Here is a 113609-nt window from a genome sequence, read left to right as displayed (position 1 = left end):
ATGTGAATCAAGAGCTTGCCTTCGCTTATAGGAGCCAACAATAGCATGGAGGAAGTGTTGAAAAATTTGCTGCTTGTATCCGGTCGAATCGTCACTATCCTCCCTCTCTTGCTGATTGTCACCATCATTATGGGCAAGCGTTCGATTGGTGAGCTCCCTGTCTTTGACTTCATGGTTGTTTTAACACTGGGATCCGTGGTCGGAGCGGATATCGCTGACCCTAAAATCAACCATATTCATACCGCTGGTGCCATTATTCTGATTGGGGTTCTGCAGCGCTTCATATCCAAGCGAGCTATCACAAATAGAAGAATAGGGCGGCTCATCACTTTCGAACCAACCATCGTCATTCATGACGGTCAATTTATGAAGAAAAACATAAAAGATATTCGTTACTCCATCGATAACATCCTGCAAATGCTTCGCGAAAAAGATGTTTTTGATTTAAGTGATGTGCACCTAGGAATTATTGAAGCGAATGGAAAACTGACGATCCAAAAAAAGCCGAATAAGGAAGGCGTCACGCTCGAAGATATAGGGATCAGAAAGCATACCGGAGGCATGGCTTATCCGGTCATGGTGGAGGGAAAAGTTTACGGAGACGTGCTGAAGTCGTTGAACCTTTCCGAGAAGTGGCTTGAACAAGAGCTTAACCGCCGGGGAGTGAGCGATCCGGATCGGGTCTTTTTTGCATCCATCAATGAAAATAAAGAAATACATGTTTCATTAAGCAATGACAAATTGCCAGAGGGTCCCCCTATCCATCATTAAAAAGAAAAAAGCATGGAAATGGATCCAATGAGAAGAATAACAGTAAGCTCCAGGAAATATTCTTACGCTTCAGGAGGAAAATATGAAGAAGTATCTATTGCTATTCGTCACCATTGCTCTAGGCTTTTTTTGTATAAGCACGGCCATGACCAGTGTCCAGACAGAAGAAACCTTCACTCAAAACGTGGTGAAGCGCGGAGCTGTCGGCGGGGACGTTTGGGAGCTGCAGGGAAGGCTGCAGCACCTGGGATTCTATAAGGGAAAGATTGACGGAAAATTTGGCTGGAGTACCTATTGGTCCGTCCGCAACTTCCAGTACCGTTTTGGGATGAAAGTGGACGGTGTCGTTGGACCGAAGACAAAGGTAAAGCTGTGGAAGGCTACTAAGAATTGGAAAGGAAAAGCTACTGCAAAGAAGTCTGCTGGAAAGGTCACCAAGCGGGGAGCTGTCGGCGGAGAGGTATGGGAAATTCAGGGAAGATTAAAGTTTTTGGGATTTTATAAAGGAAAAGTCGATGGGAAATATGGAACTACGACCCAGAATGCTGTACGTAAATTCCAGCGCCAATTTAGAATAAAGGCGGATGGGACTGTTGGTTCTCAAACACGGAGCAAGCTATGGGCAGCAACGAAAAATTGGAAGGGAGACTCGCGCAGCGGTGCAACGGCAAAGCGACCTGCAGCTCCTGCTCCAAAAGCGAAGTCTAAGCCAGCTCCTACTTATAAACCGCACGGCTATTCCAACAACGATCTAAAAATTATGGCTAATGCCGTATACGGGGAAGCCCGGGGAGAGCCCTATGTTGGGCAGGTGGCCGTGGCAGCCGTCATTTTAAACCGGGTAGAGAATGCCAAATTCCCTAACACGCCATCGGGGGTCATCTTTGAGCCGCGCGCTTTTACCGCTGTAGCCGATGGGCAAATCTGGCTAACACCGAACAAAAAGGCCAAAAAAGCAGTTCAAGATGCCCTGAACGGCTGGGATCCAACGGGAGGCGCTATCTATTACTTTAATCCAGATACGGCTACCTCGGGCTGGATATGGACTCGTCCACAAATTAAAAAAATCGGGAAGCACATATTTTGCTTTTAATGAAAAGGACAGCTTGCTCAGTGATCGAGCAAGCTGTCACTTCTTTGTTCCCGTTGCTTCTCCCCGACCTTCAGCTTCTCCAATACGAGTCTTACTCCACCAATTCGGAAGAGATAATGATAATCGACGAATCTTTTGACCAATGCGGCTTTGCTTCCGAAGACCTTTCGGCCAAAGATGATGCCAGCTGCTTCCTTCTTTCCGATTGAAACGATTGTACCCTTTATCTTGGGTTTAAACACTTGCATCTTTTTTCCGCGCAGGAGAGCCAAAAGGTTTTGGGCGCAATGGTACCCTTGCTGAACAGCTATTTGTGCTGTGGGCGGATAAGGGCTCCCCTTTTCACTAAATACGACCGCACTGTCTCCCAATACAAAGACATCTTCCCTTTCATATGGACGAAGAAAATCATCTACTTTCAGACGTCCGCGAACCGCTTCACTTTCAATTCTACCCGTTAAGAAATGGCCTCTCACACCAGCCGTCCAAACCACGGCAGGAGAATTAAATTCCTTTTTATCTTTGATCACAATTCCCCTCGGCGTGCAAGCTTGAACAGGTGTAGAGGTTTTTACATCGACCCCTTTTTTCTGCAGCACGGATTTGGCATATTCGGCTAACTCGGGGTCAAACCCGGGTAAAACGTAAGGCGAAGCTTCAAGATTCAAGATTTGAACCTTCTCGCGATCAATCCCATATTCCTGGCAAAGCTCATCCACACGATCGGCCAGCTCTCCTGCAAACTCCACCCCTGTAAAGCCTGAGCCGCATATTATGAATTGGAGTTCCTCCCGCTGCAACGATTGCAGCCTGCCTTTTCTAAACACCTGCTCAATCTGATCACGAATGGAAACGGCGCTTTGAATGCTTCGAATGCTGTACGTATATTCTTTCACCCCCGGTACTCCAAAAGTTTCTGTTTCACTGCCCAGTGCCATCACAAGATAATCATATGAGAGACTGCGATCTCCATTAATAAGGACCTTCTTCTTCTCAAAATCAATGGACTTTACTTCACTTTTGACCAATTTGACCTTACTCTGCTGCAAGATACTTTCTATATCCACCATGCATTTATCCATTGGGCTCGTTCCGGCCGCAAGTTCATGGAGCCAAGTGGTTACATGATGGTAGCTGTTCTTATTGACAAGTGTGACATCCGCTTCATGGAGCTTCATTTTCTTTTGCAGCGCAACTGCAGTCGATAAGCCTCCGTATCCAGCTCCCAAAATCACGATTTTCTTCTGCATATCTCCCATCCTTGCCATCAGGATTAAATACGCTATGGGCAAGAGCCCAGCTCCCTTTCCTTTCAGGATATGCAAAGGGTGTGGAGACGTTCCCATTCAACCGGACTTTTTCCCGTTAACTCCTATCGATCACCCGCCCCTTCTCTACAAACAAGATCCGATCCGCTAGCTTTTCTGCCTCTGTCCGATCGTGAGTGACAATGATGAAAGGAATTTTCCACCTCTCGTGGATTCTTAGCAGCTCTTCCTGACACTGAAGTCGTGTGTCATGATCTAGGGCAGATAATGGCTCATCCAACAGCAGGATCGAAGGCTCTGTTGCTAATGCCCTAGCCAGGGCTACCCTTTGCTTTTCACCTCCGGAAATGTGATGAGGGTATTTCTGCAGCAAGTGGTGAATGCCCAGCCCTTCAATAAGCGATTCGATCAACGGAAGCGGCTCTCTTCTCCTTTTCCGGTCGATGCCATAATAAATATTTCTCTCTACGCTCATATGAGGAAACAGCGCATAATCTTGAAACAGGTAACCGACCTTGCGTTGCTGGGTTCGAATGGAATTAGATGTTCCATTGTAAAAGGTCTTCCCGTCCAGCTTCACCCACCCCTCATCAGGATCCTGCAGGCCAGCAAGGCAATCCAGTACAGTGGTTTTTCCGGAACCGGAAGGGCCAAACAGAACAAGAATCTCATTTTCCATTTCATATTCTATATCTAAAGTGAAATGAGATAGTTTTTTCTTTAATCGAAACGAGAGCATAGCATCTCCACCTATTATTTATGTTCGTTATACGCATAGCGGCGAAGATTCCGCTTTGTCCACCAATTGAGCCACATAATCGTACTAAATCCTAGAGCCACAATAATCACGACCCAAAACGCAGCCTTCTCCATCTGTCCTGCTTCTACAGCAAAGTAGATGGCAATTGGCATCGTATCGGTCTTTCCCGGTATATTTCCTGCCAGCATCAGGGTAGCCCCGAATTCCCCTAAAGCCCGTGCAAAGGATAAAACGAGACCTGCAAGGAGTCCCGGCCAGGCCAGCGGAAAGGTAATCGTCCAAAACACCCGCCACTCCGATGCCCCCATCGTTCGAGCCGCTTTTTCAAATCTCTGATCGATGCTAGTAAAAGAAGCGGCTGCACTTTGGTACATTAAAGGAAAGGCCACAACGGTAGATGCAATGACCGCTCCCAGCCAAGAAAAAACCACTTGGATCCCAAAGGTATCATAGAGCCAGGCCCCAAGTGGACCGTTTTTTCCAAACAAGAGAAGCAAACCAAAGCCTACCACGGTTGGGGGGAGGACCAAAGGCAAGAGTATGAAGGATTCAACGATGCTTTTTCCGGTGAAATCGCGACGCGCTAGTAATCGAGCGAGCAAGACCCCCGAAAAAAACACGAGAACGGTTGATATACCTGCTATTTTTAATGAGAGATACAACGGTGTGTAATTCACTTCTGACTAGGCTCCTCTCACTCAAAGCCATACTTTTTTAAAGCTGCTTGACCTGCTTGTCCGAATAAAAAATCCATAAAGGCTTGTGCTTCTTTCTGATGGGCCGTTTGCTCGACTATGGCTGCCGGGTAAACGATCGGCTGATGCCAGTCTGACTGTGCCTCCGCCAATACTTTCACCTTGTTTGATATCGCTGCATCACTCGCATACACGACACCGAGGTCGGCATTGCCCGATTCTACATAAGTCAAGACTTGGCGAGCATCAGAACCCAAAACCAATTTCGCTTCCAAAGGCTTCCATAAGCCAATCTTCACAAAAGCCTCTTTTGTATACCTGCCGACGGGCACACTTTCCGGCTCTCCAATGGCCATGTGCTGAATTTGATCCACCGGTATGTCCTCAAATGAAGAAATAGTCAGAGAACTGTTTTGATTGGTAATCAGCACAAGCTTATTTGCAGCAAAATCCTTGCGTGATTCTTTGACTACTAGATTTTTTCCTTCAAGGGTATCCATATCTTTTTTGCTTGCGGAAAGAAAGATATCACTGGGCGCCCCTTGTTCGATTTGCTTTGCCAATTTGCCGGAGCTTCCGAAATGAAAGCTTACTTTAATATTCGGATTCTGTTCCTCAAATTTTGCTTTCAGCTCATTCATCGCATCCGTCAAGCTAGCCGCGCTGGCAACCATAAGTTCCACCTTGGGAGCTGGGGATTCGGAAGTTTCTTGTCCCGAACAGGATACCAAAAGGAACAATAAGCACAGTCCCAAAAGGATATAAGGAATCCTTCCCACTTTCATCCCTCCTTTTCCTTTCATTATAAACATTTAACTTCTATTATACTTTGAAGCTCTTAACAATTGAATAAACGGAAAGCGTTTGTTCAAGATTCTTGCAAGCCAAGTTTCCTTGACATTAATTCCCTCTAATGTTTTAATTCACGATAGGCAAGACTGTGTTTATCCATAAAGAATTAGGTCGGTGTGTTGATTTGGAATGGTCAAATAGACGAAGAAGATTAAGCTCTGTGCAAATTATCATTTTGTTTTATGCCTTTTCGGTAATCTCCGCTTCCCTACTGTTAAAGATCCCCCTTTTTCATAAGCCAGGGGTGGAACTTTCTCTTCTAGACGCTTTCTTTACGGCAATCAGTGCCATTAGCGTAACGGGGCTGACGGTTGTCAACACCGTGGAAACCTTTAATGTGGGGGGATATTTGGTTTTAATCGTCATTTTTCAGATCGGTGGCATCGGGGTCATGGCGCTGGGTACTTTTCTTTGGATTTTGCTAGGCCGTTCTATAGGCTTAGAGCAAAGACGATGGATTGCCATTGACCACAATCGTTCCACTCTATCCGGGTTGGTTGCCTTGATGCTCACTATTTTGAAGCTGGTTTTAATCATCGAAGCGATCGGCACTCTTATCTTAGGAACCTATTTCCATTATTACGGAATTTACTCTAGTTGGTTTTCTGCGTATTTTTACGGTTTTTTTGCCTCTGTAAGTGCTTTCACCAATGCTGGTTTTGATATCTTCGGCAACTCTCTTATAGGTTTTGCGGATGACTACTTTGTTCAGACGATTCATATGCTCCTCATCATATTAGGGGCTATCGGTTTTCCAGTCCTTATTGAGGTGAAGGAAAATCTGCTAAATTACCGTACCAATAAACGCATTCAGTTTTCCCTGTTTACCAAAATAACTACTCTAACATACTTCGGCCTTCTGGGCATTGGAGCTGGAGTTTTTTACTTTTTGGAAAGAAGTTCCTTTCTGGCGGACAAGAGCGGGCTGGATGCTTTTTTCTACTCCTTATTCAATTCGGTCACTAGCCGAAGCGGTGGATTAGCCACTCTCGATTTCAATTTGCTTAGTGAGCCAACCTTATTTTTCATCAGCTTACTTATGTTCATCGGGGCATCTCCAAGCAGCGTGGGAGGCGGAATTCGGACCACCACGTTTGTCGTGATTATGCTGACCATTGCCACCTATATGAGAGGCCGCTCTGAGATCAAGATCTTCCGTAGGGAACTGCATCCGGAGGATATTAACAAAGCCATTATCGTGTTTATTTTTGCTACTAATATCGTTATTGTCTCAATCTTCTTCATGATGGTCGCTGAAAAATTTTCTATGGTTCAAATTATTTTTGAAATCACTTCTGCATTTGGAACCTGCGGTGCTTCCATGGGAATCACCCCTAACTTGTCACCCTTTAGCAAAATACTCCTGATGATTCTGATGTTTATCGGTCGGGTGGGTATTATTCCTTTCTTGCTGCTGCTAAAGCGGGATGATAAGAAGACAGGCTACCATTATCCAAAGGAAAGAATTATTGTCGGTTAGAGGCTCCCTTCACGTGGGGGTTAAAAAAAGAGGATCCTCAGCTTTGTGAGAATCCTCTTTTTGTTCAACTTATATTCCTCCGCCATCATCATAGACGGATCTTTTCTCTTGGCGGATCGTTTGTGACAAGCTGATCAGTCCTACTGTGGCAATGACGGCGCTCAGCACGACAAACACATTATAAACATCGGTCTCGATAAATAGTTTGATTAAACTATAGGAAACAAGCAAGGAAGCCAAAGGAGATATCACCCAAACCTTAAAAATGCGTTTAATAATTCCCTTTTGCCATATTCCCATCCCGCTTTTCGAAGCTCCAATTCCAAGAATTCCGCAAGTGGTGACCTGGGTTAATGGAATCGGAAGACCGAATAAAGAGGCAATAATAACCAACCCTCCACCTGTAAAGGAAACCGCACTTCCTTCTAATAAGGAAAGCTTCGTTATCTTTTTACCGTTCGTTTCTAAAACACGTCCACCTAACAGCATTGCACCGATCGATACAAATAATCCCCCAACCCAAATGCCTGTCGTTGCGGACATCATCCCCGCACCAATAAGAGGTCCCACAGCATTGGCGACATTGTTCATTCCTGCAGAAAACCCCTCTAGGCATCCTCCCACAATCAAGAGTCTGGCTAGCCATTTTCTCCATGCTCCATTTCCTTTCAAACCCGTCCAGCGATTTTCCGCCCAGTGAATGATTTTGCCTAGGAAAAGCGTAATCAGAAAAGAAACAACCGGCACGATGACCCAAAAGGATACGATAACAGAGAGCTTTTGCAGAAATAACGATTGATAGGCCAAACCTACTCCCACAATCGAACCGACGGTTACCTCACTCGTGGATAAAGGAATCCCCATCATATTGGAAACAAACAAAGTCAGCGTAGCTCCACTTAGAATAATAACGACTATTTCCATACTGAGGATCGATGAGGGAATAATCCCGCTTCCGATCGTTTTCGCCACTTCTCCGCCTCCAAGCACAGCTCCAAGAAAGGCCGCAACCGCCACAAGAAACATAGCCCAGCGTCTGCTTTTTATGGCGCCAGCGCCATAAGGAGATCCCATGGAAGCAGCAGTACCACTCGCTCCAATATTCATAGCAAAAAATAAGGCGATCACGATAGCGATAACTGTCCAGTTCATTAAATAAGCCTCCTCTCTCCAAACCATATCTATAAAAAGATTATTTATTAATCCTGAGTAAAACCATATGAATTATCGTTTTTGTAATTATATATAAATATCCGCATATTAACAACAAAAATTTTTTAAACCCCTGCCCCCTACAGCGAACCAAAGAATAAGAAAGGTAGTTTCGCCAAATAATGAAGGGGAGGAGGGATGAACTATGCCAACAAGAAACAGGAAAGAACTTGCTCCCAAGCGCATTCGCGGGGAGGCCAACCTGGATGAAAGAATGGAAGAAATGATGGATGCGGCAGGAGTAGCCAAGGAAATCTCCAATCAAACGATGAATAGCGAAATGCGGGATAAAACATAAGAAAGCGCGCAAAAAATAAGCCACTAATCCAGGATCTAGTGGCTTTCTGTTTTCAGCCTGGGTACTAAGGAGCGAAGATAAAGGACAAATAACCCTAGTATGACTCCCATGCTTAGAATCGCGATCTGAACATCCCATCCTCGGGACAATAAATATTGCAATACTCCCACACCAGCCAGCATCAATATATTTTCGCAAAAGTTTTGAATAGCAATCGTTTTTCCGGAGCCGACAATCTGCTTACCTTCATCCTGCAGAATCGTATTCATAGGAATAATAAAGATGGCGCCAAACACACCAATTAGCAACAGCAGGGCTGCTGTTAGGTACACATGTATCGGAATGACCGCCAGCAAAATGATCAAGACCATCAGGATTCCGAATAGATAAGAACGATAATACTTGGAAACCGGAATGATTCGCGGAGCGAGCAAAGCACCGATGACAATGCCAACCCCCGTAACTCCGACCACCATCGATTGCTGAAACGGGTCTGTGACTTGCAAGTAATGGGCCAGCCACATCAAAAAGGCAATTCGCAGAACAGCAGAAGTCATCCAGAACGCACTCGTACCGATCAGTGAAAAACGAAGGGACGGCCGAGCCATCATTTGCTTTACATCTTGCAAGAACTCGCGCGCTGATTTCCTATAGCGAAGACTGGGATTCCCTTTATCACAAGAGACAAAAGGGGCTAGAGCCAAAGAAATTGCATATAGCGCGATACAAACTAGCATTCCTATCGACGGGGAGAATGAAGCAAGATAGCCTCCACCCAGCGTACCTAGCAAGATGGCTGCAATGGTCGATGATTCCAGCCGGGCATTGGCCTTCATCAGCATTTGGATTTCTTCTTTGCAGATCTCTACCAGCACTCCGTATTTCGCCGGCGAGTACACGACCGCTCCAATGCCAATAAAGGCGTAAGAGGCAGCGGGAGAAAAACCGGTAAACAACAATCCCACTCCGGCCATTTTCATTAGATTTCCTACGACGAGAACATGTGATTTTCGGTACTTGTCAGCAAAGGTCCCAACAAATGGGGCCAATAGGACGTAAGCAAGAAGAAATCCCGCCTGAACGATGACCATCTCGCCCTCCGGATCGGAAAATCCTTTGGAAGCTAGCAACCCAAGTATGACGAAAAAAATGGCATTGTCTGCAAAGGCACTTAGCATTTGTGCGATATTTAAGAAATTCAACGATCTTTTTGGAGAATGATCCATGATAGCTTCCCTTCTCTACTTGGCTTCAGCCAATTGTTTGAGTGTAATATAATCCACTTTCCCGCTTCCGAGCAAGGGTAGTTTGGCAACAACTTGGATTTTAAAAGGACAGACAAGAGGAGAATACCCTTGTTCTTGGATCCACAACCGGATCTTTTCTATGCGATCTTCCGGCTGTTCAGTATACAGCAGTATACGTTCGCCTTTTCGAGCATCAGCTGCCGATACGGCCGCCACATTCGGATGCCCAAAGCAACGGCTGGCGATTTCTTCGACCAACTGAAGGGAAACCATCTCCCCTCCCACCTTCGCAAATCTTTTCAACCTGGCTTGAACTTGGATATACCCTTCTTCATCCATCGTCACGACGTCACCCGTGTCATACCAAGGTTCAGCCGGTACAAAGCCTTTTCCGTGAATCAAATACCCCTGCATGACATTCGGCCCCTGTACAAACAACCGTCCTCCCTGCTCGATGCCTTCTACAGGTTCTATCCGAGCACGAACTCCGGGAACCAACCGACCGACTGTCCCCTTCTTATAGCCCAATGGAGAATTAAGGGAAAGGATCGGCGAGGTTTCGGTTGCCCCATACCCCTCAAAAATCCGCAATCCGAACTTCTCCATCCATAGCTGCCGAACTTCATCCTTCAGCTTCTCTGCCCCGGCAAACACATATCGCAAGGAGTAAAAGTCAAACGGATGAGCAAACCTTCCATATCCCGCGAGAAAAGTAGATGTGCCGAAAAGGATGGTAGCATTTTGTTCATAGCACAACTCTGGAATTGCCTTGTAATGAAGCGGACTTGGATACAGGTAAGTCGGCAATCCGGAGAGGATGGGAAGCATCGTTCCCGCCGTCAATCCAAAGCTATGAAACATAGGCAATGCATTAAAGATTTTATCCTTGGAAGTGACATCAATGGAACACAGCACCTGCTGCACATTCGCATAAATATGGTCATGGTTTAACACAACACCCTTAGGCTTGGATTCACTCCCCGATGTAAAAAGGACAAGCTCCCGATTTTCGGTTTGGACAGTCCTCTTATAGGAAAATAAACCTCTGGCTTTATCCCATCCGCTGACCTTCTCTTTGATCTCTTCTAAATATAGGACTTCCAAGCCATGAGCTGTTAGCTCGTCGATTAACTCCTGCAGCTTTCCTTTCTCGATAAACACCTTGGAAGTGAGTACGGTCTGAATTCCAGCTGTTTCACAGCAATCAAGAATGGTCTGGGCTCCTTGGGAAAAGTTGAGAATCGCAGGACGAATACCGACACGAAATAATCCTAGCAATGTGACCACATGCCCAACCGAGCTAGGAAGGAGCACACCTGCCGAGGTTTGGCCCTTCAGCTGTTTTTGCAGGGTCATGCTTAATACCGTACTTGCAAGGATGAGCTTTTGATAGTTCAGACTTTGCATCAGATCTCCGACAATCACTCTCTTAAAGCCATGCAGCCTAGCGGACACCAGTACCTCATTGAACAGGTTGACTTGTTGTTTTAGGCGACTCTCAAACACCGCGCCCCGCAATACCTGATAAACCGTTTCCGACGCCTTCTTTTTTTGGATTCTCATCGATTCATTTTCTTTACGCTCTAAGGAAAAAGGAGAACCGACGGTAATAGAGACCTGCGGGAACCAAACAGTTTTGTTTTTATCCCCAAGATAGGACATTTTGGAACGTTCTAACCCCTGAAGGACGACCGGATAAACCTGTGCTTGCGTTCTAAGAGCCACATAGCCAATCCCAATATAGATTTTCATGATGCTGCTCCCGCTCGTCGTATTTATCCTCCCCTCGGGAAAGAGAACCAAAGGCGTTCCCTCCTTGACGCTTTTCACCATCTTTCGGATTGAATAGGGATTCATCGGATCGACCGTAATGTGCGAACGAAATTTCATCACAAAGGCAAAGCGCCGAGCAATACCCGTATTCGCAACGAATGTCACTTGCGGCGGGAGAAACAGGCCTAGAAAAACGGCATCGAGCAACGAAACATGATTAGGCATTAAAATAAGCGGTTGAGAGAAATCAATTTTCTCTATCCCACGGATTTTTACACGGAATATTAGACGAATGAAAAACTTGATTATGGCAAATATCCATTCCATCGTATTTGAACCACCTTTCCATTGATTGGTTACTCTCATTGTACTTCGGTTTGCATTTTTAGCTAAGTACCAACTTAATTAGGTACCAGGCATCGGTATATTATATGACATCAAAGTTCCGAGAATTATTATCAATCTCAAGTAACTTATCTTTGATATATTACTTGACAAAAGTTAGTTAATACCATAAAGTATTATTATACAAAAATAAAGGAGGAAACGAACAATGGCACAATGCGGTTGCGGTAACACGAAAAACCCTCAAGGAAATTGTGACGGGTCTCATCTTAACATCAAGAAAGAAGAAAAATAGGCTACTCTTTAACAATGTAAAAAGAAAAGAAGAGGGTCCTTTTAGGACACCCTCTTCTTTGTGTATTAAAATATATGAAGATGCTCTAGCAAAATTTTTGCACCAATTAAAGTCAAGACAATGCCTCCGCCCCTTTCGGCCTTTCCCCTGAAAAATTCTCCGCCCTTCTTGTGGGTCTACAGCAACCTTTTTGTTCTAGGGCAACAAATGACTAAACAGAAAAAATGCCCGACATCATTCGTCAGGCATTTTCCTATTAGTAAACCTTAATTTCATTATAAAGGGTATCTCTTTCCACAGGAATTCGATCTGCCCCCTTCACTAGCCAGATCAACTCATCCCTTGTCAGTCCAGCTGGAGATAAGGCACCAGCAGAGTGACTGATTCTTTCCTGAAGGATGGTCCCGTGCACATCCGAAGCCCCGAACGTTAATGCCAACTGAGTCAACTGCGTTCCAATGGTGATAAAGTAAGCCTTGATATGCGGGAAGTTATCCAGCATAAGACGGCTGATCGCCATCGTTTTTAAGTCTTCGAAAGCGGCCGTGCGGCGCTTAATGCCCGCATTTTTGTTGATAGGCTGTACCGCAAGTGGAATAAAGACTTGGAACCCGTTGGTTTCATCCTGCAATTCTCTGAGATGAAGCATATGATGAATGCGGTCTTCCCTTGTCTCGATCGATCCATAAAGCATCGTTGCAGGCGTCTTTAAGCCTAATTGATGGGCCAATTTATGAATTTCAAGCCATTGTGCGGATGAGGCTTTTTCCACCTTCATTTTTTCACGGTAGGAATCGGATAGAATTTCAGCTCCTCCACCCGTGAGCGAACTCAACCCAACGTCGATTAAGGACTGAAGTACTTCCTTGTAACTCAATCCGCTAATGCGAGAGAAGAACTCAATTTCCGCCGCGGTATAAGCCTTTAGAGCCACATCCGGAAACCTCGTTTTCAAAGCCTTCAACGAATCTACATAATACTGGAACGGTACGTGAGGATTATGCCCCCCAACAATATGAAATTCGCGAATTTCCGGATGATAGGTCTTCTCCACATGAGCAATCATTTCTTCGCCGCTTAGTGTATAAGCCCCTTCCTCACCCTCATCCTTCCGGAAGTTACAGAACGCGCAGTGGGATTCGCAAACGTTAGTAAAATAAAGGCTCATCGTTTCAATAAAGTAAACCTTTTTGCCGTTTCTGCGAAGATTCACTGCGTTCGCTAATTGACCAATCGTCAACAGATCTTCTGACTCATATAAAAATTTCCCGTCCTCAAGGGAAAGACGCTGCCCGGCTTCTACCTTTTCCCTGATTTCATTCATTCTTTTATTATCAGATAAAACTATATTCACTTCCTAAACCCCTTTCCAATGGATAATCCACCACTTGTCTACCCCATAAGTATAACGCAGTCCAAACAAAAAAACATTGAGCAATATGCTTTATACTATATACAAAGAAAAGCAATCAAACCAAAGGCTTGACTGCTTGAAAATCTTCAACCTAGGGACTAGTGTATAAGGTCCCTATATTATTGTAATCTTGTAGGAGGAGGATTGCTATGGGACTTATTGACATCCTCGGTAAATAAATTATTGTTTTCTGTATCGCTTGAAGTCAAGACAGGTACCTTATGAATTTTATTAAACCTAATTGGGCGTACGTCATTGAACGGGCATCTGCCTTTTTGATCCAAGAAGAGCAATTTTTCTTCTCTACTCAAGGGCTGATCCATAAAATGACCAATCCCCACTCAGCACGCATGGTATCAATACACGTCTACTCCCCTCCACTTCAAAATATGAGTGTCTTTCAAGAACAACCTGATCAAATGTAGGGTGGATCATTCCCTTTCTTGATTAGGACATACAGGAACAAAAAACCTCCACTTTCCTAGCAGATGCTTGTGTCTACTAGAAAATTGGAGGCCTCCAATGGTCCGGTCAGCATTCGTTTACACGCTAATGGACTGCACTTTCACTAATGCTCTTTTTTCTACACTCTCATCTAGCCTTTCTTTATCCAGGAAGATCTGAAGGTTATTCAATCCCACATACACTTCACTCCCTACGGCCAGATGAAGGGCTTTAAACTGATCCTTGGTTAACTCAGCCTCAAACAGGTCATCCGTGTCCGTTGCCCGCAAATCGATTCGTACAGTAGGACCGACAGCATTAAGATGGCGAATAATCGCAGGGATCGGGGTTTTTTGGCTGTAGGACAAGCTCACATCAATATCATGCGGGCGAATGTAACCGACAGCCTGCACCTTCTCCTCCGGAAGACTTGCAGGGATATCCACTTTCGTTGCGGCTATTTTCCACTCTCCCTGCTCTTTTCTTCCATGGAAGAGATTCACGGGCCCAAGAAAACTATAAACAAACGCATTTGCAGGAGAATGGTAGACTTCTTCCGGCGTTCCAATCTGTTCAATTTGTCCTTGGCTCATGACGACGACCCTATCTGCCATTTCTAAGGCTTCTTCCTGATCATGCGTTACGAAAACAGTGGTGATATTCAATTTCTCATGCAGCTTTCTTAACCAGCGTCGCAGTTCTTGCCGAACCTTAGCATCGAGAGCGCCAAACGGCTCATCCAGCAATAAGACTTCAGGCTCGACCGCAAGCGCCCTAGCCAGCGCTACTCTTTGCCGCTGTCCGCCAGAAAGCTGGGAAGGGAAACGGCTTGCGTATCCATCCAGCTGGACCAATTTCAATAGATCATGGACGCGGTCATGAATCTCTTTTTTCGACGGCCGCTCCCTGCGAGGGCGAACTTGAAGCCCAAAAGCAATGTTATCAAAAATATTCATATGTCGGAAAAGGGCATAATGCTGAAAAACAAATCCCACTTTCCTCTCCCGAACCGACTTGCTTGTCGTATCATCGCCTTTGAACAGAATTTGGCCTTGATCGGTCCCCTCCAATCCGGCAATAAGACGGAGCAAAGTGGTCTTGCCCGAGCCGGACGGTCCCAGTAAGGCAACCAGCTCTCCTGTCGGGATATCCAGACTGACTTCCTTCAGCGCTTGAAAAGAACCGAATTGCTTCGTCACGTTACGCACTTCTATGCTCATACGTTCATCTCCCCTAATCCTTACAGATTCTCCTGTTGCTGTTTCTCCGCTTTCCATTCCACCATACTCTTGGCCACTAGCGTCACAATGGCTAAAATGGCCAGCAGCGAAGCGACGGCAAAAGCCGCAGCGAAGGACTAGGGGCTTGCCCTTCCCTATTTCAGACATCTTGCCCGTGTGCTTGTAACTTGTGCATTTCTTTGTTTTATTGGCAACAGATTTTTAGTCTACCTATCCATAATGTTGATGGAAACGGCGATACCTGAGTCCTAACAAAAAAGAATGGGACATTCCCCATCCTTTCACCACTTAATCAACCTCAATTAATTCTTCTGTCGGTACCTTTTCTTGCTTTATAATTTCTATTTTGCGAATGCGATGCTTATCCTTCTTTCTTATGATAAAAATCAAGTCACCGTAGGACCACTCCGCCCCCTCTTTCAGGGTAGGATTTTGGGTATACAGCCAGCCTCCAACGGTATCGAGATCATCTTCGTCGATATTAATATGCAGCAAATCATTGATTTCGGAAATAAGAACTTTTCCATCCACCATCACATGATTAGCTTTTATAATTTCAATTTCTGCCTTTTCGTCAGCATCAAACTCATCCCGGATTTCGCCGACAATCTCTTCGAGTATATCCTCGATGGTGACCATACCCGAAGTTCCGCCATATTCATCGACAAGAATGGCAATATGGGAACGCTGCTTTTGCATTTCTTTCAATAAATTCTTGACCGGTATAGCTTCAGATACCGTCAGCACAGGGCGTATGAGAGGACCAATTTCTAAACTATTGTTATCTGCATATTTCAAGAAAAATTCTTTTGTATTAATCATCCCTATAATCTGGTCCTTATTTTCCAAAGCGACCGGAAAGCGGGTATATTGTTCTTCCTTGATTACTTTTAAATTTTTTTCTAATGGATATTCTTTATATAAACAGATCATATCAGTGCGAGGAACCATAATTTCGCGAGCAAGAAGGTCGTCAAAGTTAAAGATATTGCTCACATATCCATACTCAGCCTGATTGATCTTCCCGCTTTCGTAGCTCTCAGTCAGGATAATCCGAAGCTCTTCTTCGGAATGGGCTTCCTCATGCTCCTTGGCCGGCTTTAAGCCAAACATACGTATAATCGAACCAGCAGAGCCGTTAAGCACCCAAATGAACGGATACATGATTCTATAGAAAAAAATAATGGGACGAGCCACTAGAAAACTAATCTCTTCTGCTTTTTGAATGGCTAGCGTTTTAGGCGCTAATTCCCCGACTACCACATGCAAAAAGGTAATGGCAGCGAAAGCAATGGCAAAGGAAATGATGGTTACAAAGGGCTCCGGCAAAAAGGAATGAAGCAATGGATGCAGCATCCGCTCTACGGTAGGTTCACCCAGCCATCCAAGACCAAGAGCCGTAAGGGTGATACCCAGCTGACAGGCTGATAAATACCCATCTAGGTTACTTGTTACCCTTTGTACAGCAAAAGCGTTTTTGCGCCCTTCCATGACCAGCTGATCAACGCGGCTTCCGCGCAGTCTGATGATAGCAAACTCCGTTGCCACAAAGAACGCAGTCGCAGCAATCAACAAGACGATCAGCATAAGATTTACGGTTAACAATTTTCTATCCCCTTCATATTTTAAGTTCTTACGATCTTATTTTACGATCTTATTGGTACAAAATCAAACCCCGCCAGAACGGCAATAAAGACAAATCAGTTCGGTTTAGACGGTTAGAACCAATTAGTTCGTCATAGCTACTGTTAAAATCATCTTTTGACTTTTATTAAGATAAATCATAATATAGGTTCATAAGAACCTATATTTTTGGGGGAAGCTTATGGAAATGCTGCAACTCACTCGAAAAGCAATGTCCGAATTACTTTTGTCCTTAAAAGGAGCCACTAACGAAACACCCTTAGCCATATTGCAAAAGGCATGGTCTGCCACTCATCAGCAGGATATCCAAAAAGGGAAAACCTTTGCTGCCTTCATTTCCACCTCATTGCCGCCTATCCTTGAGAAGCTGATCAAGCTCGATAAAAAGGATGTAGGTCTTTCTTTAAACGAAATCGTGGCCTTGGGAAATCAAATTGAATACACCCATTTTTCTTCAGGAGCTGTTCAGAATTGGGTGAAAAGAGATATTAAGGACTGGATCGGCACTCCTCAAGTAGGTAAAAAGTATGCCATTGATCAAGCGGCTCTGTTATTTATGGTAGAGGATTTAAAAGCCACCCTCGATTTTGATTCTATTCGAAAGTTGTTTGCTCTTATTTTTAACAATCCTAATGATTATCATGATGATTTAATAAATCCCATCGATTTATATGCTGCCTACTCCTCGATCTTTGAAGACCTTGATAAGAATAATGATCAGGTATTGGATATTAAGCAGGATCAATCGATGGACACTTTCATCCAAAAGTATGCCAAGGCATATGCAGAGCAAATGAACGGCCTTTCTAATGAACAGAAAGAAGCCATCAGCAACACCATCGTGATTGCTACCCTTTCGGTACAAACCGCTTATTTTCAAAACCTTTCCAAGCGTTATCTGAATGCGACCTTGTTTTTGAGGCATCTGGATGAGAATAATGTATAAAAAAGCTCGGCAGCTGCCGAGCTTTTTACTGGATGGGAAAGTTTATGTTTAATATAGATCTTTATACTTTTGCTTTTTGCAGGCGCAAGGCATTCAGAACAACCGATACCGAACTTAAGGCCATGGCCGCTCCGGCTACCCAAGGGGCCAATAATCCTATGGCTGCAATGGGAATGCCAAGGGAGTTATAGGCTAGCGCCCAGAATAGATTTTGCTTAATGTTGCTCATGGTTTTTTTACTCATCGAAATCGCATCCGGAATACTGTTTAGATCTCCACGCATAAGGGTAATGTCAGCAGCTTCCATCGCTACATCCGTACCAGTACCCATAGCAATTCCGATATCTGCTGTAGCCAAAGCTGGTGCATCATTGATTCCGTCCCCTACCATGGCTACTTTTCTTCCTTCGGCTTGCAATTGTTTCACCACATCCGCTTTTCCTTCAGGAAGAACCTCTGCTCTTACGTGCTCAATCCCTACTTCACGGGCGATGGCTTGTGCCGTCCGTTCATTGTCTCCTGTTACCATGAAGACCTGGATCCCCATCTTTTTCAGTCTTGCTACCGCTTCTTTGGAGGTTTCTTTAATCGTATCTGCTACCGCAACCAGTCCCGCATATTGCCCATTGATTGCGACCAGCATCGCCGTCTTTCCTGCGGTCTCTAGCTCATTCATCTGAGAAAAAGCCTGTGCAACAGAAATGTTGTATTGATTCATCAGTTTGCGTGTTCCAATCAGCAATTCCTGCTGTTCCACAATCGCACGAATCCCAAATCCGGGAATAGCCTCGAACTGTTCGACATCAGCCAGCTTCACGCCTTTAGCTTTAATGCCTTCCACAATCGCTTCAGCTAAAGGGTGTTCCGAGTTTTTCTCCGCACTCCCTATAAGACGCAGGAACGATTCTTGCTCCATATTCTCTACGATTACATCGGTCAATTCGGGCTTTCCTTTCGTAACCGTTCCAGTTTTATCTAAGATAATCGTATCGATTTGCTGTGTACCCTCTAAATGCTCTCCGCCTTTAAATAGGACACCTAGCTCAGCCGCCCGGCCGGATCCAGCCATGATGGAAGTCGGGGTTGCCAGACCAAGCGCACACGGACAAGCAATGACAAGAACCGCAATTAACTTTTCCAGGGCATTGGCGAAATCTCCTGGTGTTACCCAAAGGTACCAAATGAAGAAAACGGCTATGGCAATAGCTACGACTATCGGAACAAAAATCCCCGAAATCTTATCCGCTACCCGTTGGATCGGAGCTTTCGACCCTTGTGCTTCCTCGACCACCTTAATAATTTGAGCAAGGGCGGTTTCTTTTCCCACTTTCGTAGCCTTGATTTTTAAGACTCCATTTTTATTAATAGTAGCCCCGAACACGCTGTCGCCCAACTGCTTATCAACAGGGATGCTTTCACCCGTCAACATCGATTCATCCACAGTCGAACGCCCTTCGATTACTTCCCCATCTACCGGGACCTTTTCGCCTGGCTTAACAACCACAATATCTCCCAGCGTCACTTCTTCCACAGGAATTACAGTTTCTTGGTTGTTTCTAATTACGATGGCCGTTTTCGCTTGTAATCCCATCAGCGTCTTGATTGCCTCGGAGGTACGCCCTTTAGCTAAAGACTCAAATAATTTGCCTAATATAATTAGCGTGATGAGAATAGCACTGGTTTCATAATACAATCCTACCCCATGGCCATGTGGGTTTCCTATGGTTTCGATGGTAAGATACAAGCTATAAAAGTAAGCCGCGGAAGTTCCTAAAGCAACTAGCACATCCATGTTCGCACTGCCATTCCGCAGCGCTTTATAAGCCCCTTTGTAAAACTGTGCCCCGATGATAAATTGGACGGGTGTAGCAAGAGCTAATTGAAGCCAAGGGTTCATCAATACATCAGGTACCCAGATAAACGATGTCCATGAAAAGTGAGCGACCATCGTCCACAACAGAGGAAGCGATAGTAGGGCAGAGATGATGAACTTGCGTTTTTGTTTAGCGATTTCCTTTTCCCGATGGTCCCCTTCGCTCTTTCCTTCTTCTTTTAATTGAGCCCCATAGCCGATTTTTACTACCTTTTGGATCAAGTCCTGGACGCTTACCTCAGCCGGAGAATATTCCACATACGCAGTTTCAAGCGTAAGATTTACTGTGGCTTTGCTCACGCCTTTGACCTTATTCAGCCCTTTTTCAATTCGGTTCGCACAAGCTGCACAGGTCATACCCGTTATACTCAGCTCGACAGTCTCCTTTACTGTTCCATATCCAAGCTGCTCAATCTTCTTCTCTAAATCAGAAAGATTCACTTTCTCCGGATCAAATTCCACGGATGCCCGTTCCAAGGCAAAATTGACATTGGCTTGCGTTACGCCATCCAACTTGCTCAACCCTTTTTCAATCCGTAAGGCACACGCTGCACAAGTCATGCCCGTCACTTGCAGAGTGGTTTCATTCGTTTTCACGGTTGTCATCTCCTTATTGATTTTTCCAGCTTTATCTTATGTATTAATAGTATACCCCAGTACCCTATATTGTCAATGGGTTTTTTACAATTTTTTTTTTTGGTTTTATAGAAATATTGTTTCGCAATAAGATGGAGGATATGAAAATACCCCATCAATGATGGGGCAAGTGTATTTATACTACATCGTATCCTTGATCTTCAATGGCTTCCTTGATCTGATCCAGTGAAAGTTTCGTTTCATCATAAGAAAGCGAGACGGACTTCCCCGCTAAATCAACCTTTGCAGCCGCTCCTAATTCCTTCAGTGCCCCTTCGATGGCATTAACGCAATGTCCGCAAGACATTCCTTCTACTTGCAATGTAATTTCTTTCATTTATAATCACTCCTTATTTTGAATGGGTTTAATCTTTTAATTGTATGTTACCATACTACTGTACCCTATAAAAAGGGCGAAAGATGTTCATTTTGTGTCTCTTACGACCATACTTACTTAATAAGCATTCCCCCTCTCATAGATGTTGAATCCTTACTTCTTTTGTATAAAAATCATCAAGATCATGATACTAATCATGGAAAGCGTCGCACTAAGCAAGAAAAGAATATTGAAACCTGTCGTAAATGTAGCCAGTAAATAGCCGGCAACGGTTGGTCCTATTGTGCTTCCCAAAGAACGGAATAAACTAAGATAACCTACGGCTGCTCCTGTCTCTTTGTGTTCTACTGCTTGAAGAATCAAGATATTAAGGGGAGCACCGATAACGATTCCCATACCGAATCCGAGAATGATCGTTGTTACTAAAAAAGCCGGAATGGAATTCACTAACGAAACGAAGGATAAGGCCCCCATTTTGTCTACAAGGTATCCTCCTGCTAGAGAAGCTGCCATCGATGATACCATGGTCTAAAGCCCCCATAAAGATACCAGCCAAAAATGTAAGAGTCGTCATCCCTCTTGATAAACCTGCGGGCTGTGAATTAGATAAAGCAACCTGAGAATTCACTTGTCTGCCTCCTTTATGATCCGTTCCATATTGTGTGTTTCTTTATGTTATTAGTATACAATACCCCCCTATACTATGTAAAGGGGTTGAATGGAAAATTTTGAGGCACAGCGGGATAGGATTTAGTACGGTTCGGGAGTTTGAGGGGTTTGGGACCAAATGTGGCTCGTTATTTAGAATAGCTTCCGCTTCGGGAGTTTCCTCCTCCGTTTCGTGATCAAAATCAGCCTGTTTGGGAGTATTTTTAAAATCTTGTGAGTTTGATCGAGTTTACGAGCAATACAAGTCGGTTATCTGGATTGGCTACATCTTTGATAGTTTTCCAAACAAAAAAAGCCCCTATTGAGGAGCTTTAACTGACGTTTGCAATTTTTATACCCCTTTATACCCCACACCCCAAACCGTTTTAATCACAGCTTCCACGTCTACTCCATGCTTGCGCAGCTTCTCCCGTAAATTTTTCACGTGGGAATCCACGGTACGGGTATCACCCACATAATCAGCTCCCCAGATCATTTCCAGCAATTGGTCCCGGCTATATACTCTTCCTGCATTGTTCATAAAGGTGTAAAGCAGCTCAAATTCCTTCGGTGTCAGTTCAACTACTTGCCCTTGGTATGTAACCGTATGGGTATCGGAATTTACGGTGATGCCATGTTGGTGGGTGCTTGATCGGGGTGCCGATTTGCCTGCCCTTCGCAACAGGGCTTCGATTCTGGCCAAAAGCTCCGCTTCCTCAAACGGCTTTGTGAGATAATCATCAGCTCCCATTTTTAGCCCTTTTACTTTTTCCATTGTCTGATCGCGAGCAGTCAGCATGATAATGGGGAGGTTGCTAAAGGTCCTGACTCGTTGACAGACCTCCCAGCCATCCATGCCAGGCATCATAATATCTAAAATCACCAGGTCATAGTCACCGGTTTTTAATAAGATGAGGGCTTCCTCACCATCTGCCGCCGTTTGCACCTCATACTGCCCTTTCTTTAGGTATAGTTCCAGCAGCCGACGCATGGGGGCTTCATCATCTACCACGAGTAACCGTAATGGTTTTCTCAATTTACTTCCCCCTTCTTCCCTTCATTCTCTTTCCTCATTGCCAGCGGAAGCCGTACATAGAAAGTGGTCCCTTGTCCTTCCGTACTTTCTACTCCGATCTCTCCTTGATGCACTTCCACAATTTTTTTGCAAATAGCTAGTCCGAGACCCGCTCCTCCGGTTTCTTTGGACCGTGATTTTTCTACTCGATACAATCGCTCCATGATGAAAGGCAGTTCCTCTTTAGGAATTCCCGGTCCTGAATCACGAAAATAAACGATTATGTGAGAGGGTTGCTCCTCAAAACTCACCTCTAAGAATCCATTGGGTGGAGTGTATCTTCTTGCATTCTCCAATATATTGATAAATAATTGTTCCAACCGCTGCGGGTCCCCATCGATAAAAGGCTGGGCTTTCGGTGGCTTATACTCCATAACAATCCCTTTGGCGTCCATCGAGGATTCCACCAATGTTAAGACATTCGTGACTACTTCTTCCAGAGAAAGATATTCCTTTCGAAAAGAAAAATCGCCTTGCTCCATTCGGGCCAGATCGAATAAGTCTTGAACTAAACGCTGGAGCCTTGTACTTTGATCATGAATGATACTGACATATTCTTTTTGCTCATCACCCGAAAGGCGCTTGATAAGAAGAATTTCCGAGTAGCCCTTAAGATAGGTAAGCGGTGTTCTTAGCTCATGACTAATATCAGCTAGAAACTCATTTCTCTGCTTCTGATAAAACTGAATCTCTTTTGACATATGATTGATAGAATCGGCTAACTGGGCTACCTCGTCTTCTCCTGTAACGAGAAGACGGGATTGATATTTCCCCTTTGCAATCTCTCCGGTCACTTTTTTCATATTGAGGAGAGGCCGAACCACCATCCGTGAAAGAACAAAAAGGATACCTGCAACAATCAGGACGGTGATCAATCCAATCCCTATTAACATGCCTTGAAGAACCCCAACGGCTTGTCGAATAGGTGTAGTAGAAGTAAATAAGACAACGGTTCCCTTCTCTATTCCCTCACCTAATATAGCGGACCGACCTACCAAAAAAGGCTTAGTCCGCCAGTCCTGTTCCAGAGCATATTCTTCTTGCTGTTTCCCTTCAGTCGCCTTCCGCAAATACTCATGATGAGGAGCTGTGACGGTATCTGAACTTCCGAGCACTTTTCCCACACGATCAAGGATGACGACCATAAACGGAGATCCGCTTTCCATCTGAATAACATGCTTAATGGTTACGTCATTAAAATGGTCGCTTAGGACAACTGCATGACTATGTGCCCGCTGCAAAAGTTCTTCTGTCGTGTGAGAGAGATAAAAGGATAAAAAGAGAGAGTAAAGGATATTTCCCAAGGCTAGCATAACCAACAAGAAAACGGATAAGAGCAATAGCCCTAGCTTTAGAGCCACATGCGTACGTATTACATGCAATAGCTTTCTCATGACGACAGGAATTTCTCCTTTATCCATTGTTTAAACGATTGAGCCTGTGGTCAAACTCCTCATCACTTATTTCCCCTCTCGCATAGCGCTCACGAAGAATACGCAGAGCTTCGTCTTCCCGAGTTTTTGGAGATTTTTCTGCCTTGATCCAGCGAATGACTAAATAAATGCCAAACAGCAGCAATCCCCACTGTAACAGCATCCATAGGAACATTGGCATTCCGGCAAAACCAATATGCATCATTATGGCTAAACCTCCTCTGATTATAAGGCCCGATTCTTCTATCTCTTTACTTTTATACTAACAGATAAATGTGGAGAAACTATGTGGGAATGACCAAGGATTCGAATAGGAAAATATAACCAAAATCTTCAAATTATAAATCCCTCCATATTTTCTCCACAAATTTGTTTTATGATCTCTTATATCTTCAGTCTGCACAATTAAAAACAAATTCTACTTCAAAGAAAGGGTGAATATAAAAAATGAAATCTTTTTTCAAGCTATTATCTATCGGCGCTCTGTCCGCTGCCTTAGTGGCATGCACCAACTCGGAAACAACACCGGCAGAGCCTCAACCCAATCAGGCGGCAGCACCAGCTCCAGCATCGGATGTTAATGTGGTAACGAAGAATACGTCCAGGGTGCTTGGGTCCAATGCAGAAGAAATCTCCATTTCTACTTCTAAAATGATCTGGCCAGCGACTCCTGCAGGAACTACACCTAATGTGGTATTAGTTGCTCCCGATAATAATTGGCAAGTTCAATTAGTTACTGTCGATCTGATCCACCATCCAAGTGATGGTCCGCTTCTTGTGTCCAACCCATCTTCCATATCCGATGCAGTGATGACGGAGTTAAAACGTTTGAATCCAAAGGGAGCCCAAGATGGAACCCAAGTAATTGCCGTTGGAATGGATGAAGCTGCAATCAAACAGCTTGGGGATGCGAACTTCAAGGTTAAAGAAATTAAAGGGGATAATCCAGCTCAAATTGCTGGTGCCATCGATGATTACTATGCTTCTGTATGCGGGGAACTTCCCCAATCTGTCATTGTTTCTACTTCCGAACAGCTGGAATATGCTGCTCCTGCTGGAAACTGGATTGCTCATATGCCTGAGCCGCTCTTGTATGTAACCAAGGATGATATTCCTGAGGAAACCGATCAAGCGTTGAACAAGCGAAATGGCCAAGCGGATATTTACCTTCTCGGGCCCGAATCGGCTGTGAGCAAACAAGTGGAAGAAGATTTGAAAAAATATGGCCAAGTTACTCGGATTGCAGGAGATGACCCGTATACAAATGCCATCGCTTTTGCCAAGTATAAGGACCCCAACACAGGATTTGGGTGGGGCATCACGCAGCCTGGACATGGCCTCATGCTCGTGAACAAAGATCAAGTCAACCAGGCTATCCCGGCCGTCGCTTTCTCCCATAGAGGAAAGCATGCCCCGATGCTTCTTTCGGATATGGACACGGCGCCAGATACGCTCCTGGCTTACTTGAAGGAATTAAAACCACTATTCACGAAGGACCCAACCGAGGGGCCCTATAATCATCTTTTCATTGTCGGAGGCAGCGAGTCCATTTCTAACGATCAGCAAGGAAACCTAGATCACCTTATCGAAATTGAATCAGCCAGCGGCGGAGGACACGGAGCACATGGTGGCGAACCAATGCCAGCACCGGCTCCGGCGGATGAACCTGCTCCCATGGATCATGGGAAAATGGGGCATAGCAACCATTAAAAAAGCACCTTCGGGTGCTCTTTTTGTTTAACCGCCGTTTGCTACACGTTTTGTAAAGGTTTCTCTCCAGCTTAAGGATAGCTCTTCGACTTCTAGGATCCTTTTCATCCCTTCGATATTCGCTTTTTCATGATGCATCATTCGGTTTGCGTAGGCTACTGTCACATTTTTGGGGTGTCTCTCTACTAATTTCATAGACTTTTCCCCACTCACCCATCCTTCTCTTAACACGCGAAAATAAAAACCAGTATACCCTGAATCCTGAACCCACTTCGGAAGATAAATCTCATTATGTTTTTTAGCCAGTTTGTGGCAAGGCTGACGGGGCTGAGTGACTTGAACAAGCGCCTCTCCTAATTCATAAACATCCCCAATGCATACCACCTCTTCGGTAAGGCCATCTACAGTCAAATTTTCTCCAAAAGCCCCATAGGAAAGCGTGCGCTTCAATTCCTTGGCCCAATAGGAATAATGAACATAGGGATAGACGCATATCGCCTTATCTTCTCCGCCATGATGGACAAGATCGGCTTGGCCATCTCCTTCAAGGCCTGTTTTAAACAGAAAAATGGGCTTGGCTATTGGTTGCTTATCAATCCCTGTTGATATGACCTCCCCTTGGTAAGTCATATTTTTAGGCATTCCAACGTTGATGGATACCAATTCATAGATCTGATTCTTCATCGTTTCCCCTCCAGGCATGGATTAGATTACGATTATTGTACCAAAATTATCCTCCCAATAGGTTACTGTACTTCCTATCCTGCTTGAATTGCATAATAAAAAAGCCCACTCGTGTAGAATGGGCTTATCCATTATAGTACGGAGGAAGTTTCAACCAGCCTTTCTCTTCCATTAACTTTCTGAACGTTAAGGAAAACGACACTTTTGTAATGATATATTTACCGAACATCATCCCCACGTCCGCACGAACAGCTTCAGTGAGCCCCCTAGCCGCAACGTTAATTCCCAATATGATCTTATACACCACAAAATTCGCTATTTCCTCTTCTGACATTCTTGCCCATTCGGGCACTGTTTGATTCGGATTATCGATCATCGGCTTCTCTGGGGTCCCTTGAGGTAACGGAACCGATTCATTTAGTAAAAAATCCTTTATTTCTTGAATAATTGGTTTATGCACATTATTAATTAAATCCCCTAGCTTCTCTTTCAATTCATGGTCTTGCGTTGTGTTATATGCTACTTGTTCAACCCGTAACGCTTCTTCTGCTTGGGCAAGAAAAAACCATAAATTCATTGCTTCTCCGACATGTAACGGTTTCTTTTCCCCATCCATAAAAGGGGCAAAAGCGTCTTTAAGTACCTCAAGCACATTCATTGAGTCTACACTCCATTAAAGTTTGTCTTTTGATGTATTTTGCTCCTGACCTTCCAAATTATACATAAAGATATAGGCGCTTGTTGATCAACTATAGATATAAACAACAAAAGCTGCTAACAATATAATGGTAACGATTGCGTAAATTATACTTAGATTTTTTACTCTGCGATTCACAGTGCCATAATTTTTATCTTCCGGGTTTTTGGCCACATACAATGTGCCTAACAAAGCAAGCACACAACCTATAATAATAGCAATGGTATATATCATTACTTCATCTCCTTGATTCATTTACAAGCGATTATAGTATATCTTTCACTCAAAATAACGATCCAATTTTTCATGAAATGACCCATCCACTTTGTTGGATCAAGAGAATAGCCTTGCTTTATCAGAGCCCTTGACAATCCATACTATTACCCATATTAATAGGTTAATCCACTTTTTGAGATACCCAAATAGGCTAATGACGGTGAATGCGATGGAATGGAAACCAGACAAAAAAAGCGATATCCCTATTTATAAACAAATTGCCGATTATATTCAAAAGAGAATCGCCTATGGAGAATATCTGCCTGGCAGTTTTCTTCCTTCCGAAAGATCTTTAGCGAAATCCCTCGATGTTAACCGAGGAACGATCGTCGCAGCATACGGCGAATTATTTTCCCATGGATTAGTGGAACGAATTAAAGGAAGCGGTACGAAAGTCAGCAAGGATGTATGGGGGCTAACCCGAACGCGAATCCCGAATTGGGACCTTTATGTTGAACGGGGGTCGTTTTTGCCTAACCTCCCCATGTATCAGTACATTCACGAGGAGATCCATGAGAGGAACTTGATTAACTTTGCGAGTGGCGAATTGGCTCATGATTTAATGCCTTATGGAGATTTTCGCTCCATACTCAGCCAAACTGAATTTCAGCAATCTCTCGGATACGACCATCCGCAAGGGAATTTGGACCTCCGGAAAACGATTGTAAGCCATCTAGAAATGCATAAAAATATTGAATGCACGAGTCAGTCAGTCTTAATCACTTCAGGCGCCCAACAAGCTCTTCATCTTGTGATTCAGTGTTTGTTAAATCCAGGTGATGCCATAGCATATGAAGATCCCTCTTATGCTCATTCCCTCCCAACCTTTCGTTCAGCTGGCTTAAAGACATTCTCATTGCCGGTCGGAGAACACGGGATTAATCCCGAAGACATTATCCATCTATATCAAAAGCATAAGATTAAGATGGTATTTCTTAACCCGATTTTTCAGAATCCCACGGGAACTGTTCTATCTTTGGAGAAAAGAGAGCGGGTTATAGCCATTACGGAAAAATTAGGCATCCCGGTCGTGGAGGATGACCCTTATAGCTTAATTTCCTTTTCGGATCGAACCAATACATCAACCCTAAAATCCATGGATAAGATCGGAACGGTACTGTATATCAGTTCCCTTTCTAAGCTAGTGGCTTCAGGACTTCGAATTGGGTGGGTCGTTGGTCCGCAAAACGTGATTCATCGCCTTGCCGATGCGAAGCAGCAAATTGATTTTGGACATAGCATACTACCACAGTGGGTTGCCAATGAGTTTCTCAAATCAGCGTCATTTGATGCGCATCTTCAATATATTAAGCAAAAGCTCCAGCAAAAAAGGAATTTGTTGATTTCTGCCTTACAACGCGAACTTTCGGACGATATTACGTTCCAAATACCAGATGGCGGGATCCATCTCTGGTGTCGTCTCTCCCATCAGGTAAACGAGTATCGACTGCTTGAAGAGTCGTTGAAACATGGGGTCATCTTTGTTCCAGGCAGCTTGCTCGGCTCTCAAAACGGGCATATCCGCTTTACGTTTGGCCGGGCAGAGACCGAATCGATTCCAGAAGGGATATCAAGATTAAAGCAAGCTTTGCTCAAACTTTAAAGGGTCTCCCTGGTTTACTTAGGGAGACCCTGTTTTTCTATCTCTATTGACTCAATGCTTCTTTAATCGATTGGTGAGTAATCTTCCAATGAGAAGCATGCCAGACTACCTTTCCATCTTCCAACAGAAAGATTTGAGGCGATTCATGTTTTATGCCAAATTGTTCAGCAATTTTATTGGACACAGGACGGTCTTCAATCACCAAGACCTCTGCAGCGGAAGTATCCGATTCTTTTAGGAACGCATGGAATTCCCCGTAGGCCTCAGCACTAACCGGACAAGCGGTGCTATGCTTGAAAAGCAGTTGTTTTCCAGGTTGTTGAACAAACTCATTCAAGTCTTCTATCGATTTAAGCTGTTTAATGGACATGGTTTTCACTCCTTTAACGTAATCATACATTTTTCTTTTCGCCCAATTCCTGTACAGATCCTCTCCCTCCACCCTTCAGATTAATACTTATAGAGTACAGAAAACAAGAGGAGGACCCCTACAGATATGCCGATTTCCGAAATGATTCCCGGGAGATTATATGCAGGTGGAACAATTCAGGATCAGGACTGGGCAGCCATGGGCCAAAGAAACATAAATGCCGTCGTCAATCTTCGCGTAATACCCGATATTGTCCCAACACAATTCACCAACAGAATAACCTTGTTATGGGCGCCTCTTTCCCCGCTCATCCTTCCAAGCATAGATTGGCTCCTTCAATTGCTTCACCAAATAGATCATCTATATGTCTCAGGCAACCGCGTATTCGTCCACTGTACGCTAGGCGTTCATCGAACCGGCCTAGTGATTACTGCCTTTTATATGTACAAATTTAAAATGCGTCGTGAGGAGGCCCTCCAGATGGCAAGAAATAAGAGACCAGAACTAAATCCTCCTTCTCACTATCTAGCCTTATTAAAGGAATTGGAGAGTTATTTATTTAGATAGCAGCACACCCCCACTCTACACATGAAGTGGGATTTTTTTATGACCGTTTTATTTTTCACCGAGTTTTCACTTTGCCTTCCTATAATCAAAGCATAGAAAGGACAAACAGTAGGAGGTAAGCAAATGAACATCAGGAAAGGTTTAAAGTGGGTTTTGGCTGCCGTTCTCTTATGGATCTTAGCAAAGGTAGGAATGGCGATCTTTGGAGTATTCCACAGTGCCCATTATATGCCTCACCCTATGGGTTTTGGTTTCGGTGGTCATGGTATGCGGGGGCACCACCACATGGAAGCTTTTCATTTCTTCTGGCCGGTTGTATCGGCAGTTTTCTGGATCGCGGTGATCGTCGTTTTAGTGGGATGGGTAATAAAGAAAATGAATACACATCGTGTTAGCCATTCTATGCCAGGATTCACTTCTACCTATAGCTCTCATCCCCCATATAAAGTTGAAGCTGATTTCTTGGATGAATGGGAAAAAAATCAAACCAAACAAAAGGAGAAGGAATAACATGGGGATCTTTAACAGGTTAAAAAATATTGCAACAGCTGAAATCAACGGACTGCTAGATCAAGTCGAAGACCCTATCAATATGCTGAACCAATATGTACGCGAAATGGAGGAAGAAATCTCAAAAGGAGAACACGCTCTTGCTAACCAAATTTTTTTGGAGAAAAGACAACGGGAATCCATTTTAAGTATAGAAGAAGTGATCGCTAAAAGAACTCGCCAAGCCCAATTAGCCGCAGATCAAGAAGAGGACCAGCTCGCCAAGCTGGCTCTGCAAGACAAATTGATTCATGAGGAAAAATTAACATTATATAAAGAACAGTATGCAACGATTAAAAATCAAACCAAGATGCTGCAGGAAAAGCTGAATCAACTAAAAGAAAAATGCGATGAGTTAAAACACAAAAGGCTGCTCTTGATTTCAAGAGCAAATGTAGCTCAATCCATCAAACAAATCAATCATACAGTAAATTCCTTAGACACGGATCATATTTCAAAAAGCTTTGCGCGTATGGAAGAACGAGTTTTCATGATGGAGGCTGAAGTAGAGGCAAGCAACCGTCAATCTCTGCCTGGAAGATACCTGAACAATCTTTCGCTAGATCCTATGCTTCAAGAAGAAGTGCAGAAAGAATTTGCGAAACTGAAGGAAAAAAGTAAGGAAACAGCTTAATCGATTACTTCATTGGAGACAAGTTCCCCCTCTTGTCTCCTTTATAATGGAACGCAAAAAGACCCTGCTCATTCTCATCTGGAACGAACAGAGTTCTCATGCTTTACAATATATCATTGGCTCACCTTTCTATTTTTTGTTGATTTGACCATAGAAATTAAGATACCGTTTATTTGCTACCAGTAATTCAAGAGCTTCCTGTTTCACCATCATTTCACACCTTTTTCTATCCTTCTTCACAAACTCATTAATAGTCTCTAATAATTTTATCATTTGGAATCGACCTCCTCTTTATTTTGTATCTTCATTATTGATCTTTCCCTAATCATTTACAAAGTCCATATCCCGGCATGAAAACGACAATCATGGGTATTGAAAACCAATGAAAACGGACATCACCTGGATTTTTCGCATGTTATTGTCCATTTTCACAGTTTTTCACTCTTCTTTACTTTTGCATTAACACTACCAAGCGCTAAAGTATTAACGATGCAAACTACTTCAATGACAATACATGTAGAATTAGTTATAATCACAATAATTATTTTTAAAATTTTCATATCTATTAGATGAGGTGGAGTAGAGATGAGCAACGACAAGCTAGAACAATTGAGAGCTGAGCTAGATCAACTAAATCTTCAGATCCTAGACCTGATTAATCAACGTGCGGCCCTTTCCCAGGAGATTGGGGAAGTTAAATTGGCTCAAGGTATTAATAAGTTCGACCCCGAACGCGAACGGCATATGCTCAATTTGATTACAGAACATAATAAAGGACCATTCGAAGACAGCACCATTCAATATTTATTCAAGCAAATTTTTAAGGCATCCCTTGACTTGCAAAAGGTTAACAATCAAAAAACGCTTCTCGTTAGCCGTAAAAAGCAAGCAGAAGATACGATTGTTGAGATCGGCAATGTACAGGTGGGTGTTGCGGGACAACCTCTTCTTGTAGCAGGCCCTTGTTCTGTAGAGAGTTTAGAGCAAGTTCGTGAAGTGGCTAAAGCATTAAAAGCTAATGGAGTTTCGATCTTGCGCGGAGGAGCTTACAAGCCTCGTACCTCCCCCTATGACTTCCAAGGTATGGGAGTAGAGGGATTAGAGATCTTGCGTAAAGTGGGTGACGAATTCGGATTAAAGGTGATCAGTGAAATTGTTAATCCTGCAGATATAGAGCTGGCCACTGAATATCTGGATATCATCCAAATAGGCGCACGTAATATGCAGAACTTTGAATTGCTAAAAGCAGCAGGAAAAGTGAACACTCCTGTTCTGTTGAAGCGCGGATTGTCCGCCACTATTGAAGAATTCATTTATGCAGCAGAGTACATTCTCCACAATGGCAATTCCAATGTCATGCTTTGCGAGCGTGGTATTCGCACATATGAAAAAGCGACAAGAAATACACTAGATATCTCTGCCGTACCTATCCTAAAACAAGAAACACATCTTCCTGTATTCGTCGACGTGACTCATTCTACAGGAAGACGCGATATCCTGCTGCCGGCTGCAAGAGCGGCTTTAGCCATTGGCGCGGATGGGGTCATGGTTGAAGTGCATCCCGATCCGGAAACCGCACTTTCTGATGCGAAACAGCAAATCAACATTCCGCAATTCAATGAGTTTGTAGCACAGCTAAAAGATACTAGCATTTCAACCATAAGCTAGAACTGCGAAGAGGCTGTCCCTATAGGCGGGTAAAAACCAACTTGAGGGCAGCCATTTATTTTCAGTTATTGGGGGGATAAAGATGGGTTTCTCCAGGCACTTATGATTTGATTCACCCTCTTCCCTATCTCAGTCCCCTATGACATTGTTTTATGCTGCACATCATCCATGGTAAGCCGCCAAATCATAACAGCAGTTAATGAACCCAAATAAGATGCCTCCAATAGAAGCAATGCTTATGGTTTCTATTAAAGTTAGATAGGAGTTATTCAGCTTTTGTCTATTCTCCATTGTCCACTTCCTACTTATTAGATAAAACCGTTACAATTCTAAGCCAGTGAATGAATGGGAAAAGAACCGGTTTTCATCCGGTTCTTTTTCGTGTCCTATTCATTCTATAGCGACATAGTCCCCGTAATAACACCTACGATGATATATATGAAAAGTATCCCTACGGACCACTTTGCAGCATGTTTTTGAATATCTGTCAAGGTGATCCCTGTCATATGTGCCATTAAATACATAGCTCCAACTAACGGCCCAATAAAACCAAAAGAAGTTCCATATAAAGAAGCTACCCCCATTTGCATTGCACTAATTCCATATGAGGAAGCTGTTTCGGTAAGTATAGGAAGGATACCGAAATAAAATGCGTCGGGACCGATGAAAAAGAGAACTGGCGCACTCAACACAGCCGTTATGATTGGAAAATGGGCTCCTAATGATTCAGGAATCAGGGATACCAAACTTTGCGCCATAGCATCAGACATCGCTGTCCCCTTCAAAATACCTGCAAATATCCCAGCAGCAAGGATAATCACAGTAACTGCTAATGCATTAGAAGAATGGTCTGCGATACGCTTTCTCTGATCCTCTAAGGATGGATAGTTGATTAACAAAGCAAGGGCTGTACCAAAGATAAACAATACAGGGGCAGGTAACCACTCTAGAACAATGGCAACCATAATCGCCAGGGATAGAATGGCATTGATCCATATTAGCTTCGGACGCTTTAAGTCACTTGCTTCAGTTAGTGCTGGATCTGCTGCCGATGCTATTTCCGCTTGGGCACCTAGGACGATCTTTAAATCTGTTATCCCAAGTCTTGCTCGTTCCCTCTTTCCAATAATATAAGCCACAAATAAAACATAGATTAAACTAACCATCATTCCAGGCAACATGGCAAGATAAAGGTCCGTTGCATCCAGTTGCAGCACACTCGCCGCTCGCCCGGCAGGACCGCCCCACGGTACTAGCGTTGTGATACCAATTTGCATGACGGTTAACATAGCCAATATCGTAGGATTTATCCCTAGTCTTTTATATAATGGAAGAAAAGCGCTGACACATATCATGATAGTCGTTGTGCCATCCCCGTCGAATCCAACGATCCCTGCTAAAAGAGCTGACCCAACAATTACTTTTAAAGGATCACCTTTGGCGAACTTGACGATTCTCTTGGTAATGGGATCAAACATTCCCGTATCGATCATGATTCCAAAATACAAAATAGCAAACAAGATGAGTATTGCCGTAGGTGCGGATTTCTGAATACCTTCCATTATCAGTGGACCTAATTCAAGCCCAAAACCTCCAATTAATCCGAAGATAATGGGGACAATGATTAATCCGGTAAACGGAGAAAGGCGCTTTGTTATAATAAAATACAGGAAGATGACAACCATCAGATAACCCAATATAGCTAGCATAGATTACTTCCCTTCTATAAGAATATATTTTTGGTACCGGTTACAACAATACTATCTAAAGGCCTTATTCATATGTTTGATTAATAATATTTCAATTCTATCAAAACGCGGACTTCAAAGCTCCTGAATGTACGGGTTATCAGAGAATTTTTTTGATTTAAATGATCTGATAACCCTAGGAGGCATTAGCCTAAAACTTTTACTTAACACTCATCTTCTTGCCTAGAATTTCTTCGTTATGTTGGCCTAGCTTAGGACCAATCCATTGGATTTCACCTGGTGTTTCAGATAACTTCGGTACAATCCCTGGAACCAGTACTTTTTCTCCATCTGGCAAAGTAACCGTCTCTAGCATATTGCGTGCACGATAATGCTCATCCTGAACGATATCCTCCATACTGTAGATAGGCCCCGCGGGGATTCCTTGTTCATCCATTACTTTCTGAACCTCTTTTAGGGTGTGTTGGGCTGTCCACTCGCCAATAACACCATCGAGAAAATCAGCTTCCCTGACCCTTCCCTGATTGTTAGCAAATCGTTCATCCTCCGCCAAATCTGGACGTCCAATGGCATTCATTAACTTTTTATAGAGACCGTCCCCATTGGCCCCGATCACCATATATTTGCCATCCGAGCAAAGATAGATATTAGAAGGGGCAAAACCTTTTACCGTTGTACCGGTTCTCTCCCGAAGCAGCCCTTTCAGATCATACTCGGGCAGTAAGCCTTCCATTAAAGAAAATACGGACTCATATAAAGCAATATCTATAAATTGACCTTTTCTGGATGGATCGTTATCCCGAGCCCGTAAAGCCATTAATGTACCAATAACGGCATACAAACCAGAAACGGAGTCCCCTAAGGCGATTCCTACTCTAACCGGCGGACGATCCGGAAAACCTACCAACTGACGCAGCCCGCCCATGGCTTCACCGACACTACCGAATCCTCCTTTATCCCGGTAAGGACCTGTTTGACCAAATCCAGAAATGCGGGCCATGATAATACTTGGATTGATTTTCTTTAAATCCTCGTAGCCAATCGCCCATTTTTCTAACGTTCCTGGACGGAAATTTTCTAAAACCACATCAACCTCTTTGGCAAGTTCCCGAATCATTTCCTGGCCTTCCGGTACACGAAGATCGATCGTCACGGACTTTTTATTCCTTGACTGGACATACCACCAAATAGCCGTGTCCCCATGCATAGCATGCCAACTGCGCAATGAATCTCCAGTCTTTGGATCTTCTACTTTAATGACTTCAGCTCCAAATTCAGCCATAAGCTTCCCAGCAAAAGGCGCTGCTACATAGTTACCTAGTTCCAACACGCGAATTCCTTCTAATGGTTTTTTCATATAAGACTCATCCCTCTCTATCTGGTTATAATATTCTGATAATGTATACGTTAAATGACAAGTGAAAATATAACTATATAGCTGGTTATCCTTTTACGACTAATTCACTGTTTAGCAGCAGCGTAGGAAATTCGGAATCAAATTTCTTTAACTGATCTAATTGAAGTCCCGTTTTAATCTCCTGATACTCTAAAAATTCTACGACACGACTTGCCTGAAGGTTGCCTGGTGAACCTGGAGCAAATGGACAGCCTCCTAAACCGGCTTGTGCTACATCAAAGACCTGAATCCCTGCTTGGACAGCTGCCAAAATGTTAGCTAATCCATATCCGTATGTGTCGTGGAGATGGAGGCTAATCGGTACATCCGGAAAACGCTCCATTAGACGGCTGCAATACTCATACACCATTTTCGGAGTTGCCTTACCAATGGTATCACCCAGGCCAATTTCGTTTACACCGCTTTCAACCAAGCGTTGCGCAATTTTCTCCACTTCCGAGTAGGGCACGATCCCTGAATAAGGACAAACAAAAGCTGTGGCAATGCCTCCGATGGCCTTTTTTCCATGACGAATCGTGTCTTCTACCAGACCCTTAATCTCATCTAAGGATTCATCTGTTGTCCGATTTAGGTTCGCCTGATTATGATGGGTACTAGCCGATATAACAAAGATAGCTCCGTGAAGCCCCGTACTTAGCAGCCGATCCAATCCGCGTCGATTAGGTACGAGTGCCTCGTAACTAACTCCCTCGCGAAAAGGCAATCGAGCGGCTAGCTCATCTGCATCTCGCATAGTGGGAACCCATTTCGGATGGACAAACGAAGTGACTTCTAGGCGTTTAAACCCTGACTCTACCAAACGCTCAATCCAGCTTAGCTTATCATCTGTTGCTACGAACTTAGACTCATTCTGGAGCCCATCCCTTAATGTTACGTCCCGAATGACTAACTCCTTTGGAAATCTCATCATTGTTCACTCTCCATTTATATAGCATGAGTTATAAATTCTTTTTACCAATCATCTGTTTCTGTTTCATTTAACTCGTAGCTTCCATTCTCCCCTGAAGTGTTTCGGTACTCCGAAACATAGTATTGAAAGTCTGATTCAATATGTTTTTTCATAGACTGTTCAGCCAGTTCACCCTCTCGTTTCCGAATGGCTTCCCATATAGCTTGATGTTCATAACCACCTTCTTGGACCCGTCGAGGAATATTCAGTACGGCCTTTCTGTAGAATTGGGTTAAATCATATAGTTGTTTCATCATTTGGATTAAGCGGGGATTTCCGCTTCCTTCTAAGATCATGTTGTGAAAACGACTACCTAATATTTTCAGGTTTTCTATATCATTTTTTTCAACTGCACCATTCATTTCATACATCAAGGTGTTCAACTGAGCTCGCTGGATTTCATTCATCCGAATCGCTGCCAAACGGGCTGCTGTTGGCTCTAAACTGACCCGGCATTCGTATAGGTGCTTAAAATCGTCAAACGTTGCTCGATAAACCCGTACTCCCCCGTGTGGATTTACGTCTACGAGTCCAGAGCTAGCCAAGCGGCGGATGGCTTCACGGATAGGACTTCGACTAATCCCGGTCTCTTGTGAAATTTTCTGTTCGAGTAACCGCTGGCCTGGAGGAATGTAACCGTTTATAATTTTTTCGCGCAAGTATTCGTAAACTTGTGTTTGAAGGGTTTCCGACTGAACCTCTTTGCTTTTCATTATTTATCACACCTAATACGGTTTTTATAATAATCAGATAATGTATGCGTCATTTTTTATGAATTCATATCAATTATTAATAATACTGTATCATACCGTGATAAAAATTTCTAATCTAACCTCTCTACGAGTTCATCATAGGTGGTTATAGCTAAAAATTCCCCATCCAACACAACAAAACTTTCTAAGTAACATTGTCCACAGTTTCCTAAACAAGCCTCTTCTTGAACCTCAATTCCTAGGCTACTCTCTAATTTATCTTTAATAAACTCCGTTCCATTGGAATAATTGGTTCTGCAAAACTTAATCTGACTTGCCATGTATTCACCCCCTTTCAAATCAAATATCTCACTTCCGTATTTAATATTCAGATAATGTATACATTTTGAGCTGTCATGATACTTGGTTAGATGTATTCCGTTGTTAAGTACCTTCTAGGACTTCGTCTATCACCACCTAACGCATCAATTTTCAAACAGTCTGAACTCTTCTGTCTATGGTTGCTATTCTTGATCATTTTTTTGCATTTGTCAATACTTTTTTCCATTTGCTACAGTGTTAACCTTGCTTCTAAGTTACTACTTCTTATTTAAGTGCTAAGTTTAATTGATTCATTTAACGCATTGAAGCGTTTATACACATCCTCATTTTCACATCAGTGTATGTTTTTGCAAGAAATTTTTAACCGGTATATAATCACGTTAATCAAATCTTCGGATATCGTACACAATTCATATTTTAGTTTTGTATACAATATTTGAATATTATAACTAGGAGGATTTTATATTATGCAAAAACAAGCCGTTGCCGGAAAAAACATAAAGGATCCAGAATTTTTCCCTATTCAAGATGTTGACTACGTTGAGTTTTATGTAGGGAATGCCAAACAGACCCTGCACTACCTCTGCAAGGGATTTGGTTTTAAACCCGTAGCCTATTCTGGTTTAGAGACAGGCCAACGAGATAAGGTTTCGTATGTATTGGAGCAAAAGAAAATGCGTTTTGTCGTTTCCGGTGCTTTATCTTCGGATCATCCCATTGCAGACTTTGTTAAAACACATGGAGATGGCGTAAAAGATATTGCCCTTCGTGTAGAAGACGTTGAAAAAGCGTATAGCGAAGCCGTTTCTCGTGGAGCGATTCCAATTCAAGCTCCTCAGGAGTATACAGATGAACAGGGTACAGTCAAAAAGGCCATTATTGGAACGTATGGCGATACCATTCACTCCTTAATTGAGCGAAAAGACTATAAAGGCTTGTTTATCCCAGGATACCAGCCGGTTGAGTTTGAAATCGCCTATCAAGAAACCGGATTAATCGCGGTGGACCACGCAGTAGGTAATGTCGAACAGATGGAAGAATGGGTGTCTTATTATGAAATTGTCATGGGCTTTTATGCCATGATTAACTTTACGGATCAAGATATTAACACGGAGTATTCGGCTTTGATGTCCAAGGTCATGACCAACGGCGGACGGATCAAGTTCCCGATTAACGAACCAGCAGATGGGAAGCGCAAATCGCAGATCCAAGAGTATCTGGAGTATTATAACGGAGCCGGAGTACAGCATCTTGCCCTTTTAACCAATGATATCGTCTCCACGGTCAAAGCCCTTCGTGCCAATGGAATTGACTTTCTGGATACTCCAGACAGCTATTATGAGATGTTAGCGGAAAGGGTAGGCAATATTGATGAGGATATGGAAAAGCTACGCGAGTTGAAGATTCTCGTAGATCGCGATGATGAAGGCTATCTTCTGCAAATCTTCACAAAACCCATCGTAGACCGACCTACTTTATTTATTGAAATCATTCAACGGAAAGGTTCGAGAGGATTTGGTGAAGGGAACTTTAAAGCCCTCTTTGAATCGATTGAAAGAGAACAAGAACGTAGAGGGAATCTATAAAAAATCATTTTAGGGCAGGAACATGCCATTTCCTGCATTCTAAATAAGGAGTGAACTGTCATGAAATTAAGGACTTCACTATCAAACGGCACGTCTGAAAAGGAATGTCTATTACCCCAAGGGGGAATTCACCCTTTCATGAGCCACCTCATCGATTATGCCGGGCTGTTTCCACCGGCGAATTTACCACTCGAACCTGCCATTCGATACTACGCTGCCTATCAGAATAGTAAAGATTCATGGATGCTAGGACGATTCATTATCCCAGCGGCACGAATAAATGAATTAGACCGGTATGTATCATTGTTTACTCCCGAGCGTCCCTTACATTGCGCGGTCGTAGGCAGTAAAAGTTCGGATAAGTGGGATTGCCTGCAAACCATAGGCGCCGACTTGGATACCACGTTGTCTTTTTGCGAGCGGCATGGAGATTCTGTGAAGGTGGATGTGCTCGAATTTGCCCTGCCCCCTATCGTCCCAGATGAAGGTTTACTGAAGATCATAGGGGTGAAGACCGCTAAACGGGGCATGGTTGCCTTTTGCGAGATACCATTACTATCGAGTAGCGATTGGCGACGCTATTTGGAGGAAACCTTAAACGCTATCGCTCAACATAATGAATCGAATGATTCTGTTCTTGGTTTTAAACTCAGAACCGGCGGAGTTACGGCCAATGCCTTTCCTACCCCTGAACAAGTGGCGGCTGCTCTCATCGGATGTCGTGATCGTGGGATCCCTATGAAATTTACGGCGGGCTTGCATCATCCGATCCGGATGTACCGGGCTGAGGTAGAGACCAAAATGTACGGATTTGTCAATGTCTTCACGGCGGGGATGCTGGCCCATAAGCATCACTTGACCTTGTTGGAAACGGAGCAAATCCTCACCGAAGAAGAGGCCTCCCATTTTTCTTTTACGGCAGAAGGACTGGCCTGGAAAGATAAAAGCATCTTGCTTTCAGATATTGATAAGCTGCGCGCAACCCAGCTACGTTCCTATGGAAGCTGCAGCTTCGATGAGCCGCGGGAAGACCTGCAGGCCCTACAGATTTTATAACATAATGGAGGTTTTAGTATGTTGCGTTCCTTTATAGAAGTGGCATCTCATTCCCACTTCCCGATTCAGAATCTTCCGTATGGCGTGTTCCGCCCTAGAACCGGAGGGGCCCCTCGCGTCGGCGTCGCGATCGGTGACTATGTACTTGATCTAGCGGCCTTAGATGAAGCCGGACACTTCCGCTCGACTGCCGTGGCCGGGAAAGAAGTTTTCCATCAGCCAACCCTAAATGCCTATATGGCCCTTGGACGACCAGCTTGGCGAGAAGTTCGAGAACAAGTCCAACGATTATTGAGTGCGGACGAGGCTACACTGCGGGATGATCAAGCCCTTCGCGAAGCAGCTTTGTTCAATCAAAGTGAAGTACAGATGCTTCTCCCTGCCCATATCGGTGACTATACGGACTTTTATGCCTCTAAATATCATGCTTCCAACGTAGGGATCATGTTTCGCGGCAAAGACAATGCATTAATGCCCAATTGGACTCACCTCCCTGTAGGCTATCACGGCCGTGCGAGTTCCGTTGTCCTTAGCGGTACGGATGTGCGTCGCCCTCTTGGACAGATGAAACCCGCGGACGCCACGGAACCTCTATTTGGACCTTCACGTCAATTGGACTATGAACTAGAGATGGGATGGTTAATCGGACCAGGAAATGCGCAAGGTGAACAGATCTCTGTGGAGAATGCCGAGGAGCATATTTTCGGTCTCGTTCTTGTGAATGATTGGAGCGCGCGAGATATTCAAGCTTGGGAGTACCAGCCGCTTGGGCCGTTTCTTTCGAAGAATTTTGCGACATCGATTTCCCCTTGGATTGTTCCGATCGATGCGTTAGAACCTTTTCGGGTCGAAGGACCGGAACAAAGCCCTGAGCCTCTTCCCTATTTGAAACAGTCCAGGCCAAGTGCCTTCGATATCCATTTGGAAGTCCATCTTCAGGGAGAAAATATGGCGGAATCCCAACGCATCTGCACTACCAACTTCCATCACCTCTACTGGAGCATGGCTCAGCAAATCGCCCATCATACGGTTGGTGGATGTAACTTGCGTACGGGAGACCTTTTAGCCTCAGGTACGATTAGTGGACCGGAGAAAGAATCACGGGGCTGCCTGCTCGAGTCAACCTGGCGTGGAGCCGAACCGATTCAAATGTCGAACGGAGAGCAACGGGTCTGGATCGAGGACGGCGACCAACTTACGATTACAGGCTGGTGTGAGGGCGACGGCTACCGGATCGGATTTGGTGAAGTGAACGGGCGTGTTCTTCCGGCATTGAATTCATAAATATCAATTACTTTGAGTGGGAGGATAACATATTATGCCATTTTATCGTCAAATGGGTGAAATCCCCAAGAAGAGACATACGATTTTCCGAAAACCAGACGGATCTTTATATAGAGAACAGGTCATGGGGACTAAAGGATTTTCCGGGATGCAATCCATCCTGTATCATCATAATCCACCAACCCGAATCGTCAAATCCGAGCTGCTAGCCGATTGCCGAGTCGAATTCGAAGAACAAAGTGATCTTTCCCCTATTCACTTGCTCTCCAACCAATACACGGAAACCAGTGATGCCGTGGCCGGTAGACAGTACTTGCTTGGAAATGAGGATCTATTCATCGCGGTGGTGAATCCAACGGAAAAGATGGGCTATTTCTATCGAAATGGGGATGGGGATGAACTGTTGTTTGTCCATCACGGAACGGGGAAAATTGAAACTCTCTTTGGAACACTAAACTATCAACCTGGTGATTACATCGTGATCCCTGTCGGAACCGTCTATCGCGTTGTGCCGGATGCGGGAAAATCCAAGTTCCTCGTGGTGGAAACGACCAGTTGGATTACCACGCCCAAGCGTTATCGGAATAACCATGGACAGCTTCTTGAACATAGCCCGTTTTGTGAACGCGACATCAAAGGCCCTGAAGTATTGGAAACCCATACTGACATTGGCGAGTATGAAGTCAGAACGAAATCAAGGGGATATTTGCACTCCCATATCTTGAATCACCACCCCTTGGATGTCGTGGGCTGGGACGGATATATTTTCCCTTATATCTTCAATATTGCAGATTTCGAGCCAATTACCGGACGGATTCACATGCCGCCACCGATTCATCAGACCTTTGAAGCGAACAACTTTGTCATTTGCTCTTTTGTTCCGCGTTTATATGATTATCATCCAGAGGCGGTTCCTACTCCGTATTATCATAGCAATGTGGACAGCGATGAAGTGCTCTATTATGTACAAGGCAACTTTATGAGCCGCAAAGGGGTTGGCGAAGAGTCCCTCACCCTTCATCCATGCGGCATTCCCCATGGTCCTCATCCGGGTACGATTGAAGCCAGCCTAGGCAAAAAGGAAACCATTGAACTAGCCGTCATGATCGATACATTCCGTCCATTGAAGGTCGTGAAACAAGCAAGTCCATTCAGAGATCATCAATACAAATATAGTTGGATATAAGAGGTTTCCTTTATGTTGCAGCCAAGACGCCTCATTGATTTAGGAAATCGAATTCATTTGGTAGACGGATACGATCTAGGAGTTGCCGGCAGAACAGGTACCTACGTGATTTGTGAAGAACAGCTGACACTAGTTGAAACCAGTGCCAGCCCCTCGGTACCTTATATATTACGAGGACTCCAAGATTTAGGTTTAGATCCTAAGGAAGTCCGATACATTATTGTCACTCATATTCACCTCGATCATTCCGGCGGTGCAGGATTACTGCTAAAAAGCTGCCCAAACGGCAATGTCGTCGTCCATCCTAAAGGAGCTAGACATTTAGCCCACCCACAACGGTTGATTGAGGGAGCTCGAGCTGTCTACGGAGAAAAATTTGATGAACTTTTCGATCCAATCTTACCGATTCCGGAAGATAAGCTGATTACCATGGCAGATCAAGACACTTTACGTATTGGTCCCCATTGCCTACTGCAATTTCTGGACACACCAGGTCATGCCAACCACCATTTTAGTATTTATGATTCTGTAAGTAACGGGATCTTTACTGGAGATACGATTGGTGTTTATTATCCAGAGCTCGTTCAACAAGGAGCTGCGCTGTATTTACCCTCTACTTCACCAAACCAATTTAATCCAGAAGACATGATGGAATCCATGGAGCGAATTCGTCAACTGAATGTCGATCGTATTTATTTCGGTCATTTCGGCATGTCCGAAGAACCCAGCGAGGTGTATCGCCAGCTCGAATATTGGCTTCCACTTTTCCTAAACACGGCCGAACAAGCCTTTACTGACGAGAAAAGTGAAGAGGCCATCGCAGCCCGATTGTACCAGCAGGTGGAGGATTGGTTAACCGATAGAGGAATTTCAACCAATGATTCCGTTTATTCGATGATTCAACTGGATTTGGAGGTGGGCGCAAAAGGGCTTTTTGATTATATTAAGAAGAAGCGCTAACAACATCTGATGATTTAATAAAGGTAGTTTTTTAGGAGTGATGATAACGGGAATTTTTCCGACTATTCAACGGTTTGGGCCAAAATATAAAATAAGCGGGGTTTCTCCGGTTAATCCTCTAGAAACATCATTTTTTAAAATAACCGGAGTTTCTCCTGTTATCTAAAATCCACCTTAAGCATTAATCGACAGTTTCTCGCCCTGTGTATCTCTATCAAATACTACTATTCTTGCTTCGCGTTAGACGCAAGAATATGGAATATTTGATACTCCACCCTTTATAGGTTGAGATTTTAAGTCTCTCTCCGTATCCCATCAAGGAAGAACGGCTATTGTTCTTCCTCTTTTTTATGTTCACTCTTAGTTACAGGAAATCGCTTGTATTTTTTCGCTATCTACTCTCTCTAGATCGATTACGGACTCTTGCAGGTTTACCCCCATAACATTACTCTCTATGCCTGAATTTACCGTCATATAGGCGAGCATTTTGAACGTATCAAATAAAAGGAAGTCACCTAGGCAGCGACTCCCCTTCCCCTAAGTTTGAAGTTTAATATGCTGCACGAATGATAGCTTGAAGTTCTTCCAGGGTTGCTTTCCTTGGATTGGTAAACGAGCAAGCATCCTTCATAGCGTTTTCTGCTAAAAGCGGGATATCCTCTTCCTTCGCACCCAGTTCAGCAAATCCACGAGGAATGTTAACATCTTGTGCCAAAGTAACGATAGCTTCCAATGCCTTTTCTGCTGCTGCACGAGTAGAGAGACCGCTTACATCCTCTCCTAAAGCAATAGCAATATCTACAAAACGCTCAGGGCATGCAATTAAGTTGAATCTTTCTACGTGAGGTAAGAGAATGGCATTACAAACACCATGCGGCAAGTTATAAAATCCTCCAAATTGATGGGCAATCCCATGCACATAGCCTAATGATGCATTGTTAAAGGCCATACCAGCTAACAGCTGAGCGTAAGACATATTGTCACGGGCATGAATATCTTCTCCATTCGCTACGGCTGCCCGCAAATTTTTGCTAATTAACCGGATCGCTTGAAGGGCACAAGCATCCGTGATCGGAGTTGCCGCCGTCGATACGTACGCTTCCACTGCATGTGTCAACGCATCCATCCCCGTTGCTGCCGTTAAAGCTGGTGGCTTTTTCACCGTTAACATCGGATCGTTAATGGAAATCGTAGGGGTGACATGCTTGTCCACAATAGCCATTTTGACATGACGTTCGGAATCGGTAATAATGCAGAAACGAGTCATTTCGCTGGCCGTACCCGACGTTGTGTTAATGGCAATCATCGGAATCATTGGGGACTTCGATTGATCAACCCCTTCGTAGTCATGAATCTTTCCGCCATTGGCTGCAACCAAGCCAATCCCCTTTGCACAATCGTGAGAGCTTCCTCCCCCTAAAGATACAATAATGTCACAGCCTTCATTTTTGAACTCGACAAGACCCGCCTCAACGTTTTTATCAGTCGGATTGGGTTCGGCACCAGGGAAAATCGCAGCTTCTACTCCTGCCTCTCGAATATAACCAGCAATCTGGTCGGCTACACCGAATTTAAATAAACCTGCATCAGTTACGATCAATGCCTTTGAGCGGCCTAAGGACTTGATCCGGTCCCCTACTTCTTTAACAGCCCCTATTCCCATCAGGTTTACGCTTGGCATATAAAATCCGAATACTTGATCTCCCATTATTAAACAACTCCCTTATTAATTAATTTTTACGCTAATATACAATTGCAAAAATGATGCCAATATAAAACGCTTACACTATGTTTAATTTAGTACATTTTTTTGACACTTTTTTGGCTACATTGACGTAAATTCGGCTTATTGGCCGTTTTTTTGTCAAACTATCTAAAAGAAAAAAGAACACGACCAATTTGTTGATCGTGTCCTTTTTTATAGGTTTCATTTTAATACATCTAATATAAAGGATTTCAAATCTACAATTCTCCATGTTTTTGGCTTTTTCTCCGTCCCTGAAATAAACATAGGAAAATAGGAGTCCACCATATGAAAAGAACCGTGATTTCCCCCACCAACATGCGTAGGGGAATTTTCTCCTGTCACTTCGAATCCCGGTTGGGTAGTTAAGATCATAAATCTTCCTGGATGGGAATGATGGGCTGCATAAAGCTGCATCAAACCATCCGGATACGCACCATACTGGATCTGGTGATTATGATCCATACGAAGATCGAGTACACTCCAATCCCCTTCGATATCCCACTTCTGCAAAAATTCATCCGCGTAGGTGCTGCCTAAACGAAATCTAAGCTGTTTATTGGTTCCACCTTGAATCACTTCAATCCACTCACCGTTCTTTTGGCTTATGGTATCAAACCGAGGGTCCGCCACTGCAAGATTGGTTAAATCAGTCAGCTTAATGTTTTCTTGAAGAGCATAAACATAGGCCATTCTCCCGTTAACCGCTAAAGCCAACTCATCACCTGAAGCTGTATTCCCTGGTTTGGTTATTTGCCAATTCCCAAAAAGGGACTCCAGGTCAATAATAGCTTCTTGCCTATCATCAATTGTTGTTGATACCCCGCTGTCTCCCATCACAATAAAAACATGGTCCTGCAACGCTTTCTCCCATGATCCAAACGAATTGAGGATCTTTTGCAAGCGGGTATCTGTTTGGATGACAGTATCTGTTAAATTGGCGCCATGCTTATGGCCATCATGATCCATATCCGGCAAATAAACCATTGTAAAAGCTGGCAAAGCATTTTCTTTGATCAATTGGACCAAATGATGAATAGAAACATCGTCATTCACACCATAAGAATTGAGGTATTGCTTTCCAACATTCGTTTTTTCTGAATGGTGAAATGTCCCTAGTACAAAATAAGGCGGCGCCATCGTTTGAACATCCTTAAACGCAGGGATACGCAACGTTTGTAAATGAGTCCCCCTATAGACAAGTGCATTGATGGATGCGGACGATTTGCCCTGTTGGTCAAGCTCTTCATGAATAGTCAACACTTCTTTATTAAGATGTGTGTTATTAAGATGAAAGAGGCTATCTTCCATGACTTGCTGAACGCCACTTGTCAAGGTAGGAAAAAAACCATCTCCATAGTTAACCAATCTATTTTCCCTCGTATCGTACCATCTTAGGCCAGGTATTTGGTGCTTATCGGGATAACTCCCTGTAAGCATAGTGCTTTCAATTGAAACGGACATCGTGGGAAAGGAACTGATCGCTCGGCTTGTATACCATCCATTTTCCTTAAGAAAAGAAAAAGCAGGTAGTCGGTTCTGTGCCATTAGAGTTTGTAACGGTTCTTCTAAAAGTGAATCCACCACTATAACTATAATCTTTTTACCTGTTGGTGTGCTAGGAGGTAAAGACTGAAGCCTAGGATGATCCATAGTAGTTCCACAACCTGTAAGGACATAAAGCATAAACATTGTATACATAATTTTTTTTATCAACTGGAATCACCTGAACTAAGAATTAAGCATATGGAAAATTCATCGAGTTACTTTCCCCTATAATTCCCTAATTTAATAAACCTTACTATTCATCTTCTCTTTTATCGTATTTTTTCTTTTCCTCGTAAAAAGTCCAAGTTAAGCTTTCGACCGTTATCTTCCGCATGATTTAGTTGAATTTTTTCAAAGCTGTTCATTCGGCTGAACCAATGGGCCAACAAGTACATAGAAATCATAATAAAGAATGAATAAGTATAAGCCCAATCCATTTTCTTGTATAAATCCATCATAGCTAACAATGGTAGTCCCACATACGCACCAAATCCACCGAAGAACATAGCTTTTATATACGGATTGAAGCGAGGTTTAAATTGCAACAACAGCATCGCGAATACAGGCAAAACAGAAAGCCGAAATGAAAAGTTTATAGTAGCCACTGGTATGACTTTCACTGGGTATGCCCAGTTTCCAAAACTAATACCAACCGTATCAAGGATTTCTGATAAGGCCATTACCAACAAACCAGCGGAAAAAATACGAGCTGAACTTTCTCTGTTGCGGTATAACCCCCAGATCATCCAAGGAACAATTAACATCGCTAAAGCTATCCACCATTGCCATGTAAATAAAAAAGCGTTCATTATTGCTTCAACAACTAACTCATTGGCCTCAGTAATTTTTTGAGTTGCTTCATCTACTTGGTTTAATCCTTCTTGATAAGTCATCAGTATCCACCTTCTTCGACTTTATACTCATTATCATCGGCGTATGACCTCCATTTCATCACACTTTTAGTATTCACTTATTTTTCCAGCCTATTTTTAAACAGGATAATTCAATAAGATTTACTACATTGGGATTACTATCCATTTTATTTTGGGATACATATTTATGGGTTTGGTAAAAAACATATCAGAGAGAGCTTTATAAGGAGGACAAGGTCGTGGATCCAGATTTGCATTTCATATGGAAAGCTATCGTTATTGTCATTGGTGGGGTTCTTATTTTACTCCTTGTATCCATTATCTTTAGTCTTGTTAGTGTTCTATACTGCCAATTGAGACATGGTATACAACATATGTCTGAGAAACATTTAAATAAAAATCATATGCTGCGCGCTTTTATCGGGGGAGTCATCATTGTCATATTAACACTCATGATAGAATCTAAAGACTATAATGGCCGTGGGTTAGAAATGCTGGAGCAATCCTTTAAAGAAAATGTTCCACCCTACTCTTTTCTAGCCAAGCTGGTATTTACTGCAATTACTCTGGGAACGGGCTTTGTTGGCGGAGAAGCAATCCCTTTATTTTTTATAGGTGCAACCTTGGGTAATACCTTATCTGGCATAATTGATTTACCCATGTCCTTCCTCGCCGCTTTAGCTTAATTGCTACTTTTTGTGGCGGTGCTAATACTCCTATAGCAGCCTTTCTCTTGGCTGTTGAGATGTTTGGTGGAAAAGGGACACAATACTTTTTTATTGCATGCCTAACCAGCTACATCTTCTCCGGACATCATGGACTATGGCCTTCCCAGAGCATTTTTGAACCGAAAAGCAGATTATATAATCTTTATGACGGAGAAACCATAAGTAATGTTAAAAAAAGGAAAAGGCGTTAATCTATTTAGTCTGCTGGTACTGGCTTTTCCTCATGAATACTAAAAATCCCGACCACATTTAGAGAAATGTAGTCGGGATTCTTTAAGCATTACACTCTACTCCACTGTCACGCTCTTTGCTAGGTTACGAGGCTTGTCGACGTCGTTTCCTAGTGCCAAGGAGGTGTAGTAAGACAATAATTGCAATGGAATGACGGATAGCGCTGGAGTCAATAATGGCAGGGTCGATGGGATATACGAGACTTCGTCAACCGACTTTACGATCTCCTTATCTCCTTCTAAGGCAATGCCCAATACATGAGCTCCACGTGCTTTTACTTCTTTAATGTTGCTTACCATCTTTTCATTCAGTTCTTCTTGGGTCGCTAAGGCAATCACTGGTATGCCTTCTTCGATCAATGCCAAAGTTCCATGCTTCAACTCTCCTGCCGCATACGCTTCGGAGTGGATATAGGAAATCTCCTTAAGCTTTAATGAGCCTTCCAAAGCTACAGCATAGTCGATACCCCGACCAATGAAGAACAGGCTTTTGTGGTTCTTAATAGATTCTGCAAATAGGCGAATTTCGTCCGCTTGCTTCAACAAGATTTCTGCTTGCTCCGGCAGCTGCTCTATCGCTTCGATCATGGATTCGCGAAGCTGTTCAGAGAGAGTTTCTTTCGCTTGACCCATATAAAGCCCAAGGAGATAGAAAGCAATCAATTGCGATGTATAGGCCTTCGTAGAGGCTACGGCGATTTCCGGACCTGCCATCGTCGCAATCACATCGTCCGCATCACGAGCGATAGAGCTTCCTACTACATTGGTGATGGCCACGACTTTAGCTCCCAAACGCTGGGCTTCACGAAGAGCTGCAAGGGTATCCGCTGTTTCTCCAGATTGGCTGACGACGATAACTAGCGTCTTGTCATTGATGATCGGACGGCGATATCGGAATTCAGAAGCTACATCCACTTCCACCGGGATACGAGCTAATTCTTCGATGACATACTTTCCGACCAAACCAGCATGGTAAGCCGTCCCGCAGGCCACAATGAAGATCTTATCTAACTCATTAATCCGCTCAGGGGTGAGTGTCAGTCCTTCCAATACCACTTTCTTCGCCTGCTCATCAATGCGGCTGACCATGGTATTGCGGAATGCTCGAGGCTGTTCGTAGATTTCTTTGAGCATAAAATGATCAAAGCCCTCTTTCTCAGCCTGAACCATATCCCACTCGACACGGTACACTTCACGCTCAATCGGTTCCCCTGTTGCTGTCACAGACAAGCTAATGCCGTCTTTCGTTAGGACTGCCATATCTCCATCATTTAAGATATACACATCTCGTGTATGCTCTAAGATCGCTGGGATGTCAGAACCAATGAAATTCTCACCCTTGCCAAGTCCAACAATGAGCGGACTTGCAAATCGAACCGCTACGAGCTTATCCGGTTCATGCTGCGTAACCACACCAATGGCGTAAGCGCCGCGCAAGAGCTTGGTGGCCTTGCGGACGGTGGATACAATGTCCCCATCATAAAGATCCGCGACAAGATGAGCGATGACCTCTGTATCCGTTTCAGAGAGGAAAGCCACTCCTTTTGCCATAAGCTCTTCCTTCAGCTCCATGTAGTTTTCGATAATCCCATTATGAACAACGGCAAACTTACCGGACATATCCATGTGAGGGTGGGAGTTTTCATCGGATGGGCGTCCATGAGTAGCCCAACGAGTATGGCCAATTCCTATCGTTCCTTGGATAGGCTCTGCATTGAGGGATGCTTCTAGTATAGCCAAGCGCCCTTCTGCCTTTCGGGTCGAAATGGCTTTCCCGTTATAAATAGCTACACCTGCTGAGTCATAGCCGCGATATTCCAATTTGCTTAATCCATTAACTAAAATTTGTTGAGCTTCTCTATTTCCAATATATCCTACGATTCCGCACATACGAATTCTCCCCTTCATCTAAGACGGGGGTAAACTTCCTTTTTGGACGGGAGGTTACCCCCGTCATTCCATTTTTCATTGTTGGATTAGGCAAGCCTTTTGTTCAAAGGGTCACCCCTCTGTTTTGTAGGCTTACTATGCGGCAGCAATCCATCTGCCGGGAGGCATCCGCCGAAAACATCGATAAACCTCCTCCTCGTCAACTATTCCCCAAGTTCCGATTCAGGAGGAATAGTCCTGGCGCTTTTCAATAAATCTGAGTTTCAAAAAACGTTAAAACCTTCACTCCCTCCCTTCATATAGAGAATATCATAACACAGCCATAGAACTTTACACAATTGCCTTTTATCCCAAAGATAAATGATGATAGACCTTAGGGATAGTTTAAGTATATGTTTTATTTTAACTAACGTTCCGTAGAAAACAGAAAAATCCCCGACTATTTCTGTGAAACACACTAAAGAAACATATTCCACGGAAATAAACCGGAGATTGGTTAAGGAATAGCGGGAGTTTTTCCGGCTAAACCTCCAAAATCATGGTTTTCTTCTATGTTTTAGAGAAATAACCGGACTTTCTCCGCTTATTTTCGCCAAAAAGTCCTCATCTTTAAAAATAGTCGGAGTTTCTCCCGTAATGTGAAAGGCAATCCCTGCCCCTTACGATAATTCGATCTTCACGACTTCCACGATGCTGTCCACGTATTTTTGAAGCAATGCTTCATCCGGGCCTTCTGCCATAACCCGAACAATCGGTTCGGTTCCAGATGGGCGTACCAACACGCGGCCGCTGTCCCCCAGCTTTTCTTCCACATCGCGGATGGCCTGCTCAACTCGTTGGTTCCCGTTGAGTTTGGACTTATCCTCCACTCGAACATTGATCAGGATTTGCGGGAACTTTCTCATGCGAGCGGCTAACTCGGAGAGTGGCTTTCCTTCGCTTACCAAAACATCCAGCAGCTGAATGCCAGTGAGCATACCGTCACCCGTTGTATTGTAGTCCAGCATGATAATATGTCCCGATTGCTCGCCACCTAGATTGTACCCGCCTTTAATCATTTCTTCCATTACATAGCGGTCTCCCACCTTGGTTTGCTTCGCTTCGATGCCGGCTTGTTCAATTGCCTTGTAAAACCCGATGTTGCTCATGACGGTTGAGACCACGGTGTTCTGCTTTAGGCGCAATGTCTTGGACATCGCCTCAGCCAGGATATACATGATATGATCTCCGTCCACGAGATTTCCTTTCTCATCGACAGCGATCAGACGGTCTGCATCCCCATCAAAAGATAAGCCGAGGTCTGCTTTATGCTCCAATACCGCTTGCTGAAGCTTTTCTGGATGGGTCGATCCGCAGCCTTCATTGATGTTCAGGCCATCAGGGTTATTGGCAATCAAAACCGTATCTGCCCCTAGGTCACAGAACAACTGTGGCGCAATCGAAGATACCGCCCCATTGGCGCAGTCTAAAACGACTTTCAGCCCATCGAAGTTGTTTTTGACCGAGGTCTTGAGATAAGAAATATATTTTTGGCCACCTTCGCGGTAGTCCATAACGGCTCCCATTTCGGCTCCCACCGGGCGAGGCAGCTGATCTTCCTCCGCATCTAATAAGCCCTCGATTTCCAGCTCCATTTCATCCGAGAGCTTGAAGCCATCTCCGCCGAAAAACTTAATTCCGTTATCCGGCACAGGATTATGCGAAGCAGAAATCATCACCCCTGCGTCAGCTCCCAGCGCTCGGGTTAAAAAAGCTACTCCGGGCGTGGAAATCACGCCTAAGCGCATGACTTCCACCCCGATGGACAATAGTCCGGCGACAAGGGCGCCTTCCAGCATATGACCGGAAATACGCGTGTCGCGACCGATGATCACCTTTGGACGACTTTCCTTTTTATCTTTGGTTAATACGTATCCACCACAACGCCCAAGTTTGAACGCAAGTTCAGGAGTCAATTCCTTGTTAGCGACTCCCCTCACTCCATCCGTTCCAAAATATTTACCCATTGTGACTCTCCCTTTCCTATGTGTCTTTACTATATGATGGTATACCTTATTCTTCTCTTTGAATATTGACTTGCGCACGCAGCGCATCCGCTTCTTCCTTGGCTGTTACAAAAGACGGCAAATTCATATGCACAGGCACTTCGTGTTCGCCAGGGGGCAAATTGCTGACATCTACAAATAAATCGATATCTTCTCGGCTGAGTTCATTCATGTTATCGGATGAACCGGCCAATGTCAGGTCAATTAATCCGTCTGCTGGACGAAGGAAGGTAGCCCTGAGCCCTGTGCCTAAACCTGTTACGCTAATTGGAATGCTCTCAATGGTTTTTTCTGCCGCTTTGGATACCTTGATTTCCAATTCAATGAAATCAGGCTCGGTTTTGACGACATTCGGCAGCAGAGGCACTTTTAATTGCAAATAGCGATCCTCTGTAAAGGTTGACAGGTCAATCTGCGGTCCAGGGTAGAAGTTCATTTTATCAATCACCTCTACAGGGCCGTAAACCGTAATTTTATCCGTAACCAGCCGTATGCTCTCGATACTGTAGCCTGGCGGCGGCTGATTAATATAGCTCAGCTTGACTGGCAGCATTTTATAAGGGCTAGTCACCGGAACCCGGATTTCTACGACAGCCGGATTGATCTCCGCCTCCATCACGTTTCCGTTTTTATCCAGAACCCGAAGAGGAACCGTTTGCTCCACAAGATCCTTGGCTGCTTCCACATTGATCGAAGCCTGAACTTGGCCGATATTCTTGATTTTGCTCTCAGGTAAGGTGACATGAACCTTCTTTGGCTTCATAATTGCTTCACCTAGAGAATAACCGCCAGCAATATTGCCAATGAACTGAGCAGTAACCTCTTTTTCTACCATTTGTTTTTCTTCCAGTACAACTTCCACCTTCTCCGGAAGAGTCCTTACGGTGAGGTCACTCGGAAAGCCAGAAAAATTAACCGGAACCATCCAAGTCCCTTTCTTATAGCTGCTCAGATCAACGTATACCTCATAGTCATTCGGATCGATGTTTTGATTTAAGGAGGCTGGAGCACCCTTTAATTCCACTGTGACCGTTTTTGGCATTTTTACAATCGCGAACCGATTCTTATCTACTTTGGCCGTTAAGCTGACCTCACTGATGCGGTAGGTTTCTACCGCTCGTTTATACTGAGGGGAAGAAGGGCTTGTCTCTCCCCCATTTACGACAAACCATAAGGAAATGGCGAGCAACAGCGCTACAATCTTCACAACATTGTTATTGCCCAACAGTCTATCCATCTGATTTTTTCCCCCTTCGTTGCCAAAGTGGGACGTTCGCTTTAACGGGAGGCTGCAGCTCCAGCAGAAGGTATTCCCGCAGTTGTTCCTCTGACAGATCACGATTTAGCTCGCTGTTTCTTGCGATCGATATTTGACCTGTTTCCTCAGAAACAATCAAGGCGATCGCATCGGATACTTCACTCATTCCAATGGCCGCCCGATGCCTTGTCCCCAGCTCTTTATTGATCATCGGATTTTCCGATAAGGGCAGGTAGCAACCTGCTGCCATGACCATGTCTTTGCGAACGATGAGAGCCCCATCGTGCAGCGGGGTGTTTGGAATAAAGATATTGATTAACAGTTCCGAGCTGACCTTCCCGCCAATCTCAATCCCTGTCTCAATATAATCGGCCAAACCCGTCTCCTTCTCAATGACGATCAATGCCCCAATCCTTCTTTTTGCCATATACTGCAGGGCCTTAATGGTTTCTCCGACAACCCTTAGTGCAATCTGATCATCCGGTTGGTGGGAACGGGAAAAAAATCCTCCGCGGCCCAGCTGCTCAAGCGCTCTGCGCAGCTCTGGCTGGAAGATGATCAAAATCGCCAGAAGCCCGATATTGAGGGCCTGTGACATCAACCACTGCAGGGTTCGAAGTCCAAAGTACGTACTTACCAGCCAAGTAAGAACAATAACGATAATACCTTTAAACAGCTGGATGGCACGTGTACCTCTTAGGACGATAATCAATTTATAGATCAAATAGGTGACAAGGAGAATATCGATGGCATCACTCAAATAGTCAATCATATTCGGCAGTGGACCCATGATAGTACATCCCCCATTTTTTGTCTTTATCCCTTAGTATACACCATGTGTGGGAATAGTTGTACGTTTTGGCTATTTAGTTATATAAATAGGACACGGTTTTCCCGTGCCCCTAAGGAATGATCTGATAAGCCACTTTTTTCAGATTGTACCAGACCCATTCTACGGCTTGGTGGATTTCTTCTCTTTCTCCGGTAATTTGTCCCGTTGAAGCAAGATAGATTCTTCCATCAATGGCTACAACATTGCCCTGAACTTGTCCTTCTACCGTTATATCCGCATTCCTTACGACAATGTCGCCACTCACTACACTGTTGGCAGGCACAATGATGTTGTTTCCGGCATTGTCGATCTCCAGCTTTTGCATCTGTTCCGCGGACAACTGGAACTGATTATCCTCATACCAATAGGCGGTCGTACTTCCTGCCATCATCAAGACAAACAGGGAAGCCGCTACAAGGAACGGATGTCGCTGTAGCCTCTTCTTCCATAATTGCATGGCGGTTTCTTTCGGAAGGGCGGCCAAGACGCGGTCAGTAAAATCATGGGGAGCATAGATGTGAGATGCGCTTTGGACGATAGCTATCGTCTGCTGAAGCGAATGGAATCTCCTCTTGCAGTCCATGCACTGAAGAAGATGTTTTTTTAGTTCCTGTTCATCATGTTGGCTGATAACTTCATCCAAATAGTCGTGAATCTGTCGAGCCGCCTGTTCGCAATTCATATTGCACCCTCCTTCCAGAACCGTAGGATTAGAAATTGAGCTTTTTCCGAAGAGCTTCCCTTCCGCGATGGATTCTCGTTTTAATGGTTGAAACGGGGAGCTTCAGTACTTCGCTGATTTCGTTCAGGGATAAATCTTCGATATATCGCAAGGTAATAATTGACCGATACTTGGGAGTTAAACTTCCGATCGCTTCCTGTACTTGGCCCTGTAGCTCCCCTGTCAGCAAGCTCTCTTCCGGACTCGGCCCCTGATCCGCCAAACGGTCATGCCAATCTAGCCCATCCGTTCCCTCTACCTGCTTATCTAAGGAATAAACCTGCTTTCTCTTCCGAAGATTATCGATGCAGAGATTGGTCGCAATGCGGTAGATCCAAGTCGAGAACTTGTAGCTCGGGTCATAGTTGCCAATATTGGCATAAACCCGCAAAAATGTCTCTTGCGCCACATCTTCCGCTTCCTGGGAATTACCGAGCATTCGGTAGGAAACCTGGTAAACCTTATCTTTATAAAGCTCAACCAGTTCCGCAAATGCGTCGCGGTCACCTTTTGCAATTTTCTTTATTAACTTTTCTTCGATCGAGCCCATGGCTATCCCTTACCCTTTAGGTCTAATGTAATATACGGAGGCTTGCTATAAAAGTTTCAAGAATGGATTTAAAAATTTAAATCCAGATTGTGCCTCAGTGGTGCAAGATTGCATTGGTAAAAATCAAAAATGCGGATTATTCCTCAAAACCAAAGAAAGAAGGTGTCGTTTCACAGACACCCACTTCTACTTCCACGTTTATTTATTATAACAGCTTATCCCCAAATGCGGAACTCATCAAAGCGACGGCAACTTTAGCCGTTTTATTTTGGACATCCAGGATCGGGTTTACTTCTACAAACTCCGCTGAAGTCAGGATATCCGACTCGGCTAGCATTTCCATCGCTAAATGGCTCTCGCGATAAGAAATTCCTCCGATAACAGGCGTACCTACCCCCGGGCAGTCGTGAGGATCCAGGCCATCCAAATCGAGGCTTAGGTGCACCCCATCCGTTCCTTTCGAAGCAATCGAGATCGCTTCTTCCATCACTCTTGGCATTCCTAAGCGATCAATTTCATGCATGGTGAATACCTTTAGTCCAATCTGCTTGATCAGTTCGCGCTCGCCGGCATCGAGGTCACGGGCGCCAATAATTACCGCATGCTCCGGCTTGATCTTCGGGGCAAACCCTCCAATTTTCGTTAAGTCAGGATGGCCAATGCCTAAAGAAACAGCCAGGGACATCCCATGGATATTCCCTGAAGGGGACGTTTCACCCGTATTCAAGTCACCATGGGCATCATACCAGATCACGCCCATGTTTTTCTTATGCTTAGCGAGTCCGGCAATTGTCCCTATAGCAATGCTATGGTCCCCGCCAATGACTAAGGGAAAGCGGCCTTTTTGCATTTCCTGATCGACGACTTCAGCAAGCTCCGCATTGACCTTGGTGATTTCGGCTAAGTACTTTAGATTGTGGTGAATGATGGGATACGCCTCTGGAGTCGGCACGCGCAAATCCCCTGTATCTACAATATTGTAGCCTATTGATTCAAGTCGCTTTTTTACGCCAGCATAGCGGATCGCACTTGGACCCATATCAACCCCTCGGCGATCTGCACCCAAATCCATCGGAACCCCAATAATCGATATATTTTTATTCATTAGCTTTTTCCTCCTCCATTCGTCCATTTAAGCAGTCAACTTATATTGTATCTCTCAAAAGGAAAATGACTCAACTCAACATGTTTATGTATATCTATGCTGAAATTGAAAAACGGGGAAAATCTTCGAAAATCTTATCTTGCTTGATTGCAAGAAGGTTGTAAACCTTTTCATTATACTTTTTTGGCTGTTTTACGACATAATTGGATATCTAAGAACATTTACTTTATGAGGCCCTCAAGCGTAAAATAAGGCTAAAAAACGATAAAGAAGAGATGCTGGCTAATGGGAGGCCCTCAGGTGGGTGAAGAAATTCGCAGAACACTATTGCAGTGTAAGGGAGAAGCAGTAGAAATCATCACGAGAACGGATGGAAAAATTAACGGGATATTAAGTTGGCTCAGTCCTGATCGCTGCATGGCGGAGATCACCAAGAAAGACGGAGAGATTGAAACGGTTTGGGATGCGCGAATTAAATCGATAAAAAGAATTTAAAGAATGAGAAGAAGTTGTCCACTCCTAAACGAGCTAGACAACTTCTTCTTTTTTTCCATCAATGACTTGTCTTCGTCTTATTCCTTACATACTTGGATAACTCCTTGGGGGAAACCAGCCGGCCATACATCTTGAAGACGGTGGAATAACGATCTTCCATGGCCCTCCTGACGACACCGTCAATTCTTTTATCACCTAGATCCAACAGAAGTTCTTCCAATTCGCGCCGGAGCATATACTCCATTTCCTGGCATTCTTTCTGATTGAATAAAAATCCCATCATCCGCATCCCAACTCCTGGAAATTGTAAATGTGAGATTATGATTCCTTACCTTCTCGATTCTTATGCATTACAGTGGGCCCAAATCGCCAATAAACATTTGAATCAGGGCAGGCGTCACCGTGCTTTCGATCAAGGCAGCAATAAAGAGAAGGACAATTACTGCTCCTACCGTAAAGGGAAGATCCTGCAGGCTATCTTTAAAATCATCAAGGATGCCTGTTCTTCTACTCGCATTCCCCAAATTCCCTAACAAGCGGAAAATGAACGTGCCGTACTTGATGCCGAGAGCCGCAGCGAGAATGACGGCAAAGATTTCAATAACGCCATGCGGCATAATGCCCAAAACAAGGATTAATAAAGGATTGGCTCCGTTTAAAGCAAAAACCTTCAACAAAAATCCGAGCAGGACTCCATTGGCCACTAAAGCCAGAAGCGGGTAAATCCCAAAAAACACCCCAAGACCAAGCATAGATAAAGAAGCTAATACATTGTTTTGAAAAATGACCCAGAAGGTGTAGGCCACGCTGCCGTTCTTCTCAATTTTTTCCGCAATACGCTCTAATTCTTTCATAAATTCCTGCGCGACACTTTGGATCGCCTCGGCATTCAAATAACCAAGCAGTCCGCTTGCGATAAAGATCAAGGTTCCAAGCCATAAATAACGAGAATTATTTTGCAACACCTTTCTCATTTTTCCCATGAGTTTCATAAAAGCCCAAACACCACCCTTTTTGGTACTATACCATATTTTTTTTTGTTGTTTCCAAGCATAACCTCGTCCCTTTCGCAATACATTTGTATTGGACAAACACAGGGAGGGAAATGGGATGAAATTTATTTGGGTTTTGAACGGAGCCAAGCTTAAGCAATACTTTGTCATCCTCATGGCCGCCATTTTTGCCATTGGTGTCGCTTATGCTGAAAAGCAAAATATGGCCGTTTTCACCCAGACAAGCAAAGCGCCGGCTGCCATTTACAAAGTGGAAACCGATCAGAAAAAACTGGCTCTGACCTTCGATATCAGCTGGGGAGAACAACGGGCTACCCCCATCCTTGATATTTTGGAAAAGCATGGGGTAAAGAAAGCCACCTTCTTTCTCTCGGCAGAGTGGAGCAAAGAACATCCGGATATTGTTAAGCGAATCGTAAAGCAAGGCTATGAAATCGGATCTCATGGCTACAAACACATTAATTACAGCCGCTTAACGGACGATGAAATCCGCAAGCAAATGCGCCAAGCGGATACGGTCTTGCAGGAAGTAACCGGCAAAAAGCCCACTCTTATTCGGACACCCAATGGGGACATTGATAAGCGGGTTCTGCGTATCGCCGATGAGCTGCAGTATAGGGTAATCCAGTGGGATACGGATTCCAAAGACTGGCTTAACCCAGGGGTAGACAAAATCGTTCAGAACGTCGTGACAAATGCCCATCCCGGCGATATCATCTTAATGCATGCCAGTGACTCGAGCAAGCAAACACATCTTGCTCTGCCCACCATTCTGGAACAGCTAAAGAAGAAGGGATATGAATTCTCTACCGTATCGGAGCTCCTTGCCGATGCCAAAGTCAAAGCCAAAGAAATAGAGTAAGGGACTTTTCTTTTTTGAAAAAGTCCCTTCTCCTTGGTCTAGTTGCTTTTGGTCTTTTTTTTCGGTGTCACTCTTGAATTTGTAAGCGCCGCAGGCTCCTCTATGGGGCTTTTTTTCGTTAAGCGGTGCAGCTGCATCACCTGCCAGGTATTGCAAAGAAGAAGCGGGATAAGCATATAAAACATGCCTGTCAGGTTATTTTGCTTCAAGGCAGGAATCCATTCGATAACCGTAACGACAAACATCACAAATACAGTAGGAATGGCTGCATTCCTATTTGTCTGCTTTACTTTAAAGTAAGAAACGGCCATTGCATAAAGCAAAATGCCTAATGGGATCCAGATGTATCCGAAAAAGCCCTCTCCCTCTTGGGCAAACGTAGTAAACCGAAAATATACCATATCAAAAAATGTATAGGCGATCAGGAGGATCTGGACATAAGGCCAAAAGCTCTTAAAAACACCAATCCCTACATTATGAATCGTTAGATAAGCGAAAAAACCCATCTGGGAAACAACGCTAAACAGCAGTCCCAGCCCAAAGTTCCACACGAGCCCCATGATTACGTTTGTCCATCCTTGTCCCCAAAGGGTCCCTTGCTCCAGGATTATCCCTAAAAGAACAGAACTGACACCCCCCACAAGCAAGGTGGTGGAAAAGAGATAAAGCCACTTCTTGATGTTCAACCCTCTGCCCTCCCTCATACCATGTAACATCTATATAACTCTCTGATTGTACCATACTTCCCTTTCAGCATGCATCCATTTGGATAATCGGGTATTTCTGCGGAAAACTAATCCTAAAGGATAACCGAAAGGAGCAATAGATAGATGTCTAAACCTGCTAAATGGCTAGTCCCCTTCAGCCTTTTCTTACTGATCCTGGGCTGTAATCAGGGTGGCGGTCAGGAGAAAGCGTCTCCTGATTATAAAGAGACTAAAACGATGGTCTTGGATATTTTGTCAACGGAAGAAGGAAAAAAAGCAATCCAGGAGGCTTCCCAGGATCCCAAGGTGATGATGGCCGGACCTGAAATCCAATCGACGGTCGAAAAAACCTTGATGGACCCCAAAAGCAAAGAGGGATTTAAGGAACTCCTGAAAGATCCTAAGGTGGCAAAGGCTTTTGCTAAGGCTATAGAAGATGAGCACAAGAAATTGATTAAAGATTTAATGAAGGATCCGGAATATCAACAAATGCTAATTAAAGTTATGAACGATCCTAAGTTTGAGGAAAGCTTGCTGCAAACGATGAACAGCACCACCTACCAGCAGCAAACCATGTCCGTCATGAAGGATGCCATGCAAAGCCCGCTATTCCGCTTAGAGATGATTAATCTCATGGTACAAGCCCAAAAAGAAATGATGAAGCCCGAACAGAAAAAGGGTGGCGGCGAAGGCGGCGGCGGCGGTGGAGAAGGCGGAGGCAGTGGAGGTGGAGGCGGCGGCGGCGGTGGAGGCAGTTAAGGAGCTGGGTGATCCCAGCTCCTTTTTTTACTGTCAGAGTTGATAACTTCGTTACATCATGTGGACAGCACGAGGAAAACTTGTTGACGCCGAACTAAAAGCTTGGCGTCAACAAGTTTTCTAGCTATGCTTTATTGATGATTTTTTTGGCCATATCCATATAAATGGATCCGATTTTCGATTCCTTTTCATATACAGAAGGCGCCGCTTCTGGATTATTCGGATCGATTTCAGGCTGTCCAAGAGGAATCTGTGCCAAGAGCTCGGTCTTTAATTCTTGGGCTAGCTTCTCTCCCCCGCCTTTTCCAAAGATGGCTTCCTGGCTGCCGCATTTTCCGCATTCGAAATAAGACATATTCTCAACGACACCGAGGATCTCATGACCCGTCTTAAGCGCCATGGAACCCGCACGCGCTGCAACAAACGCCGCTGTAGCATGAGGGGTCGTCACGATGATCTCTTTGCTTTGCGGGATCATCTGATGGACATCCAAGGCCACATCCCCTGTTCCTGGGGGCAAGTCCAATAGGATATAATCCAGTTCTCCCCAATGAATCTCGGAGAAGAAGTTGCGAAGCATCTTTCCTAGCATAGGCCCGCGCCAGATGACAGGAGAGTTGTCTTCTACGAAAAAGCCCATGGAGATGACCTTCACCCCGTGACGCTCAACCGGAAGCACGACATTGTCGATCACGGTTGGCCTTTGCGAGATTCCCATCATTTCAGGAACACTGAATCCGTAAATGTCCGCATCCACCACACCTACTCGCTTTCCTAGACGCGCTAAGGAGGTAGCCAAGTTTACCGTGACGGTTGACTTCCCAACCCCTCCCTTTCCGCTTGTAATCGCAATAAAGGTCACTGGTGATTCTGGACTGAGAAGAGGAGAGATCCCTCCTGGAGCCGTCTGGCCTCCTCCACGCAGCTTCGCTGAAAGCTCGGCGCGCTCCTGTTCGGTCATTGCGCCAAAATTCACATGCACGTCCGTCGCCCCGAGTGCTTTGATCGCATTGACAACGTCTTCTTGAATTTTGACTTTCAGAGGACAGCCTTGGATCGTGAGAATCACATCCAAGCTAACCGATGTTCCCTCGATTTTTATATTTCGAACCATGTTAAGTTCCACAACACTTTTATGTAGTTCTGGATCCTCTACACCTTTTAAGGCTTCCAATACTTGTTCTTCTCTTATCATCGAGGCACTCCCTTCCCGATTACCTGTTTTCCAACCGGTTTTCATTATACCATAGTAGGATGCCCATATATAGGCTATTCCACATACTCAGTGCTCGGGATCTTCTCCCCCCCGTAGTATCTTAATATCCCTTGATAGATAGCATTAGCCATGCTTTTTTGGTACTTTTCCGAAGCAAGCCGCGAAGCTTCTTCCGGATTAGAAAGGAATCCGACCTCAACGAGAGCAGACGGCATCTCCACATTCTTCAGCAGGTACATGTCCCCTTTTTTCTTTGCAAAACGAGTGGTATTTTCCAGCTTATTCTTGATTTCATCTTGGATGAGAAAGGCCAGGATTTGATTTTCCTGCTTCGCCGGGAAGTAAAAGGTTTGAGCCCCAAACCATTTCGGTGAAGGAATCGCATTCAAATGGATGCTTACGGCTAAGTCGGCATGGCTGGCATTAATCATCCGAACACGCCTGTGTATATCCTCCCGCTTCAGCTGCCCTTTCTTTCCTTCCTGGACAAGGTCCTCGTCCACTTCCCTTGTCATAATGACCAGCGCTCCCGCTTCCTGCAGAAAATCCCTGAGGTAAAGCGAAATGTTGAGGGCGACATCCTTTTCAATAACGCCATCCTTACTCATCGCTCCCCCGTCGAACCCTCCATGTCCCGGATCAATGGCAATGATGGCACCGGATAAAGGCAGAGACCAAGCCGTCCACGACTCGCTCATGGGGTATTCGTAGGTAATAATGGATAAGAGCAGCAAAAAACAGGCAATCCATAGCAGAACTTTTTTCTGCTTTACCATAACTCAGGTCACCACCTCGTCCAGTCTTATCTCTAACAATCTATGGGACAGGTGGCTGAGATATGCCTTACATCAACCGCATTTTCCGTTGTTTTTCCCCGTACAAAACACCTTTGCGGAACCATTTTCCGCCCAGGTCCTCGGCCATAATCGAAAGCGAATAAACATCCCATTCGCGAAGAAACTGATGTAACTGGTGCCTGCTGGATAATTGGGCTAAGGAATCCTGCAAGTCGCGAGAATATACTTGCTCAATTTCCTCCAGGCTCTTTCCATCCAAACGCAGCTTACTGGCCTTGATCCCCATCGTAAAAGAATCAATAACCGTATCCCCCAGAAATTCTTCGGCAAGATACTTCTGCAGGAAAGAAAAATGCTCAATGCTGTCTTTCACAATTGTCTGGTAATATTTATTTAACTCCTGGCTATCAATGCCATATAGCGCTTTTTTCTGTAACGCCTCATGCCGATGATTCGCCAGCTTTTCAAATGAAACAATGTTGTCTTCCATGTTGTATCACCTAGTTTGTAGTTTAGTAGTTTTTTATCCATTGTTTCTCGTTGCAGGGGAGTTCATACGTGGGGAATCGTGGAGGTAGGTTTTGGTTGGGCTTGAGGGAGATTGGCCGTTGGTCTGGCTAGGCTAAACCGCGCTGGTTATCTGCAATGGCTACTGGTTGGGGAGTTTGCTATTCTGTTTGGTGATCAAAGTGGATCAGTTTGGGAGTATTTCTTAAAATTTGTGAGTTTGGGGTGCGAATTCGACTGGGGTCTGGCGAAATCAGCGGGGTTTGTGGACAGTTATTTGGAGTAGTTGTGGAACGCTAGTAGCCATAGGTGATCCGTCGACAATGCTTCAAACCAACCCAGGCATGCATCAAATTTTTCGAAAGATTCTTCAAGCGGAACAGATTCCAGAGCGCATCATTGAACTCAATAACCAACCAAGAGAAAAGCTACTAACACCCTATATGATGCAAAAGATCAGCGAGCTTATCATTAACCAACAGCAGTATCAAGCCGATCCCATTGACATTCTTAAGAGATACTCTTTAACCTCGGCTGACCTCCACCAATTCGATGCCCAACCTGCACACATATCCCCATCCAAAGGATACACGGTAGCTGGTACTGTCCTCAATGCCGTCAGGTGAACAAGCTTGCTCATCAGGAAACAATCCAAGATTATCTCCATCTCTTCAACACGATCACAAATAAACAGTGCAGAGAACTCCTACTGATCCCATCGATCAACATGACCACTAGACTCCTAAGAGAAATGAACCTTACTCACAAAGGTTCAGGAAAAGCGACTACCTACTCTCTACCACCAACCTAGATAGTTTTATTTAGCAGACTCTGCCCTCTACCTAGATAATTTTATTATTCAGACTCTCCCACCAACCCAAATTGTTTTATCGGACCATACTCTCTTGCCCAACAGCCTAAAATCTTCTATGAGAAATCCGGGGTCAGCCTGAACATATTTGTATCTGAGCGGGTCCTCCCTTTCCCTTTCCCTTTCCCTCTAACTCCCCCACAAACAAAAAAACCAGCCTGGATATCCAGACTGGTTTTTCTTTTGACGCATCCCAAATTAACGCTTGGAGAACTGAGGTGCACGACGAGCTGCTTTAAGTCCGTATTTCTTACGTTCCTTCATACGAGGGTCACGAGTCAAGAATCCGGCTCTCTTCAAAGCTCCACGGCTCTCAGGGTCAGCTTGAAGCAAGGCACGGGAGATACCGTGACGGATTGCACCAGCTTGTCCTGTGTTTCCGCCGCCTTTTACATTTACAAGTACATCGTACTTGCCAGCAGTTTCAGTCAACACAAGTGGTTGGTTAACGATAAGCTTTAATACTTCCAAACCACCAAAATATTCATCCATGCTGCGCTTGTTGATCACAACGCGACCATCGCCTGGTACAAGGCGAACACGAGCTACGGAGTGCTTACGACGTCCAGTTCCGTAATATTGTACAGTTGCCACGAGTTGAAACCTCCTTTAATCCTTAACCGCGAATTTCCAATACTTCTGGTTGTTGAGCTTGATGCGGATGCTCAGATCCTGCATACACCTTCAACTTGGTGAACAATTGACGACCAAGACGGTTCTTAGGAAGCATTCCCTTAACCGCTAGTTCAACCAATTTGGTTGGCTTTCTTTGCAACATTTGAGCTGCAGTAAATTGCTTCAATCCACCTGGGTGTAAAGAGTGGAAGTAGTACATCTTGTTGTTTAACTTATTACCAGTAAGCTTGATTTTGTCAGCGTTGATAACAACTACGAAATCACCGGTGTCAATGTGCGGTGTAAATTCTGGCTTGTTCTTTCCGCGAAGAACTGTAGCGATTTGACTTGCAAGACGACCAAGAGTTTGGCCTTCTGCATCAACAACATACCATTTGCGTTCAACTTGGTTTGGCTTAGCCATATATGTGGTACGCATCGATTTCCCTCCTAAAGTGCCTAATGAATCTCGGTAAATAGACCAAAATTTGTAATATTTATATTCGTCGTAACTATATTTTAAATCCCGGGCGTGGGAGGTGGGAATTTAAAATAACCGAAGAATAGTGTATAACATTATTTAAAAAGAGTCAAGCAAAAAACAACAGATCCCGGCGTACTAATATTTTACTTCCCACAAAAATAAACCTTGCGCAGGCGCTGTTTTTCCCGCCAAATCACGATCTTTCCCTTCCAAGATCTCTTTGACCCTGTCCGGAGGCGTCTTCCCTGATCCAACATTCACCAAGGTTCCTACCATGATGCGAACCATGTTGTACAAGAAGCCTTTTCCCCGGAAGGTAAGCCAGACCTCGCCCGCTTCTCTTTCTTCAATGTCAATACTATAGACCTCTCGCACTTTGTCCTCTACCGCCGCTCTAATTGAACAAAACGAGGTAAAGTCGTGCTCCCCAATCAGAAAGCGTGAAGCTTCCCTCATCGCTTCAAGATTAATCTCATACGGAATATGCCAAGAATAGCGGCGTAAAAAGACATCGGGAATCTTTTGATTCCATAGGCAATAGCGGTACGTCTTTTCCACGACATCAAATCGGGCATGGAATGATGAAGGTACGTAAGAAGCCTCTAACACAGAAATATCCTCCGGTAAAAGGGCGTTGATCGCCAATGGCCATCTTTCCTCTGGAATGCGTACACTCGTCTGAAAGTGAAAGACTTGTCCTTTCGCATGTACCCCCGCATCCGTCCGTCCTGAGGCATAGATCCGAACGGGTTGCTTTACCACCTTGGCCAGGGCTTCTTCCAAAACTTCCTGTACCGTGACGCGGTTAGCCTGCAACTGATAGCCTCCGTAATTTCCTCCGTCATAGCTGACTATGCATTTGACCTTCCGGAGTTCCTCCATGAGACTTACCCCCAGCTCTTAATGATAAAGAAAAGCATGATGAATAAAACTGCGATCCCCAACAGAAGCAGATCGCGCCGAGACCATGCGAGCTCCCTAAGTTTGGTCCGCCCTACCGCTCCCCTATACCCGCGCGCTTCCATGGCCAAGGCAAGCTCCTCAGCTCGTCGAAATGCACTGACAAACAGCGGAATCAAAAGGGGCACCATGTTTCTCGCGCGCTTCATGAGATTCCCGCTTTCGAAGTCCGCCCCGCGGGAAATTTGCGCCTTCATGATTTTATCTGTTTCCTCGATGAGGGTGGGAATAAAACGAAGGGCAATCGACATCATCATCGCCAGTTCATGAGCTGGAAATCGAAAACGAGCCAGTGGCTGAAACAGTCTTTCTATCCCATCCGTGAGGTCAATGGGAGAAGTCGTAAGGGTTAGCAGCGAGGCCATCAGCAGAAGCAGGATAAGCCGCAGGGAAATCACGACCGCTTGCTTGACGCCTTCCTCATGGATCTCTACCCACTTCCAGGTGAACAGGATATCTCCGCCTTTTGTCATAAACAAATGGATAAAAACAGTAAGCAAAATAAGCCAAAGGATCGGTTTTAAGCCACGCAGCAGATAGCCCGGAGAAATCCGCGAGATGAGAATAGAGACCAGCATAAATCCAATCAATAGAAAATAGCTTATCGGCTCTTTGGCCCAAAAAACCATAACTGCGAAAAACACGACAAAAATCAGCTTCGCACGTGGATCCAAACGATGGACAAAAGAGGTTCCAGGGACGAATTGACCGATCGGAATCTGATTCAAAAAATTCATCGCTTCGCCACCTTCCGTCTCTTCAACAGTTCTTCCTCCAGCTTGTCCAGCGTGAAGATATCCGTAGGAAGCGGACGGTCGAGCTTTTTATTCAGGTTTAGAATAAAGCGCGTAATTTCCGGAAGATCCAAGCCCGCTTGCTGGATGAGCTCTCCGTGCTGGAAGACTTCAGCAGGAGTCCCTTGCAGGAAGACGCCCCCATCCTTCATCACAATAATCTGATCGGCATAGCGTGCAGCATCTTCCATGTTATGGGTGACCAGGACGGTCGTCCATCCTTCCTGTTGATGCATGCGATACAACCGCGATAGAATTTCCTTCTTTCCATGAGGATCAAGGCCGGCTGTAGGTTCATCCAAAACGAGTACCTTTGGTTGAAGCGCCAATACGCCAGCAAGAGCGACCCTTCGCTTCTGGCCGCCGCTAAGAGAGAAAGGAGAAACGTCCTTGTACTTCTCATAGGGAAGACCCACAAGCTCCATGGCCTCCTTTACCCGCGTTTGAATGAGGGCTGGCGGCAAGTCAAAATTGCTTGGCCCAAAGGCGATGTCCTTTTCTACCGTTTCTTCAAACAACTGGTACTCGGGATACTGAAAAACTAGGCCTACCTTTTTTCTTAGCTCTCGAAGATTTTGCTTCTTATCTCCCGTAACAACCAAGTCTCCGATCTGAACGGACCCCGTCGTAGGACGCAGCAATCCATTGAAATGCTGGATCAGCGTAGACTTGCCCGAACCCGTGTGCCCGATGACGGCAGCGAACGTCCCGGAGGGAATGCGGAGATCAATCGGATGCAAAGCTAAGCGTTCAAAAGGGGTTCCTTTGCCATACACGTGCGTTAATTGTTTTACAATAAGCTCCATAATCGCTCCACCAACTGTTCGGCATGCCAAACCTCTTCATCAATCGCAACCCCGCGCTTGCGGAGCCGTGAAGCTAGCTCTACAGAAAAAGGGACATCAAGACCAATCGATTTGAGCACGTCCATCTGCTTAAAGATCTCGCGAGGTGTCCCCTGCAAAAAAATCTGCCCTTCATTCATCACAATGATTCGATCAGAAAAAAAGGCTTCTTCTAAATAATGCGTAATATTAACCACAGTGATACCCTGCTTGCCCAGTTCTTGCACGGTTTCCATGACCTCTTTACGGCCTATGGGATCCAGCATGGCTGTACTCTCATCCAGCACCACCAGTTTCGGCTTCATTGCCAAGACTCCAGCAATCGCCACCCGTTGCTTCTGCCCGCCAGAAAGGCGATGCGGTTCACGGTCCCTGTACTCCCACATCCCAACTTGATGGAGTGCCTTTCCAATCCTTTCCATCATCTCAGACTGAGGTACGCCCAGGTTTTCCAAACCGAAGGCCACATCGTCCAGCACCGTCGGAGCAACAAATTGATTGTCTGGATTTTGGAAGACCATTCCTACACGCTGGCGAACCTTCCAGATCTCCTTATCTTCCTTCGTGTCCATGGCATCAACGAGAACTCTTCCCTTGTCAGGCAAGAGCAAACCATTCATATGCTTGGCGAGCGTCGATTTGCCGGAACCATTGTGACCGATAATCGTAAGGATTTCCCCTTCCACGATGGAAAGATCAATTCCTTTTAGAATCAGCGTCTCCGGAGCGTTAGGGAATGCAAAATAGACCTGCTCGAAGCGAATCATAAGGGATTCACGCTCCTCATTAAGACAATACAAAAAAAGGGCACAGAATCAGAATCAAGGTCATCCTTAGATTCTGCCCCACCCTTTTTGTTCGTTCGATTATACAAGCTCCAAATAAACCATTGGCGCGCCGTCTCCGCGACGAGGTCCAAGCTTAAGGATACGAGTGTATCCGCCGTTACGCTCAGCGAAACGAGGAGCGATGTCATCGAATAATTTTTGGATTGCATCTTGTCCGGATTCAGCATTAGCCACCTCAGCGCGAACAAATGCAGCAACTTGACGGCGGGCATGAAGATCACCGCGCTTTGCCAAAGTGATTAATTTTTCTGCGATAGAACGAAGTTCCTTCGCTTTCGTTTCAGTAGTTTCAATACGCTCATTTATGATCAAATCCGTAACTAAATCACGGAATAATGCCTTACGAGCGGAAGACCTACGGCCTAACTTAGAGTATGCCATTTAGATTCCCTCCCTTTTACTTGTGAACTAATCATCTTGTCGTAGGGAAAGACCAAGTTCGGCGAGCTTTTCTTGTACTTCCTCTAACGACTTACGTCCAAGATTGCGGACTTTCATCATATCTTCTTCCGTCTTCATGGTCAGCTCTTGAACGCTGTTTATGCCGGCACGCTTCAAGCAGTTATAAGAACGAACAGAAAGATCTAGTTCTTCGATCGTCATCTCGAGAACTTTTTCCTTTTTATCTTCTTCTTTTTCTACCATGATTTCTGCATCCTTAGCCTCATCTGTCAATCCGATGAACAAATTCAGATGCTCATTCAGGATCTTTGCACCAAGGCTGACAGCTTCCTCTGGTCGGATGCTTCCATCCGTCCAGACTTCTAGCGTTAATTTATCGTAGTTTGTCACTTGCCCTACGCGAGTGTTTTCTACTTGATAGTTTACGCGAGAAATTGGTGTATAGATAGAATCAATGGCGATGACGCCGATTGGCTGGTCATCATCTTTGTTTTGATCGGCAGGCACATACCCGCGGCCGCGGTTGGCCTTGAGGCGGATGTGCAAACGAGCGTCATCTTCCAAAGTAGCAATATGCAAATCTGGATTCAAGATTTCAACATCGCTATCTGCACGAATATCTCCAGCTTTCACGTCACCAATGCCTTCAGCATCGATTTCGAGATACTTCACTTCATCAGAATGAATTTTCAAAGAAAGCTGTTTGATGTTAAGGATAATTTGAGTCGTATCTTCGACTACACCCTCGATGGTTGAGAATTCATGCAAAACTCCATCAATCTGTACGCTCGTGATTGCAGCACCTGGTAGAGAAGAAAGTAATATACGACGCAAGGAGTTTCCTAATGTTGTTCCGTAACCACGCTCAAGCGGTTCTACGACAAACTTACCATAGGTAGCATTATCATTAACTTCTACCACTTCTATTTTAGGCTTTTCTATTTCGATCATATCCAAACCCTCCTTCAAACGTCGAAAATTCCGGCAGCGAAGAACGGGGACCGTAGGCATGGCACGGATCCTTACCTGCCCCACAACCGGAATTCCCCTTCGGCGGTTACCAAGTATATCGCAACCTAAGTTTGCTACCCGTTCTCATGCATTTAGTAAAATGCACTACATGAATCCAGTATAGACAGAGAACGTAATGTTTAAACCCCTAACTTGCGAAAAAAATCCGCCAAATTAGACACGACGACGTTTTGGTGGACGGCAACCATTGTGAGGAATAGGAGTTACATCTTTGATCATGTTAACTTCTAGTCCAGCAGCTTGCAAGGAACGGATGGCCGCTTCACGACCGGAGCCAGGTCCCTTAACTGTAACTTCAACAGCTTTCATACCGTGCTCCATAGCTGTTCTAGCAGCTTGCTCAGCAGCCATTTGCGCAGCGAATGGAGTGCTCTTACGAGAACCTTTGAAGCCTAGTCCGCCGGCACTTGCCCAAGAGATGGTATTGCCATGCGGGTCTGTGATTGTAACGATAGTGTTATTGAACGTAGAACGGATATGAGCTACGCCAGATTCAATATTTTTTCTGTCACGACGCTTTGTGCGAGTAACAGCTGTTTTTCTTTTCGCCATTTAAATTCCTACCTCCTTTACTTCTTCTTATTAGCGATGGTACGGCGAGGACCTTTGCGCGTTCTAGCGTTAGTCTTAGAACGTTGTCCGCGTACAGGCAATCCACGACGGTGACGAACTCCACGATAAGATCCGATCTCGATCAGACGCTTGATGTTCAAAGAGATTTCACGACGAAGATCCCCTTCAACCTTAATGTTCTTATCGATGTACTCACGAAGTTTAGCCACTTCTTCTTCTGTCAAATCACGAACACGAGTTTGATCGCTGATTCCAGTGGAAGCAAGAATTTGAGAGGCTGTAGAACGTCCGATTCCAAAAATGTAAGTTAATGCGATTTCCACGCGCTTTTCGCGTGGTAAGTCAACTCCCGCGATACGGGCCATACGTTGACACCTCCTTCATTATTATCCTTGTCTTTGCTTGTGCTTTGGGTTTTCACAAATAACCATTACTTTGCCTTTGCGACGGATGATCTTGCACTTTTCGCAAATCGGCTTAACGGATGGTCTAACCTTCACGTTGATAACCTCCTCTATCACTCCCGAACTGCGCCGAATAATCTACCTGCTCGGAAGTAATTGTTGTGCCGCAAGGGCGGCCCTCCTCTGACGCTTCTTTCTACGCCGAACTGGGATCATAGAGAAGCATTTGCTTTATCGCCAAAGGCGATGATTTTTATTTATAACGGTACGTAATCCGACCACGAGTTAAATCATAAGGAGATAACTCTACGGTTACCTTATCTCCCGGGAGAATACGGATGAAGTGCATGCGGATCTTACCGGATACATGGGCTAAGATCTTATGTCCGTTCTCAAGTTCCACTCTAAACATCGCGTTGGGCAGCGGCTCAATGACCGTGCCTTCTACTTCGATTACATCTTCTTTAGCCATAGGGATTCACTCTCCTTTGCTTTGTGCTTCCAATTGTTACTCAAGAAACTTATTCATTGCATATCGCAACTTGCTGTGGGCCACTCAACGCGCATTAAGGCTTTGTCAAAATCTCATAGCCATCATCTGTAATGGCAATGGTATGCTCATAGTGTGCACAAAGAGAATTATCGACCGTAACCACGGTCCAATTGTCTTCTAACGTACGAACATAGCGTTTGCCTGCATTCACCATGGGTTCTACAGCTAGAACCATCCCAGGCTTCAACCGTGGTCCTCTCTCAGGAGGTCCATAGTTAGGGATTTGAGGATCTTCATGCAGATTACGTCCAATTCCATGCCCTACATACTCACGGACGATCGAGAAGCCATGAGCTTCTGCGCACACCTGTACAGCATGAGAAATATTTGACAATCGAGCACCTGGAACAGCTTGTTCTAGACCCTTATACAGTGATTGTTCCGTTACCTCCATCAGCTTCTTCGCTTCGTCGGCAATCGTCCCCACGGCATAAGTCCATGCAGAATCTCCGTGGTATCCTTTCCACTCGGCACCGATGTCGATACTGATAATATCGCCATCCTGAAGGGCACGAGGACCCGGAATACCATGAACGAGTTCTTGATTCACGGAAGTACAAATGCTCCCAGAGAATCCACCATAACCTTTAAAAGAAGGAATGGCACCCATGCTACGGATAAATTGATCAGCCAGTTCATCTAATTCCCTGGTAGTGATACCCGGTCGAATAGATTTGGCGAGCTCTTGGTGCGTTAAAGCAACAATGCGTCCTGCTTCTCGCATAATCTCAAGCTCTGCTTTTGACTTGCAAATGATCATTATGCTTGACCTCGCAATAGGTTTGCAATATCTTCGAACACTTTACCGATTTCCTGCTGACCATCGATATTTCTTAACAAGCCTTTACCGTTGTAGTAAGAAAGCAATGGAGCGGATTGTTCGATGTTAACATCAAGACGTGTAGCAACGGTCTTTTCATTGTCGTCTTCTCGTTGGTATAGCTCTCCGTTACACTTATCGCAAACCCCTTCCTTCGCAGGCGGGTTAAATACGACATGATAAGAAGCACCACAGCTGCGGCAAATGCGGCGACCAGTTAAGCGAGCCAACAATTCGCTGCGATCCACTTCGATATTCACGACATGATCGATTTTCCGTCCCAATTCCTCAATCGTCTGGTCAAGCGCTTCGGCTTGGGCCACAGTTCTTGGGAATCCATCTAACAGAAAACCATTTCTACAATCATCTTTACCCAAACGTTCCTTTACAATACCGATCACTACCTCATCAGGAACTAAAAGCCCTTGATCCATATAGGATTTCGCTTGTAGACCCATAGGTGTTTGCTCTTTCACCGCTGCACGGAACATATCCCCAGTGGAAATGTGAGGAACATTAAAGTCCCTAACAATATACTCCGCTTGCGTGCCTTTACCTGCACCTGGTAAACCCATCAAGATAATGTTCATCTCTCTTCTCTCCTCCCGTCCCTCTTGGCAAAACGCTACTTAATAAAGCCTTGGTAGTGGCGCTTTATCAGTTGGCTTTCAATTTGTTTCATCGTATCTAATACTACACCAATTACAATCAGCAGGGAAGTTCCACCAATCTGAACTTGTTGCGGAAGATTACTCATCGCTGTAAAAATGACCGGTAAGATCGAGATGACAGCTAAGAAAATCGCTCCAGCCAACGTAAGGCGATTCAGCGTACGAGTGATAAATTGAACCGTTGTTTTACCTGGACGAATGCCGGGAATATATCCCCCGTTCTTCTTCATATTGTCCGCCATCTGGATCGGATTAATCTGCACGAATGTGTAGAAGAATGTGAACCCGATGATGAGCAATACATAGAGAAACATTCCTAGAGGAGCACGGTAATCGAAGTTCTGGATGATCCAATCTGCAATTCCGTTACCAGCCCAGAAGTTTGCAATGGTCGGTGGAAACACAATCAGTGAAATCGCAAAGATGACAGGCATAACTCCTGCTGCATTTACTTTTAAAGGAATGTGGGTCGATTGACCGCCATACATTCTGCGACCTACAACGCGCTTGGCGTATTGAACCGGGATCTTGCGGATCCCTTGTTGCACGAAGATTACTCCTACAACGATCGCAATAAGAACTAGCAAGATAACGAGTAATTTTAAAGCATGAAGGAAAAGGGCGTCTCCAGCATTATAGAATTCAGCAGCATAAATGGCGCGAACTCCATCAGGAATACTGGCTACGATACCGGCAGTAATGATAATCGAAATTCCGTTCCCGATACCAAACTCGGTGATTTGTTCCCCTAACCACATGAGAAAAGCAGTTCCAGCCGTTAAAGTAATCGCAATGAGAAGATAGGTCGTTATGCTAGGGTCGACAACCAATCCCGGGTATAAGTTATTAAACCCGAAGGATAATCCAATCGCTTGGATAAACCCTAGAATAATCGTACCGTATCTCGTCAATTGTGCGATTTTGCGGCGACCTGCTTCTCCTTCCTTAGCCCACTCCGTGAACTTAGGCACAACATCCATTGATAGTAACTGCATGATAATTGAGGCTGTAATGTAAGGCATGATCCCCATCGCAAAGATAGAGAAATTCTGCAACGCACCACCGGAAAATGTGTTCAGGAAGCCAAAGATGTTATTTTGCTCCCCAAAGGCTTCCAATAACGACACATTAATATTTGGTACTGGCACGTGTGCTCCAATTCTAAAGACGACGAGCATCAAGAGGGTGAAGACCACCTTCCGACGCAAGTCGCCAATCTTGAATATGTTGGAGAGGGTGCCAAACATTAGATCACCTCAGTTTTACCGCCAGCAGCTTCGATCTTTTCAACGGCAGATTGAGAGAATTTGTTTGCCTTCACTGTTAAAGCGACAGTTAGTTCTCCGTTGCCTAGGATTTTCACTCCGTCCTTCAAGCTGCTGATTACTCCTGTTTCCAACAGTAACTCTGGAGTGATCTCCGTGTTCGCTTCAAAGCGATTAAGTTTGTCAAGGTTCACTTCTGCATATTCTACGCGGTTAGGATTCGTAAATCCACGCTTAGGCAGACGACGGTATAGTGGGTTTTGTCCCCCTTCAAACCCTGGGCGAACGCCACCGCCAGAACGAGCCTTTTGACCTTTATGTCCACGTCCTGCAGTCTTACCCCAACCGGAACTAGTTCCGCGTCCAACACGCTTGCGCTCTTTACGAGACCCTTCAGCTGGTTTCAATTCGTGTAGTTTCATGATCGCACCTCCTCTTACTTGCTTTAACTATATTACACTTCTTCTACTTCAACCAAATGCTTCACTTTTTCAACCATTCCGCGGATAGAAGCATTATCTTGCTTTTCAACGGTTTGGTTAAGCTTGCGAAGTCCCAAAGCTTCAACGGTCGCTTTTTGATCTTGCGTACGTCCGATTGTGCTTCTCTTGAGGGTGATCTTCAATGTAGCCATGTCTGATATCCCTCCTATTTCAACAACTCAGCTACAGTTTTACCGCGAAGCTTAGCCACTTGCTCTGCAGTCTTCAGACGGCTAAGTCCTTCTAATGTAGCATTTACCATGTTGATTGGATTGTTTGTTCCCAAAGACTTACTCAATACGTCACCTACACCAGCCAACTCAAGAACCGCACGAACCGGTCCTCCAGCGATAACTCCTGTACCAGGTGCAGCAGGCTTTATCAATACGTTACCTGCGCCGAAGTGTCCAGAAATTTGATGAGGAATTGTAGTTCCTCTTAAAGGAACCTTAATTAAATTTTTCTTTGCATCGTCAATCGCTTTACGGATCGCATCTGGAACCTCAGAAGCTTTACCCATTCCAGCGCCAACGTGTCCGTTCTTATCGCCAACTACTACAAGTGCGCTAAAGCTGAAGCGACGTCCGCCTTTAACCACTTTAGATACGCGGTTAATGGCAACAACTTTCTCTTCTAGCTCAAGGCCGCTAGCGTCAATACGCATATTTTTCCCTCCTCTTATAAGAGATCACCGATTGTTGCTCTATAGATGATAGTGCCCGTGAACCGGGCTCGGAGATTAGAATTTCAAACCAGCTTCACGAGCTGCTTCAGCAAGAGCTTTTACACGTCCATGATAAAGGTATCCTCCGCGGTCGAAAACCACTTCAGTAACTCCTTTTTCAGTCGCTCTTTTCGCTACCAACTCTCCAACTTTTTGTGCAGCATCTGCATTTCCGCCATGTCCAACAGCGCCTTTAAGCTCAGGATCCATAGTAGAAGCAGAAGCCAAGGTTACGCCGCTCGCATCGTCGATCACTTGAGCATAGATATGCTTGGAAGAACGATATACGTTCAAACGAGGACGAACTGCAGTTCCTTGAAGCTTATTGCGAACACGATAGTGTCTTTTCTTTCTGATCTTATTCTTATCAGGTTTCGCAATCATCTTGGTCGCTCCTTTCTTCGGCTAACTAGCCTTATTTCTTCTTACCAGTTTTACCTTCTTTACGGCGTACACGTTCGCCTTCATAACGGATCCCTTTACCCTTATAAGGCTCAGGCTCACGTACAGAACGAATTTCCGCAGCGATTTGACCAACGCGTTCCTTGTCGATTCCTTTTACAACGATTTTCGTTGGAGCAGGAAGATCAAATTCGATCCCTTCTTCTGGAACGATTTCAACCGGGTGGGACTTACCAACGCTCAAAGTAAGCTTGTTGCCTGCTTTTGCAGCACGGTAACCAACCCCAACCATCTCAAGGTTTTTCGCAAAACCGTTTGTTACGCCTTCCACCATATTAGAGATTACACTGCGAGTCGTACCGTGTAATGCGCGGTGGGTTTTATTATCAGAAGGTCTTGTTACGTTCAACTCGTTGCCTTCAACAGAGATGTTAAGATCTTGGTTGAATTGGCGAGCAAGCTGTCCTTTAGGACCTTTAACAGTTACAAAGTTATTATCGATAGTAACAGTAACCCCTTCAGGGATCGTTACTGGTTTCTTACCAATACGAGACATCGTTACACCTCCATTCTTGTTCTCGATGTATTACCAAACGTAAGCTAGAACTTCTCCACCTGTTTGAGAAGCACGTGCTTGCTTATCTGTAAGGATACCATTGGAAGTAGAAAGAATAGCGATACCAAGTCCGCCTAGTACGCGAGGAACTTCATCCTTCTTCGCATAAACGCGCAATCCTGGCTTACTGATTCTCTTTAATCCACTGATTACAAATTCGTTGTCGGCACCATACTTAAGGAAAATACGAATGATACCTTGCTTGCTATCATCAATAAACTCTACATCACGAACGAAACCTTCTTCTTTAAGGATTCTAGCGATTTCCTTCTTCAAGTTTGAAGCAGGAACCTCCAATTTTTCGTGACGAGCCATGTTCGCATTACGAATGCGAGTCAACATATCTGCAATTGGATCTGTCATCGTCATGTTTTAAAACCTCCTTCCCATAACCCGGGTTTACCAACTTGCTTTCTTTACTCCAGGAAGTTGGCCCTTGTAAGCCAATTCGCGGAAGCAGATACGGCAAAGTTGAAATTTACGCAATACAGAGTGTGGACGTCCGCAACGTTCGCAGCGTGTATAAGCACGAACTTTGAACTTTGGGTCCCGCTGTTGCTTAATTACCATTGATTTTTTTGCCACTGTTTTCCCTCCTCGTCTGAGTAATTGGGATCTATTTTCTGAAAGGCATGCCCATTTGAGTCAATAGTTCACGCGCTTCTTCATCTGTGTTCGCAGTTGTAACAAACACGATGTCCATTCCACGGATCTTATCCACTTTATCGTACTCGATTTCAGGGAAGATCAACTGTTCTTTAAGACCAAGAGTGTAGTTTCCACGGCCATCGAAAGCTTTATCAGAAATCCCACGGAAGTCACGTACACGTGGAAGGGAAACGTTGAAAAGCTTATCCATGAAGTGGTACATACGCTCACCACGAAGAGTTACCTTTGTACCGATAGGCATTCCTTCACGAAGACGGAAACCAGCGATAGATTTCTTCGCACGGGTTACGACTGGCTTTTGACCAGTGATCGCAGTTAAGTCAGCAACCGCACCATCAAGTGCTTTTGCATTAGCTACAGCTTCACCAACACCCATATTGATGACGATCTTTTCAATTTTAGGAACCTGCATGATGGAACTGTATCCGAACTTAGACATTAATGCAGGAACAATCTTGTCTCTATACACGTCATTTAGTCTAGCTGCCATATACTTGGCCCTCCTTTCTCACCTGACTACTCGATCGTTTCGCCAGATTTCTTTGCATAACGTACTTTATTACCATTATCTAAAACTTTGTAACCAATACGTGTTGGTTCACCGCTCTTTGGATCAGCAAGCATTACGTTGGAAGCATGGATAGCCGCTTCTTGAGTAACGATACCGCCTTGAGGGTTGTTTGGATTTGGCTTCGTATGCTTTTTCACCATGTTGATTCCTTCAACCAATACACGGTTTTCCTTAGGGAAAGCAGCAAGTACGCGGCCTTTTTTACCTTTATCTTTACCAGTGATTACTACAACAGTATCACCTTTTTTAACGTGCAATTTGTTTTGTGACATGAGGGCACCTCCTTGTCAATCGAGATGTGTTATTGCTTTTTCCAGATCTATAGTACTTCTGGAGCCAAGGATACGATCTTCATGAAATCTTTTTCACGAAGTTCACGAGCAACAGGTCCGAAGATACGAGTTCCACGTGGAGATTTGTCATCTTTAACGATAACAGCTGCATTCTCATCGAACTTGATGTAAGAACCATCAACGCGACGAGCACCAGTCTTAGAACGTACGATTACCGCTTTTACTACATCACCCTTCTTGACAACGCCACCGGGTGTAGCGGCTTTAACGGAGCAAACGATGATATCACCGATATTAGCGGTTTTACGTCCAGTTCCGCCAAGAACTTTGATACACATCAATTCTTTCGCGCCAGAATTGTCAGCTACTTTCAAACGAGTTTGTGTTTGAATCATTCTGTAGTCCCTCCTTTCGGATGTTTAATCTATCCGAACAAGATTAAATAATAACAGCTTTCTCAACAACCTCAACCAAACGGAAACGCTTATCCTTGGATAGCGGACGAGTTTCCATGATCAGAACCTTATCTCCGATTTGAGCTTGATTCTGCTCGTCATGCGCTTTGTACTTTTTGGAGTACTTTACACGCTTGCCGTATAGAGGATGCTTTTTGTAGGTCTCAACCAATACTACGATGGTTTTATCCATCTTATCGCTCACGACTTTACCTATGAGTGTCTTCCGATTGTTACGTTCCACTGTGTAGACCTCCTCTCTTTAATCGATTATCCGATTCCCAATTCGCGTTCACGAAGGATAGTTTTCGCTTTCGCGATATCCTTGCGTACTTTTTGAATGCTAGATGGGTTATCTAATTGGCCAGTTGCCAATTGGAAGCGGAGGTTGAAAAGCTCTTCTTTTAAAGAAGAAATCTTCTGTTCGATTTCAGCAGTGGTTAGATTACGGTATTCTTTAGCTTTCATTTGCTTCACCACCCACTTCTTCGCGTTTTACAAACTTACACTTGATAGGAAGTTTGTGCATAGCCAAACGCATAGCTTCACGTGCTGTTTCTTCAGGAACACCAGCCAATTCGAAAAGAACCTTTCCAGGCTTAACGATGGCTACCCATTGCTCAGGAGAACCTTTACCGCTACCCATACGAACTTCTAACGGCTTCTTGGTTACCGGCTTATCCGGGAAGATCTTGATCCAAACCTTACCACCACGCTTGATATAACGAGTCATCGCGATACGCGCAGATTCGATTTGACGGTTAGTGATACGGGAAGTTTCAAGAGCTTGTAGACCATATTCACCAAATACTACGGAAGTACCGCCCTTTGCTTTACCAGCAAAGTTTCCTTTAAATTGCTTACGGTGTTTTACGCGCTTAGGTACTAACATGATTATTGCTCTCCTTCCACGACGTTTTTCTTCGCCTTAGTTGGAAGAACTTCACCGCGATAGATCCATACTTTCACACCGATACGACCATAGGTAGTGTGCGCTTCGGCAGTACCATAATCGATGTCCGCACGAAGAGTATGAAGAGGAACAGTTCCCTCACTATAACCTTCAGAACGCGCGATGTCTGCTCCACCAAGACGTCCGCTTACCATAGTCTTAATTCCTTTCGCTCCTGCACGCATAGTTCTTTGAAGAGCTTGCTTCTGTGCACGACGGAAAGAGATACGGTTTTCTAATTGACGAGCGATATTTTCAGCAACAAGTGTTGCGTTCATATCAGCACTCTTGATTTCCGTAATGTTGATGTGGACACGCTTGCCAGTCATTTCCGTTAACTTCTTGCGAAGTGATTCAACTTCAGAACCACCTTTACCAATTACCATTCCTGGCTTGGCAGTGTGGACATTGATATTCAAACGGTTAGCTGCACGTTCGATTTCGATGCTAGCTACAGATGCGTCTTTTAAACGCTTCTTCAAATAGTCACGGACTTTAATGTCTTCATGCAAAAGGGTAGCGTATTCTTTGTCATTCGCATACCACTTAGACTCCCAGTCCTTAATAACTCCAATTCGGAGTCCCGTCGGGCTGACTTTTTGACCCATGCCTTATCCCTCCTTATTTCTCAGATACTACTACTGTGATGTGGCTGGTACGCTTGTTGATGCGGCTTGCACGACCCATCGCACGAGGGCGGAAACGCTTCAAGGTAGCACCTTCGTCTACGAACACCTTGCTGATTACTAGGCTGTTCGGATCTAATTCTAAATTGTGTTCAGCGTTTGCGATAGCAGACTTCAATACCTTCTCAACGACCGGTGAAGCTGCTTTAGGAGTGTGTGCCAAAATCGCTAATGCTTCTCCAACTTGCTTACCTCTGATCAAGTCGACAACTAGGCGAACTTTACGAGGAGCGATGCGCACTTGTCTTGCAATAGCTTTCGCTTCCATGACTGAACCTCCTCTCTTACCAATCAAAAATATATTAGCGTCTTTTCGTTTTCTTTTCGTCGTAATCGTGTCCTTTGTAAGTACGTGTAGGCGCGAATTCACCTAACTTGTGACCTACCATATCTTCGGATACATAAACAGGAACATGTTTACGTCCATCATATACTGCGAATGTGTGGCCAACGAAATCAGGGAAAATAGTAGAGCGACGAGACCAAGTTTTGATAACCTTCTTATCTCCCTTAGCGTTCTGCTCTTCTACCTTCTTCATTAGATGATCGTCTACAAAAGGCCCTTTTTTCAAGCTACGTCCCATGAGAGAACCTCCCTTCGCGACATACGTACGGCCCTCACGAACCGTACCCATATCACATTATTTTTTACGTCTACGAACGATATATTGCGTGGATTCTTTCTTGTTGTTACGAGTCTTCGCACCAAGGGTTGGCTTACCCCAAGGAGACATAGGAGACTTTCGTCCGATAGGTGCACGACCCTCACCACCACCGTGCGGGTGATCTACTGGGTTCATTACAGATCCACGAACAGTTGGTCTCTTACCCAACCAACGAGAACGTCCAGCTTTACCAACATTGATAAGCTCATGATCAAGGTTACCTACTTGACCTACAGTCGCGCGGCATTCTTGACGAACTTTGCGGATTTCTCCAGAAGTCAACCGGATGATTGCATAATCACCGTCACGACCAAGCAATTGAGCAGAAGCTCCAGCAGAACGAACCATTTGTCCGCCTTTTCCTGGCTTTAACTCGATGTTGTGGATCGTCGTACCTACAGGAATGTTAGCAAGTGGAAGTGCGTTACCTACTTTGATGTCGGCTTCAGAACCAGACTCGATAACGTCCCCTACCTTCAATCCATGAGGAGCGATGATATAGCGCTTTTCTCCATCCGCATAATTGATCAAAGCGATGTTTGATGTGCGGTTTGGATCGTACTCGATTGTAGCAACGCGTCCAGGAATTCCATCCTTCGTACGCTTGAAATCGATGATACGGTATTGACGCTTGTGACCGCCGCCTTGATGACGAACAGTCAATTTACCTTGGTTATTGCGTCCTGCTTTCTTATGAAGAGGAGCAAGAAGAGATTTTTCCGGTTGATTGGTTGTGATCTCTTCAAAAGTAGAAACTGTCATTTGACGTCGACCAGGTGAGGTCGGTTTGTACTTTTTGATACCCATTTCGTTTCCCTCCTTCTTTCAAAAATAACTTCTTATACAGTACCGAAGAATTCTAATGCCTTGCTATCGTCAGAAAGCTTAACGATCGCTTTCTTCCAGTCTTTACGCTTACCCACATAACGTCCCATGCGCTTCGGCTTACCCTTCACGTTCATGGTGTTTACAGAAGCAACCTTTACATCGAAAATCTTCTCAATGGCTAGCTTGATTTCTGTTTTATTGGATCCAGGAGCTACTTCAAACACATAAGTATTGAACTCCATCATTTCCGTTGTACGTTCTGTGATAATTGGGCGCTTGATAACATCGCGTACGTCTTTCATTATCCAAGCACCTCCTCTACTTTAGCTACCGCATCTTTAGTGATAACTAATTTGTCGTGCTTCAATACGTCAAGAACGTTGATTCCTTCTGCAGTTACAAACTTGATTCCAGGGATGTTTCTTGCAGACTTCGCTACAGCGTCTGTGAATTCACCAGTAACCACTAGAGCTTTGCTGTCAACGTTAAGACCCTTAAGAACTTGTACCATATCTTTCGTCTTTGGTGCATCGAACGCCAATCCTTCTAATACTAGGATTTCGTTAGCTTGAACTTTAGAAGAAAGAGCAGATTTGATCGCAAGGCGACGAACCTTTTTAGGTAACTTGTAAGCATAGCTGCGAGGAGTTGGTCCGAAAACGATTCCTCCACCTACCCATTGCGGAGAACGGATGCTTCCTTGACGAGCGCGTCCAGTTCCTTTTTGTTTCCAAGGCTTACGTCCACCACCGCGCACTTCAGAACGACCTTTTGTGTCGTGTGTACCTTGGCGTTGAGAAGCTTGTTGCATAACTACTGCATCATGAAGCACAGAACGGTTGGGTTCGATTCCGAATACAGAATCAGCTAACTCGATTTCCCCTACCTGCGCTCCCGTTTGGTTATATAGAGCTACTTTAGGCATAGCGAATCCTCCTTTCCTAATTACTTACCGCTTTTTACTGTAGATTTCACTACAACGTAACCGTTGTTTGGCCCAGGGATAGCTCCCTTGATCAAAAGCAAGTTGCGCTCAGTATCAATCTTTACTACTTCTAAGTTTTGAACTGTTACTTTATCAGTACCCATACGTCCAGGCAATTTCATTCCCTTGAACACGCGGTTTGCAGCGATAGAACCTAGGGAACCTGGTCCGCGGTGATATCTAGAACCGTGAGCCATTGGTCCGCGAGAATGCCCGTGGCGCTTAATTGCACCAGCAAACCCTTTACCTTTGGAAGTTCCTGTTACGTCAACCTTTTCTCCTTCGGCAAATACGTCAGCTTTTACTTCCTGACCTACTTCAAAACCTTCCATGCCGCGGAATTCGCGAACGAAGCGCTTAGGAGTTGTGTTAGCCTTCTTTGCATGACCTTGCTCAGGCTTAATTGTGCGTTGTTCTTTCTTTTCATCAAAGCCAAGCTGAATGGATTCATAACCATCAACGTCGTTTGTCTTCTTTTGAAGAACTACGTTAGGACCAGCTTCAACCACTGTTACTGGAATAACTTCCCCTGTCGGAGTGAAGATTTGAGTCATCCCAATTTTCTTACCTAAGATTCCTTTAGACATGTTTGCCACCTCCTGATCTGAAAATGTTTGCTTATTATCGTCTATATAATGAAAGACATTATAGTTAAATTTTAAAAATTAAAGCTTGATTTCGATATCTACGCCAGACGGAAGATCCAAACGCATTAATGCGTCCACAGTTTGTGGAGTCGGATTAACGATATCGATCAAACGCTTATGCGTACGCATCTCGAATTGCTCACGAGAATCTTTGTACTTGTGAACCGCACGAAGGATCGTGTAAACCTGCTTCTCAGTAGGAAGAGGAATCGGTCCGGACACCTCTGCACCGGAACGCTTAGCAGTATCAACAATCTTTTCTGCGGACTGATCAAGCACTCTGTGATCATAAGCCTTTAAACGAATACGAATCTTTTGCTTTGCCATGTAAGTCCCTCCTTTTCGCCCATTTTATAAACGGACAATTCTCCGCGGAAATTCAACCTGATCGTAACCCGTCAACCTTACGGCGAGTTGGGTTGGCGGCTTGCCACTATGACAAAGCCTCCGGGTGTGTCAGCAACCTCCCGCATCATCGCGTCCATTGACCAACATTCAACATTATATAAAATCGCTCAGCTCATTGCAAGCTTTTTTTACAAACATTTTTTGGTTGGTCATGCTGATGGTGTTTTGAATGTCTATGACATTCACTTTGGAATGCCTAGCCCTTTTTCAAAACCTTTTACATGATAACTATTTCTCGGGCATTTTGCAACCCCTAAATCACAAAAAGCCTCCAATTGGAAGGCTTTTGCGTTTTTAGGATAGGATTGCTAGTCTTTCTTGGTGACTGGTTTGATCCATACTCGTTCATTGTCTAAGCGCTTCGTTAACCCGTGGTCATCGAGTGACTCCAGGAAGGGGATCAGATACTTACGGGATACGTTGAGTATATCCTTCACCTGCGGCGTACTAAAAGACGCTCCTTGCGGAAGCTGCTTCTGCAGGTTTGCAACGGTCTCCCAGTAGACGTTGGCATCCACGATTAAATCCGGGCCCATTGCGACGAAGTTCTCTTGTTCCATGCAATACGCCTTTACCTCATTTACTTGGTTTGGTTTGATGCCTGCTTTTTGTGCAAGGTCATTCCATCCGCTTACCGCCAACCCTTCTTTTCTTAAGGTTTGAACGATTTTCTGGACAGGGGCCTGAAGCGCTGCAGGGATCTCTGGTTTATGGCTTCTCATCTTCACCGTTTCGTCTGTTTCTTCTATTATATTTTTACTTTTCAGCCATCCGATATACTCCCGCCAGAGCTTGTCTGGGAGGTTTGGGAAAAGCTTGCTTCTTAGTTCGGATTTTTTCATCCCGGTCCGCATCGGTTGATCCTTGTGGTATTTCATTAACGTCACTTTTAGCTTATCGGTCCATTCCTTTAAGGTTTCAGCTAAGATCACATAATCATTAAACCGCTCTAGCTGTCCTTCTTGCTGATACTGTTCAAGGATAGGCTGAAGACGATCTTGTCCAAACGCCAATTGAAAGTCTATTTCTTCCGTGGAAGCATATCCATCTTCGGCCAAAACGTACTGCAGCATTTGCCACTCATCCCCGTCCTTCAGCAAGTTGAGGAGCTGTACAGTCTTTTCTCCGAATTTCCGTTTCATCCCATAAGGGGACAGCACCTGACCTCCTCCCAGTGTAGTGGTCGGGGAAAGCCTCCTTAAGATAAATGGATCGCCCGGCTTCGCGATAATTTCTTCTTCTAGCTGCAGCTGGCATAGCACTTCTTCCCCAGGTTCCAACTCGTTGCGATCAAAGTAAATGATTTTCGCCATGGTTTCTGTGGTGCCGATATGCAGCCGGACCCTAGTTCGTTGCTTAAGGGAGAAGTCATGATGAGCCAGCATCTGAAAACGGATATCCAGCCGGTCCGTCTTGCGGAAATATTCCGGGGCGGTTAAGGCATAGCCCCGTTCCATATCCTTAAAGTCAATGCCGCCTAGATTCAACGCAGCCCGCTGGCCAGCATAAGCGGTAGACGCCGCTTGATGATGCACATTCAGCTGACGAACCTTGACCTTCTCCCCCAAAGGAAATACTTCTACGATATCCCCTTCGGATACTTTTCCTTCATAAATGGTTCCCGTAACCACTGCTCCAGCTCCTTTGATCGTAAACACCCGATCGATCGGCATACGGAAGGGCTCATTCGTATCCCTCTCAGGAATGGTCGAAAGGCTCGCTTCAATGGTTTGCAAAAGCTCGGGAATCCCTTCCCCTGTATGGGAGCTCACCGGAAGAATCGGAGCCCCTTCAAGAAAGCTGCCCTGCACCCAATCCCTCACTTCTTCCGTCACCATTTCCAGCCATTCGTCTTCTACAAGATCTCTTTTGGTCAGCGCTACGATTCCCCGCTCTATTCCTAGAAAGCGAATAATATCAAAGTGTTCCCTCGTTTGCGGCATGACTCCTTCATCCGCCGCAATGACCAGGACCACAAGATCAATCCCTGCTGCACCCGCGATCATTTGCCGGATAAAACGTTCATGTCCAGGAACATCGACAACCCCGACGCGCATGCCGGAAGGCAGCTGCAAGGGTGCAAACCCTAACTCGATCGATACGCCCCGTTCCTTTTCTTCCTTCAATCTGTCGGTATCCACATTCGTGAGCCGCTTCGTCAACGATGTTTTCCCGTGGTCAATATGCCCCGCAATTCCTATTGTAAAATGGTTCTCCATAATTTGATTCCTTTCTATCTATTTATCATTCAGAATGGCATGTATTGATCAATAAAAGAGCGTTTACGAAAGTTCTTCGATAAAAATGGTGTTACCTGGTATTACTTATTTTGTTGGATCCTAGTCTCCATCTATCTCATTATAGACCATTAAGAGAGGATTTTCACCGGATGGGTGGGTTAAGTTGGTGAGTGGTTAGAGGATTGGGTGTGAGGTGCAGGCAGTGGCAGAAACCGGGGGGGCGTAGTCTAGTGGGCTTGGCCGTCGAAGCGTTGTTTGGCAAATGACTTGGTTTCGTTATCAAAATGTGCGTCTATTCTCTATCTATTACTGGTTTGTGAGTATGGAGCACGTTTTCGTGATCAAACGCTCTCCATTCGGGACCAAATAAAAAAAATCATGAGTATTACCTTACAACGCCTTCCCTAAATGCTTAACTGGAGTCTACTCGATCAACCCTCCTATACTTTTCTACTTTCTCAAGGTGGACATATAACCCCTGTACGAGTTAAAGATTCTCTACGTCATACACTCACCTACAACTCCAAATTTATGCGTCAAAAAGCCGACCCCTTCGACGAGGGTCGGCTCTTCTTTATCCTATTCCATCAAACCTTGTTCTTTTAACCAAGCTTCTGCTACATCCTGTGCATTCTGGCCTTCTAAGTCGACCTTGGCATTTAACTGAGCCATGGTCGCTTCATCCAACTTGCCAGCTAATAAGTTCAATACATCCTTTAATTCCGGATGAGCTTCCAAGGTATCCATGCGAACTACCGGAGCAGCATAGTATGGCGGGAAGAAGTTTTTATCATCCTTTAATGACTTGAGGTTAAACGCTGGGATTCGTCCATCGGTGGAAAACGCATCGTTTACATCCACAGCTCCGTCTTTCACTGCTCCATAGGTTAAACCGGGATCCAAGCCTTTGGTAGATTCGAATTTAAGCCCTGGGTAGATCTCTTGAAGCCCTTTATATCCATCTGGGCGCTCCAAGAACTCTTGTGTCGCCCCTAGGGTTAACTTCGAAGAGTGCTTAGCTAAATCAGAAATCGTCTCAATGTCTAGCTCCTCCGCTTGCTCTGTTCTCATCGAAAGAGTATACGTATTGTTAAAGCCTAGCGGCTCAAGCCAAGTCAACTCGAACTGCTCTTCATAGGCAGCTTTGGTTTGATCATAAGTTTGCTTAGGATCAGGGTTATCCTCTTGTTTTAAAATCGAAATCCAAGCAGTCCCTGTATATTCCGGATAAATGTCGACGTCCCCTTTTAATATCGCACTGTGAACAAGCTGAGAACCTCCCAGGAACGGCTTACGCTCGACGGTTAGATCGGTCTTTTCCTCGATCAGAGAAGACATGATATGAACAAGAATATCCTGCTCCGTAAAGTTCTTACCAGATACCACAACCGTATCACTTGAACCGCCCGCAGCATTTCCCACTTCAGCATCGTTTCCACAAGCCATTAAGGACATAGCCAATACTCCGGACATTAATAAAGCAAAACCTTTTTTCAAATTCAACATACTTTTGTTCCTCCTCTAAAAAGTTTTTATATACGTTTGAGCCCTCTAGGCGTCACCGCTCGTTCTGATCGTTCTAATAAGAAGTCAAAGATGAGAGCCAATAAAGCTGCAGGAACCGCTCCCGCTAAAATTAATTCCGGGGATACCATCGCAATTCCACGGAAAATCAAATCTCCTAATCCACCGGCCCCAATCAGAGAAGCAAGGGTTGCCACCCCGATAATCATTACCGTCGCGGTGCGGATCCCCGCCATAATGACATTGAGGGCCAGAGGCAACTCTACTTTCAATAGAACTTGTGCACTCGTCATGCCCATTCCTACTCCAGCTTCCTTCATCGACTTTTCCACATTCATAATTCCGGTATAGGTATTGCGCAAAATCGGCAGCAATCCATAAATCGTCAAGGCTACAATCGCTGGCGTCCAACCGATTCCCATAATCGGAATCATGAATCCAAGCAAGGCTAAGCTTGGTATCGTCTGGCATAAAGAAGCAAAACCAATGACTGGCGTAGCTAGTTTCTGGTACCTCGTAAGAAGAATCCCCAACGGTACTGAAATCAAAATCGCAATGAGCAAGGCTACTAAAGAAAGCTGAACATGCTGCACGGTAGCCTGAATAATTTCATCTTGTCGCTGTTGAATCACCGAAATAAAATCCATTCCTGATCACCTTACCTTCTGGTTGTTTTCACCTGGAGTTACGATACCTTCAACAGAGCATCAATTAAACTAGAATTGGTCACGAGACCGGCGAGTCGACCACCTGCATCTACAACAGGCAGGTAGGATAGTTGCTTTTCCTTCATCAGCTCGACCGCATCCGTAACGCCCGTACCCATCGGGACGGAAACAAAATCAGTAATCATCAGCTCTTCTAACGCTCGCTCTTCCTCTTTATAGTTAAGCTCAATCATCTCTTTGCTGACGATTCCTTTAAGCACCTGTTCTTTATCCGTAATCATCAATCCGTTTACTCGGGATTGTTTCATCAGTTTAGCCGCATAAGCCAAACCTCTCTTCTGAGACGCCGTCACCGGCTTCGTAATCATGACATCCTCCACCAGCAAACTTTCCGCACCGCCTGTGCTTAAGCGCTCTTCTCCAATAAAGGAACGAACAAAGTCATTCTTTGGACGACGAAGCATCTTCTCCGGAGTATCCACTTGGACAATCTCCCCATCCTTCATCAACACAATCCGATCAGCAATCTTTAAGGCCTCATCCATATCGTGGGAGACAAAGACAATTGTCTTCTTCACTTCTTCCTGCAAGCGAACCAGTTCGTCCTGCAACTGTTCACGGCTTATCGGATCTAGTGCACTAAACGGCTCGTCCATCAAAATAATCGGCGGCTCGGCAGCCATCGCGCGAATGACCCCAACACGTTGCTGCTGACCTCCACTCAGCTCAGCCGGATAGCGATCACCGAACTTGTTCGGATCTAACCCCACCATAGCGAGCAGCTCGTCGACTTTTTTCATGTACAAGTTTTTATCCATCTTCTTCAGCTTGGGTACGAGGGCAACATTCTCTCGAATCGTCATATGAGGGAACAGCCCGATTTGCTGAATCACATATCCGATATCCCTTCTTAACTGAACCGGATCCGATGAGGCGATATTCTTTCCATTGACCAAGATCTCTCCAGAGCTCACCTCCACTAATCGGTTGATCATCTTCATCGTGGTCGTTTTCCCGCACCCACTCGGACCGATCAATGTGACTAACTCTCCTTCTTGAATCGTTAGATTGATCCCTTTTAAAGCTACCGTACCGTCATCATATTTTTTGGTTACATTTTTAAACTCGATCATCTTCATACTCCTCTCCAAAATCTTATCTAGTCCCCGATATAACGCAAAGTACTTTGTATCGACTTATGTCCTGCCCACTGCTTGATCTGCGGCAAAGGCACCCCTTGTTCGACCAGCCTGCGGCAGAACGTATGACGAAGAATCTGGCAGGTCACGGTAAATCCCAGCTTATCACTGTACCCTTCTACCACGAACTGAATCGCCCGCGGCTGCATCTTCCCCGATCGCTCGGTCACAAATAAAGATACACTGTCTTGGTGGGCTGCCTTCGTCGATTGCAATCGGTATTCCACCCACTCCATGAGCTTCCCTTGCAAATTCTGTCCGATCGGAAGCCGCCTTTTCTCTACTTCCTTTTCGATCACCACCAGCTCATCCCGCTCGATTGAACGAAGCTGAAGATCAGACACCTCTTCCACCCTCAGCCCGGCGTAAAGAAGGACGCTTATTAGCGCCTCGTTTCGTGCCCTCTTGACCAAATTCCGTTCCATCTCCGTCTGCTTCAGCAAAAGTGCTTCCTGCTCTGCGGTCAACCACTTGGGCTTTTCCTTCTTTTCTTCCAGAAAACGAAGATGCTCCGCATAGTTTGCTGGAATGTAGCCTAGCTCCTTCGCCCATTTCAGGAAGGAACTCATCACCGAAATCCATTTGTTCACTGTAGTGATCTTTCGGCCCTTCAGCAGCATATCCTCCCTGCACTGAAGCAAATCCTCCTTATTCATCTGGGAAAAGGACTTGTCCTTCATTTGCAGCCAAAGCAAAAAATGCTTCGCTTCTAATATATATAATTTCACAGTACTTTCTTCTTTTCTTTGCTTTAGATATATCTGATACTCACTTGAGTACTTTTCATTCTCCGGCCAGAGATGCTCCAAATTCATTCACCTTCCTGAGGATTAATATCCCTCTATCCAATAGAATTCTGCGATGAATTTTGTTCTACGATGAATTATACGCATCTTTCCTTTGTTTTACAAAGTGGATACAGTGATCTATTTTATTATTTCACGAAGTTATCCTGTCTGAGTAGAAATTAACTCAAGGATCCTTATATATCATCCCAGGTCGTCCTTAATCCGTCCGTATGCTCCTGATTTATTAACGAAGTACGTGATGATGAATTCGTTTCCTGCTTTGATCGAGAAATTTTCGAGAAATTCCACCATGTTTTCGAGAGATTTTTGCCCAATTTCGAGAAATTGTCGCTTTAAGCAGGATTCTCGCTAACTGTTAGGTTACTGGTTATATTTTCTCTTGATTTCCCTTGAGATATTTGATACTTTATTAAAGTAACTTTCGACAAAGTTCATGGGAGTTGATGGGGTCCTGGTGGCCCTCCCGGTCTTCAAAACCGAGTGTGACGTCCGTGAGGCGTCAGGTGGGTTCGATTCCCACCTTCTCCCGCCAAATACATAATCAAACCCCGGGCCAATAGGTTCGGGGTTTTTATTATGTTCTCCTCGATTCGCAATCTCCCCCACCCACCGCTAGTGGGTTCGACCTTCCGTGAAAACTTCTTTGAGTTTACCGAGTAGGACACTCGTCTTTTTCTTCCTCCGTTTCTATAGTAAAAAAGAAGCTCCCACCATATCGGAAGCTTCGAATAGGCTGATTTCACATCCATACCCGTTTCTTAAGCCGCTAAGATTGGTCTGCGCCTAAGATTCCCAGGGTACTTTCAGATTCAAGATCTAAAGGGCTCATTTTTCCATGCATAGGTTATTCTTGCTTAAACTTTTCAGTTCTGACTTCGGTTACCGCTTTCAAGTACAAGAACCTTAGCTTGTCCTAGTCCCATTTAATCCCCATTCGATATATTGGAATACCAAATAACTTTTAAGTTTTGATAACATAGCGAGCTTTTGCTGTATATTTGTTAGTCTTTTCAATTCGTCATCCATGAAAATCTTAACTTCATAATATATTCATTCATCCTCCTTCTTAACAAAAATGCGGACGGGTTGCCCCGTCCACATCTTCCTACTATACAGCACGCTTTTCCTGCTTTTTTTCAACGGAAACATGCTCTGGTTTGATTTCTTTCTCTTCCTCTTTTCCTTCATCAGTCACCAAACCTTTGGTTGCACTCTTGAATTCTGTTAAGGTACGGCCAAAAGCACGGCCGATTTCAGGTAATTTAGAAGGTCCAAAAATGATCAAGGCAATCACAAGGATTAAGATTAACCCCGATACTCCTATATTTGAAAACATATCCTTTCCTCCTCCTTAAAATTTGAATCCAGTAATGGCTACAACGCCAGGACGAGGCATTTTGTTTCCAGAACGATGCGGCCACATGCTTGTCTGGCTATTGATGTCTTCCGTTTCTTCACCAGGATGCTGAACAGCCAAAAATAGTGTAGATTCATCCGGAGTAAACCAAGGTCCAGTCAGTTCTGCTTCTACAGGAGCAGAAGCAAATTGGAAAGCCTCCCCGGCATTAGGGCCGGATGTAGGGATAACAAACAAGCCATTGTTTCCGAAAGTCTTCCACGCATCCTTTCCTGCTTTACTGGAGGAAATATCCGTAACGGTCCACAGGTTGCCGTTGCTGTCAAAAGTCAAGTTATCCGGTGCACTGAATCCGCTTTGACGTCCGCCAGCCGCAAAGATTTCGAATTCGAATTCCATTGCCCCCAAATCGCCATCCTTTTCAAGGAAACGAGTAATATGGCCGTGAAGGTTACCATGCTTATCGTTATTGGTATGAGCAATATAGATGCTATTGTCAAATGGGTTGATTTCCAAGTCTTCCGGACGATCTGTTGGTGTTCCGCCCACTAAGATAGCAGCTTCAGCTGCGTGCACGAGCACATCGGCTTGGGTTTGGAATTTTGTTAGAAGATCATCCTTCTTAGCCTCGATAATTGCACTTTGTACCGTCTCAAGCGTAAGGGCAACCCATTTTCCTATTGGAAGAATAAGATCATCCTTTGTTGTAGCCTGAATTGACTTAAAGAATCCAAGATTCTTCTTTGTTTTTTTCACCTTATCTTTACCAAGCATATGATTAGCTGTATTCGCCGCCATTGCCGATCCTGTCAAAGATCCTAATCCCGCTGAAGCAGCAGCGAGTGCAGCAACACCAGTTCCGAGATACCCTAAAAATTTACGTCCACTTCATATCTCTCCCTGTATATTAATTTTATCTAGTAAACTTGTTCCGCGTACAAATAAAATAATATAGTTCGAATGTAAATTTACCTTGTGAATAATTTTAATTATGTGTTCAGTTTTTGTAAAAGGTCATTTATGCAGCCATTAAAAAAACAGTTAAGCCCTTGGATTTAACTGGTTTTTTAATGGCTTTATGTGGATAACGCGCAACTCAACTGTAAGTTTTCAAGTCACATTTTATTTATATATAAAATAATAAGTTTGTAACAGAGGTCAACACGGGTATTAACCCGAACATGAAATGCCCTATCTCGGATTTAAGGAGATAGGGCATTTCATGGTACGTGTCAAGATTTTTATTGCATGATACCTTCCGTTGTTTGTCTTTCATGGGCTGGCATTGCAATTTCAGACAGCGGCATAGACTGGTTGTTTGCAAATAGCGGCTGGTTCATCATAGCGCGATTATTAAATAGGATATTCCCGGCTTGCATGCCAACGGTACGGCCTAGCCGATCTCCCAACAGCCCGCCAACGATAGAGCCCACAATCGTGCCTATGCCAGGGAGCAGGGAAGTACCCATTATCGCTCCATATTCAATTCCCGCCATAATTCCTACAGCACCTGTCACATTTTTGGTTGTATGGGCGGCATACTGGTTCCCTGTCAGATGACCGCTCCGATAAGCCTTGGTGTCTTCCCATTGGGACATTCCCCCTGAAATCGCCCCTGCCCATAACGATGCTCTATGAAGCCTCATAATCCACTCTCCTTATTTTTTCAAATTAATAACCTCATCATATACCCACTACCATTTGCGCAGCTTTGTAAAAGAAATGATGCTCAACAGATTGAGTCGGTTCTCTTTACCTTTGTCCCGGATATAACCAAAAAATTGGCTCAGGAAGGTCTCCCATTTTGATCCGATCTCATTTTTGGCTCGACTATTTTGCAATAAAAGGTCTACACTTTGATTCACGGCTAAAACCAGATGCGAAAAGGCCCTCCGCAGGTGGTAATCTATACCTTGATCTTCCGCTTGATGAGAATTCCCGACTGCTTCCGTCCTCATGGCATTGTCTCTCATGCTCTTCCCTTCCCTTCTTCGAGCCAGCCCATTTCCTTATCCAATCGTTTTCTCATTCGATCAAATTGAGCTTCGGCAATAATATCCTCCATTTCTTCTCTAGCCAGCTGCAGAGAGCTCTTCGTGCGGTTGGCCAATTGAGAAGCGCCGTCTCTTCCCATTTTCATCAAAACGGGAAAAGTATTCTTAGCGATAGGCAGCAATACGGAGGCTGCCACAGTTAAGGCAGCTCCGACAATGATTTTTTCCGTTACATTTCGAACCATAGTTCCCCTCCTTACTGGAGATTTAAGCAGCATTCGGCACTCGTTGCCCGATCATCGAGTATCTACCTTCACGCTTTTCTCCCGAAATCAGATGCAGAATCGGTTGAGCCAGCGTAGAAATCGATCCTCCTATCATCAGAATTGGGATCCAGTGTGTCAATCCTAATGGAGCCGTATGGAAAATGCGCGCGACTGGCGGGATATAGATAGCCGACAACAGCGCCATCCAAGAAATTCCTAATGCTCCTACGAGGAATCGGTCTTTGGTCCAATCCCGTATCTTCTCCTCGGCCCCTTCCTGTCTCCATGAGAAGGTTTGCATTAATTGTCCGGTTACAAGAGTAGCGAACGCCATCGTCTGGGCAACAGCCAGCGGCATGCCTGCAGCCAGACTGTACGAAAACAGGCCGACTGAACCCAATCCGAGCAGGACTCCTCGCGTAACTACTTTTTGATACAACCCTTTGTCCACGATATCCTGCCTTTTGGTTTCCTTTCTCTTATTTCCAGGATTTACGGCTAAAATGGTGGCAGGCAATGCATCCGTCAACAAGTTCATCAAAAGGATCTGGATAGGAACCAATGGCATGGGCAATCCGGCGATGACCGCGGCACTTGTCACTAAGATCTCTGCCAAATTTCCCGTCAGCAAACAGCCAATGGCTCTGCGTATATTGCTAATAATAGTTCTTCCTTCTTTTACGCCGTCCACAATCGTCCCAAAATGATCTTCCTTCAGTACCATATCCGCCGTTTCCTTCGTCACCTCGGTACCGGTCCTGCCCATCGCGATACCGACATCTGCCTTCTTGATCGCAGGCGAGTCGTTTACTCCGTCTCCCGTCATCGCCACGATGTGGCCCCGACATTGGAAAACGTTCACGATTCGCAGCTTATGTTCCGGGGAGACACGTGCAAAAATAGAAATTTCATCTACCAGCTTTGCCAATTCTTCATCCGATAAACGGTCAAGCTCGCGACCGGTAAGCACTTTAGTCCCCTCCTGCCAAATGGATAATTTCTTGGCAATGGCAATAGCCGTAATGGGATGGTCACCTGTGATCATGACAGGCCTTACACCCAGTTGATAGGCCTCACGAATACTCTTTTCTACTTCAGGTTTCGGCGGGTCGATCATACCGGCCATGCCGACATAGATCAAATCCTCTTCCTTTACTTCCTGGCCATTCGAATTCCATTCCATTGGCTTATAGGCAAAGCCAAGTACGCGAAGAGCCTCCTCCGCAAAACTTTCATTTTGCTGCAGAATCGCTTGTCTTATCTCTTCCGTTAGGGGCAGGACTTCCCCATCTTCCAAATACCACCCGCTGCGGCGCAAAATGGCCTCAACTGATCCTTTGGAGTAAAGGTAGCATTCTTCATCCATTCCCGTATCCTTGCATACAACACTCATCGTTCCAGCGTAGGAATCAAACGGAATCTCATGATATCGCGTCCATTGGCTCATATTTTCCTGCCGCAAGCCCATCTTAGCCGCTAAAGTCAGCAAGGCCCCTTCGGTCGGGTCTCCCTTGATTCCCCACTGCCCCTCTTCTTGATGCAATCGGCTATTGTTGCATAATAAACCGATGCGAACAAGACGAATTAAATCTGGATTCTCCACCGGCTGGTCCATTGCTTGGGCTTCTTTCTCCTGTGTTTGGGGAGACTCCGCCTCCCCTTTTAAAGAGCTTTCCACAACACTTCCTACTGGCTCATACCCATCCCCTGATACCTTCCAGGAGCGGCTAACCGTGGCAATCGCCTTGACAGTCATCTCATTCTTGGTTAGCGTACCCGTCTTATCCGAACAGATGACCGTCGTTCTGCCTAAGGTTTCCAAAGCAGAAATCCTGCGAATCAGCGCGTTCTTCTTAGACATACGGAATATGCCTGCACTTAAAGCAATTGTGATGGTAACCGGCAAGCCTTCGGGTATGGCAGAGGCAGCAAGAGTTATGGAAGTCGTGATCATTTCCGCAACGGGTACGCCGCGGAGCAAGCCCGTAATGAATACCAATCCCCCCGCAAGCATCGCTCCTTTTACAAACGTTTTGCTGATGGAAGTGACCTTTTGCTGGAGCGGGGTCGGCTCTCTTTCCTCGGTCTTGAGCAAGGACATGAGATGGCCCATTTCGGTAGACATGCCCGTCGTGACAACAACCCCGAATGCTCTCCCGCGAGTTACGGATGTACCCATATAGAGCATATTTTTTCTTTCTGATAATGGACTATCGGCTTCAACCACGTAATGCTTTTTTTCCACAGGGAGGGATTCGCCCGTCAAGGTGGCCTCATCCACCTCCAAATTCCACGATTCCATGATGCGAAGATCAGCTGGTATGCGATCTCCCGGTTCCAAGCAGACGATATCCCCTGGAACCAGCTCATTGCCGAATACTTCGATTTCCTGGCCTTCGCGAATCACCTTGCATATAGGCGGCTGATATTGATTCAGAGCCTCTATCACCTTCTCTGCTTTCCGTTCCTGGATCGTTCCTATCGCTGCATTGGCCAGCAGGACGGCTGCCATCGCTAAACCGTCAAACCATCCTCCTGTAAAAAAAGCCAGACCGGAAGCGCCCAAAAGAATGAGCGTGGTAAATTCCTTAAACTGCCCTAAAAAGGAGGCCATCCAGGGCGTATGCTGCTTTGGCAACAGCTCGTTGGTCCCGAACTGGTTTCTTCTCATCAACACCTGTTGACTATCCAGCCCGTGATGCTTATTGACCATAAAACGCTCTGTGATCTCTTTTCGGTGCATCGTATGCCATGGAAGTGGATTTACGTTAGCAGGCGCTGCTGCTACTGCAACTTCCTGGTGATGGAGAAATGGCTCATGTTCTCTTTTTACGATGAGAGTTTCACTGATCTTCTTGGATCTAGCCAAAAACCATAACGAAATCGCATCTGCCATTAAATTAATAATAGGGGCCGTTATCGCCATAGGAATAGCCAAAGCCGTGCCTAGGCCATTCCAAGCCTTCGTGATCTGAAAATGCTGATGAACCGCTTGATCAATCTGCAAAGCATAGTCCAGAGAGGTTTTGAGATGCTTCACTTGTTCTAGGGAAAGTACAGGAACGTCCGATTGGATTACCCAGTCCTGAACCCCGCCATTTTGGGTCATCTTAATATATAGCACCTCTTTGCCCTGCTCTCGCAATGCGATGATCCGCTTCGCTCTCTCGCTTGCGTTTTCGCCAAGCCAACTTGGCACGATTCCATAACGAGTCAGGGTTTTGTCATCGACATTAAGGCTATTTTTCAGGATTCCGAACTGAAGCCCATACCTTGACAGTTCATTTGCCAACTTCAAGTATTCTGTTGACGCTTCTTTTTTCTTCCCGGCTAACAGTCCAAGCAGGGTTTGACTTTTTGCGGTCTTTCTTATAATCAATTGCACCGAATATCCAGCCTTTTCCCACCGTTTCACGTCAAGCTGGTAATCGCTGCAGTCCATCCCCTTTTGCTTCAGATAATTTGCATTTCCAACAAATAATTCCGAGTTGTTAATTTTCCCTCTCAGTCCCTGCTCTTCTTCCTCAACATGGAAAGCCGTGCGCAAGGTGCGTGAGGAAAGTTCGACTTGCTTTAGCACTTCCGCTTTCCATCGATGCTGGCTTTTCTTCATGAGAGAGCCGGCAAAGCACCACACTTGCTCTTTGTCTGGTTGGTCGGAAATCAATTGAATCTCTTCATTATGGCGATCAAAGATCTGGGTGGTATCCTCGAATAACAATACTCTTGTCCGTGCAAGCCGTGCTAATGAACCGTTTTCAGGAAGGATTAATCCTCTTTCTTCAGCAAAGAGCTGGGCCTGATTCCATGCATATTCCGCAGGAACTGTAGCCGGCCGCGGATTCGCAGCCAAAAGAACCCCCATCCCGCGCATTGGGTCACGGGTTACAGCCATTGTGGCTGCCCCCAGAGCCAATCCCCATTTTGAAGCCCTATTACTGTACGATTGGATCTCTGGCGACAAGGGGGAAGTTCCATCTCCATGATAGTTTGATTGAGTCTTGCTGCGTTTCCAATTCAGATATTGCAAGATACTTATCCCGGCCAAAACCACTAGGTTTTCTCGGATCAGCGCAAGTGACAAAGCGCTGGCTCCAAGTAATAAATCAGAATTCACCCTTTTATCCTTTGAAAACTGCTGGACTCCTTTCTTGAAAAAAGGGTATCCTGTCGCAATGGAAACCAATCCTGCCAAATGAAAAGCTGCAGGGCTTCTGGCCAAGGATGACTTTCCCAGAAATACCTGCTTAATCCCCAATACAGCTAGCCCACCCATGGATAAGGCAAGCGGCAGCGGTACCCGCTCTGTTGCGCGTAAAGATCCGGTCATCTGAGGTACCTTTCGGAATGGCTCAGGAATGGGCTCACATCCCGCCTCTTCTCCAAACTGGAAAGCAGCTGCCACTTCTTTATTTGCTGCGGTTGTGGCTTGGTCCGTTTGACCCTCATGATCTGCCTGGCGATAATAGGCGGATTCTTCTACGGATTGAATAATCTGACATATCTCACGAAGGGAAATTCGCTTTTCCTCATAAGTAACAAGTACTCTGCCCGTCGCGGTACAGGGATTCACAATGAGGATGCCATCCCTTTTTTGCAGCTTGCTCAAGATGAACTCTGCCGTTCTTTTGTTGTTTTTAAGACCAAATACTTCTACTCGAACTCTCCCGGGCAAAGCACGAATGAACCTTTCTTTCATTTGTATTTCGGGCATAAAATTTCTCCTTACTACTTATGAAAATCCGCATTGGCATAAAACTGTTCATACTAAGTTCCGTTCAACTTATATTGATTAAATTTAAGTTTGGACAAATTCTATTGATCTTTATACCGAAATGAAACGGTTACAAAATATTTATTTTTTTAGAATATTTTCCCTTTTTTATGGAAATAATATTTTAAAAAGTTCGCATGGAGAAAGGAAATTACGATGTTAAAACTATTCAGATCGCCAGTTGGAATTGCCCTAACCATTGCCGGCGTGATTCTAGCCATCTCCCCAGAAGCAAGACAGGCTACACGAAGAGTAGCCGTAAAAGGTACGTCTTTCATCCTAGGCCTTGTGGATGATATTAAGGATTCATCTTCCAGGATGATCGCAGAAGAGTATTCAAATGAAGAGAAGGTGCAGGCAGAAAGGAATGCCATGCCTCATGAAAGCCTTCATTTTGACGAATATGCCCTTTATGAGGATCCAAGAGAACTTCCAAAATCAAGAATTCCTTTAATGCCATGACTGATGATGCGCTAAAGCACAAAGTAGAAAAAATAAATCCGCTTGAACACAGGTAAAATAAGAAATCAAAAGGAGGAGCTATTTCAGCTCCTCCTTTTCAATATCAAACTCTTTGGTCAATTCTTGAATAACCAAATCTAGCGTCTGTATTTGGACCATAATATTTTGTTTCATATCGTGAAGTTATCAGAAGATCATATATTAATGTTAAAACGGTTTCATGGAAGGAGGGTACCCTATGTCTGACACCCGAGATTCCAACAATTCAATACGCGTACCCTGCAGTGCTCTTTGGCTACTTTTTTCTCGGATATACAAATATTTATTCCGAAAAAATTCATGAATACCTCCCATCTCTGTTAGCAGTTTCCATCTCACTTCCTCTAATATCGTCGGCGTAACTCCACCGGCTCCCGACTCATCCGTCAAGCTACCCTTTCATTTCAGCTAAAAGAAAAAGAAGTAGACGAGTGGTCTCATCTACTTCTTTATGAGCTAAACAGCAGGCTTGTCCTGCTTCTTTTCAACAGAAATCAATTCAGGCTTTTTTTCTTCAGCCTTCACTTCTTCTTTATCTTCACCATAGACTAGCCCTTTTGTTGCGTTCTTGAATTCTGTTAAGGTACGTCCACAAGCTCGTCCCAATTCAGGCAATTTGGAAGGACCAAATATGATTAAGGCGATGACTAGAATTAAAATCAAACCAGGGATTCCCATATTAGAGAACATGTCACTTCACTCCCTTCAAATTTTAGTTCTAGAATTTTTTAGACAAACTTCAGGTGGTGACAGGCACTCTTAAATTGTAACCAGGGCGTCATAAATCTTCGTTAAGCCCGGCTTTCCGTTTTCTACCCGGAACGAAACCCGTGTTGCAATCGGAGCATCGGGCCGACTCACATACGGCAGCACCCGATAGTCCGCTTGCAGGCTTTCAGGGGTGATCGTACAGCGTACGTATCCGCGCTGGTTGTTATAAAACTTGATATGCGGATTTTCTTCCATATAACGTTGGGCATTGCTGTTGGTATCGGCTCCGTCTCCACCAGAAGAGATCGAGGTACCGACAAATTCTACCCCAATTGTTGCAGAATCCGGATTATTGAAATCCGCCTTGATTTCGTTGGTCCAGTTGGCATGAACATCACCCGTCAAGACAACCGGGTTGGAAACGCCATGCTCAGTAATGTAGTTGAGGATTCGGTCACGGTTAGCCGGATAGCCGTCCCATGCATCCATGCTGAACTGTTCGCCGTCTCCGCTCTTATAATCCCGCTTGGCAAAGAACACCTGCTGGGCAATCACATTCCATGTTGCCTTGGAGCGTCCAAGACCTTCCAGCAGCCAACGCTCTTGCTCCGCTCCGGTCAGGGTGCGATTCGGGTCAGTAGACTCGGCAGTCGGCGCTTTCGAACCGTCACCGTTGGCTTGATCGTCACGGTATTGACGTGTATCCAGCACATTGAATTCCGCCAAATTCCCGTAGGTTAAGCGACGGTAAAGCTGCATGCTGGATCCGTTGGGAAAGGATGAACGCCGGAGCGGCATGTGCTCATAGTAAGCCTGATAAGCTGCAGCGCGACGCAGGATAAACGGTTCTACCGGCTGGTCTTTTTCCGGGATCAAGCCGGCAAAGTTGTTCTCCACTTCATGGTCATCCATCGTAACCACCCATGGGAATGCGGCATGCGCTGCGCGCAGGTCGGCGTCGCTTCGGTATTGCGCATAACGGTTTCGGTAGTCTTCTATAGTAATAATCTCGGACCCGATATGCGTACGGACATTTCCATTCGGGGCTTTGTATTCATTTCCCCCATACTCATAGATGTAATCGCCAAGATGGAAGACTAAATCCAGATCTTCCTCCACCATACGGCGGTAGGCTGTAAAATAGCCATGTTCATACTGCTGGCACGAAGCAAAGGCAAAAGTCATCTTGGAAACGTCCGCACCAAAGGGCGGCAACGTTTTTGTACGGCCGACCGGGCTGGTTTCATTCCCTACTTTGAACTGATAGAAATAGACGCTATTCGGCTGCAGTCCATCAACCTCGACATGAACCGAGTGCCCAAGCTCGTATCTGGCAAATTCCACTCCATGCTGTACCACATGCTTGAATTCCTCATCTGTAGCGACTTCCCATCTTACCGGCACGTCGTGGCTAGGCATTCCCCCTCCGTTCATCGGATCAGGCGCCAATCTCGTCCATAGCACAACGCCATCCGGCAGAGGATCTCCTGATGCCACCCCAAGAGTGAAGGGATACGTTTTGAAAAAGGGCTCAGCCCCAATTACTCTTGGTCCCTGCAGCGTACCGGCAATGGTTAATCCCAGCGAAAGCGCAGCAAATTTGCCTGTGGCGCGAAGAAAACCCCGACGATCCATATCACCTGATTTCCATTCATCCAAGTTCATCATGTTCTTTAAAAGATTGAGTTTTTCTTGATCCATGTCCACTTGCTCTCCTTCTCCCTATGATTTCTTGTAAACTATCAACTCCTAAAATATTAAAGATAAAATATTAAGTATGAATAAAATCATTTTATTTATTTTGTAATCGCTCAAAATCAGTCCTAAAGTTTCAGAATATAGGATGGCATATATGATCATCGGACGATCGAAGCGAGCAAAGGGTGAGGATCAAAGACCTTTGTACCTAAAAAACAGCCGATTCGGTTCGTTGCTTTCCTTGAAAAGAGAACCAAGTCCCAGAAAAATGTAAAGATTTTTTTAAGGGACTGGACGATGAATTTTACTTTTCGTCTATCGAACATGGGTTGCAAAAAAAAGACCGTCTTCAATGCATTAGAAACGGTTAGCTGAACAAATAAATGAATCAGGGTTATCTACACATGTTTGTTCATTTTTGTTGAAAGCGTGATACTAATCGCAATCAAAACCCACGGTAACCGTAATTCCATGATTGTCGTTAGCATCCTTATGGCAGCTTGGCTTATTTATTGTCATCGGTACATACGGTTATACCCTTCTCCTCTTTTCCATAGTCCATCACCTAATCAGGATCCCCAAATCTTCAAGACGATTTATGTTTCTGTTTATCTTTTCTCTTGGGGTGAGTTTGGGGGCCATTTTGAAATTATTGAGTTTTTATCAGACATGGTATCCCACTCTTCCACTCCAGCCCAACCCAGTCTCAGAGATACTAATTTAGATTTGCTTTTTAACGTAATGGAATCGATAGTAGCAGGTTTCCATTTGGTTTTTAAGCCTTTAATAATTGACTGTTCCCAAACGAAAAACTTTGATTAACCATCAAAACAGGTCATTTGGGCTATGGTTTGCTTACCTAATAAACGGGATGCTATCATCAGAATAACAAAAGCACCAATCGGCCGTAAACGAGTTCTATATAATCCAACATCTTACACCCCCTGGACAACTAACACTAGAACAACACGAGCCGACTTATCAGGTGATAATCGGCTCCTTCGTTATATCTTTACTGAAGCTCTGGAGGTATATCTCTTTTGTGTTCATTTTCCTTTACTTCTGTAAAGATGTTAGAACTTGAGCTAACACTTGTCGCCAATGGTTTTTGAAAATATTTATCCAATATTTTTTCCAATTCCCCAATCGTTACAGGCTTAGCGTGATGCATTAGTTCATATCCAAGCTGTCCATTCGGTTCGATTGTTGCCGTTTTAACATCCTTAATACTTGAAATGCCAGCTTGTCGGAGTCTCATCTCTATATCGTCTACAGTTACCCTGACTTTTCTTAGGTTATTAGATTCAAGGACTCCATCCTTAATTACTACGGGTGACTTACCAGTTATTAATTTTTCTATAAAGTTAAATTTAACTTCTAAATATTCAACAAGCATGAGAAAAGCAATAAACACACCAGCTGCAGTGAGGGCCTGACCAAGGCTTTTTCCTGCAAGCGGGGCAACGATTATCGTTCCGATGGAGATCATTACAATTGTTTCGGCAACGGTCATTTGTGAGATGGACTTCCGACCGGCAATGCGAAGAAGAATTAACCCTCCAAAAATCAATAAGAGCGACTTCCAAATAATTTCCATATCAGGAAACCCCCATTTAGAATTTATTTTTAGATTACCCACTCACATATTCATCCAATTCTTACCCCATTCTTTAAATTGACTAACAAAAGGAGGTCAGCATATGAAAGACCCCAATAAACAAACTCCGTGTGAAAGTTTTGCCAAGGCACAACGCAAGCTTTGGGGATTTACATTCTTTTGCAAAGATTGGGTGTTTCCCATCTATTCTCTTGATTGTGGTTATTATTGTTACATACTTCATCCTAAAATCTAACTAAAAGTATATCCAAGTAATTTGGAACAAATATTATAACTGATATTAATCAAAGGAGGTGGCAAAAATGAATGCTCAACGCGCACAAGAAATTGCTTCTTCGCCAAACATGGCTAATGTAAGCTATAACGGGCAACAGATCTACATTGAGCATGTGGATCAGGATAATGGGACTGCTACGGTTCATCCCCTTAATGAACCAAATAATAAGCAAAGTGTATCTGTAGAGAGCCTGATTGAACAGTAATGCTGAGTATCAATCACCACCCTTCTGAGTGGTGATTTTTTAATGGCTGCAATCGATGGCTCTTCCTAACGTTTTCGAACTTACAATAAAACAGACACATGATATTAAATCATGTGACCAAGACTTTTTTGATAGAAATTCGTTGATGTACTTTTCATTTTGCATTACAGATAGATTCCCAATTACTTGATATTGCTGAAAAATAAAGCCGACTTTTCGACGAATCTCTTGAATCGTGTTCTTTCCATAAATCATGCCGTCAAGTTTAATTTGTCCGCTTGTAGGCTGAACCAGGCCGTTTAAACAACGCAAGAGAGTGGATTTTCCTGCCCCACTGGAGCCTAAGACAACAAAAACTTCTTCATCTTGGATAGAGAAGTTGACTTTGTCCAAAACGAGATTTTCCCCAAACTTTTTTTGTCAGGTCATTTATTTCTATCAAGCTGCTCACCCCTTTCTATTGTGTTACCTCTTCATATTTCGCATGGTTATGTTAATCAAGATCTCCATCTTTATTAATAGATGGTTAAGGTACGATGCAAAAGTCAGATACTATTTATTAAGATTTTTAATAAGTGTCAAAGCAAAATATAATAATTAATACACCTTATTCCGACTTGATTTATAGGAATAAGGTAGATAAGATGGAATTAACGAATTTTTCATGAAAAGTCACAATAAGAATTGCTGTTAGCAGTCGTTATAAAATAAGGTAAATTTTTATATTCCTTTGTGAGGTGGAAACATTGCAACTTCAGGTAATGAACAGTCCGTTTAATCAGGAGCAAGCAGAACTCCTTAACCGCCTTCTGCAGACCTTGACAGAATCACAAAAAATCTGGCTTAGCGGTTACCTCTCCGCGTCTGCTTCCGTATCAGGGCAAGTAGCAGTAACTCCTCAGAGGACGGGGCAGGCCATCTCTAAAGATGTGACCATTCTTTACGGATCACAGACGGGCAATGCGCAGAGGCTTGCGGAAAAATCAGGCAAGAAGCTTGAAGAGCGCGGTTTCCAAGTCACCGTTTCGTCCATGAGCGATTTTAAGCCGAACAATCTGAAGAAAGTCCAAAACCTGCTTATTGTTGCGAGCACACATGGAGAAGGTGAACCGCCGGATAACGCGATCTCGTTCCACGAGTTTCTTCACAGCAAGCGGGCGCCAAAGCTTGACGATCTCCGCTTTTCTGTTTTGTCGCTCGGCGACAGCTCCTACGAGTTTTTCTGCCAGACGGGAAAAGAATTCGATCAGCGGCTGGAAGAGCTCGGCGGCACACGGCTATATTCGCGAGTGGATTGCGACCTTGACTATGAAGAGCCGGCAGCCGAATGGCTGGAAGGAGTTTTTGCCAGCTTAAGTGAAGCGCATGGAGGAAGCACGGCCCCTGCCCTTGCAGCGGCACCTCAAACAGGTGAATCCGTGTACTCCAGAACGAATCCGTTTAAAGCAGAAGTGCTTGAAAATATCAATTTGAACGGGCGTGGCTCGAATAAAGAAACGCGCCATCTCGAATTATCGCTTGAAGGGTCTGGGCTCACCTTTGATCCGGGTGACAGCTTGGGTATCTATCCAGAAAACGATCCTGATCTTGTAGACATTCTTCTTGAAGAAATGAAGTGGGATCCGGAAGAAAAGGTGACCATCAATAAACAAGGAGATGTTCTTTCTCTTAAAGAGGCGCTTCTCTCTCACTTTGAAATAACCGTGTTAACCAAACCGCTTCTTCAGCAAGCGGCAGAGCTTTCAAAAAATGAGGATTTGCGCGAGCTTTTATCTCCAGGCAATGAGGAAAGAGTAAAAGCATATCTTGCGGGGCGCGATTTGATTGATTTAGTCCGTGATTTTGGTCCATGGGATGCATCGGCGCAAGCGTTTATCTCCATCCTCCGGAAAATGCCGCCACGTCTTTATTCCATTGCGAGCAGCTTGTCCGCTAATCCGGATGAAGTTCATTTAACCATCGGAGCCGTCCGATTCGAAGCACACGGGCGCGAACGGAAAGGCGTCTGCTCCATTTTACTCGCGGAACGTGTACAGCCAGGGGACACACTGCCCATTTTCATTCAGCACAATCCCAACTTCAAGCTGCCAAAGAATCCGGATACGCCGATTATCATGGTTGGTCCAGGAACAGGTGTTGCGCCGTTCCGTTCCTTTATGCAGGAGCGCGAAGAAATGGGAGCGGCAGGAAAGTCATGGATGTTCTTCGGTGACCAGCATTTCGTGACCGATTTCCTTTACCAGACAGAATGGCAAAAATGGCTGAAAGACGGCGTGCTAACCAAAATGGATGTCGCATTTTCGCGTGACACGGACGAAAAAGTATATGTGCAGAACCGCATGCTGGAACATAGCAAAGAATTGTTCGAGTGGCTTCAAGAAGGCGCGGCCGTTTACATTTGCGGAGATGAGAAAAACATGGCACGGGATGTCCATCAGACGCTGATTGAAATTATCGAAAAAGAAGGCGGCATGAGCCGTGAACAAGCGGAAAGCTATCTGGCCGACATGCAGCAGCAAAAACGTTACCAGCGTGATGTATATTAAATTTCAAGCGAAAAGGAGTATTTTCAAATGGTGAAACCAATTTTAAAAGCCCCGGACGGCCCACCGAGCGATGTTGAGCGCATAAAAAGAGAAAGCGACTACTTGCGCGGTACGCTGAAGGAAATGATGCTCGACCAGATCAGCGCTGGAATTCCCGACGATGACAATCGCCTGATGAAATTTCACGGCAGCTACTTGCAAGATGACCGGGATCTCCGGAATGAGCGCCAAAAGCAAAAGCTTGAACCTGCTTATCAGTTTATGCTTCGTGTCCGTACGCCGGGCGGTGTCGCAACCCCGGAGCAATGGCTTGTTATGGATGAGCTGGCCCAAAGCTACGGAAACGGCACCTTAAAGCTGACCACGCGCCAGGCTTTTCAGATGCATGGTATTTTAAAATGGAATATGAAAAAGACAGTTCAGAAAATCCATGCTTCCCTATTAGATACCATTGCAGCGTGCGGCGATGTAAACCGAAACGTCATGTGCAATCCGAATCCCTATCAGTCTGAGATCCATTATGACGTATATGAATACGCCAAGCTGTTGAGCGATTACTTGCTGCCGCGTACGCGAGCGTATCATGAAATCTGGCTGGATGAAGAAAAGGTAGCCGGCACGCCTGAGACCGAAGAAGTTGAACCGATGTACGGACCGCTATATCTGCCGCGGAAATTCAAGATCGGCATTGCTGTCCCTCCTTCCAATGATATTGATGTCTATTCGCAGGACCTTGGCTTCATTGCGATTGTAGAAGGCGGCAAGCTGATTGGATTTAATGTAGCCATCGGCGGAGGCATGGGGATGTCCCATGGTGATAAAACCACCTATCCGCAGCTCGCCAAAGTCATCGGCTTCTGTACACCTGAACAAATTCATGATGTCGCGGAAAAAGTCATTACGATCCAGCGTGACTATGGAAACCGTTCCTCCCGCAAAAATGCCCGATTCAAGTACACCGTTGACCGGCTTGGGCTGGATACGGTTAAGGCTGAATTGGAAAACCGCCTGGGCTGGAGCCTGGATGAAGCGAAGCCTTATCATTTCGACCATAACGGAGACCGCTACGGATGGGTGGAAGGCATTGAAGGAATTTGGCACTTTACGCTGTTTGTCCAAGGCGGCCGTGTTGCTGATTTTGAAGATTACAAGCTGATGACCGGCTTGCGCGAAATCGCCAAGATCCATACCGGTGATTTCCGCCTAACAGCTAATCAAAACCTGGTGATTGCCAATGTAGCCAGCGAGGAAAAGCAACGGATCAGCGAACTGATCGAGCAATACGGTTTGACCGACGGCAAGCACTATACCGCACTCCGCCGCAGCTCGCTAGCGTGCGTTGCCCTTCCGACGTGCGGATTGGCAATGGCGGAGGCCGAACGCTACTTACCGAATTTACTCGAAAAGATTGAGGTTATTATCGATGAAAACGGCCTGCAGGAAAAAGAAATTACCATCCGCATGACCGGCTGCCCGAACGGCTGTGCCCGCCCGGCGCTCGGCGAAATAGCCTTCATTGGTAAAGCTCCCGGCAAATACAACATGTATCTCGGCGCAGCTTTTGATGGAAGCCGCCTAAGTAAAATGTATCGTGAAAACATCGGTGAGGAAGAAATTTTGAGGGAACTGCGCGAGCTTCTTCCCCGCTACGCGAAGGAAAGACAGGATGGCGAGCATTTCGGTGACTTTGTCATTCGTACTGGCGTCGTCAAAGCCGTGACAGACGGCACGAACTTTCATGATTAGTTGAGGGATCTGCCGTTAACAGGAGATTCTCCGACTAATCAACGGTTTAGATGAATATCGCAAAAAATAAGCGGACTTTTTCCGGCTAACCCTCAAAAAACATGATATGTTTGTCTGTTTTAGAGAAATAACCGGACTTCGTCCGCCTATTTTTGCTAAAAATCATCCATTTTTAAAAATAGTCTGACTTACTCCTGTTATCCGAAACCCGCCTTCTATTAATCGACAGTCTCAACATTCAAATAGTTGGAGATTGGCCAACTAAATCCTATTTCATGACTTTTTTATGCAAAATAGCTGGAATAACTCCCACTACTGGCAGTGAAATGCCCAAAATGAAGGACTTGATTTGAACTAGATGGAGCTTATCCAATTATTTCGTCTTTTTTTAAATTAATTTTAGCTATAAATGGCGATTTTCCACTTATTCAATCTAGGCTTCATTATTGGTAATTTATTTCCCTTATGGTATTCATTATAATGAGGGACTGATCCAGCTATTGTGATAAAAACAAGCTGACGCGCTGCGCCAGCTTGTTTATTTACTGCATCATCTCCAGTCTCCCGCCTTCAGGTCTCTCTTTTCTCCCTCCTCCAGGACCATTCGGGCTCCGAAGTGACCGCTTCTAGCTTCTGTCACTCCCGATTCGTTCAACCAGGTTACAGGGGTTGCTATCTCAAACCCTACCACCTTGGTTCCGCCCTGATAGCTTCCATCACTAAAAAGGCCATATGCTGCAGTGCCGCTTGCAGTTCCTCCAGAATAAAGAGTATAGCTAGCATCTTGCTTCAGGTTCGGTGAGCTGATGACGATCGATTGATAATTTTTGGACGGTGCAAAAGTGACTACGTTGTTCCCTTCACTGTCTTCCAAATGAACTATCGTTCCCGCCTGCTGTGTCTGGGAGTAAGTCATGATGACAGCGAATTGTTCAGATCCTTCCGTCGGTGCTTGAGCCATCCCTGAGCTCCCAGCCGCTACCAGGAATCCACCGCTCATCTCAAAGGTGTCTTCATAATCCAAGGACCCGTTGTTGTTCCCAGTTGGGCCATTAACAATTACAGTACCGCCGGTCATAAATATCGATCCGTTCGCATCCAAGCCATCCCCTGCAGCATCAACGGATACCACACCGCCATTGATCGTCAGCTTGTTATTCTTTGAGCTGCTAAATTGATTTTGCCCGGGACGCCCATTTGTAGAAGAGCCGTCATTCCCTCCTGCATCACCATGTTAAAAACAATCCGAAACGAAGGCTTATCTACGCCTGTCATCCTGCTTACAGCCAAGGGGGAAATCTCCGATAAAGTGGCTGGGCTGGATTATGGGGCCGATGACTATATAGCCAAACCGTTTTCAACAGAGGAACTCCTGGCAAGGATTAGAGCCGCGTTGAGGCGTAAAGGGGAGGTATTGCCGGATGATGCGTTAAAGTTTGGTGATATCGAATTGAATACCGTGAATCTTAAGCTGTCGAGTAAAGGAAAGGAAATCAAGCTGATCTTGAAAGAAAGTGAATTGTTAGAGCTACTGATGATGCGGAAGCATGCCGTAACCTCTAAAGAGCAGATCATCGAAAAGCTTTGGGGATTCGATTCCAAAGTGGAACATAATAATGTGGAGGTTTATATTTCCTTTTTAAGAAAAAAGCTTACGTTTCTCCAATCATCCGTACGAATTACCACCATCAGGGGCGTAGGGTATGTGCTGGAGGTGGCCGCCTAGTGTTTAATCAAATTCGCGATCGATTTCTTCTTGTGAATTTGGTGATCATCTCGGTGATGATGCTTTTATCCTTCGCCTCGATCTACATGATCACGTATCAAAACGTGCATCATGATATTGATATGGAATTGCACAAAATCTCGGATTTCTACCGCAAGCACAATGATGATCCGGGTCCTCCGCTGCCAGACAGAGATCCCCAGCAATCACCGGAAGATAAAAAGGCGCCTCATCCTCCAGAACGTTCGGGTTCCTTCTTACTACAAACCGATAAACAAGGGGAGATCACAGATGTTACTTCGCGTTTTGAAATGGACCGTGAATTTTATCATCCTGCCGTAGATGAGGTATTATCTCAAAATAGGAGCATTGGTCAAGTAAATGTGAATGGCAACCATTGGGCCTATACCGTACAGGAAACTTTTGATGGATACCAATTGATCTTCCTTGATATTACGGCCCAGCAAGGGATTCTTGCCAATCTCGTCTATACCTTCATCTTAGTGGGATCCGTCATGCTTATTGTCATCTTTTTCATCAGCCGTTTCTTCGCCAACCGGTCCATCGCTCCAGTTAAAGAGGCCTTCGAAAAACAGAAGCAATTTATTGCCGATGCCTCCCATGAATTGAAGACCCCGCTTGCCATTATTAATACCAATGCAGATGTCTTATTATCTAATCCGGAAGATACGATTCACAAGCAGGCAAAGTGGCTGCATTACATCAAATCCGAAACGGAGAGAATGGCCAAGCTGACCAATGATCTTCTATACTTGACCGAAATGGATGACTCTAGAGCGAGGATGATCTTTACGGAGTTTAATGTAAGCGAAGTTGTTAAAGGATGTCATCTTAACGATGGAAGCCATAATCTTTGAGAAACATCTTTCCTTTAATTATGAGACTGAACCTCATTTGACGGCATACGGCAACAGCGAGCAAATCAAACAAGTCATCCTGATCCTCTTGGATAATGCGATTAAATACACCAATCCTCAAGGTTCTATCAATATCACGCTTAAAAAGCAGCATCATGATATTCTTTTTTCGATTGCCAATACGGGTGAAGGCATTTCATCAGAACATCTAGAGCGGATCTTTGATCGATTCTATCGAACGGATCCATCCAGGGCACGCAAGCACGGCGGATACGGCCTTGGGTTAGCTATAGCGAAAGCCATTATGGATCAACATAAAGGCAAGATCTATGTCAAAAGCGTGATCCAGGAAAAAACCACGTTCTACATTCAACTTCCTTTGGCATCATCATAACATGGGATGAAAATAATGAGGGTCCGATTATCCAACGATTGATAAGTTGGTATGTCGGACCCCATTTGTCTACTCAGTGTTAGTGTTATCCCGTAATTTCCCAATTGGGATTCCCCAATGTAATTAGTGAAACCCTTGGTATCATAAAATACTCTCTTTACTATTCTTTAACATGGGCGTCAGGAGCCTTGTCCGCTACAAGATTCAAGATGATGTTATGTTCTAGCAACGCCTTAAGCCCACAGAGCACCATGGTATACCCACCCATAGAGTCAATCGCTTGATTTACGATATCATCTCCCTTTCCTGTAAACCCGGAGTTCGTAATCGTGACAAAGGTTTCGTTATCTGTCCGAGAAGCAAACATCCACTCAACTATGGTCCTGTCTGATGATTCGACCAAAATCCGCTTGTTTGGCTCTATTTCTTTTACAAGAACGGTATCCCCAACACCGTACATCTCCCAATCCCAACGGACATGCTTTCCCGCCTCTAATCTTCCGCTGCTTTTGGTGAACCAAAATTTCGTCGTAATTACAGGATCGATAAAAGCTTCAAACACCTCTTCAACTGGTCTTCTAATCAGCATTTCTGTTCTTACAACCGGAATATGATTTAGCGTTTCCATTTTGATTACTCCTTTCACCTAGCAAATGATATGTTATGATTCTAATCCATTGCAACCACATCTATCCGTATCTATTATTCCACATCCACTTTAGAGTCGCCAGAAGTTGGCTCCTTTGCTGTATTTTTTTATTGCCTTAGCAAAAAATAACATTAAAACTGTCTTGGAGGAAAATAAATGGAGACAGCACATCATATATGACTAACATCGGCAGAGATATCTAATCTTTGGAATACCTACATAAATGACTTTTTAGATACTTTTTATTTGCATTACATAAAGCAAATGAGTCGAATTGGAATTGGAGCCCATGATTAGCCTTGTCGTTGGCTGCTCGTTCAGATATTCGAGAATTTTATCATGATTGCCTTCTTGAAGCTGCGATATTAATAGAAGCTTTTCTTATCAACGTGCCGTTATCATATTGCTTCCTGCTCCAGAAGACAATGAATGCGGTAGCTATGAGCCCCAATGCCCCTGTAAAGTAAAAACCTGCCTCGATCCCCAGAATGGAATTCAGCAGCCCTGCAAGAAAAGGCCCAACGAACATTCCGATTGCATACAGTGCTTGATAAACACCCATTGCCGTGGCTCTTTTTTCCTGCGGAATCGTTTCGATGGCCATACCCAGCAGCAATGGAAAGAGCAGTCCCAGAGAGAATCCATTCAAGCCTTGAATGATGCATAGCAGCTCTTTGGTCTCAATAAACGGTGTACCAAGCGTGAAACATGCCGTGAACAAAAAGGCAAATTTTAGAGAATTCCATTGACCTAGAATCGGAACAAGTACCTTTCCCATAAAAAGAGTGGCAACCGCATGGGGAATCATAAAAGAAAACACGATCAGGCTTAGATCACTGGCCTGAAGTCCAATATTTAAGGCATAGGTAGGAATGAATCCAAACATCGTCGTAAAGATAATACTGTGAGCAAGAATGGATAATAAAGAAACCTTCAATATCACCGGTTCTCTCATGACAGATGCGAGATCTTTCCATTGTATCGGCGTTCTCATGATTCCCTCTTTAGGCTCAAATATAAAAAAGGAAAGCACAGTCCCCATAATGGCGACCATCCCGCCCATCCAGAATGGAGCCTTCCAGCCCCATTCATCCACAATATAACCGCTTAAACTCATGCCTAGCAATTGAGCCAACACGACAACAAATGAAATATTACCCATAGCGTGATGAACTTCCCGGTCTGCAAAATAACTGGCATATAAAACGGTGAAAGCGACCCAGGTAGCGGCAGCAATACCCGCTAGTGCACGAGAGATAAGTACCCAGCCTAGACTATCTGTCAAGGCAAAGGTCAAGCAGCTAGATACACTCGTTACCATTCCAAAGATGATGAACGGTCTTCTTAATTTTACAAGATCCGAAAAGATACCCAAGGGAAGCCGAAATAAGAACTGCATGAGCCCGTAGCTGCTCAAAACCAGCCCGATAAATGTATAGCTCCCTCCCATGGATTCAATATAGGGAGATAGAATAGGAACATAAAGAAAATGAGAAAACCAAAGAACGAAAGAAACGATTAAAAAAATAGATCTGTCTCTAGCAAAAGCACCCAAATCATCATCTCCATGTTTTGAATGAATAAAGAGAAAGAGTACCAAGCCACAACCTGGTACCCTTGAATTTCAATGCCATGTAGAATAATTATCGTAGTAATTCGCTTTTAATTCGATCGAGGTTGTAACGGCAGGATTCATCAGCTCTTTCTTCCT

General features: G+C 44.6%; 125 protein-coding genes, 1 tRNA gene and 3 pseudogenes (1 of these 129 running past the window's edge). 32 read left to right on the top strand and 97 right to left on the bottom strand.

What is annotated here, in order from left to right; translation table 11 throughout:
• The 3 genes from ABLT31_RS15755 to sleB form a co-directional block, all read left to right on the top strand.
• Nucleotides 1-44, top strand: partial view of a carbonic anhydrase gene (locus tag ABLT31_RS15755; RefSeq protein ID WP_367753223.1) — the 3' end only. Its footprint begins 658 nt before the window's first position; 44 of the gene's 702 nt are visible here — the last part of the coding sequence; the start codon falls outside the window, past its left edge; it ends in the stop codon at nt 42-44.
• A gap of 1 nt (nt 45) precedes the next feature.
• Entirely contained in the window at nt 46-771 is a 726-nt protein-coding gene (locus ABLT31_RS15750) for a DUF421 domain-containing protein (protein WP_367753221.1), read from the top strand.
• Between the two features lie 82 nt (nt 772-853).
• Nucleotides 854-1864, top strand: a complete 1011-nt coding sequence (gene sleB, locus ABLT31_RS15745; RefSeq protein WP_367753219.1) for a spore cortex-lytic enzyme — start codon at nt 854-856, stop codon at nt 1862-1864.
• Between the two features lie 17 nt (nt 1865-1881).
• Here sleB and ABLT31_RS15740 read toward each other — a convergent pair whose 3' ends face one another.
• The 4 genes from ABLT31_RS15740 to modA form a co-directional block, all read right to left on the bottom strand.
• The gene (locus ABLT31_RS15740; protein WP_367753217.1) at nt 1882-3132 is read right to left on the bottom strand and encodes an NAD(P)/FAD-dependent oxidoreductase; all 1251 of its coding nucleotides are present in this window, start codon (nt 3130-3132) and stop codon (nt 1882-1884) included.
• Between the two features lie 97 nt (nt 3133-3229).
• Nucleotides 3230-3871 (bottom strand): ATP-binding cassette domain-containing protein, encoded by a 642-nt coding sequence (locus tag ABLT31_RS15735; protein WP_367753215.1) that lies wholly within the window; start codon nt 3869-3871, stop codon nt 3230-3232.
• Nucleotides 3872-3885: 14 nt separating this feature from the next.
• Nucleotides 3886-4569, bottom strand: coding sequence for a molybdate ABC transporter permease subunit (modB, locus tag ABLT31_RS15730; RefSeq protein ID WP_367753213.1), 684 nt, complete (start codon nt 4567-4569; stop codon nt 3886-3888).
• Between the two features lie 17 nt (nt 4570-4586).
• A complete protein-coding gene (gene modA, locus ABLT31_RS15725) occupies nt 4587-5366 on the bottom strand; it encodes a molybdate ABC transporter substrate-binding protein (protein ID WP_462976499.1) in 780 nt (259 codons plus the stop codon).
• A gap of 233 nt (nt 5367-5599) precedes the next feature.
• On the opposite strand from modA, the gene ABLT31_RS15720 reads away from it, so the two are divergent.
• Complete coding sequence (locus ABLT31_RS15720) at nt 5600-6919, top strand: TrkH family potassium uptake protein (RefSeq protein WP_462976498.1); 1320 nt, start codon at nt 5600-5602, stop codon at nt 6917-6919.
• Nucleotides 6920-6988: 69 nt separating this feature from the next.
• Here the strand turns inward: ABLT31_RS15720 and ABLT31_RS15715 are convergent, their stop codons facing one another.
• Entirely contained in the window at nt 6989-8071 is a 1083-nt protein-coding gene (locus tag ABLT31_RS15715) for an inorganic phosphate transporter (protein ID WP_367753207.1), read from the bottom strand.
• Between the two features lie 205 nt (nt 8072-8276).
• On the opposite strand from ABLT31_RS15715, the gene ABLT31_RS15710 reads away from it, so the two are divergent.
• Nucleotides 8277-8429 carry a hypothetical protein gene (locus tag ABLT31_RS15710; protein ID WP_367753205.1) on the top strand — a complete coding sequence of 51 codons (153 nt, stop codon included), beginning with the start codon at nt 8277-8279 and terminating at the stop codon, nt 8427-8429.
• A gap of 35 nt (nt 8430-8464) precedes the next feature.
• Here ABLT31_RS15710 and lplT read toward each other — a convergent pair whose 3' ends face one another.
• The 3 genes from lplT to mqnE form a co-directional block, all read right to left on the bottom strand.
• Nucleotides 8465-9655, bottom strand: a complete 1191-nt coding sequence (gene lplT, locus ABLT31_RS15705; RefSeq protein WP_367753203.1) for a lysophospholipid transporter LplT — start codon at nt 9653-9655, stop codon at nt 8465-8467.
• A 15-nt stretch (nt 9656-9670) separates the two neighbouring features.
• A complete protein-coding gene (locus tag ABLT31_RS15700; RefSeq protein WP_367753201.1) occupies nt 9671-11776 on the bottom strand; it encodes an AMP-binding protein in 2106 nt (701 codons plus the stop codon).
• Nucleotides 11777-12345: 569 nt separating this feature from the next.
• Nucleotides 12346-13413 (bottom strand): aminofutalosine synthase MqnE, encoded by a 1068-nt coding sequence (gene mqnE / locus ABLT31_RS15695; protein ID WP_462976503.1) that lies wholly within the window; start codon nt 13411-13413, stop codon nt 12346-12348.
• Nucleotides 13414-13805: 392 nt separating this feature from the next.
• Here mqnE and ABLT31_RS39010 point away from each other — a divergent pair.
• Nucleotides 13806-13928: pseudogene (locus ABLT31_RS39010) on the top strand (cysteine dioxygenase); the annotation flags it as partial.
• Between the two features lie 117 nt (nt 13929-14045).
• On the opposite strand, the gene ABLT31_RS15685 reads toward ABLT31_RS39010, so the two are convergent.
• Both ABLT31_RS15685 and ABLT31_RS15680 read right to left on the bottom strand, forming a co-directional pair.
• Nucleotides 14046-15167, bottom strand: a complete 1122-nt coding sequence (locus ABLT31_RS15685) for a sulfate/molybdate ABC transporter ATP-binding protein (protein WP_367753534.1) — start codon at nt 15165-15167, stop codon at nt 14046-14048.
• Nucleotides 15168-15476: 309 nt separating this feature from the next.
• Nucleotides 15477-16793: a hemolysin family protein gene (locus ABLT31_RS15680; protein ID WP_367753195.1), complete on the bottom strand. Its 1317-nt coding sequence runs from the start codon at nt 16791-16793 to the stop codon at nt 15477-15479.
• A gap of 220 nt (nt 16794-17013) precedes the next feature.
• Between ABLT31_RS15680 and ABLT31_RS15675 the strand changes: the two genes are divergently transcribed.
• Nucleotides 17014-17778, top strand: coding sequence for a DUF1836 domain-containing protein (locus ABLT31_RS15675; protein ID WP_367753193.1), 765 nt, complete (start codon nt 17014-17016; stop codon nt 17776-17778).
• A 61-nt stretch (nt 17779-17839) separates the two neighbouring features.
• On the opposite strand, the gene ABLT31_RS15670 is transcribed toward ABLT31_RS15675, so the two are convergent.
• The 6 genes from ABLT31_RS15670 to ABLT31_RS15645 form a co-directional block, all read right to left on the bottom strand.
• The gene (locus ABLT31_RS15670; protein ID WP_462976497.1) at nt 17840-20248 is read right to left on the bottom strand and encodes a heavy metal translocating P-type ATPase; all 2409 of its coding nucleotides are present in this window, start codon (nt 20246-20248) and stop codon (nt 17840-17842) included.
• A 175-nt stretch (nt 20249-20423) separates the two neighbouring features.
• The gene (locus ABLT31_RS15665; protein WP_367753188.1) at nt 20424-20624 is read right to left on the bottom strand and encodes a copper ion binding protein; all 201 of its coding nucleotides are present in this window, start codon (nt 20622-20624) and stop codon (nt 20424-20426) included.
• Between the two features lie 153 nt (nt 20625-20777).
• The gene (locus ABLT31_RS15660; RefSeq protein WP_367753186.1) at nt 20778-21149 is read right to left on the bottom strand and encodes an MFS transporter; all 372 of its coding nucleotides are present in this window, start codon (nt 21147-21149) and stop codon (nt 20778-20780) included.
• Between the two features lie 475 nt (nt 21150-21624).
• Nucleotides 21625-22308 carry a response regulator transcription factor gene (locus tag ABLT31_RS15655; RefSeq protein WP_367753184.1) on the bottom strand — a complete coding sequence of 228 codons (684 nt, stop codon included), beginning with the start codon at nt 22306-22308 and terminating at the stop codon, nt 21625-21627.
• Nucleotides 22305-23768: a sensor histidine kinase gene (locus ABLT31_RS15650; RefSeq protein ID WP_367753182.1), complete on the bottom strand. Its 1464-nt coding sequence runs from the start codon at nt 23766-23768 to the stop codon at nt 22305-22307. Before ABLT31_RS15650 ends, ABLT31_RS15655 begins: the two co-directional genes overlap by 4 nt.
• A complete protein-coding gene (locus ABLT31_RS15645) occupies nt 23761-23985 on the bottom strand; it encodes an SHOCT domain-containing protein (RefSeq protein ID WP_367753180.1) in 225 nt (74 codons plus the stop codon). The genes ABLT31_RS15650 and ABLT31_RS15645 overlap by 8 nt, the downstream gene beginning before the upstream one ends.
• Nucleotides 23986-24227: 242 nt before the next feature.
• On the opposite strand from ABLT31_RS15645, the gene ABLT31_RS15640 reads away from it, so the two are divergent.
• Entirely contained in the window at nt 24228-25490 is a 1263-nt protein-coding gene (locus ABLT31_RS15640; RefSeq protein WP_367753178.1) for a cell wall-binding repeat-containing protein, read from the top strand.
• Nucleotides 25491-25517: 27 nt separating this feature from the next.
• On the opposite strand, the gene ABLT31_RS15635 is transcribed toward ABLT31_RS15640, so the two are convergent.
• The 3 genes from ABLT31_RS15635 to ABLT31_RS15625 all read right to left on the bottom strand — a co-directional run bounded on the left by ABLT31_RS15635 (nt 25518) and on the right by ABLT31_RS15625 (nt 27105).
• Nucleotides 25518-26174: an MOSC domain-containing protein gene (locus ABLT31_RS15635; protein ID WP_367753176.1), complete on the bottom strand. Its 657-nt coding sequence runs from the start codon at nt 26172-26174 to the stop codon at nt 25518-25520.
• Between the two features lie 124 nt (nt 26175-26298).
• The gene (locus tag ABLT31_RS15630) at nt 26299-26832 is read right to left on the bottom strand and encodes a DUF3231 family protein (RefSeq protein ID WP_367753174.1); all 534 of its coding nucleotides are present in this window, start codon (nt 26830-26832) and stop codon (nt 26299-26301) included.
• A gap of 87 nt (nt 26833-26919) precedes the next feature.
• Nucleotides 26920-27105, bottom strand: a complete 186-nt coding sequence (locus tag ABLT31_RS15625) for a hypothetical protein (protein WP_367753172.1) — start codon at nt 27103-27105, stop codon at nt 26920-26922.
• A 211-nt stretch (nt 27106-27316) separates the two neighbouring features.
• Here ABLT31_RS15625 and pdxR point away from each other — a divergent pair, with 211 nt between their 5' ends.
• On the top strand, nt 27317-28750 hold the full coding sequence (gene pdxR, locus ABLT31_RS15620; RefSeq protein WP_367753532.1) for a MocR-like pyridoxine biosynthesis transcription factor PdxR: 1434 nt from the start codon (nt 27317-27319) through the stop codon (nt 28748-28750).
• Nucleotides 28751-28793: 43 nt separating this feature from the next.
• On the opposite strand, the gene ytxJ is transcribed toward pdxR, so the two are convergent.
• A complete protein-coding gene (gene ytxJ, locus ABLT31_RS15615) occupies nt 28794-29120 on the bottom strand; it encodes a bacillithiol system redox-active protein YtxJ (RefSeq protein WP_367753530.1) in 327 nt (108 codons plus the stop codon).
• Between the two features lie 126 nt (nt 29121-29246).
• Between ytxJ and ABLT31_RS15610 the strand changes: the two genes are divergently transcribed.
• The 3 genes from ABLT31_RS15610 (at nt 29247) to ABLT31_RS15600 (ending at nt 30870) form a co-directional block, all read left to right on the top strand.
• A complete protein-coding gene (locus ABLT31_RS15610) occupies nt 29247-29687 on the top strand; it encodes a protein-tyrosine phosphatase family protein (RefSeq protein ID WP_367753170.1) in 441 nt (146 codons plus the stop codon).
• A gap of 123 nt (nt 29688-29810) precedes the next feature.
• Nucleotides 29811-30197 (top strand): hypothetical protein, encoded by a 387-nt coding sequence (locus ABLT31_RS15605; RefSeq protein WP_367753168.1) that lies wholly within the window; start codon nt 29811-29813, stop codon nt 30195-30197.
• 1 nt (nt 30198) lies between these two features.
• A complete protein-coding gene (locus tag ABLT31_RS15600; RefSeq protein WP_367753166.1) occupies nt 30199-30870 on the top strand; it encodes a PspA/IM30 family protein in 672 nt (223 codons plus the stop codon).
• 129 nt (nt 30871-30999) lie between these two features.
• Here the strand turns inward: ABLT31_RS15600 and ABLT31_RS15595 are convergent, their stop codons facing one another.
• A complete protein-coding gene (locus ABLT31_RS15595; protein WP_367753164.1) occupies nt 31000-31143 on the bottom strand; it encodes a hypothetical protein in 144 nt (47 codons plus the stop codon).
• A 312-nt stretch (nt 31144-31455) separates the two neighbouring features.
• Here ABLT31_RS15595 and ABLT31_RS15590 point away from each other — a divergent pair, with 312 nt between their 5' ends.
• Nucleotides 31456-32538 carry a bifunctional 3-deoxy-7-phosphoheptulonate synthase/chorismate mutase gene (locus ABLT31_RS15590; protein ID WP_367753161.1) on the top strand — a complete coding sequence of 361 codons (1083 nt, stop codon included), beginning with the start codon at nt 31456-31458 and terminating at the stop codon, nt 32536-32538.
• A 162-nt stretch (nt 32539-32700) separates the two neighbouring features.
• Here the strand turns inward: ABLT31_RS15590 and ABLT31_RS15585 are convergent, their stop codons facing one another.
• The 6 genes from ABLT31_RS15585 to ABLT31_RS15560 form a co-directional block, all read right to left on the bottom strand.
• Nucleotides 32701-32829 (bottom strand): hypothetical protein, encoded by a 129-nt coding sequence (locus ABLT31_RS15585; protein WP_367753159.1) that lies wholly within the window; start codon nt 32827-32829, stop codon nt 32701-32703.
• Nucleotides 32830-32933: 104 nt separating this feature from the next.
• Nucleotides 32934-34247, bottom strand: coding sequence for a CitMHS family transporter (locus ABLT31_RS15580; protein ID WP_367753157.1), 1314 nt, complete (start codon nt 34245-34247; stop codon nt 32934-32936).
• Nucleotides 34248-34446: 199 nt separating this feature from the next.
• Entirely contained in the window at nt 34447-35604 is a 1158-nt protein-coding gene (locus ABLT31_RS15575; RefSeq protein ID WP_367753155.1) for a CaiB/BaiF CoA transferase family protein, read from the bottom strand.
• Between the two features lie 85 nt (nt 35605-35689).
• On the bottom strand, nt 35690-36574 hold the full coding sequence (locus tag ABLT31_RS15570) for a hydroxymethylglutaryl-CoA lyase (protein ID WP_367753153.1): 885 nt from the start codon (nt 36572-36574) through the stop codon (nt 35690-35692).
• A gap of 41 nt (nt 36575-36615) precedes the next feature.
• Nucleotides 36616-37326: a GntR family transcriptional regulator gene (locus tag ABLT31_RS15565; protein ID WP_367753151.1), complete on the bottom strand. Its 711-nt coding sequence runs from the start codon at nt 37324-37326 to the stop codon at nt 36616-36618.
• 110 nt (nt 37327-37436) lie between these two features.
• Nucleotides 37437-37646: a DUF1450 domain-containing protein gene (locus ABLT31_RS15560; RefSeq protein ID WP_367753149.1), complete on the bottom strand. Its 210-nt coding sequence runs from the start codon at nt 37644-37646 to the stop codon at nt 37437-37439.
• 468 nt (nt 37647-38114) lie between these two features.
• On the opposite strand from ABLT31_RS15560, the gene hppD reads away from it, so the two are divergent.
• From hppD to ABLT31_RS15535, 5 genes are all read left to right on the top strand, one after another.
• Nucleotides 38115-39233: a 4-hydroxyphenylpyruvate dioxygenase gene (hppD, locus tag ABLT31_RS15555; protein ID WP_367753147.1), complete on the top strand. Its 1119-nt coding sequence runs from the start codon at nt 38115-38117 to the stop codon at nt 39231-39233.
• Nucleotides 39234-39371: 138 nt separating this feature from the next.
• Nucleotides 39372-40289 (top strand): hypothetical protein, encoded by a 918-nt coding sequence (locus ABLT31_RS15550; RefSeq protein WP_367753144.1) that lies wholly within the window; start codon nt 39372-39374, stop codon nt 40287-40289.
• Nucleotides 40290-40307: 18 nt separating this feature from the next.
• A complete protein-coding gene (fahA, locus tag ABLT31_RS15545) occupies nt 40308-41573 on the top strand; it encodes a fumarylacetoacetase (protein ID WP_367753142.1) in 1266 nt (421 codons plus the stop codon).
• Nucleotides 41574-41607: 34 nt separating this feature from the next.
• Nucleotides 41608-42759 carry a homogentisate 1,2-dioxygenase gene (locus tag ABLT31_RS15540; RefSeq protein WP_367753139.1) on the top strand — a complete coding sequence of 384 codons (1152 nt, stop codon included), beginning with the start codon at nt 41608-41610 and terminating at the stop codon, nt 42757-42759.
• Nucleotides 42760-42774: 15 nt separating this feature from the next.
• The gene (locus ABLT31_RS15535; RefSeq protein WP_462976502.1) at nt 42775-43719 is read left to right on the top strand and encodes an MBL fold metallo-hydrolase; all 945 of its coding nucleotides are present in this window, start codon (nt 42775-42777) and stop codon (nt 43717-43719) included.
• Between the two features lie 550 nt (nt 43720-44269).
• On the opposite strand, the gene ABLT31_RS15530 is transcribed toward ABLT31_RS15535, so the two are convergent.
• The 3 genes from ABLT31_RS15530 to ABLT31_RS15520 all read right to left on the bottom strand — a co-directional run bounded on the left by ABLT31_RS15530 (nt 44270) and on the right by ABLT31_RS15520 (nt 47904).
• Entirely contained in the window at nt 44270-45427 is a 1158-nt protein-coding gene (locus tag ABLT31_RS15530; protein WP_367753134.1) for an iron-containing alcohol dehydrogenase, read from the bottom strand.
• 219 nt (nt 45428-45646) lie between these two features.
• Nucleotides 45647-47116: an alkaline phosphatase family protein gene (locus ABLT31_RS15525; RefSeq protein ID WP_367753528.1), complete on the bottom strand. Its 1470-nt coding sequence runs from the start codon at nt 47114-47116 to the stop codon at nt 45647-45649.
• 164 nt (nt 47117-47280) lie between these two features.
• Nucleotides 47281-47904 carry a CBO0543 family protein gene (locus tag ABLT31_RS15520; protein WP_367753132.1) on the bottom strand — a complete coding sequence of 208 codons (624 nt, stop codon included), beginning with the start codon at nt 47902-47904 and terminating at the stop codon, nt 47281-47283.
• Nucleotides 47905-48122: 218 nt separating this feature from the next.
• Here ABLT31_RS15520 and ABLT31_RS15515 point away from each other — a divergent pair, with 218 nt between their 5' ends.
• Entirely contained in the window at nt 48123-48569 is a 447-nt protein-coding gene (locus tag ABLT31_RS15515; RefSeq protein ID WP_367753130.1) for a chloride channel protein, read from the top strand.
• Between the two features lie 329 nt (nt 48570-48898).
• On the opposite strand, the gene glmS is transcribed toward ABLT31_RS15515, so the two are convergent.
• The 7 genes from glmS to rocF form a co-directional block, all read right to left on the bottom strand.
• Complete coding sequence (gene glmS, locus ABLT31_RS15510; RefSeq protein ID WP_367753127.1) at nt 48899-50731, bottom strand: glutamine--fructose-6-phosphate transaminase (isomerizing); 1833 nt, start codon at nt 50729-50731, stop codon at nt 48899-48901.
• A 659-nt stretch (nt 50732-51390) separates the two neighbouring features.
• Entirely contained in the window at nt 51391-52737 is a 1347-nt protein-coding gene (gene glmM, locus ABLT31_RS15505; protein WP_367753125.1) for a phosphoglucosamine mutase, read from the bottom strand.
• Between the two features lie 46 nt (nt 52738-52783).
• On the bottom strand, nt 52784-54013 hold the full coding sequence (locus tag ABLT31_RS15500) for a CdaR family protein (RefSeq protein ID WP_367753123.1): 1230 nt from the start codon (nt 54011-54013) through the stop codon (nt 52784-52786).
• Nucleotides 54006-54824, bottom strand: coding sequence for a diadenylate cyclase CdaA (gene cdaA, locus ABLT31_RS15495; RefSeq protein WP_367753121.1), 819 nt, complete (start codon nt 54822-54824; stop codon nt 54006-54008). Before cdaA ends, ABLT31_RS15500 begins: the two co-directional genes overlap by 8 nt.
• 112 nt (nt 54825-54936) lie before the next feature.
• Complete coding sequence (locus ABLT31_RS15490) at nt 54937-55548, bottom strand: zf-HC2 domain-containing protein (protein ID WP_367753119.1); 612 nt, start codon at nt 55546-55548, stop codon at nt 54937-54939.
• Between the two features lie 28 nt (nt 55549-55576).
• Nucleotides 55577-56137, bottom strand: coding sequence for an RNA polymerase sigma factor SigW (gene sigW, locus ABLT31_RS15485; protein ID WP_367753117.1), 561 nt, complete (start codon nt 56135-56137; stop codon nt 55577-55579).
• A gap of 205 nt (nt 56138-56342) precedes the next feature.
• Nucleotides 56343-57242, bottom strand: coding sequence for an arginase (gene rocF / locus ABLT31_RS15480; RefSeq protein ID WP_367753115.1), 900 nt, complete (start codon nt 57240-57242; stop codon nt 56343-56345).
• 300 nt (nt 57243-57542) lie between these two features.
• Here rocF and ABLT31_RS15475 point away from each other — a divergent pair, with 300 nt between their 5' ends.
• Nucleotides 57543-57737: a hypothetical protein gene (locus tag ABLT31_RS15475; protein ID WP_367753113.1), complete on the top strand. Its 195-nt coding sequence runs from the start codon at nt 57543-57545 to the stop codon at nt 57735-57737.
• Between the two features lie 58 nt (nt 57738-57795).
• On the opposite strand, the gene ABLT31_RS15470 is transcribed toward ABLT31_RS15475, so the two are convergent.
• Together ABLT31_RS15470 and ABLT31_RS15465 are read right to left on the bottom strand one after the other, a co-directional pair.
• Nucleotides 57796-58020: a hypothetical protein gene (locus tag ABLT31_RS15470; RefSeq protein WP_367753110.1), complete on the bottom strand. Its 225-nt coding sequence runs from the start codon at nt 58018-58020 to the stop codon at nt 57796-57798.
• A 67-nt stretch (nt 58021-58087) separates the two neighbouring features.
• Nucleotides 58088-58711 (bottom strand): stage II sporulation protein M, encoded by a 624-nt coding sequence (locus tag ABLT31_RS15465; protein ID WP_367753108.1) that lies wholly within the window; start codon nt 58709-58711, stop codon nt 58088-58090.
• A gap of 136 nt (nt 58712-58847) precedes the next feature.
• Here ABLT31_RS15465 and pdaB point away from each other — a divergent pair, with 136 nt between their 5' ends.
• A complete protein-coding gene (pdaB, locus tag ABLT31_RS15460; protein ID WP_367753105.1) occupies nt 58848-59612 on the top strand; it encodes a polysaccharide deacetylase family sporulation protein PdaB in 765 nt (254 codons plus the stop codon).
• A gap of 38 nt (nt 59613-59650) precedes the next feature.
• Here pdaB and ABLT31_RS15455 read toward each other — a convergent pair whose 3' ends face one another.
• The gene (locus tag ABLT31_RS15455; RefSeq protein ID WP_367753102.1) at nt 59651-60298 is read right to left on the bottom strand and encodes a KinB-signaling pathway activation protein; all 648 of its coding nucleotides are present in this window, start codon (nt 60296-60298) and stop codon (nt 59651-59653) included.
• A 144-nt stretch (nt 60299-60442) separates the two neighbouring features.
• On the opposite strand from ABLT31_RS15455, the gene gerD reads away from it, so the two are divergent.
• A complete protein-coding gene (gene gerD / locus ABLT31_RS15450; RefSeq protein WP_367753100.1) occupies nt 60443-61078 on the top strand; it encodes a spore germination lipoprotein GerD in 636 nt (211 codons plus the stop codon).
• 124 nt (nt 61079-61202) lie between these two features.
• Here the strand turns inward: gerD and ABLT31_RS15445 are convergent, their stop codons facing one another.
• From ABLT31_RS15445 to ABLT31_RS15435, 3 genes are all read right to left on the bottom strand, one after another.
• Nucleotides 61203-62273 carry an Mrp/NBP35 family ATP-binding protein gene (locus ABLT31_RS15445; RefSeq protein ID WP_367753526.1) on the bottom strand — a complete coding sequence of 357 codons (1071 nt, stop codon included), beginning with the start codon at nt 62271-62273 and terminating at the stop codon, nt 61203-61205.
• Nucleotides 62274-62347: 74 nt separating this feature from the next.
• Nucleotides 62348-63070 carry an N-acetylmuramoyl-L-alanine amidase CwlD gene (gene cwlD, locus ABLT31_RS15440; protein WP_367753098.1) on the bottom strand — a complete coding sequence of 241 codons (723 nt, stop codon included), beginning with the start codon at nt 63068-63070 and terminating at the stop codon, nt 62348-62350.
• A 67-nt stretch (nt 63071-63137) separates the two neighbouring features.
• On the bottom strand, nt 63138-63581 hold the full coding sequence (locus ABLT31_RS15435) for a DUF2521 family protein (protein ID WP_367753096.1): 444 nt from the start codon (nt 63579-63581) through the stop codon (nt 63138-63140).
• A 340-nt stretch (nt 63582-63921) separates the two neighbouring features.
• Between ABLT31_RS15435 and ABLT31_RS15430 the strand changes: the two genes are divergently transcribed.
• Nucleotides 63922-64224, top strand: a complete 303-nt coding sequence (locus ABLT31_RS15430; RefSeq protein WP_367753094.1) for a hypothetical protein — start codon at nt 63922-63924, stop codon at nt 64222-64224.
• 443 nt (nt 64225-64667) lie between these two features.
• On the opposite strand, the gene rpsI is transcribed toward ABLT31_RS15430, so the two are convergent.
• The 41 genes from rpsI to ABLT31_RS15225 all read right to left on the bottom strand — a co-directional run bounded on the left by rpsI (nt 64668) and on the right by ABLT31_RS15225 (nt 90564).
• On the bottom strand, nt 64668-65063 hold the full coding sequence (gene rpsI, locus ABLT31_RS15425) for a 30S ribosomal protein S9 (protein ID WP_367753091.1): 396 nt from the start codon (nt 65061-65063) through the stop codon (nt 64668-64670).
• Nucleotides 65064-65085: 22 nt separating this feature from the next.
• Nucleotides 65086-65523 carry a 50S ribosomal protein L13 gene (rplM, locus tag ABLT31_RS15420; protein ID WP_367753089.1) on the bottom strand — a complete coding sequence of 146 codons (438 nt, stop codon included), beginning with the start codon at nt 65521-65523 and terminating at the stop codon, nt 65086-65088.
• Between the two features lie 180 nt (nt 65524-65703).
• The gene (gene truA, locus ABLT31_RS15415; protein WP_367753087.1) at nt 65704-66450 is read right to left on the bottom strand and encodes a tRNA pseudouridine(38-40) synthase TruA; all 747 of its coding nucleotides are present in this window, start codon (nt 66448-66450) and stop codon (nt 65704-65706) included.
• 5 nt (nt 66451-66455) lie between these two features.
• The gene (locus ABLT31_RS15410) at nt 66456-67265 is read right to left on the bottom strand and encodes an energy-coupling factor transporter transmembrane component T family protein (RefSeq protein ID WP_367753085.1); all 810 of its coding nucleotides are present in this window, start codon (nt 67263-67265) and stop codon (nt 66456-66458) included.
• Nucleotides 67262-68128 (bottom strand): energy-coupling factor transporter ATPase, encoded by an 867-nt coding sequence (locus ABLT31_RS15405; protein WP_367753083.1) that lies wholly within the window; start codon nt 68126-68128, stop codon nt 67262-67264. Before ABLT31_RS15405 ends, ABLT31_RS15410 begins: the two co-directional genes overlap by 4 nt.
• Nucleotides 68113-68934 (bottom strand): energy-coupling factor transporter ATPase, encoded by an 822-nt coding sequence (locus tag ABLT31_RS15400; RefSeq protein WP_367753080.1) that lies wholly within the window; start codon nt 68932-68934, stop codon nt 68113-68115. The genes ABLT31_RS15405 and ABLT31_RS15400 overlap by 16 nt, the downstream gene beginning before the upstream one ends.
• A gap of 99 nt (nt 68935-69033) precedes the next feature.
• Nucleotides 69034-69396, bottom strand: a complete 363-nt coding sequence (gene rplQ / locus ABLT31_RS15395; RefSeq protein WP_367753077.1) for a 50S ribosomal protein L17 — start codon at nt 69394-69396, stop codon at nt 69034-69036.
• A 27-nt stretch (nt 69397-69423) separates the two neighbouring features.
• Nucleotides 69424-70368: a DNA-directed RNA polymerase subunit alpha gene (locus ABLT31_RS15390; protein ID WP_367753524.1), complete on the bottom strand. Its 945-nt coding sequence runs from the start codon at nt 70366-70368 to the stop codon at nt 69424-69426.
• A 234-nt stretch (nt 70369-70602) separates the two neighbouring features.
• Complete coding sequence (gene rpsK, locus ABLT31_RS15385) at nt 70603-71001, bottom strand: 30S ribosomal protein S11 (RefSeq protein ID WP_129201549.1); 399 nt, start codon at nt 70999-71001, stop codon at nt 70603-70605.
• A 17-nt stretch (nt 71002-71018) separates the two neighbouring features.
• A complete protein-coding gene (gene rpsM / locus ABLT31_RS15380; protein ID WP_367753073.1) occupies nt 71019-71387 on the bottom strand; it encodes a 30S ribosomal protein S13 in 369 nt (122 codons plus the stop codon).
• A 21-nt stretch (nt 71388-71408) separates the two neighbouring features.
• On the bottom strand, nt 71409-71522 hold the full coding sequence (rpmJ, locus tag ABLT31_RS15375) for a 50S ribosomal protein L36 (protein ID WP_057900126.1): 114 nt from the start codon (nt 71520-71522) through the stop codon (nt 71409-71411).
• Between the two features lie 157 nt (nt 71523-71679).
• Nucleotides 71680-71898, bottom strand: coding sequence for a translation initiation factor IF-1 (gene infA, locus ABLT31_RS15370; protein ID WP_010896341.1), 219 nt, complete (start codon nt 71896-71898; stop codon nt 71680-71682).
• Nucleotides 71899-71992: 94 nt separating this feature from the next.
• Nucleotides 71993-72739, bottom strand: a complete 747-nt coding sequence (map, locus tag ABLT31_RS15365; protein ID WP_367753069.1) for a type I methionyl aminopeptidase — start codon at nt 72737-72739, stop codon at nt 71993-71995.
• Nucleotides 72739-73389 carry an adenylate kinase gene (locus ABLT31_RS15360; protein WP_367753067.1) on the bottom strand — a complete coding sequence of 217 codons (651 nt, stop codon included), beginning with the start codon at nt 73387-73389 and terminating at the stop codon, nt 72739-72741. The genes map and ABLT31_RS15360 overlap by 1 nt, the downstream gene beginning before the upstream one ends.
• 35 nt (nt 73390-73424) lie before the next feature.
• The gene (gene secY, locus ABLT31_RS15355) at nt 73425-74717 is read right to left on the bottom strand and encodes a preprotein translocase subunit SecY (protein WP_367753065.1); all 1293 of its coding nucleotides are present in this window, start codon (nt 74715-74717) and stop codon (nt 73425-73427) included.
• Complete coding sequence (gene rplO, locus ABLT31_RS15350; protein WP_367753062.1) at nt 74717-75157, bottom strand: 50S ribosomal protein L15; 441 nt, start codon at nt 75155-75157, stop codon at nt 74717-74719. Before rplO ends, secY begins: the two co-directional genes overlap by 1 nt.
• A gap of 32 nt (nt 75158-75189) precedes the next feature.
• Nucleotides 75190-75369, bottom strand: a complete 180-nt coding sequence (rpmD, locus tag ABLT31_RS15345) for a 50S ribosomal protein L30 (RefSeq protein ID WP_367753060.1) — start codon at nt 75367-75369, stop codon at nt 75190-75192.
• Nucleotides 75370-75383: 14 nt separating this feature from the next.
• Nucleotides 75384-75881 carry a 30S ribosomal protein S5 gene (gene rpsE / locus ABLT31_RS15340; RefSeq protein ID WP_367753058.1) on the bottom strand — a complete coding sequence of 166 codons (498 nt, stop codon included), beginning with the start codon at nt 75879-75881 and terminating at the stop codon, nt 75384-75386.
• A 75-nt stretch (nt 75882-75956) separates the two neighbouring features.
• Nucleotides 75957-76325, bottom strand: coding sequence for a 50S ribosomal protein L18 (rplR, locus tag ABLT31_RS15335; protein ID WP_367753056.1), 369 nt, complete (start codon nt 76323-76325; stop codon nt 75957-75959).
• A gap of 31 nt (nt 76326-76356) precedes the next feature.
• Nucleotides 76357-76899 carry a 50S ribosomal protein L6 gene (rplF, locus tag ABLT31_RS15330; RefSeq protein ID WP_367753054.1) on the bottom strand — a complete coding sequence of 181 codons (543 nt, stop codon included), beginning with the start codon at nt 76897-76899 and terminating at the stop codon, nt 76357-76359.
• Between the two features lie 30 nt (nt 76900-76929).
• On the bottom strand, nt 76930-77328 hold the full coding sequence (rpsH, locus tag ABLT31_RS15325) for a 30S ribosomal protein S8 (protein WP_367753052.1): 399 nt from the start codon (nt 77326-77328) through the stop codon (nt 76930-76932).
• Between the two features lie 30 nt (nt 77329-77358).
• Complete coding sequence (locus ABLT31_RS15320; RefSeq protein ID WP_367753050.1) at nt 77359-77544, bottom strand: type Z 30S ribosomal protein S14; 186 nt, start codon at nt 77542-77544, stop codon at nt 77359-77361.
• 31 nt (nt 77545-77575) lie between these two features.
• Nucleotides 77576-78118 (bottom strand): 50S ribosomal protein L5, encoded by a 543-nt coding sequence (gene rplE, locus ABLT31_RS15315; protein ID WP_367753047.1) that lies wholly within the window; start codon nt 78116-78118, stop codon nt 77576-77578.
• Nucleotides 78119-78144: 26 nt separating this feature from the next.
• A complete protein-coding gene (gene rplX, locus ABLT31_RS15310) occupies nt 78145-78471 on the bottom strand; it encodes a 50S ribosomal protein L24 (RefSeq protein WP_367753045.1) in 327 nt (108 codons plus the stop codon).
• A 47-nt stretch (nt 78472-78518) separates the two neighbouring features.
• Entirely contained in the window at nt 78519-78887 is a 369-nt protein-coding gene (gene rplN / locus ABLT31_RS15305; protein ID WP_367753043.1) for a 50S ribosomal protein L14, read from the bottom strand.
• Nucleotides 78888-78930: 43 nt separating this feature from the next.
• The gene (gene rpsQ / locus ABLT31_RS15300) at nt 78931-79191 is read right to left on the bottom strand and encodes a 30S ribosomal protein S17 (RefSeq protein WP_367753041.1); all 261 of its coding nucleotides are present in this window, start codon (nt 79189-79191) and stop codon (nt 78931-78933) included.
• A 26-nt stretch (nt 79192-79217) separates the two neighbouring features.
• Nucleotides 79218-79415, bottom strand: coding sequence for a 50S ribosomal protein L29 (rpmC, locus tag ABLT31_RS15295; RefSeq protein WP_129201565.1), 198 nt, complete (start codon nt 79413-79415; stop codon nt 79218-79220).
• Nucleotides 79405-79839, bottom strand: a complete 435-nt coding sequence (gene rplP / locus ABLT31_RS15290) for a 50S ribosomal protein L16 (protein ID WP_367753038.1) — start codon at nt 79837-79839, stop codon at nt 79405-79407. The genes rpmC and rplP overlap by 11 nt, the downstream gene beginning before the upstream one ends.
• Nucleotides 79840-79841: 2 nt before the next feature.
• Nucleotides 79842-80507, bottom strand: coding sequence for a 30S ribosomal protein S3 (rpsC, locus tag ABLT31_RS15285; RefSeq protein WP_367753036.1), 666 nt, complete (start codon nt 80505-80507; stop codon nt 79842-79844).
• A 13-nt stretch (nt 80508-80520) separates the two neighbouring features.
• Nucleotides 80521-80853: a 50S ribosomal protein L22 gene (gene rplV, locus ABLT31_RS15280; RefSeq protein ID WP_129201568.1), complete on the bottom strand. Its 333-nt coding sequence runs from the start codon at nt 80851-80853 to the stop codon at nt 80521-80523.
• 34 nt (nt 80854-80887) lie between these two features.
• Entirely contained in the window at nt 80888-81169 is a 282-nt protein-coding gene (gene rpsS, locus ABLT31_RS15275) for a 30S ribosomal protein S19 (protein ID WP_134704771.1), read from the bottom strand.
• Nucleotides 81170-81226: 57 nt separating this feature from the next.
• A complete protein-coding gene (rplB, locus tag ABLT31_RS15270; protein ID WP_367753033.1) occupies nt 81227-82057 on the bottom strand; it encodes a 50S ribosomal protein L2 in 831 nt (276 codons plus the stop codon).
• Nucleotides 82058-82089: 32 nt separating this feature from the next.
• Nucleotides 82090-82380: a 50S ribosomal protein L23 gene (rplW, locus tag ABLT31_RS15265; RefSeq protein ID WP_367753031.1), complete on the bottom strand. Its 291-nt coding sequence runs from the start codon at nt 82378-82380 to the stop codon at nt 82090-82092.
• Complete coding sequence (gene rplD, locus ABLT31_RS15260; RefSeq protein ID WP_367753029.1) at nt 82380-83003, bottom strand: 50S ribosomal protein L4; 624 nt, start codon at nt 83001-83003, stop codon at nt 82380-82382. Before rplD ends, rplW begins: the two co-directional genes overlap by 1 nt.
• 20 nt (nt 83004-83023) lie before the next feature.
• A complete protein-coding gene (rplC, locus tag ABLT31_RS15255) occupies nt 83024-83650 on the bottom strand; it encodes a 50S ribosomal protein L3 (RefSeq protein ID WP_367753027.1) in 627 nt (208 codons plus the stop codon).
• Nucleotides 83651-83728: 78 nt separating this feature from the next.
• Nucleotides 83729-84037 (bottom strand): 30S ribosomal protein S10, encoded by a 309-nt coding sequence (rpsJ, locus tag ABLT31_RS15250; protein ID WP_129201574.1) that lies wholly within the window; start codon nt 84035-84037, stop codon nt 83729-83731.
• A 389-nt stretch (nt 84038-84426) separates the two neighbouring features.
• Nucleotides 84427-86337, bottom strand: a complete 1911-nt coding sequence (gene selB / locus ABLT31_RS15245; protein ID WP_367753024.1) for a selenocysteine-specific translation elongation factor — start codon at nt 86335-86337, stop codon at nt 84427-84429.
• A 600-nt stretch (nt 86338-86937) separates the two neighbouring features.
• The gene (locus tag ABLT31_RS15240; protein ID WP_367753022.1) at nt 86938-87864 is read right to left on the bottom strand and encodes a glycine betaine ABC transporter substrate-binding protein; all 927 of its coding nucleotides are present in this window, start codon (nt 87862-87864) and stop codon (nt 86938-86940) included.
• A 26-nt stretch (nt 87865-87890) separates the two neighbouring features.
• Nucleotides 87891-88529, bottom strand: coding sequence for an ABC transporter permease (locus ABLT31_RS15235; protein WP_367753020.1), 639 nt, complete (start codon nt 88527-88529; stop codon nt 87891-87893).
• 38 nt (nt 88530-88567) lie between these two features.
• Nucleotides 88568-89683, bottom strand: coding sequence for an ABC transporter ATP-binding protein (locus tag ABLT31_RS15230; RefSeq protein ID WP_367753018.1), 1116 nt, complete (start codon nt 89681-89683; stop codon nt 88568-88570).
• 26 nt (nt 89684-89709) lie between these two features.
• Complete coding sequence (locus tag ABLT31_RS15225) at nt 89710-90564, bottom strand: tyrosine-type recombinase/integrase (RefSeq protein WP_367753016.1); 855 nt, start codon at nt 90562-90564, stop codon at nt 89710-89712.
• 429 nt (nt 90565-90993) lie between these two features.
• Here ABLT31_RS15225 and ABLT31_RS15220 point away from each other — a divergent pair.
• A tRNA-Sec gene (locus ABLT31_RS15220) sits at nt 90994-91090 on the top strand.
• A 576-nt stretch (nt 91091-91666) separates the two neighbouring features.
• Here the strand turns inward: ABLT31_RS15220 and tatA (ABLT31_RS15215) are convergent.
• The 6 genes and pseudogenes from tatA (ABLT31_RS15215) to ABLT31_RS15190 form a co-directional block, all read right to left on the bottom strand.
• Nucleotides 91667-91894, bottom strand: a complete 228-nt coding sequence (tatA, locus tag ABLT31_RS15215) for a twin-arginine translocase TatA/TatE family subunit (protein WP_367753014.1) — start codon at nt 91892-91894, stop codon at nt 91667-91669.
• Between the two features lie 15 nt (nt 91895-91909).
• Nucleotides 91910-92593: pseudogene (locus tag ABLT31_RS15210) on the bottom strand (PhoX family protein); the annotation flags it as partial.
• A gap of 563 nt (nt 92594-93156) precedes the next feature.
• Complete coding sequence (locus tag ABLT31_RS15205) at nt 93157-93561, bottom strand: hypothetical protein (protein WP_367753012.1); 405 nt, start codon at nt 93559-93561, stop codon at nt 93157-93159.
• A gap of 48 nt (nt 93562-93609) precedes the next feature.
• On the bottom strand, nt 93610-93888 hold the full coding sequence (locus ABLT31_RS15200; protein ID WP_367753010.1) for a hypothetical protein: 279 nt from the start codon (nt 93886-93888) through the stop codon (nt 93610-93612).
• A complete protein-coding gene (locus tag ABLT31_RS15195; protein ID WP_367753008.1) occupies nt 93885-94154 on the bottom strand; it encodes a DUF5132 domain-containing protein in 270 nt (89 codons plus the stop codon). Before ABLT31_RS15195 ends, ABLT31_RS15200 begins: the two co-directional genes overlap by 4 nt.
• Nucleotides 94155-94176: 22 nt before the next feature.
• On the bottom strand, nt 94177-98889 hold the full coding sequence (locus ABLT31_RS15190) for a cation-translocating P-type ATPase (protein ID WP_367753006.1): 4713 nt from the start codon (nt 98887-98889) through the stop codon (nt 94177-94179).
• 216 nt (nt 98890-99105) lie between these two features.
• On the opposite strand from ABLT31_RS15190, the gene ABLT31_RS15185 reads away from it, so the two are divergent.
• Complete coding sequence (locus tag ABLT31_RS15185; RefSeq protein WP_367753004.1) at nt 99106-99411, top strand: hypothetical protein; 306 nt, start codon at nt 99106-99108, stop codon at nt 99409-99411.
• Between the two features lie 495 nt (nt 99412-99906).
• On the opposite strand, the gene tatA (ABLT31_RS15180) is transcribed toward ABLT31_RS15185, so the two are convergent.
• The 3 genes from tatA (ABLT31_RS15180) to ABLT31_RS15170 form a co-directional block, all read right to left on the bottom strand.
• A complete protein-coding gene (tatA, locus tag ABLT31_RS15180; protein ID WP_367753002.1) occupies nt 99907-100140 on the bottom strand; it encodes a twin-arginine translocase TatA/TatE family subunit in 234 nt (77 codons plus the stop codon).
• Nucleotides 100141-100209: 69 nt separating this feature from the next.
• The gene (locus tag ABLT31_RS15175; RefSeq protein WP_462976496.1) at nt 100210-101862 is read right to left on the bottom strand and encodes an alkaline phosphatase D family protein; all 1653 of its coding nucleotides are present in this window, start codon (nt 101860-101862) and stop codon (nt 100210-100212) included.
• Between the two features lie 1009 nt (nt 101863-102871).
• A complete protein-coding gene (locus ABLT31_RS15170; protein WP_367753000.1) occupies nt 102872-103456 on the bottom strand; it encodes a DUF421 domain-containing protein in 585 nt (194 codons plus the stop codon).
• Nucleotides 103457-103559: 103 nt separating this feature from the next.
• On the opposite strand from ABLT31_RS15170, the gene ABLT31_RS15165 reads away from it, so the two are divergent.
• Both ABLT31_RS15165 and ABLT31_RS15160 read left to right on the top strand, forming a co-directional pair.
• On the top strand, nt 103560-103712 hold the full coding sequence (locus ABLT31_RS15165; protein WP_367752998.1) for a hypothetical protein: 153 nt from the start codon (nt 103560-103562) through the stop codon (nt 103710-103712).
• A gap of 67 nt (nt 103713-103779) precedes the next feature.
• Entirely contained in the window at nt 103780-103959 is a 180-nt protein-coding gene (locus ABLT31_RS15160; protein WP_367752996.1) for a small acid-soluble spore protein H, read from the top strand.
• 39 nt (nt 103960-103998) lie between these two features.
• Here ABLT31_RS15160 and ABLT31_RS15155 read toward each other — a convergent pair whose 3' ends face one another.
• A complete protein-coding gene (locus tag ABLT31_RS15155; protein ID WP_367752994.1) occupies nt 103999-104352 on the bottom strand; it encodes an ATP-binding cassette domain-containing protein in 354 nt (117 codons plus the stop codon).
• A 353-nt stretch (nt 104353-104705) separates the two neighbouring features.
• Here ABLT31_RS15155 and ABLT31_RS15150 point away from each other — a divergent pair, with 353 nt between their 5' ends.
• Nucleotides 104706-106505, top strand: coding sequence for an assimilatory sulfite reductase (NADPH) flavoprotein subunit (locus ABLT31_RS15150; RefSeq protein ID WP_367752992.1), 1800 nt, complete (start codon nt 104706-104708; stop codon nt 106503-106505).
• 27 nt (nt 106506-106532) lie between these two features.
• Entirely contained in the window at nt 106533-108251 is a 1719-nt protein-coding gene (cysI, locus tag ABLT31_RS15145) for an assimilatory sulfite reductase (NADPH) hemoprotein subunit (RefSeq protein ID WP_367752990.1), read from the top strand.
• A 550-nt stretch (nt 108252-108801) separates the two neighbouring features.
• Here cysI and ABLT31_RS15140 read toward each other — a convergent pair.
• Nucleotides 108802-109383, bottom strand: coding sequence for a hypothetical protein (locus tag ABLT31_RS15140; protein WP_367752988.1), 582 nt, complete (start codon nt 109381-109383; stop codon nt 108802-108804).
• 93 nt (nt 109384-109476) lie between these two features.
• Here ABLT31_RS15140 and ABLT31_RS15135 point away from each other — a divergent pair.
• From ABLT31_RS15135 to ABLT31_RS15125, 3 genes and pseudogenes are all read left to right on the top strand, one after another.
• Nucleotides 109477-109977: pseudogene (locus ABLT31_RS15135) on the top strand (response regulator transcription factor); the annotation flags it as partial.
• Nucleotides 109977-110855, top strand: a complete 879-nt coding sequence (locus tag ABLT31_RS15130; protein WP_367752986.1) for a histidine kinase dimerization/phospho-acceptor domain-containing protein — start codon at nt 109977-109979, stop codon at nt 110853-110855. The pseudogene ABLT31_RS15135 and the gene ABLT31_RS15130, both read left to right, overlap by 1 nt.
• Entirely contained in the window at nt 110836-111249 is a 414-nt protein-coding gene (locus ABLT31_RS15125; RefSeq protein ID WP_367752984.1) for a sensor histidine kinase, read from the top strand. The genes ABLT31_RS15130 and ABLT31_RS15125 overlap by 20 nt, the downstream gene beginning before the upstream one ends.
• 160 nt (nt 111250-111409) lie before the next feature.
• On the opposite strand, the gene ABLT31_RS15120 is transcribed toward ABLT31_RS15125, so the two are convergent.
• Complete coding sequence (locus ABLT31_RS15120) at nt 111410-111877, bottom strand: SRPBCC family protein (protein ID WP_367752982.1); 468 nt, start codon at nt 111875-111877, stop codon at nt 111410-111412.
• A 358-nt stretch (nt 111878-112235) separates the two neighbouring features.
• On the bottom strand, nt 112236-113453 hold the full coding sequence (locus ABLT31_RS15115) for an MFS transporter (RefSeq protein ID WP_367752980.1): 1218 nt from the start codon (nt 113451-113453) through the stop codon (nt 112236-112238).
• Nucleotides 113454-113609: the final 156 nt, after the last annotated feature.

It is taken from the genome of Ammoniphilus soli, assembly GCF_040813775.1.
This window is presented reverse-complemented; position numbering and strand designations above follow the sequence as displayed.

Coding starts and splice junctions, on each gene's coding strand:
- rplO (WP_367753062.1), bottom strand. CDS start 75,157: ATGAAACTACACGAATTGAAACCAGCTGAAGGGTCTCGTAAAGAGCGC.
- rplW (WP_367753031.1), bottom strand. CDS start 82,380: ATGAAAGACGTACGCGATGTTATCAAGCGCCCAATTATCACAGAACGT.
- rpsE (WP_367753058.1), bottom strand. CDS start 75,881: ATGCGTATTGACGCTAGCGGCCTTGAGCTAGAAGAGAAAGTTGTTGCC.
- ABLT31_RS15590 (WP_367753161.1), top strand. CDS start 31,456: ATGAGCAACGACAAGCTAGAACAATTGAGAGCTGAGCTAGATCAACTA.
- ABLT31_RS15540 (WP_367753139.1), top strand. CDS start 41,608: ATGCCATTTTATCGTCAAATGGGTGAAATCCCCAAGAAGAGACATACG.
- ABLT31_RS15660 (WP_367753186.1), bottom strand. CDS start 21,149: ATGGTATCATCGATGGCAGCTTCTCTAGCAGGAGGATACCTTGTAGAC.
- ABLT31_RS15465 (WP_367753108.1), bottom strand. CDS start 58,711: ATGAGAAAGGTGTTGCAAAATAATTCTCGTTATTTATGGCTTGGAACC.
- ABLT31_RS15750 (WP_367753221.1), top strand. CDS start 46: ATGGAGGAAGTGTTGAAAAATTTGCTGCTTGTATCCGGTCGAATCGTC.
- rplV (WP_129201568.1), bottom strand. CDS start 80,853: ATGGAAGCGAAAGCTATTGCAAGACAAGTGCGCATCGCTCCTCGTAAA.
- ytxJ (WP_367753530.1), bottom strand. CDS start 29,120: ATGTCCATTAAACAGCTTAAATCGATAGAAGACTTGAATGAGTTTGTT.
- rpsJ (WP_129201574.1), bottom strand. CDS start 84,037: ATGGCAAAGCAAAAGATTCGTATTCGTTTAAAGGCTTATGATCACAGA.
- ABLT31_RS15665 (WP_367753188.1), bottom strand. CDS start 20,624: ATGAAAGAAATTACATTGCAAGTAGAAGGAATGTCTTGCGGACATTGC.
- ABLT31_RS15710 (WP_367753205.1), top strand. CDS start 8,277: ATGCCAACAAGAAACAGGAAAGAACTTGCTCCCAAGCGCATTCGCGGG.
- ABLT31_RS15360 (WP_367753067.1), bottom strand. CDS start 73,389: ATGAACATTATCTTGATGGGTTTACCAGGTGCAGGTAAAGGCACGCAA.
- ABLT31_RS15595 (WP_367753164.1), bottom strand. CDS start 31,143: ATGATAAAATTATTAGAGACTATTAATGAGTTTGTGAAGAAGGATAGA.
- ABLT31_RS15125 (WP_367752984.1), top strand. CDS start 110,836: ATGGAAGCCATAATCTTTGAGAAACATCTTTCCTTTAATTATGAGACT.
- ABLT31_RS15410 (WP_367753085.1), bottom strand. CDS start 67,265: ATGAATTTTTTGAATCAGATTCCGATCGGTCAATTCGTCCCTGGAACC.
- selB (WP_367753024.1), bottom strand. CDS start 86,337: ATGGAGAACCATTTTACAATAGGAATTGCGGGGCATATTGACCACGGG.
- sleB (WP_367753219.1), top strand. CDS start 854: ATGAAGAAGTATCTATTGCTATTCGTCACCATTGCTCTAGGCTTTTTT.
- rocF (WP_367753115.1), bottom strand. CDS start 57,242: ATGAATAAAAATATATCGATTATTGGGGTTCCGATGGATTTGGGTGCA.
- sigW (WP_367753117.1), bottom strand. CDS start 56,137: ATGGGCTCGATCGAAGAAAAGTTAATAAAGAAAATTGCAAAAGGTGAC.
- ABLT31_RS15520 (WP_367753132.1), bottom strand. CDS start 47,904: ATGACTTATCAAGAAGGATTAAACCAAGTAGATGAAGCAACTCAAAAA.
- ABLT31_RS15490 (WP_367753119.1), bottom strand. CDS start 55,548: ATGAATTGCGAACAGGCGGCTCGACAGATTCACGACTATTTGGATGAA.
- rplN (WP_367753043.1), bottom strand. CDS start 78,887: ATGATTCAAACACAAACTCGTTTGAAAGTAGCTGACAATTCTGGCGCG.
- ABLT31_RS15430 (WP_367753094.1), top strand. CDS start 63,922: ATGCTTCAAACCAACCCAGGCATGCATCAAATTTTTCGAAAGATTCTT.
- ABLT31_RS15605 (WP_367753168.1), top strand. CDS start 29,811: ATGAACATCAGGAAAGGTTTAAAGTGGGTTTTGGCTGCCGTTCTCTTA.
- ABLT31_RS15575 (WP_367753155.1), bottom strand. CDS start 35,604: ATGAAAAAACCATTAGAAGGAATTCGCGTGTTGGAACTAGGTAACTAT.
- ABLT31_RS15530 (WP_367753134.1), bottom strand. CDS start 45,427: ATGGGAGATCAAGTATTCGGATTTTATATGCCAAGCGTAAACCTGATG.
- ABLT31_RS15675 (WP_367753193.1), top strand. CDS start 17,014: ATGGAAATGCTGCAACTCACTCGAAAAGCAATGTCCGAATTACTTTTG.
- ABLT31_RS15190 (WP_367753006.1), bottom strand. CDS start 98,889: ATGCCCGAAATACAAATGAAAGAAAGGTTCATTCGTGCTTTGCCCGGG.
- rplR (WP_367753056.1), bottom strand. CDS start 76,325: ATGATTGCGAAACCTGATAAGAATAAGATCAGAAAGAAAAGACACTAT.
- ABLT31_RS15390 (WP_367753524.1), bottom strand. CDS start 70,368: ATGATCGAAATAGAAAAGCCTAAAATAGAAGTGGTAGAAGTTAATGAT.
- ABLT31_RS15175 (WP_462976496.1), bottom strand. CDS start 101,862: ATGGATCAAGAAAAACTCAATCTTTTAAAGAACATGATGAACTTGGAT.
- ABLT31_RS15435 (WP_367753096.1), bottom strand. CDS start 63,581: ATGGAAGACAACATTGTTTCATTTGAAAAGCTGGCGAATCATCGGCAT.
- ABLT31_RS15640 (WP_367753178.1), top strand. CDS start 24,228: ATGAAATCTTTTTTCAAGCTATTATCTATCGGCGCTCTGTCCGCTGCC.
- ABLT31_RS15630 (WP_367753174.1), bottom strand. CDS start 26,832: ATGAATGTGCTTGAGGTACTTAAAGACGCTTTTGCCCCTTTTATGGAT.
- ABLT31_RS15205 (WP_367753012.1), bottom strand. CDS start 93,561: ATGAGGCTTCATAGAGCATCGTTATGGGCAGGGGCGATTTCAGGGGGA.
- ABLT31_RS15565 (WP_367753151.1), bottom strand. CDS start 37,326: ATGAAAAGCAAAGAGGTTCAGTCGGAAACCCTTCAAACACAAGTTTAC.
- ABLT31_RS15570 (WP_367753153.1), bottom strand. CDS start 36,574: ATGATGAGATTTCCAAAGGAGTTAGTCATTCGGGACGTAACATTAAGG.
- pdxR (WP_367753532.1), top strand. CDS start 27,317: ATGGAATGGAAACCAGACAAAAAAAGCGATATCCCTATTTATAAACAA.
- rplB (WP_367753033.1), bottom strand. CDS start 82,057: ATGGGTATCAAAAAGTACAAACCGACCTCACCTGGTCGACGTCAAATG.
- ABLT31_RS15740 (WP_367753217.1), bottom strand. CDS start 3,132: ATGGCAAGGATGGGAGATATGCAGAAGAAAATCGTGATTTTGGGAGCT.
- rpsC (WP_367753036.1), bottom strand. CDS start 80,507: ATGGGTCAAAAAGTCAGCCCGACGGGACTCCGAATTGGAGTTATTAAG.
- gerD (WP_367753100.1), top strand. CDS start 60,443: ATGTCTAAACCTGCTAAATGGCTAGTCCCCTTCAGCCTTTTCTTACTG.
- ABLT31_RS15645 (WP_367753180.1), bottom strand. CDS start 23,985: ATGATGCATATTGGTTTTGCCGGAATGCCAATGTTCCTATGGATGCTG.
- rplD (WP_367753029.1), bottom strand. CDS start 83,003: ATGCCTAAAGTAGCTCTATATAACCAAACGGGAGCGCAGGTAGGGGAA.
- ABLT31_RS15635 (WP_367753176.1), bottom strand. CDS start 26,174: ATGAAGAATCAGATCTATGAATTGGTATCCATCAACGTTGGAATGCCT.
- mqnE (WP_462976503.1), bottom strand. CDS start 13,413: ATGAATGAAATCAGGGAAAAGGTAGAAGCCGGGCAGCGTCTTTCCCTT.
- ABLT31_RS15445 (WP_367753526.1), bottom strand. CDS start 62,273: ATGATAAGAGAAGAACAAGTATTGGAAGCCTTAAAAGGTGTAGAGGAT.
- ABLT31_RS15625 (WP_367753172.1), bottom strand. CDS start 27,105: ATGATATATACCATTGCTATTATTATAGGTTGTGTGCTTGCTTTGTTA.
- rplX (WP_367753045.1), bottom strand. CDS start 78,471: ATGTCACAAAACAAATTGCACGTTAAAAAAGGTGATACTGTTGTAGTA.
- ABLT31_RS15550 (WP_367753144.1), top strand. CDS start 39,372: ATGAGCCACCTCATCGATTATGCCGGGCTGTTTCCACCGGCGAATTTA.
- ABLT31_RS15525 (WP_367753528.1), bottom strand. CDS start 47,116: ATGGATCATCCTAGGCTTCAGTCTTTACCTCCTAGCACACCAACAGGT.
- rplC (WP_367753027.1), bottom strand. CDS start 83,650: ATGTCTAAAGGAATCTTAGGTAAGAAAATTGGGATGACTCAAATCTTC.
- ABLT31_RS15405 (WP_367753083.1), bottom strand. CDS start 68,128: ATGGAGCTTATTGTAAAACAATTAACGCACGTGTATGGCAAAGGAACC.
- rplE (WP_367753047.1), bottom strand. CDS start 78,118: ATGGCAGCTAGACTAAATGACGTGTATAGAGACAAGATTGTTCCTGCA.
- rplQ (WP_367753077.1), bottom strand. CDS start 69,396: ATGGCATACTCTAAGTTAGGCCGTAGGTCTTCCGCTCGTAAGGCATTA.
- ABLT31_RS15185 (WP_367753004.1), top strand. CDS start 99,106: ATGTTAAAACTATTCAGATCGCCAGTTGGAATTGCCCTAACCATTGCC.
- hppD (WP_367753147.1), top strand. CDS start 38,115: ATGCAAAAACAAGCCGTTGCCGGAAAAAACATAAAGGATCCAGAATTT.
- glmM (WP_367753125.1), bottom strand. CDS start 52,737: ATGGGTAAATATTTTGGAACGGATGGAGTGAGGGGAGTCGCTAACAAG.
- fahA (WP_367753142.1), top strand. CDS start 40,308: ATGTTGCGTTCCTTTATAGAAGTGGCATCTCATTCCCACTTCCCGATT.
- infA (WP_010896341.1), bottom strand. CDS start 71,898: ATGGCTAAAGAAGATGTAATCGAAGTAGAAGGCACGGTCATTGAGCCG.
- ABLT31_RS15240 (WP_367753022.1), bottom strand. CDS start 87,864: ATGTTGAATTTGAAAAAAGGTTTTGCTTTATTAATGTCCGGAGTATTG.
- ABLT31_RS15735 (WP_367753215.1), bottom strand. CDS start 3,871: ATGCTCTCGTTTCGATTAAAGAAAAAACTATCTCATTTCACTTTAGAT.
- ABLT31_RS15715 (WP_367753207.1), bottom strand. CDS start 8,071: ATGAACTGGACAGTTATCGCTATCGTGATCGCCTTATTTTTTGCTATG.
- pdaB (WP_367753105.1), top strand. CDS start 58,848: ATGAAATTTATTTGGGTTTTGAACGGAGCCAAGCTTAAGCAATACTTT.
- ABLT31_RS15120 (WP_367752982.1), bottom strand. CDS start 111,877: ATGGAAACGCTAAATCATATTCCGGTTGTAAGAACAGAAATGCTGATT.
- tatA (WP_367753002.1), bottom strand. CDS start 100,140: ATGTTCTCTAATATGGGAATCCCTGGTTTGATTTTAATTCTAGTCATC.
- glmS (WP_367753127.1), bottom strand. CDS start 50,731: ATGTGCGGAATCGTAGGATATATTGGAAATAGAGAAGCTCAACAAATT.
- ABLT31_RS15230 (WP_367753018.1), bottom strand. CDS start 89,683: ATGATCGAGTTTAAAAATGTAACCAAAAAATATGATGACGGTACGGTA.
- ABLT31_RS15225 (WP_367753016.1), bottom strand. CDS start 90,564: ATGAATTTGGAGCATCTCTGGCCGGAGAATGAAAAGTACTCAAGTGAG.
- rpsS (WP_134704771.1), bottom strand. CDS start 81,169: ATGGGACGTAGCTTGAAAAAAGGGCCTTTTGTAGACGATCATCTAATG.
- ABLT31_RS15170 (WP_367753000.1), bottom strand. CDS start 103,456: ATGGAAATTATTTGGAAGTCGCTCTTATTGATTTTTGGAGGGTTAATT.
- rpsK (WP_129201549.1), bottom strand. CDS start 71,001: ATGGCGAAAAGAAAAACAGCTGTTACTCGCACAAAGCGTCGTGACAGA.
- rpmC (WP_129201565.1), bottom strand. CDS start 79,415: ATGAAAGCTAAAGAATACCGTAATCTAACCACTGCTGAAATCGAACAG.
- ABLT31_RS15500 (WP_367753123.1), bottom strand. CDS start 54,013: ATGGATAGACTGTTGGGCAATAACAATGTTGTGAAGATTGTAGCGCTG.
- rplM (WP_367753089.1), bottom strand. CDS start 65,523: ATGCGTACCACATATATGGCTAAGCCAAACCAAGTTGAACGCAAATGG.
- cdaA (WP_367753121.1), bottom strand. CDS start 54,824: ATGGGTCCACTGCCGAATATGATTGACTATTTGAGTGATGCCATCGAT.
- ABLT31_RS15560 (WP_367753149.1), bottom strand. CDS start 37,646: ATGGCAAGTCAGATTAAGTTTTGCAGAACCAATTATTCCAATGGAACG.
- truA (WP_367753087.1), bottom strand. CDS start 66,450: ATGGAGGAACTCCGGAAGGTCAAATGCATAGTCAGCTATGACGGAGGA.
- ABLT31_RS15600 (WP_367753166.1), top strand. CDS start 30,199: ATGGGGATCTTTAACAGGTTAAAAAATATTGCAACAGCTGAAATCAAC.
- secY (WP_367753065.1), bottom strand. CDS start 74,717: ATGTTTGGCACCCTCTCCAACATATTCAAGATTGGCGACTTGCGTCGG.
- ABLT31_RS15700 (WP_367753201.1), bottom strand. CDS start 11,776: ATGGAATGGATATTTGCCATAATCAAGTTTTTCATTCGTCTAATATTC.
- ABLT31_RS15165 (WP_367752998.1), top strand. CDS start 103,560: ATGAAAGACCCCAATAAACAAACTCCGTGTGAAAGTTTTGCCAAGGCA.
- ABLT31_RS15235 (WP_367753020.1), bottom strand. CDS start 88,529: ATGGATTTTATTTCGGTGATTCAACAGCGACAAGATGAAATTATTCAG.
- lplT (WP_367753203.1), bottom strand. CDS start 9,655: ATGGATCATTCTCCAAAAAGATCGTTGAATTTCTTAAATATCGCACAA.
- rpsH (WP_367753052.1), bottom strand. CDS start 77,328: ATGACGATGACAGATCCAATTGCAGATATGTTGACTCGCATTCGTAAT.
- rplP (WP_367753038.1), bottom strand. CDS start 79,839: ATGTTAGTACCTAAGCGCGTAAAACACCGTAAGCAATTTAAAGGAAAC.
- ABLT31_RS15195 (WP_367753008.1), bottom strand. CDS start 94,154: ATGGTTCGAAATGTAACGGAAAAAATCATTGTCGGAGCTGCCTTAACT.
- ABLT31_RS15585 (WP_367753159.1), bottom strand. CDS start 32,829: ATGGAGAATAGACAAAAGCTGAATAACTCCTATCTAACTTTAATAGAA.
- cwlD (WP_367753098.1), bottom strand. CDS start 63,070: ATGGTAAAGCAGAAAAAAGTTCTGCTATGGATTGCCTGTTTTTTGCTG.
- cysI (WP_367752990.1), top strand. CDS start 106,533: ATGGTGAAACCAATTTTAAAAGCCCCGGACGGCCCACCGAGCGATGTT.
- ABLT31_RS15200 (WP_367753010.1), bottom strand. CDS start 93,888: ATGAGAGACAATGCCATGAGGACGGAAGCAGTCGGGAATTCTCATCAA.
- rplF (WP_367753054.1), bottom strand. CDS start 76,899: ATGTCTCGTATTGGTAAGAAACCAGTAACGATCCCTGAAGGGGTTACT.
- ABLT31_RS15470 (WP_367753110.1), bottom strand. CDS start 58,020: ATGATGGGATTTTTATTCAATCAGAAAGAATGCCAGGAAATGGAGTAT.
- ABLT31_RS15610 (WP_367753170.1), top strand. CDS start 29,247: ATGCCGATTTCCGAAATGATTCCCGGGAGATTATATGCAGGTGGAACA.
- ABLT31_RS15580 (WP_367753157.1), bottom strand. CDS start 34,247: ATGCTAGCTATATTGGGTTATCTGATGGTTGTCATCTTCCTGTATTTT.
- rpmD (WP_367753060.1), bottom strand. CDS start 75,369: ATGGCTACATTGAAGATCACCCTCAAGAGAAGCACAATCGGACGTACG.
- rpsM (WP_367753073.1), bottom strand. CDS start 71,387: ATGGCCCGTATCGCGGGAGTTGACTTACCACGCGAAAAGCGCGTGGAA.
- ABLT31_RS15160 (WP_367752996.1), top strand. CDS start 103,780: ATGAATGCTCAACGCGCACAAGAAATTGCTTCTTCGCCAAACATGGCT.
- ABLT31_RS15685 (WP_367753534.1), bottom strand. CDS start 15,167: ATGAGCATAGAAGTGCGTAACGTGACGAAGCAATTCGGTTCTTTTCAA.
- ABLT31_RS15650 (WP_367753182.1), bottom strand. CDS start 23,768: ATGGATAAAGGAGAAATTCCTGTCGTCATGAGAAAGCTATTGCATGTA.
- ABLT31_RS15400 (WP_367753080.1), bottom strand. CDS start 68,934: ATGATTCGCTTCGAGCAGGTCTATTTTGCATTCCCTAACGCTCCGGAG.
- map (WP_367753069.1), bottom strand. CDS start 72,739: ATGATCATTTGCAAGTCAAAAGCAGAGCTTGAGATTATGCGAGAAGCA.
- tatA (WP_367753014.1), bottom strand. CDS start 91,894: ATGTTTTCAAATATAGGAGTATCGGGGTTAATCTTAATCCTTGTGATT.